A 115,011-nucleotide genomic window follows, 5' to 3' on the forward strand; every position below is an offset into this window, starting at 1 on the left:
CCCGCGCTATATCCGTAACCCGGACCCGGCTGAATACATGGAAATACTTTCCCGTTCCCCGGCCATCAAAAGATGGAGCGCCGCTCCTGAGCTGCCTGGGGCGCCGGAATTTGGAAGATACTTAACCAGCAGGAATATCCTGGCGGCACTGGCGCATACGGATGCCATTTATGAAGAAGTGGTAAAAGGCTATGAAGCAGGCTTTACACATGCCACGCATTTTTACTCCTGTATGTCCGGCGTTTCCCGGCGCAACGCCTACCGCTATGCGGGGGTGATAGAAAGCGCTTATTTGATTGATGGTATGACCGTAGAGATTATTGCTGATGGTGTTCATTTGCCAGCACCGTTGCTGAAACTGGTGTATAAAATTAAAGGACCCGAACATACAGCATTGATCACCGATGCCATGCGCGCAGCGGCTATGCCGGAAGGCCCCTCGGTGTTGGGCAGCCTTAAAGATGGGTTGAACGTGCTGGTGGAAGATGGCGTGGCCAAGCTGCCCGACCGCAGCGCTTTTGCCGGAAGCGTGGCTACCGCCGACCGGTTAGTGCGGAACATGGTGGAACTGGCCGCCATTCCCCTGCGGGATGCCGTAAGGATGATGAGTGAAACGCCTGCATCTATTCTTCGCATACAGAACCGGAAAGGCACCCTGGTAAAAGGGAAGGACGCGGATGTTGTCATCTTCGACGACAAGATAAATATTCACGCCACTATCGTGAACGGAAAAATAGTGTACACGTCGAAAGAAATTTCTCCGGGTATCTTATCTAAATAAAAAAACATGATAAAGGAATTTAAAGCAGGAAAATTAACCGCGAGGATTTACCCCAACCGGCAGGAAATGGGCAGGGCGGCTGCTGAAATGGCGGCTAGTACCCTCCGTCACTTATTGGAAAACAAAAAAGAAGTGAATATCATTTTTGCGGCAGCCCCTTCCCAGAACGAGTTCCTGGAAGCGCTGCAGCAGGAGAAGGGCATTGAATGGAACCGCATAAATGCTTTTCACATGGATGAATATATTGGCCTGCCGGCAGATGCGCCGCAGGGATTTGGCAACTTCCTGAAGCACCGGATCTTTGATGCGTTGCCTTTTCATTCCGTTCATTATATCGACGGCAGCGGAACAGCAGTTGCCTGTGAGCAATATGCCGGCCTGCTGCAAACACATGCAGCAGATATCGTATGCATGGGCATAGGGGAGAATGGTCACCTTGCCTTCAATGATCCGCCGGTGGCCGATTTTGAAGATCCGCTGCAAGTGAAAACAGTAGCGCTGGATGAAGTGTGCAGGCAGCAACAGGTGAATGATGGTTGTTTCGCCACATTGGAAGAAGTACCCACGCATGCCGTTACCTTGACTATTCCCACGTTGCTGGCGGCGCCCTATATTTTTTGCGTGGTGCCCGGTTCGCGGAAAGCAGCGGCGGTATACGATACTGTTCACCGGGACATACAGCAGCAATATCCCGCTACCATCCTGCGCACCCATCCAGGCGCGGTGCTTTTCCTGGATGCTGACAGCGGTGCGCAGCTAAGCCATCAAAAGGTATAAGGATGCGGAAACTGGAGGTACCCTTTATTCCGTTGTATGGCAGGCCCGCACCGGCTGAAGTGAGCCGGTTGCTGGACAGGCTGCAGGTGATCCCGATCAGCTGTAACCCCTGGCCGCAGTATGCGCACGGCGTAACCGCAGCGTTTTCCATTGCGCATAGCGAAGAGGCTATTTTGCTTAAGTATTATGTAAAGGAGAGTCATTTGCTGGCGGCGGCTTCCACTAACGGGGATATTCACAAAGACAGCTGCGTGGAATTTTTCGTTGCCTGCGACGATGGCGGGAACTATTATAACCTGGAGTTTAACTGCATAGGCTGGTGTAAGGCAGGATTTGGATCCAGCCGTGAAAACAGGGCGCCGCTGCCCGTTACGGCTACAGACCTGATCACCACGGCTACCCATATCACATCGGCAGTGGAGCATGGGAGGAGATCATTTGTTTGGGAACTGACGGTGATTATACCAGCGGTGGTATTCAGCTATCACAATATCACCACCCTAACTGCCATGAAGGTGAAAGGCAATTTTTACAAATGCGGGGATGAAATGCCGGCGCCGCATTTTTTAACCTGGAATGACGTAAAAGCCGCTATGCCGGATTTCCACCGGCGGGAAGATTTCGCGGACATCTGTTTTCTCTGATATTCATTAACCTATAAAAAGTACAAAATATGAAAAGCACTTTTGCATGGCTGCTGGCAGCCATCCCTGTTTGTTTTGCAAATTGTACCTCCTCCAAGCTGGATGGGCCGGTTCAAACAAAAACAAGTGTTCAGAACAGCAAATCCAATACGGTGGCCGTGAATGCGCTGAACCAAACCACTATCCAGTTTTCCGGTTACACCTGGATCGTAAAGGAACCGGCTGGTCAGCAGGGACCACATAATAACTACTGGAGTGGTGACAATGTGTGGGTAGACAGCAACGGACGGTTACACCTGGTGCTCAAAAAACACAACGATACCGGCCGGTGGGAGTGTGCAGAGGTAAGAAGCACACAGCTGTTTGGCTATGGCACTTACCAATGGAAGATTGAAGGAGCCGTAAATGCCCTGGATAAAAATATTGTATTGGGCCTTTTCAACTATTCCGGCAACAGCCGTTTTGATGAAATGGATATCGAGTTTTCACGATGGGGATATCCCAATGCGCCGATATTAAACTATACCGTTTGGCCGGCTACCGGCGATACGGGTATCAGCAATGTAACCTATGCAAAGGATTTTGTGATGAACGGAACCTATACCACGCACCGTTTCCGGCGGGATGCCACCTCCATTCATTTTCAGAGTTTGCACGGCTTTCAGAATGGAAACGTGAACCAGTTTGAAACAAAAACGTGGACTGCACCCACTTCTATCAGCACGCTGCAAATGCCGGTACACATGAACCTCTGGCTTTTTAAAGCGGTGCCGCCTTCTAACGGCCATGCAGTGGAAATCATCATACACGAATTCAAATTTACCCCTTTATCTTAGTGGCGTATGAAACCTGTACCGGAAAGATACCCTGCGTTGGATGTGCTGAGAGGCATGACCGTTGCTTTCATGATAGTGGTGAATACGCCTGGCAGCTGGAATGCGATTTATGCGCCTTTTAAACACTCCGACTGGCATGGGTTTACGGTTACCGACCTGGTGTTTCCCTCCTTCCTGTTTGTGGTGGGAAACGCCCTTAGTTTCAGTATGAGGAAGATGAAAAGTCTTTTTCATACTGCATTTATGGGGAAGGTGTTCAAACGCACCGCGATCATTTTTGTGATTGGGATATTACTCGGCGTTTTTCCTTTTGTGCGGGTGGAAGCGGGGCATTACCGGTGGAAGGACCTGGCTGATACCCGGATCTGGGGCGTTTTACAACGTATCGCGGTTTGTTACTGTATCGCAGCTTTTATGATCCGTTACAGCAGCCAACGGATGCTTGTTATCATGAGCGTATTGATATTATTGTTGTATTGGTATGTGTTGTATTATTTTGGGACGCAACCAGGACCTTATAGCCTTGAAGGAAATGCGGTTGGCAGATTGGACGCGCTTTATTTATCTCCCCGGAACATGTACCGGCATTATGGATTTCCATTTGATCCGCTGGGGCTATTGAGTACATTTCCCGCTGTTATTAATGTGGTGGCAGGTTTTCTTACCGGTAGTTTTATCCAGGAGAACGGGAAGCGCATGAGCGGCATCGTGAAGTTGTTGGTGGCCGGGATATTGCTGGTGGCAGCCGGCGCGTTATGGGACAGGTGGTTGCCCATTAACAAGCCGCTGTGGACCAGCTCCTATGTTGTGTATGCCACTGGCTTTGATTTGCTGATCCTTGCCGCATTGATCATCATCATTGATGTATGGTCGTTCCGGAAATGGACTTATTTCTTCGAGGTGTTTGGTAAAAATCCCTTGTTTATTTACATCGTTGCCTGGGTGGTGATTGTATTGCTGGGAATGATACGCATAAACGGGGGATCCGTGAGAGGTATTATTTACAGGGATGCTTTTACCAGTTGGCTATCTGACAAAAATGCTTCCCTGTTGTTTGCTGTTTTTTATATGTTGCTGATGTGGCTTGTTGGATATGTGATGGACCGGCGGAAGATATATGTTAAGGTGTAAGGATGGTTATCTTATTTAAGATATTCCTTCAGATACCCGCTACGGGTTAAAAAAGCTTTATAGTCTTTGGTGTCAAGAATTTCCCTGACAGCCTCTTTTTTATCAGCTGCCTTCACAAAATATTGCTGTGTAATCTTATAGCCCATCCAATAACCGAGATCATTCGGGCGGTTGTCTTTCCCGGAAACTCCATATAGCCAGTCGATATAGTTGGTACTGTCCATTCTTGTAACAAATTCCCTGCATAATTTTTCCTCGTTTTTATTCCCGTAGTCTATCGCAATTTTATTGGTAGTTGCTCCGGATATCAGTTCTCCTAAAAAATCCGCGCTGCCTTCGATAATACTTTGCTGCAATAAAGTGGGATTTTCCATCCAGTTCTTTTGCTGAAAATGAATCAGCTCATGCGCTACAATAAACGGAATGTTGCTGACATCAGTTTGCTTTTCAGCGCCGATGAACAAACCCTGCTCATTGAAGGTTCCTCCTGAATTATATGCGCCGATTACAAAATAAACAGGCGGATACTGCGCCGGAGGATACCAGTATTTTAAAGCATAGAACGCGCTGCGGCATTGTTTTTCTTTTTCCTTCATTTGCAAGGTGGTGGCTCTTACTTTTTCATAGTCGCTGCGGCGTTTCCTGACTATCTCGAATAAGTTTCCGGCGCTTTTAATCCTGCCTGGTGTAAACCCCTTTACGCCGGCGCTGCCAATGTCGAGATAGGCGCTGCCAAACGGGTTAACGGTCGTATCTTTTTTAAAGATGTCAAAAGCTTTCCAGAAATTATCAATGTCTTTTGTGAGAAATACAGCGCTGTCCGGGTTATTTGAAAAAGCTGTTTGGGAATAAGTAACGGTGCATGTAAATACAACTATTAATAATGTCAGGCAATATTTAAACATAGCAACATTGGTTGAAAAGGGATCCACAATAATAGCGCAAGGTAATTTTTTTGACGCAAAATTCTTTTTTTAGCGGGCTTTTCGTATAATTATGCCATGTGCCGGTAACCCGGTTAACCCAAATTCGGAAACCATGTCAAAAGAACGGGCTTATGGAAATTCATGCTTTTGTACCGCCAGCGGATGGTAAAAACCACTTTCAGATAGGAGATTTTAATTTTGAGACAGATGAAGCACAATCGGGACAGGGTTTCGATTACTCAGGGGCTTTACTCATCACGGTTGTTGCCAGGACCGGCGATGTAGAAAGGGCTGTGTCGGCGGAATTACTGGACGACTACGAGCCCACCGGCGAGGTGAAAATTACGATTCCCGCATTGGGCGTTTATAAAAGCGATGCACCGGAGGGCATGCTGCATTTTACGGAAGACAAACACGAGACGCCTTATCTTTCTATTAACCGGGAAAGGTTTCATTATACGTTAAAATTTTCAGGGGATGTTATTTTTAAAGATGGCTGGGTGGCGCTGCTGGGGCAGCTGAAACCTTCGTGGAGTGATCAACCCGTGTTCACGGTGACTGTTTACCGGAAGATAGATACCGCACAGTTAAACTGGGAAGAGTATTGTTTCACTTCCGTGGAAGAAGCAGCAGGCGCTCCCGTGGAACTGGTGAAAAAACTGGTGCTCACCAACCCTGCATTCGACCGGCTGCCGAATGAATTTTATCGCCTGAAAGCATTGCGGCATGTGGAAATCATTGCCAAATGGCCAGTGAAAAAACTGCCCCTGGAACGGCTGGATGATCAATTGCTTCATCTCTGTGAACTGGAGCACCTGGTGATTGTTGATTCAAACCTGTGCCGTATCCCTGAGTATATGAACCAACTTACGAAGTTGAAGCATTGTTCGTTTGCAGGTGGAAATTTATCGCGTGTACCCGCCCACCTGATGGATATGCCGCGGCTGGAGTATCTTAACCTCAACGGCAACCAGCTCAGCGAAATAGCCGTATTCGAATTGCCGGAGCTGAAATACCTGCACCTGGCGAAGAACCAGTTAGAAACCCTGCCCGAAAATTTATTGACGTTGCCAAAAATTGTAAAGATCAACGCCGCCAATAACCCGTTTTCATTCCTGCCGGCGGCTTTTTCAGATTTTGCCGGGCTGGAACTGGATATAAAAAGCAAGCAGCAGTTACTGGATAATACCTACAAAGATGCAGATGGCAACGGACCGGTGAACTGGAACGATGAAAAGTTTTTTGCGCAATATGATGAAGCATTCATTAAACCGGTGGATGAGATCCTGCAGAAAGAGGGCTTATTGCAACAGCGCGAAGCGTTACGCGCGCTGGTAAAAAAGACCATCAGTTTTAAATATTCCGGCGAAGAGGATTATGCTGCCATTGGCAATCACCGGTTTGGCGGCATGCCTGATTTGCCCGCGGATGTTGATTATCCTGTGTACTACGACGATTACCGCAAGGAGCATTACAAGTATGAATTCATCGCCCAGGTTAATTGTGAAGCGCTGGCGACGTTACAGGAATATTTGCCGGAAAAGGGAATGCTTTTCTTTTTCCTGGAAACCATACACAACCTCGGCGCCCGGGACGGGCACCTGCCTTGTAAGGTATTGTATGTGGCCGATAATTCCACTCTGCAATCCGGTAAAAGGTTTTCCTTCGGGGAGCAGGATTTTTATGAATTGACAGATGGGCAATATGCCCCGTATAAAGCCGGTGCCGTCGTTAAAAATTCGGTGCCTGGTTTTTATTCCTGGCATTCAAATCAATATCTTTTCCGCGGCGTTTCGAAATCGTTGTTACAGGATGAAGCGCTGCTCAGCAATTTGTATGATATCTTTGAAGAGCCGGTTAATCGCCTGCTGGAAAGCGATCATGAAATGAATAACTATGGTTTTACACAGCATCATTCCCCTGAGTTACAGGCGGCGCTGGCCTGCAAAGGAAATCCTGAGGACTGGACCATTCTGCTTACTGTAAAATCGCGCGGGGACTTTAGTTGGGGAGATGCCGGCGACCTGTTTTTTGTTATACATAAAAGCGACCTGGCGCGGAAAGATTTCCGCAGGGTGTATGTAACTATGGAGAGCAGCTAAAGAAAGAGTTGGCATGTTTACATTCAGCGTATCTAACAAAAGTATATTGTTATGAAAAAAAAACTGGTTTTGTTCTGGCAGCGTTACGGTCCTCCTATAGAAGTTGCGGGGCTTATACTTTTAATTATCGGGAGTACGTATATGAAAAACTCCGTTACCTTTAAAAGCATCGCGATCGCTTTCTGGATTGTGTGCCTGGTGCTTTATGTAATAGGGGAACCAACGTACCGGACAACCCGGTTCTGGCTGTTTCTTATACTTGGCTTAATTTTGGCCACCAGCCAGGTATTGCAGTTGATCGGCACATTTAATTAATGATTAGGGGAGATTTATAAATTATGAATGCAGGAATGTTTATCGCCAGCACATCGCTTTTGGAGGATACCTTTTTTGAAAAGGCCGTCCTGTTCATTACGGAATATAATGAGAACGGGGCGATGGGATTTGTGGTGAACCAGGAGTATCCCCGTAAGTTTAACGAGTTGGAGGAGTTTAGGTATAGTCCCCCGTTTCCGTTGTATGATGGCGGTCCGGTAGACCGGGAGCATCTTTACTTTATACACCGTTGTCCTGAGCTGATAGAAGAAGGTATCCAGGTAGTGGATAACATCTATATGGGAGGGAACTTTAAGGCTGCGGTGAAGCATATGAATAATGGAACGATATCTGAGCAGGACATCCGGATATTCATCGGGTATTGCGGCTGGAATGCGCAGGAACTCGAAGGAGAAATAGCAGAAGGCAGTTGGGAGATACTGAAAGAAGGGAAGGTGTTTTAGTGGTGGACAGGGGGATTTTTAAAAAAGAAGTTATTTTGCACGTTGATTTTGCGAAGTAAATTGATAAATAGTATTAATATGTCTACAGGTGAAAATGTAAATGCCAGCTTAGGCGGAGATCCGTATGAAAATTTTCGTTCATTGTTGCAGCAATCAATAGTATTCCCCAGTGAGTATACTTTTAAGTTTATCATTAAGGCGGACGAGGGCAAGATAGCGGAGCTGAAGTCGATGTTTGCGGATGTAAGTGCAAAAATTACAGAAACCAATTCTTCCGGGGGGAAGTATAAATCCTTTACCGTGCAGGTGCCTGTTCAGAACGAGGAAGAAGTGATTTCGTATTACAAGGAGGTGTCAAAGATTGATTCGGTGATTATGCTGTAGGAGCTTTATCCTGCAAAAAGTTATACAGGGATTGTTATAATATTGACATTTTTCGATATGTTGCATCATGATTAAGGCCGATTGCCTATATTCGGGAACTTATATATAATTCTAATTTAAATTTATGAAGCAAACAGTACCTGCCTTTGCCCTGCTGCTTACACTTGCAGCATGTGGTGGTGCTTCGACTGATCAGGCGAAGACCGAAGAAAAGAAAGAAGCAGCTGTGACCGGTGGCGCAGCTTATACCATTGACACTGCCACTACCACTGTTCAGTGGCGTGCTACTCACAAGGGTGGCTTTGCGCCCCGCTTTGGTACCATCAAAGTAGCGGATGGCAGTCTTAACGTTGAAAACGGCGCTGTAACCGGCGGCAGTTTTGATGTAAACCTGACTACATTGGCAGTAGACCCGGCTTCTGTTACTGAACCGGATAAAAAAGCATCCGACCTGGAAGGGCACCTGAAAAGCCCCGACTTCTTCGATGTGGCAAAGTATTCTTCTGCCAAATTCGTTATTACGTCTGTAGCTCCTTTCGACAGCACCAAGCAGAAAAGTCTGCTTCCTGGCGCTACCAATCTTATCAGCGGTAACCTGACCCTGAAAGACAGCACTCTGAACATCACTTTCCCTGCACAAATCGTTGTTGCTGAAAGCGGCGTTACGGCTAATGCAAAATTCGTGATCGACAGGTCTTCATGGGGTATTAACTACAAAACAGAAGGTAGCCCTGAAAACTGGATGATCAGCAAAGATGTTGAAATTGGTTTCAGCCTGAAGGCAGCAAAGAAATAATTTCTTTATCGGCTAAGGTCCTGATAACTTAATATCAAATGAAAGCAGCCTGGCACATGATCGTGCCAGGCTGTTTTATTTCAGGTAGTCGCTACCAAAAATTCTTCTCCGCTGGAAGGGTGGAAATTATCTGTTCTGCCGGTAAAGTAACGTTTGTCAAGATCCTCTACCGATATTATCTCCAACGTTTTAAAGCCGGCTTCACGTGCCAGCGCCCGCATTTCCTCCGGTGTAAAAAAACTGATGAAAGGAGTACCGGCCGCCTGGGCGCCTTTCTCTGCTATTTGTTGCAGGGGTTTATCTTCTTCCTGAAGAAGGTCAAATGGCAGGTAAAACGTCATGGCAATCCGGGAGCCGGGTGCCAGGGTGGCGAGCTGGCGCAGGGTAGCAAGGATCGCGTCTCTGGTAAGATAAAGGCTAACGCCGGTGCAAGCCACCACTGCAGGTTGACTGGTATCAAAGCCTGCATTTATTAATTGCTCCCACCAGCAGGAAGTTTCAAAATCAACTCCAACAAAATGCAGCCACTCCGGCATACCAAAGCCAAGTTCAGTTAACCGTTGTTGTTTCCAGGATTGGGTATCAGGCTGGTCAATTTCAAATACCTTTAATTGGGACGCAATGTCCGGTCTGCGTTGTGCAAAAGTATCGAGTCCTGCACCCAGTATCACATACTGCTGAATGCCCTGTTCCTGCTGTGCTATCACCAGGTCTTCAATGAAGCGGGCACGGGCCACCATGGACGCCCGGAGGCGTTTGGTAAAATCAGGGCTCATATCGGGCCGTTGCTGCCATCCATTATCGGGCGCTATTAGTTGAAGCCCGGTTTCATCTTCAATAATATGAGGCATCGGATCGATCTGAACGTGCAGGGCTCTCCATAAAGCTGTGCGTACCGCTGTATTGTCTGGTGCTGCCTTTCTTTTATCCTGTTCCATTTGTGATGGTTTGGGTGATTATTTTAATGAACGCAGGCCAATCGTATTTCCTTCGGTATCTTCTATCAGTGCAATAAAACCAAAGTCGCCGGTACTGAGTTCCGGTCGGATTATTTTACCGCCGGCGGCTTCCACGCGACTAAGGGTTGCATTAATATCTTCCACAGCGAAGTATACCAAAGTACCGCCGTTACCGGGTTTTACCTGCTCTATTTTAACTAATGCACCGCTTGCACCAATGCCTTTTTCATCACCCGGGAAAACAGCATACTCCATGCCGGGATGCCTGTCGCTGCTCACGGGCAGATCCGTCAATTTGCATTTAAATACCGTTGTATAAAACTTTTTGGCCCTGTTAAAATCTGAGGTATAAATTTCAAACCAGTTGATCACATTTTTCATCTTATTCTAATTTAAGATTATCAATGTGACAAAATTAGCTGCTATGCCCTGGGTAAAATTGTAAAAAACCGACAGGCCCTTTTTATGATTCCCATTCGGGAAATCCAGGCATCCGTTCAATGGATTTGCGCAGGTAAATGCCCGGGCTCACGCCGGCAAAAAGTTTGAAATCGCGGATAAAATGGGATTGGTCGAAGTAGCCAAGCGAATGCGCAATGCCCGTGAGTGAATAAAGGTTGCCTTGCCGCAAAAGCGCCACCGAAGCCTGGAAGCGGCAGATACGGGCATAAAAAATTGGTGTAATGCCGATGTGGGTAAGAAAGAGACGTTCCAGCGAACGTTCTGATAAATTGAGGTCATGTAATACATGCGACAGCCTTCTTCCCTGTTGCAGGGCTGCTACGGCATAATCTACTTTTTTATTGCTGTTTTCGTAACGGTGTGCCTGTTTTTCCAGGAAGTTAAAAAGACAAGCAGCCTGTTGTTGTGCGGAACTGCAATTGAGCAGTTGTTCGCTTAAAGCTGTTTTGGTAAGGTGACTGATGCAGGTATTTTGGTCGGTTAGTTCATTGGCATTCAAACCGAATACCGATTTAAGTGCTGCGGGGTGAAAGTTTATACCTACCGTGCGAAAACTACCACCGCCATGCAATTGCCCATATTTTCTTGCCTGCCCGAAAACAAACAATTGTGGCAGCCGTTCACCTTCGAAACCGGTAAACACTGCGGGGTTCTCCTGGAAAATAAGCCCCGGAGCACCATTGCACATGGCTGTGAAAGTTTTTTGTGATACATCGTCCGTTTGGTGCTCCAGGGTCCAGAAACATTGAACATAATTTTTCAGCGACGGAGGGGGAGCAATTACCTGGTAATTCATTTTTTTATTTTCTAACACGCAGATACCGAAGATAACCCTTTGCCGGTTTCGGGAAGCCGGTGGGCTATTGTTAAATTTATATTTAAATGGCTGAGCATGATATATATGCAACAACAGACCTATAATACATATACTTAAACAACATATTTATCTGTTATGGAAAATAAGGTTAATTTATATGAGGTTCAGGTATTTAAAGCTGTCAGATGATTATCAGATCAAGTAAACCAGCTCTATGGAAAGGAGCTTTAATTCCGTTTGCATATTTTATATTGACTTTCTTTATTGCGCAACATCATACTTTGTTTGAGGAGTGGGATGGCGCCATGCAATACCTGGCTGGTGTGGACTTATTTGAGGGAAAAGGATATCGCGGTGTGAGTTCACATTTCTGGCCACCTCTTTTTACGCTATTAACAGGCTTGTTCACCTGGATTTTTCAGGATGGTTTTGCGGCGGCGAAATTTATATCTGTGCTTTCCTCGTCTGCGCTACTCCTGGTTATTTACCGTTTTGTGATGAAATTTACCGGCGGCCAGGTGCCGGCCTTTTTAGCGCAAATACTTGTTGCTGCTAATCCCACCTATTTTCTTTACAGTATCCAGGCGCAAAACGTCATGCTGGACACCTTGTTTTATGTAAGCGCTATTTGCTTTTTTTTCGAAGCACTGCAGTCAGCTTCTTATAAATATCTTTTTATAACAGGAATTATGGCCGGATTAGCGGGGCTGACACGGTATACCAGTTACGCGTTGCTGCCCTCCTTTATAATACTGCTATTTTTCTATTACCGGCCACGGGCCGCCTCTTCAAATGTGTTCACCTTGTTCCTGGGGTTTGCAATAGTTTCCCTGCCCTGGTGGATCATTAATACGCTTAACAGCGGAGGTCCTTTTAATAGCTGGCATTATCTGAACGTTGGTTATGGCTTGTCGTACCAGTCAGCTCCGGTTAATCCGAAATGGTGGTGGCATGACCAGGCATCCTACGATTCTGTCTGGCAAATTATGCGGCAGTCACCATTAGATTATGGGAAACATTTTTTATATAATGTAATGGAGGTTTTCTCCACGCTCACTATAAAAACACTGTTATTGTTTATTGGGTGTATTATTTTATTTTTTGTACAGTTTTTATCTACCCGGAAAAGCAGGTCCTTTTTGGCGGATAATAAATTTTTCCTGGTGATGGCAACCTGCTTAATAATGTATACAGGTTTGATTTCACAGGCGTTTATCATAGACCGTTTGCTTTTAAGCTGGTTTGCCATAACCGGTATGGCTATAGCTGTGTTGTTATATACAATAGGCATGTCTGATCCGGGGTGGATAAAATTAAAACCGCTTGTTGCCGGCGCACTGCTCTTCTTTTTATTGATAAACGTAATAGTGACTATCAGGAAAATGGATATTTACCTGGATGACAAAAACGATAGCGGACAGCTGGCGGACATGGAAAAAATAACACAGCTTTTAAAAGCGCAGGATCCTGATTTATCCCAAAAAACAATCATGGCCATACATCCGGCCAGCGCATATTACCTCGGATGCCGGTTTGTGATGATACCACTCTATTACGACAGCAATAATATCAATGATTGGATCGCATACGGTCATCTTGCCCCCAAGGTCATTAACTATGTTCCCCGCTTTCCGGGAGACCTGGATATCACAAAATCCCCTGTGAATTACCTTATTTTTAACCGGCTTAGCAGCACATATCTTCCCCAGTTTTCCTTTTTGCTGGATGAACATACAGATAAGATTCCTGCTAATTTCGAACGTTTGTTGCTGACAAAGGACGTGGCGCTTTACAGGATTACGGGGATCAGGTAATCATCTTCAAACCAATGATTCGTTAAGACAGCCGACCGCCGGTGAAAAATAAATTTGTGTAGTTAAATAACTACACGTACATTTGTAGTCAAATAGCTACACAATGAATTTACGACGAGATGTATTTCAAGCCATAGCGGACCCGACAAGACGGGCTATATTGCTCTTGGTAGCTTCACAGGGCATGACAGCAGGGGCAATAGCCGCTAACTTTGACACCGCCAGACCAACAGTTTCGAAACACCTGCAAATACTTACGGAGTGCGAACTACTGGAACAGAAACAAAACGGCAGGGAAATTTATTACCACATCAACGCAAAAAAAATGAAAGCAGTAGCAGACTTTATTGAACCATTCCGCCAAATGTGGGATGACAGATTTAATAAATTAGAATCTATCATGAAAAAGTACAAACCAAAAAAATAGCAGCCTTATGGAACGAAAAACAAAAATAAATGCCGAAGATGGCAAACAGGAATTAGTGATAACGAGGGAATTTGATTTGCCGGTGGAATTACTTTTTACGGCATACACAGAGCCCGAAATTGTGGAGCAATGGATGGGAACCAAAGTGCTGAAACTTGAAAACAGAAAGCACGGCGGCTGGCAGTTTGAAACCAGCGATGCTAAAGGCAACGTGGTATTTAAGGCCAATGGAACCGTTCATGAGTTTATTCCTAACCAGAAAATTACGCGGACTTTTGAAATGGAGAATGCACCTTTTGCCGCCCAGCTCGAGTTCCTGGAATTTGAACCACTTACCGCCGATACCAGCAAACTCAATATGCATATTGTGTATAAATCAGTTGAACTACGGGACCAGATGATGCAAATGGGTTTTGCTCCCGGTCTGAATATGGCACATAACCGGTTACAAAGCATCGTAGGCAAATTAAAATAACATATCATGTCAAAGAGAAATAAAATTATTTATTGGATTGCTACGCTCTGGCTTGCGTTAGGAATGGTAGCAACCGGGTACTCACAGTTATCTAAAGAGCAGGAGGAAACAGATTTTACCGCGCATATGGGCTATCCCACTTATTTTCTGACCATACTGGGTATCTGGAAACTGTTGGGAGCCATAGCTGTACTGATTCCTAAATTTCCTTTGGTAAAGGAATGGGCATATGCAGGTTTTTTCTTTGTCATGACTGGAGCCGCATTATCGCATATGGCCACCGGTACCATGAACAATATATTTCCTTCGTTGTTATTGCTGGCGTTGACAATTACATCCTGGTACTTCAGGCCTGCAGACAGGAAAACTATTTCAGTTAATCAATAAAACAAGATAACATGAATCCCAAGGTTGATTTCTATTTTAGTAAAGCTGACAAGTGGAAGAAAGAAATAGAGAAATTGAGAACGATTGTTCTCGACTGTCACCTGAATGAAGAATTGAAATGGGGGTGTCCCTGTTACATGTTTGAAAAGAGTAACATCGTTTTAATACATGTTTTTAAAGAATACTGTGCGCTTTTGTTTTTCAAAGGTGCCCTGTTAAAGGATCCTAAAGGAATCCTGATCCAGCAAACAGAAAATGTGCAGGCGGCGCGGCAGGTCCGCTTTACCAGTCTCCAGGAAATAGTAAAGCTGGCGCCCACCCTGAAAGCATATATTTATGAGGCGGTTGAATTGGAAGAAGCAGGTGCGAAAGTGGCGCTTAAAAAGACGAAAGAATACGCCATCCCGGAAGAATTTCAGCAGCAGTTAGATAAAAAGCCGGCCCTGAAAAAAGCTTTTTATGAATTAACACCGGGGCGGCAAAGAGGCTACCTGCTTTATTTTTCTGCGCCTAAACAATCTAAAACGCGGGAGTCGAGAGTGGAGAAATATATGTCGCAGATCCTCGACGGGAAGGGATTGGATGATTAAGGGATTTTCATCTGATGTTATTGCATTATTCTGAAGAAGCATGTATCTTTAGCTGGTATGAAAACACTATTTGCATCTGTTATATAATCCCAATAACATGACCAGCTTAAAACCCTTATGGTTGGGTGTTACTATCTGTATGATGGCGCTGCTGAGCCAATTTCCGGTAAATGCGCAATTCCGTCAGTTTTCGGTATCCGGTGGCGGTGCATTTAACACGAATGATTTCGACTGGTCGATTGCAGGTAACCCGCAGGGAGAGTCTCCCAATGTTTTATCAGAATTGCACTTTAATGGTATCACATCCCTGGGCTTTTACCTGGATGGTGCCTACCGCCCGCTGAAATGCCTCCGGTTCGATGCATACTATCAAAGAAACGGTGTAGTCAGCGGCAATGGTATGGATACCGACTATAAGGGTGATAACCGCACAGATCCTACCTTTCAGCAGTCTTTTTCCAGCGACAGGGGCTACCTGGAGGTATTCAGGGCAGGCGCCATGGCTACCTTTCTGCAACGTGCCAATTTTAGTTTGGGAGCTGGGGTATCCTATAAAAACACCCGGCAACACTTTGTTATGCTTAGTCCTGAATTAACGGACCTGCAGAGCACCTATACAGCAAGGTGGCGTGGACCCGAGTGCTCCCTGGAAGGTAGTTACAAGATCAACCGTTCTTTATCAGTGGGCGCTGATATCGCTTATACCTGGATCAGTTACCGGGGAGAGGCGAACTGGAACCTGATCGACCTGTTCATGCATCCGTTAAGCTTTGCGCAAACGTCGAAGGGACATGGTATGGACTATGGTTTGAATGTCAGATATGCTGTTAACGGCTTTCTCTCCTTTTCACTTAACGGCATGCTGGGGAATGCGAGGATTTCGGAAGGAACTGATATCTCTTATTTGAGTAACGGCACGCAGATTTCCACACAGTTTAATGGCTCCGAGAATTATTATTACGGCGCCAGGTTGGGCGCTATTATTCAGTTCTGATGGGTTGCCTGTTAGATGAACCAGGCACAAACAAATAAGGCCAGTTTTAATAACCGGCATTTATAAAAATACTGAGTAATAAAGGGGAACGTCCTATTTTTCCAGCCGGTATTTTATCGTAATCGCTGGTGACACAGCCGTGTTGATTACGACTAATGAAGTATCCGGTGAATAGGTAACTTTTCCTTTCAGATCTGTTCTTTGCCGGCCATCTCCATCCAGGAAATAGATACTGTCTGCAGTCAGCTTGAGTGCAAATACCGAATCTTTCTGGATAGTATATACAAAATTCGCTTTGATATTTGTCCGGAGACCATAGGCCGCGAAACTGGTGCTTTGCAGCGTGTTTTCTCTTGCCAGCCAGGAAAATATGTTGCCGTTCCCGATCTTTGTCCAGCTTCCTTCCTGCTGCGTCTTGATAGAGTCTTCCCGCCAATCGAATTTAGCGCCATAGGTAAATGGATCTATCTGTAAATCATCATTGTTATCGTCCTTCCCGCAGGATTGCAATAAGAGCAGCGCTACAATTGGGCATAAAAAAATGAAAAAGGATTTCATCTGTCGGTATTTTATCTATTTGAAGAGTAAATTACATTTTTATCTTTTAAGAACGGGAAGAAGCCTGTCATTTTTTTAACAGGCTTCTTCCTGGTGCCCTTACATTAAGGGCAGGTAAATTTTCCTAAATCATTGTTCAGTGTACAACAATTAGGAGGGTATGGATTGCCGTTGTTCAAAGCCGCCTGCAGGTCAAGTCTTTCACTCGGCGTCATGATGGTGTTATCTGACTTATACACTGTTGGCGCCAATTCAGCATAGACATCAGACCTTGCTATATACGGAATGTAGAAATAATTTATCCAGGATCTGTCGCTGTTGGAAAGAAAGCTGCCCTGGTAAATATAACTGCCATCTGTTTTAGTGTACATTGGTAAACTGGTGTTATGCACAATGGATGTACTGCTTGTCAGCGAGCTGTATCCCATTACAGAAGTGTAATCGTAGGTGCCTGTCTGATAGTAGTTGGTAGAGGGGATATTAAATTGCGCCAGTCCGGAAGAAGTAAGGTTAGACGTATTAACGGTAACAAACGAGTTCCTGTCGAGGCGCGTATGCTCATGTCTTAAACCCAGCGCATGACAGATTTCATGGATGATCACACTGTTGTCCCATGAATTAAAGGCGAAATCAGCGAGGTTGATACGTTGTACCCCGCCTGTTCTTCCGAGGTTTGATTCGCTGACATCAGCACCATCTGTGGACCAGAATTCGATGTTGGGGTAAGTAAATCCGTAAGTGGGGTCAACCAGCGGCTCACAGGTAGCATTGTAGAACCTTACATTGGTATTGGATTCCATTTCAAGCAGTGCTGAACGGACTTTCTGTTTCTCCGCCAGGGTTAAATTTGACCCGTATATAATCCTCACCATGGCCCATAAATTATAGGCAGTAGGGTATATACTGAATGCTCTGGGGATAGTGCGGCCCTGGGCGGTGTTTTGAAAGGGCACATTATACACCGGGTGCGCATTTTTTTCGGCGCCTACATAGTCTGGTTTCTTGGGCAATAGCTGGCCATAGAGATCCAGATTTTTGTATTGTTCCTTAGTGAGGCGGATATCTCCTTCCCAAAAATAATCAGCTCCTTTTTTTTCGACCATCGCACCGGATTTTAAAGTGATCGGGCCATCTTTCTGGTTATCTGATTGATTGGATTGGTTATCCTTGCTACAGGACAGGAAAAACAATACGGCTAACAACGGGAATGCTTTCAAATAGTGGTTACGTTTCATGGGTAATGTTTATTGGTTGAAGGAATACTTTGGGTTACATATTATCAGACTATAGCAAAAATGAGAATAGGTTAAACAAATGTGATACCTGAGGGTAAGCATCACGATTATACTACTATCTAAAATAAAGAATAATTTTAATTGCCCGGAAATTTATTTTTTTATTTTTTAATTCGTAGTCCTGATAATGCAGGGATTTTATGCCCGGGATATTTTTATATATTTCTGATAATCAGTTATTTTTTTCGTTGTAATTCTTCAGGTACCCGGTTTAAATAATTGTAACATTGACAGTACTAATTTATCAAGCTGGTAAATTTATACCGGTGCGGCAAATTCCCTGGGAGGTGTTTACCATTTATCTGGTAGCCCGATCTATTTCTTATACCTGAACTTTTTCAGCAGCTCTTCTTTTTTTCGCCGCGATACTGTTACATACGCACCATTTTCCAGTTCTATCTGCCCGCCTTCTCCCCGGATATAGCGCTTGATGTACTGCAGATTGATAATATGCGAGTGATGGGTACGGAAGAATAAATCTGTTGGCAACAGTTCTTCAAAATCTTTCAGGGTACGGCTGGCCACCAGGGCGGGGTGATTGGAAAAACTGATAGCTGTGTAGTTGCTCTTCGCTTCAAGACATATAATATCGGCTATGTTGAAGAAAAGCAGTCCTTCTATCGTAGGGATAGCGATCTTGCCCTGCCGGGCGCCGGTGTCCAGGTTTTGTTGCAGTACCTGGAGCTTTTCTTCTGTATGTTCCTGCCATTGTTCCCGGACTCTTCCAATGGCCGATTTCAGTTCTTCTATATCAACGGGTTTAAGCAGGTAATCGAAGGCCGCGTACCGGATAGCCTTGATGGCATATTGATCATAGGCGGTGGTAAAAATGAGGTGGAAATCTTTTTGTGGGAGCATATGCAGCATTTCAAAGCCGCTCATGCGTGGCATTTCGATGTCGAGGAAAACAATTTCGGGCTTCTGTTCCTGGATAAGTTTCAAACCTTCGGCGCCATCTGCTGCTTCGCCCAGAAGCCGTACTTCGGGGCAATAGTCGCGCAGCTTTTCACGTAAGGCAAGCCGCCCTTTTTGTTCGTCGTCGATGATGATAGCTGACAGCATTATTGAATTTTTAATAGTACCTGAACCCGGGTGCCTGCAGGCTTTCCTTCGTTCTTTAAATCTGTTACCACTACCGAAGCATATTCTTCGTTGTTAAAAAATTTTACCCGGTCGCCGCTCATTTGCATGCCATAGGAATGATCCTGTTTCCGGCTGCCGTTCCTGACCGTATCCCTGCCTACACCGTTGTCTTCAATAATATATTTAATGTGTTCTTCGTTTTTGGTCACGGTGATGGAGAGCTTGCCATCATTATCGCTGCGGTGCCTCAACCCGTGGAGGATAGCATTTTCGATATAGGGCTGTACCACCAGGGCGGGCACCTGGTAATCGTCGAGCAGCAGCGATTCATCTGCTTTGATAGAAGCCGTAAATTTATTTTCATCCCTGAGCTGTTCGAGATCGATGTACAATTGCAGCGTTTCCAGGTCTTTTGCCAGGCTAACGGTGTTTTGTTTTGAACTGTCGAGTACATTACGCAGCAGCCTGGCAAATTTATTCAGGTACACGGTGGCGGAGTATTTATCGTTGCTTTGGATCAGCGCATCGATGCCGTTGATGCAGTTGAAGATAAAGTGAGGATTCATTTGTGCCCGCAGCGCCATCATTTCAGTTTCGGCTATCCGGTGCTTTAATTCTGCTTCCCGCCAGATGTTGTTGATCCGTTTTTTTACCAGGAATGCGATCAGCCCGATGAGCAGGATCAGTGCCGCAATACGGAACCACCAGGTTTGCCACCATGCCGGATGGGCTTTTACAAACAGTGCCAGCGTTTGTACCTGTCGGTTAGCCAGGTTATCGGATACCTCTACTGTAATGTTATATTCCCCCGGGGTAATATGATGAAGCGATAGCTCCGGACGATGTCCCAGGTCATGCCAGTTATCCTCGTCGCCATATTTATACCTGAAATAAACTTTATGGGGGTCCAGGTAAGAGAGGTCAGAAAAGTACAGATAAAGGGACGTTTCTTTCCTGGATAATTCGATATGAGGCGAATTATCATGGCTGAAAACGCCGTCTACACTGGTTTGTGTGAGCCGCAGGCGGTTGGTTAACCGGGTTTGCAGTATCTTTTCGGTGTTTATTAATAATATCCCGTTCGGGGTGCCAAGGGCAAGTTTGCCGTTGCGCAGTTTTTTGTGGGCGTTTACCAGGTAGTCCGTCGGCAGGCCATCCATTTGTGAAAGGCGAACCACTTTGTTTTTGCCCTTTAACCATACATGCAGTCCTTCGCGGGTGCCGAAGAAAACATTCCCGTGCTGGTCTTCAGAAATGCCTACCACATAAGTATCCGCGATATCATAATCGTGTGTGTCTACTTTCCGGATGATTTTACCTTTTTCATCTGTGCGGTTCCATCCGCCGTAGGCGGAAAACAAAAGATCCCCATTTGCAGTCAGGCCTATGCTGTTGTAATAATCTCCCACAAAAGCACCTAATGTTTTTTTATTGATGGTGGAATCGGAGATTTCTACAAATTCATTTTTAGCTGCATCGTAGCGGGCAATGCCCCAGGCTTTGGGCATCCATCCGGCCAGCCAGATAGTGCCGCTGTTATCTGCCAGCACATCATTCCATATATTGCCGGTCCAGAAAGTGCTGTCGTTGTTAAATGCCCTGGGGAATTTTTCCAATGCGGGATAGCTGTATCGCGCGATCTGCTGACTGGCGAAAACAACCCAGAACTCATTCTGAGGCGTCACCAATACTTTTCGTACCGGACTTTTTATTTGCAGGTCCGGCAGGTGAAGAGGCCGGAATTGGTTGTTCTGCCAAAGAAGTATTCCTTTTTGGGTAGATAGCATGATTTTGTGATCCACTTCATCCAGTGCATAACACCTGTTATTCGTTTGCCCTGAAAAACGTTTATAGAAGGCGCCGTTGCCATAAAACCAGACATCCCCTGAGCGGGTCAGCATCCACAATCCGCCAGTGTTTTGTTCTACTATAGATATCACCGGATCATCTTTCGTTCCGGGAACCGTTAGCGTTTCCACCGCGTCCGGGCCGGGTGTTAATTTTACCAGGCCCTTTGTGGTGGAAATCCAAAACAGGTTGGTACGCGTATCAAAACTGAAGTGATTGATCGCTGCATCGTCTATGCTGCAGATTTCCCGGTAGTCGTTTTTTTCTTTTTGAAATATTTTCCGGGAAGTGCGAAGAAATAATCCCTTTTTTGTATGCAGGAATCCTTTGACCACATCATTACCGGGTAACGATGGCAGGTATTCAGATTGACCGGTGGCCGGGTTAACGCGAAGCAATTTCCCATCAGTGGTAGCCAGGAGTACTTCGCTGGCATTTACACGGGCGGCGCTTTCATAACTCAGCCGGCTGATGGCGGTTGCCGGGTGCAGCTGCAGTTTATTGCCGGCTTCCTTCCAAACCCAGAGGCCGGACCTTGCCGGTATCCAGATATCTCCTCCTTCCGCTTCCAGGATATCTACATTTATCTCTACATCTTTATTGTCAGGAGCAATAAGGAAGGAGGAGGTCCTGCCGTTTTGCGGCTCGTAATATTTCACATAGTTGAAGTCTGTTGACCAGATTCTTTTCTTTTTATCGACAAAAATATTCCTGTATGCATCGTTATTGGGATCAGCATCCGTAAAAATGTTTGCGGTCAGCAGCTGTGGCGTCGCATGAAAGGCTGTTAGCCGGTTCAGGCCCCTGTCGTCATAAAAATAAAAGGTATGGTGATCCAGGTATAAATCGCTTACTCCCCATTGTAAAAATGGATGGTTCACAAACCGGTAACCGTCATAAACCGAAATGCCTCTTTGCGAAGCGATATATAAATACCCTGATGAATCGGGGAGGGCGGCATACACGTAGTCGGACGGAAGGCCGTCCATGTAGTTCAAAATTTGTTTTCTGTAGCAATCCTGGCTGTAAACGCTTCCTGCATAACAGATACAGCATATCAGCCCAAACAGGGTACACGATATAATACGTGGTAATGCCAAGGGTTTTTATTTAAATTTACAAACATTTGCAGTTATCCTTCTTATTCCTTGCCTGTTTTAACCTTAATCCTCATTGGGTAAGCGTCGAGCGGCGCAGGCGCCCCCAGACAGTAATCCGTATGTTCCGTTGTGGATAATATCATTACCATAGGAAGTTAACGTACTAAACTCTCCGTTGGTTGTCATTTCGCGGGGTTTACAGCAGTCCTGGCTATAGGTCCATGCCAGCCAGCCGATGTTACGTTTACAGGCTTCGCTGAGTACAATGCGATAGAGATTACTTATATCATACATGCAGCAGGTATTACCATCCTGCCAGTTACCTACTTCTCCAAAAACAAAACATACGCCTGCGGCGTCGATATCGTCCAGTTTTGTTTTAACGGCAGCTTCGGTGTTGGCATAATTGGCCCAATAGGTATGTACGGAGAAAATAATGTTCTTCGCGGGATCCGCATTGAGAATGTCTTTCGCTACTTTCGCGAGTTCGGAAGAGGAGGTGCCGCAATCGGGGGCATCAATCATAAACGGAATGGTGATGCCTGCACTGCGAAGCCGTTGCACTGCCTGGATATAATTGCTTTTGAATGTTGCCTGTGCCGCACCGGGATCTGCTGCCCACAACACCTCGCCAAATTCACAGGCGATATTGGCGATCAGGTACTTTTTATGTTTGTTGATAAGGTCGAGTACTGCAGGTTGCTGCCACCAGGCTACTGCTACGTTATTAAAATAGTTCCAGTCGCTTTTGCACACGGTATTCTGGACTACCAGGATAGGTATCATTCCTTTCTGGTGGCAATACCCGATGATATTGCTTAAAGTGCCGTTATTGAGCAGGCCGTCCACTGTTCCGGGGGCGCCTGATTCCGTGTCATCCAGCCAATGGGTATTGTTAGTGTACCATTGAATACGGATGGCATTGGCGCCGGTTTTCGCGGCTTCGTCAATTTTAAATTTGTATTGAGCCGGGTTTCCCAGGGTAGGCAGGCCTTCGTCGATAATAGGATAATTAATGCCGCGGAGGAGAAATGGCTGACCGTTGGGCAGCACAAGGTTTTTACCTGATACGGTGATGGTGGGAGTGGAGTGCCCTACATCGACCGGGTCTTTGTCGTGACAACTTGTTATGATGGTCAGCGTTGTAATAAGAACGATGAAGGTTGTTTTTATCGTTTTCATTTTTCTTTAGTTTTTGTTTTCAAAGATATTCTGAAAATGCAAAGTGCGGTTGCCGGGGCTGGTGAATCAATTACAGGAGTATTGGTACCTCATCTCGCTGCTGTTTGCTGCGGTGTTACCGGTAAGTGCGGCTGTTTTGATCTTTCCTGTTTCATCATATTCATAGTTTACGTTTATGACTACTGTGCCGTTTGAAGATGATTTGATCAGGTTTTTATTTTTGATAGGACTAATACCTTTGTTTATTAAGTTGCCAATGGCTGAAGGATCCCCTTTTTGCATTGGCTTATCGGTATAATACTCATAATTTGATGTTGCACCACCTGTTGCTTCGTCCTTTACTAAATTGCCATTGGCCCAGGTGTAGGTAGTGGTGGTGGTGGAATTACTGGCCGGGTTAGTGAAGTATTCGTATTTTTCGGTGGACAGTTGTAACTCTCCCTGGCTGTTGTATTCGTAAGTAAAGGTGTATTTAGTCTCGAGTTTGAGCGGTTGGCCGGCGGGGGTATAGTCGTAACCCTTCCGGACTATCAGTGTCGGCAATCCCATGCTGTTAAGTTCTGCACGGAGTTCAGCTGTTAGTTGTCCGTTCCAGTGGTCGGAGTAGCTATTGCGGGTGATTAACCCCGGCGCATAGTTGAAAATATAGCTGGTTTTGTAAAAGTCATCTGAAACCATTTTACTGACCCTGCCGTCGTTGTCATAGCTCAGCGTATAGGTAGTAGTTGTACTGGCGGATTTTGTTGCGATAGTTGCTATGCGGCAGTTTTTGTCGGGCGGCGGCGTGGGTCTATTTTTGTCTTTACCGCAACCTGCTATGATCAGGGCCGGCACAAATAAAATACATTTGAGAATGGATGTAAGCTTCATAATTTTAAAATTTGAATTTATGATAATGAGGGTTTGTTGACGAAGGTTATGCTGCCAGCCAGTTTTGCATTTTTGTAAACAGCTGGTTTGTCCAGTTGCCACCGCAATGGCTGTTGCAGCCGGTATCCGTCACTCCTTCGCTTTTGAGCTTGAAGGGGGAGGTATTATTGATGGCATCATACAGGGCCTTACCGGAAAGTCCGCCAGGATCGGGGGAGCCGGAGCAGGTAACCGTGTATATGGGCAGGTGAAAATAGGTAGCTCCCTCTATAGCCCCGCAGGCAGCGAGTACACCTTGACAATAGGCCAGTTTGGCGGTCCATGCGGTATTGTTCAGGAGCATATAAGCGGCGTAGGAGTAACCTCCCACTACAGAACGGTTTTTATCCAGCCCGAATTTACCAGCCAGTGTGGTGATACATTTGTCGTAATCCTCCGCAACTATGTCGGAGCTGGCATCCCAGTTGGCTAAACCGGGTGTTTTGCGGTATTTAACGATAGCGGCCACGTAGTTATTTTCCGCTGCTTTGCGGCAGAGGGCTATCTCGGTGTCGCCGTCCAGGCTGCCCGGTCCGGGGTTTTCGGCATCATTACCGCTGCCCATTACCAGTATGCCGTTGTAGTCCGCGGTGCCTTCTTTTACAAATAGTTTGTAGGTAACGCCGTTGGCGGTTTCCACGACAACGTTTATTCCATCTTTGGGCTTATTATCAGCGTCTTTGCCGCAGTACGAAATAAGAAAGGCGAGCAGCCCTGTACAACAGACGAGTTTGAGAAAGAAAGGTGTTTTCATGATTTCATAATTTGGTGATGGGGTTATTGTCTTATCTGTCATTCCCGTGCCGCTGGCAACTGTTAGCCGCAATGCTGCCAAAGCGCAGCTCTTCACTGACCTGTGTACCATCAAAAATCCGATATAGGCGGGAATGGCAGAAGCGCCGTTTAGCAGATGGAGGAAGTGGGTGAGCCGGCGGGGAGTTAAAGGGGCTGGACTAACTCCTGCCGGACGGGTTCCTGCCTGGTTAAAAGCGGGATAACAAAACAAATTTGACCGGTTTATAGATTTAATTTAATATTAGTGTATGTATCTTACCAGTGTGCCCGATCATACGGAGCCAGGATTTGATGAGGCGTTGTATTTCAGCAAATTCCAAAAGCATAACATTATTATTAATGCGGAGAGCAATGGGAGTCATTGTGACGATCATGCCGGGTGTCTTTCTATCAAAACAATACTCAGCGGCGAGGAATGGTATGGGATTGATCGTCACAGCCTGGTGGTAAGGCCTGGCCAGTTCCTGGTTTTAAACGATGATCAGCGTTATTCGTGTCGTACCAGCCGGGGCGAAAAAGTGAGAGGGTTGTCGGTTTTTTTTAAAAAGGAATTTGCTTCGGCTGTGTTTAGTGATATGCTTAACAGCGAAGGAGCGCTGTTGGATAATTCTTCTTATAATAACAGTACCATACCTGAATTTTTCCAGACCCTTAATAATATCTCCCCCGATTTACAGGCGCAGTTATCCCGGCTTGTAACCACTATTGAAAGCAGGGGATATGATGCAACCATGGTAGATGAACACCTGGTATTTTTATTGCGACACCTGATCCGTGTGCATAAATCAGACATGGTTCGCGGAGCTGGTATCCGGGCGGTTAAGGCAACTACCAGGATTGAAATTTACAAACGGCTATGCATAGCCAGGGATATCCTGCATTCTTCTTATACCGAAAATCTTGATCTGTCAAAGATAAGTAGCCTGGCCTGCTTATCCGTGCCTCAACTAATCAGGCAGTTCAAAGCGGCTTTTCATTGTACGCCGTATCAATACCTCATACGCATCAGGCTCAGGCATGCTGCTCAATTGTTGCAATACACGGATAAGCCTGTGCAGGAAATTACCTGGATATGCGGTTTTGAAAATACGAGTGCTTTCTGCCGGGCTTTCAAATCTGTTTATGGCATCCAACCGGTGCTCTTCAGGAAAAAATAAAATTGAGCATTTTCGCACATCATATCTTGCAGTGTAGGCGTAATATTGAGTATCCATGCATTTTATGTTTAGAAAATGAAGAGAATTATATCAGTATTGGCTTTTTTGTCATTTTTACAGTTGGCGCGTGCGCAGGAAACAATGATACCGCTGTATGAAAAAAATATTCCGAATTCAAAAAGGATACCTCCAGGTTATATAGAAGAAACGGATACTTCAGGTTTGATAAGAAAAGTAACACAACCTGTGCTGATACCTTTTTTTCCGAAGAAGGGAACTGCAACCGGCACGGCTATACTTATTTTTCCCGGAGGCGGTTATTTTGTTTTGGCGCCGGCCACCTGTTATGAAATCGCCAGGGCGCTCAATGAAGCAGGTATCACCGCTTTTGTAGTAAAATACCGTTTGCCGCATGATACCATTATGATTGATAAAACAATTGGTCCGTTACAGGATGCCCAGGCAGCCATTCAGCTGGTACGCAAAAGAGCTGCAGAATGGGGCATCAATCCCCACAAGGTGGGCACAATGGGGCTTTCAGCAGGCGGGCACCTGGTATCAACAGCGGGTACGCAGTTGAACAGGGTGGTGATTGAAAATAGAGAGCGGATCAATCTCCGGGCAGATTTTATGGCGCTATTATATCCTGTAACGATCTATGATCCTGCTATTCCCAGAACCCGCGAAAACCTGATCGGTAAAAATCCATCTGCCGCATTGCTGGATCTTTATAGTACCGACAAACAGGTCACGGAAAATACGCCACCAACTTTTTTAGTACATGCGGCTGATGACGATGTGATACCGATTAAAAACACGCTCCTGTTTTTTAACGCTTTACTGAATGCGCATGTAAAGGCTGAAATGCATATCCTGCAATCTGGTGGTCATGGTTTTGGTTTAACAGATCTTCACAGCAAGGATAACTGGTTTAATTTATTCAAAAGCTGGCTGGCAGAAAATGGATTTTAGGCTATGATTACCGGTGCCGTTGCTGTAGTGCTTTCATTCCCTTCGCAAATCGCTTTCCCAATTCCCTGGCGCCGTCCGTGTTGAAATGGGTATTATCTCCTTTGTGTTGAAGCCCTTTGGCACTTATTACCTTTGTAAAGGGAATGCTGTCCGGCACTTCTTTTAACATGGTATTAAAGTCAACAAACGCCGGGCGGAAATATCCCAGCTCACCTGCTACTACCGGGAGCTGCGGCGCATTCAGTTCTATTCTTATTCTTTGTATCAGCTGCTGCAGCAAAGAAAGGTAGGTAGGGCTTTCCCGGAAGGTAGCCGAATTGGCTTCGCCCTGATGCCAGAGTATCCCTTTCAGTACGCCATATTTCATGGCTTCTTTGGCCCGGGCCATTGCATCATCGTATGGATGCGTTTTGGTGATGCTGTCGTATCCGCCTGGTGTCCAGAGCAGGATAGAGGTACCGCCTACTGCTGCGGGTATAAGGCCGATCTTTATTTTCTGATTGGCGGGTAACATACTTTTTGCAAAACTTAGTCCCGGCCCCACGCCCGCTTCCTTTTTATCAAAATGCAGCGGGTCGGTGGCTGGAACAAACTTCCCGGTGCGGTCGAGCATCATGATCCGTGCATTTTCTGATTTACTGATGGAATCAACCTTTCCCCTGCCGGCCATATTTGACTGACCTATGAGCAGGTATAAATGAAAGTTTGGATCTGGTTTATTAGCGGATGACTGCTGGGCATAAACAGGACAAACTAAAATTATCAGGGAAGCAAGCAGGAATAAAAATGTGGAGATAAATTTCATTTTCTGTATTTTGTTGGTAAATATAAGGTTTGGGCGCCGGGTAATTTAATGACGAAAAATACAATTATTTTATACTTTTACTTTCCTTAATTGCTGCCTTCATATGCCGAACATCCACGTAACAGATTCCACTTTGCTCTGGCAACGTTACCTCTCCGGTGATGCAAAGGCTTTAGAAAATATTCTCCGCCTTCATTACAACCTGCTTTATAAATATGGAAAACAGTTCACACCGGATACAGAAGCAGTGAAAGATTGTATTCAGGATCTCTTTCTGTTCCTGTGGAAGAACCGGACCGCTATCAATGAAACACCTGCAGTGGCTAATTATCTTGTTAAGTCGTTGAGAAACAGGTTAAGAAGGCATTTATCAGCAAAGAAGCTGGTGTTGGGCAGCGAGGACGACTTTAGCTTTAACATGCTGCCTGATCAGGCGGCATCTTCCGAGGCAAAACTGGTTTTACAGGAAGAATCACAGACGCTTGCCATAAAAATACAACGCAGCATTGCATCGCTTTCCCGCCGGCAGCAGGAAATTATCTACCTCAAATTTTATCTCAATGCCAATACGAAAGAGATCTCCGAGATCATGGGTATTGGCCGCCAGTCGATATATAACCTGCTTAACGAAGCCATTAAGAAGCTGGGGAATAACGACAAAAAACATTTTTATGATGCACTTTCCATCGCTGTTATAGCCACGTTTTCAGAAATTGTAAAATAGTTTTGAAAAACCCGGTAGATTTTTCCCGTTACGGTATATTGCTATATACAGGGGATGCTTAACGTATGATTCCAGATAATATTAATAATATAGACGATCTTATAACGAATGATTCATTTAAGCGGTGGCTGCTTAATAATGATCCAGCCGATGCCGCTTTTTGGAATCAATGGCTGGAAGAACATCCCGGCAAGCTGGAACTTGTAGCCACGGCCCAGGCACTGATCTTTTCCATCCATAACATCCCCGGCCTTACCGCTGAGGAAATAGAACAGGAGATCGGTATTTTCCGCCAGTCAATTGCGCATAGTGATCAGGAAGAAGTCCCGGCCGTTGAAGCACCTGAGCCACTGCCGCAGATAAGGAAGCTGTCCTACCTACCGGCCTGGCTGAAAGCAGCTGCGGTGATGGTGCTGCTCACCGGCGCCTGGTATGCTTACCGGCTTATTGCTCATGAGTCATATAAGGGCGCAGGCACCTATCAGAAATTCTTCGCAGATCATTTAACGCATGGTATTGAATATGCCAACAATACAGATTCCGTTCAGCAGTTTATAATGGCAGACGGCACGCAGGTATCGCTTGAACCAGCCAGCAGACTTAGTGTTTCCAGTGATTATGCGGTTGAAAACAGGGATGTTTTTTTAACCGGCAACGCATTTTTTACGGTGGTTAAAAATTCTTCCAACCCATTTACCGTATATGCTAAAGATGTAGTTACTAAAGTACTTGGCACCAGTTTCTGGATAAAACAAAATGGCAGCGCCAAACAAACTTCCGTAATCGTAAAAACCGGGCGCGTATCAGTATTCAAACCTGCTGTGAGCGATAACGCTGCAAGCCAGGAATTAAGCGGCGTAATCCTCACGCCCAATCAGCAGATCATTTATGATGCCGGTATAGACAAGATGAAGAAGTCACTGATAGCAGATCCCGAAAGTTTTGGACCTGTTCCGGATGGTGACTTTTCTTTTGATGATATCCCTGCCGACCAGGTACTCACAAAGCTTGAAAAAGTATATGGTATCAGCATCCTGTTTGATCACGAACTGCTGGCTACCTGCTCCGTTTCTGCCGTTTTGGAGCAGGAATCTTTTTATGAAAAATTGAGGATTATATGCAGGATAATTCACGCAGATTACCAGATTGTCGATGGAAATGTCATCGTTAATTCAAAAGGATGTAAATAGGATTGCTGCCCGTAATGATCTTTTCGTCGGTTGAGAAAAGATAGACCAGAACTAATGATTCCCGTTATGAAAACATTGAGTTATTCAATTGTCCACGCAATTGCAAGAGGGCTCTTGCTGCCCGTTATGTTTCCTCTTTTGGCTATTTGCTGCCTGGCAATGAATGCCGAAGGCCAGGATGATCTGAATAAAAAGATCACCCTCCAGGTCAGTAATAAAGAACTGAAAGCAGTACTTATCGATATTGAAAAACAGGCTTCGGTAAATTTTTTCTATAATGATGTGTATATTCAGCCATACCGCAAGGTAAGCCTGCATGTTACAAATAAAAGACTGGCCGACGTTTTGGCGGATTTGTTAACCCCTCTTAATATTAGTTACCATGTAGAAAAAAACAGCCGCATATTTCTTGACAGGAAAGAAGACACTTCTGCCATATCTGGCTCCGTTGTGCAGGCACCAGTCCCCGTAAAAGGAATGATAAGAGATAATAAAGGCCTGCCACTAAAAGGGGTTACGGTAAGGGTAAAAGGCGCCGGGATATCCGTATTGTCGGATGAGGACGGGGCTTATGCCATTAATGTTCCTGACACCGGTGGGGTACTCATTTTTTCCTTTGTGGGTTATGGCAGCCAGGAAGTACCGGCAGGCGCCGGTAAAACAATCAATATCGTATTAAATGCCGCTACTGTAAGTTTAAACGACGTGGTCGTCATCGGATATGGAAGCGTTCAGCGAAAAGATCTTACAGGAGCTGTGGCTACCATTAAGGGGAGCGATATAGCTTCGCTGCCGGTCAATAATTTGTCCGAGGTACTGCAGGGCCGTGTAGCCGGACTGGATGCCGTTTCGGGCAGCTACGCCCCCGGTGAGGATGTGACCATCCGTGTACGCGGTAACAGATCTCTCCGCGCCTCTAATGATCCGTTGTTAATAGTAGATGGCATTCCTATGCAAAGCATGAATGATATCAACACCTCGGATGTGCAAAGTATAGACGTGCTGAAAGACGCTTCTGCCACTGCTATTTATGGATCGAGAGCGGCAAATGGCGTGATCATCATTACTACAAAAAGAGGAAAATCCGGTAAAACAAGCGTCGCCTATGCTACCTATTATGGTATCCAGCGTCCAACACGTACACTGGATATTATGAATGGCGCCCGGTACGCCGAATTAAGAAGGAATGCTTTCAGAAACCCGGCGCAGCCAGGCAGCCGGTATACCTCCGATGTCCCCGATTATAACTTGGATAAACAATTTTTCGGACCGGAACTCGGTTACGGTGAAACGATGTGGGAGTCGGTGGAAAAAGGCTGGGAGCAGGCAAATGGGGTATGGACTTATCATCCGGAAAAGGTAAGGAGCTTCGACTGGGAGGATTTTGTATTAAGACAAGGCAACATATCCAACCACCAGGTGAATATAAACGGGGGAAATGATAAAACAAGGATTGCGCTGACGTTTGGGTATAACAAAAATGTTGGCATCGTTAAAGGACAGGATTTCCGGAGATATAATATCCGCATCAACATAGATCATAACATCAGCAAAACTTTTAAAATCGGCACCTCTTCTTTTTATAGTAATTCACTACAAAATTTAGGCGCAGGAGGGTTATACAAACTGGCTACCCAGATAAGTCCGCTGGTACTTCCTTATGATGACAAAGGAGAACCTGTTTATCAACCTATGGTCGGGGATGTGAAAATATCTCCCCGTGTAAATCCTTATTTCAGCCTGGCCAATGTCGATGAAAAGAAGATCGACCGGTTGTCATTGAACGTATATGCGGAAGCGTTATTTCTGAAGGACTTTAAGTACCGGATCAATGTGTCCACCACACCATCCTGGCAGCGGCGTGGTAATTTTCTTTCAGGAGAATCCAATGAACGTGTTGCCGACGGCACTTCCAAAGTAACCCTTACCAATACGGCTACGGCTTCCCTGCTGATGGAAAATATTGTTACTTATAATAAGCAGATCAGGGAATCACATTTTCTTAATCTTACTTTCTTATACAGCTTACAGGCAGATAGAAATGAAGGGCAAACAGCCACTGCAAATACACTGCCCTATACCTCCCAGCTTTTCAATAACCTGGGAACGGCCGCCAATGTGGAGATGATCGGAAGCTCCCTTACAAAGAACCGACTGATGTCCTATATGGGGCGTGCAAACTATTCCTGGAAAGACAGGTACCTGTTAACGGTTACGGGCCGGTGGGATGGCGCCTCTGTGCTGGCAGAAGGTAATAAATGGCAGTTTTTTCCATCTGCAGCCCTTGCCTGGAAAATAGAAGAAGAAAATTTTATGAAACAGGTGAAGTTTATAGAGCAGTTGAAACTAAGGGTAGGTTATGGTATTACCGGCAATTCGTCTATAAATCCATACGAAACACTGGGGTCTCTGCAGCGAACGCCTTATGTACTTACCTCCGCTTCCGGGGAAGTGCCCGTTTATGGTTTTGAAACCAGTATAATGCCCAACCCGGATCTGAAATGGGAAACTACTGCACAAACTAATATAGGGCTGGACTTTTCCTTTCTGAAAGGCCGGGTCAGTGGTTCCGTGGATCTTTACCAGCAATCCACCACCAACCTGCTAATGAACCGTCAGATTACCGCTGTTAATGGCTTTACCAGCGTGATCGATAATGTGGGCGCCACCAAAAACAAGGGGATAGAGATCAATCTTCAAACAGAAAATATTAAGACCAGCAACTTTCAGTGGACATCCTCCTTTCTTTTTACCAAAAATAAAGAGTCGATTGAAAAACTGTACAATACTTCTGCAGGAAATGATATAGGTAATGGCTGGTTTATCGGATACCCTATAAAAACGCATTTTGATTACAAGGTATTGGGTATCTGGGGCGATCCCCGTATTCCGCAGGAGGAATGGAGTAAAATGAAGAATGATCCCAGTACAAAAGAGGGCAATGCCAGAACGCTGGATTTTAATAATAATGGCGTGAGAGATCCTGGTGACCGCGTTATCATAGGTTCGGAAGTACCCGACTGGCAGGGAAGCGTAATGAACACTTTTTCGTTTCGCGGCATCGATTTATCCATATTGGTTTTTGCCAGGATGGGACAAACAGTTGCCAGTAACGCTTATGATATTAACCAGCGGATATCTCTTAACAGCAGGGAAAACAGCCTGAACGTGAATTACTGGACCCCGGGAAATCCCACAGGCAGCTATCCCTATCCCTATGAGTTGCAGGCTAACCCTAAGCCGGAGTCGGGGTTCAGGTATTTTGACGGCTCCTTTATCCGGATTAAGAATGTGTCGCTGGGCTATACCTTCCCGAAACAATTACTTCACAACCTCTATATCGCCAGCGCACGCATTTATATAACGGCGCAAAATGCCTGGTTGTTTACCAATTACCCGGGGGCAGATCCCGAGGGGCTTATTTCCGGCGAGTCTGTTAACACATCTACCGGCGTAAGAAATGCAAGCAGTAATTATAATCCGAGCGCCAAAACATTTACAGTAGGATTGAATGTCAACTTTTAAAGCGGTTAAAATGAAAAGTATCTGTATAACATTGCTCCTTTTACTGGTGGTGAGTGCATGTCAAAAGGATTTTTTGAAAGAAGAAAATACAGCAGGGGTATCTTACGATTACTATAATACTCCCCAGGGGCTGATAGACGGAGTAACCGCTGTATATGATCAGTTAAGGGTTTTCTGGGGTAACGGGGTGGACGGGGCGCGGCCTGAAATGGGTATTAACCTTTCCGAGAGCGGTACCGACATCTGGACAGAAGCCTCTTATTTTACGAAGGCGTTGGGTTTTAACCGGTATACGGGTTTTGATGACCAGGATCTTCAGAATAACCTGTATGATATGTGGCAATCGTGTTATAAGGCCATCAATACCTGTAACATTATACTAGACAGGTCGGTGAATGTACCGCTTTCACAGAAACTGACCAGTGATCTCAAAAAAACAAAAATTGCAGAAGCAAAATTTCTGCGGGCTATCAACTATTTCTACCTGGTACAAACGTTCGGCAAAGTTCCGTTGCTCCTACAAGGTAATGAACGACCCAAAGAATCGTTTGATCGCGCTGAAAAAGGGAGTATCTATATGGCTATCATCGCCGACCTCCTGGCAGCAGAAAAGGATCTGCCTTCTCAATCTGCTATGGCTGCCTATGGCAACGCGTCCAAAGGAGCAGCGCAACATTTCCTGGCGCGCGTTTATCTTACACGGGGGAGTGCTGTTACCGACCAGCGCGGTCAGCAACCAACAGATATGGACAGCGCCGCCTACTGGGCAGATGAAGTGATTACCAGGGGACCTTATAAACTGGTGCCTTCTATTGAAGAATTATGGAGCGTTACAAAGCAAATAAATTCAGAGCTGATCTTTTCAGTAAATTATTCCACTACCTCGCGGCTTAATGGTAATACAGTGAATGGAGAAGGTAACCAGCTCCACCAGTTTTTCCTGGCTACTTACGCATCCCAGCGGGGTATGAAGGAAGACCTGGCAAACGGACGCGCCCTCGGCAGGTTAAAGCCCACCGATTATTTGCTGGATGTGTTTAACCGCAAATCAGATTCCCGGTTTTATAAGTGTTTTAAAATGACGTTTGTCTGTAACAATGGTACAGATGTAAACATTCCCAAATGGGAAACAGGTTATACACCGCCCGGCAAAATAACCGGTAAACCTAAATATGGCAATGGCGACACGGCCGTGCTTTTTTCCATGTACAACCTGCCGGTAAAAACAACGGACTATAATTACAGGATAAAGCCATACATATGGATCACCCGTTTGAACTTTACCGCAGACAAATTTCCATCGCTCATAAAACACATGGACCCGGTAAGGGTAGACGGAACCCTGGACCCCAAGCAGGCCCGCGGAAGCCGCGATGTAGTGGTGGCAAGACTGGCAGAAACCTATCTGATCGCCGCCGAAGCTTATGCGCGTAAAAAGACGCCGGACTACGCCAAAGCAGTGTCCTATATCAATGAAGTAAGACGCCGCGCCGCATATAAAGATGGTGAAATGAGGCCAGGAGAAGTATTTACCACGGAAGGGGAAGATGTATCCAGGAACGGCACCTCTTCTGTTCCGGAAATGACCATCACAGCAGACGATATCAATAGTCCATCCAAGGTGATTGACTTTATACTTGATGAGCGTGCCAGGGAATTATGTGGAGAACTGCATCGCTGGTACGATTTGGTAAGAGAAGAAAAACTGGTGGAAAGAGTAAAGGCATACAATCCTTTGGGCGCTGCTGTAAAGCCGGAGTATGCAGTAAGACCTATCCCACAGCTGCACCTTGATCTTATCACCAATAATGGAGCCGGCCAGCAGAATACCGGGTATTAGCACAATTAAGGTCAGCTGTATGATGAAATCAATCTTATTCACGCTTTTTTTCTCCTGGCTGCAGATCCATGCACAATGTCAGACCTTTAATGTGATCGACTACGGCGCCAGGCCGGATACCCAGTATTTAAGTACAGACGCTATTAACAACGCCATCAGCGCCTGTGCAGGGAAAGGGGGCGGCAGGGTAATTATTCCTGCCGGCCGTTTCCGGAGTGGCACTATCACCTTGTTGAGCCATGTGGAACTTTTCCTGGCCCCCGGATCTGTTCTTTATGCCAGTACCGCGCCGGCGGATTTTCCCCGGCAACAACAACCTGCTTACCGCTCGCAAAAAGATAAAGGAGGCTGGTTTGCACTGATCTATGCGGAAGAAGCCACTGATATAGCGGTAAAAGGCACCGGCACTATTGATGGTAACGGCAGGCAGCAACCATCCCGTCCCGGACTGTTTGGCGGCGACCTTGACGGCCGGCCGAGGAACCTGCTTTTTATATCCTGTAAAGGAATCACCGTAGAAGGCATCACCATGCTCAATTCCGGTATGTGGAACCAGCATTATCTTAATTGTGAAGATGGCATAGTAACTAATATCAAGGTATACAATCACAGTAACCGTAATAACGATGGTATTGATATCGACGGTTGCCGCAGGTTTACACTTTCCAACAGCACGATTGATGCAGACGATGATGGTATTTGTTTGAAAAGTACCGGGCCGGCTCCATGCGAGCATGTTATAATCACCAACTGTATTGTAAGCAGCCATACCAACGGTATTAAATGCGGAACAGAAAGTACGGGAGGGTTCCGCAATATTGTCATCTCCGACTGCATCATTCAGCCTTCACGGAACACGCAGCCTGTGATAGTAAGGGCGCCCCGGTCGGGCTATACAGGCATTTCGCTGGAGATAGTTGACGGCGGCGTAATGGAAGGCGTTGCCGTAAATAATATACTTATCGAAGGAACTGAATGTCCCTTGTATATACGCCTGGGTAACAGGGCCAGGAAATACACAGATACTGCCGTAACGCCATCTCCCGGTAAAATGAAAAATATAAGCATCCGCAACATTACGGCTTATAATGCAGGTAATTATTCTTCCTCTGTTACCGGTGTACCCGGAGCCGTAATTGAGGACATCCATCTGGATAATATAAAATTTAATACGCGGGGAGGATTAAAAGAAGGAGAATATATTTCTTCCGCATCCCTGGTAAAAGAAGAAGAAACAAGCTATCCTCAACCTAATATATGGGGCAATTTGCCCAGCTATGGTTTATTTATCCGTCATGTAAAAGAGATCAGTATATCCGGGCTCAGTTTAAATACGATAGATGCTGAACAGCGGATCCCGCTTATTGCTGTTGACATACATGAGCTGATCATCAGGAACCTGGACATTAAACACGCCGGCTCCCGGAAGGAAGACTTACAGATGACAAGGGTTTACAGGCATCAGCTGGATGCCGGTATAAAATTCACCGATAACGGAAAGTAGTAACAGTTCCGCGTACCGTTATCAATAACTATTTAAATATGGGAAAAAGGGTTATTGCCTTTTTGGGCATCCTTCTTGCGATTTCTAACAGCAGCAGCGCGCAGCTTTTTGAGCAGGATTTTAATGCCTCCTCTATGGTCAGTTATTATGTGAACGCTTCCATGCCGGACAGGGGGCAGTTTAACATAGCAGAAGGCGCTACGCCGCCAAACGGTTTAATAACAATAAACGGCGGTAAGCTGGAACTTACCCGGGTGGCTTCCGGCGGCCGCCCCTTTTTTGTAAGGAACACCAATTTTGCGGCTCATTCAGGTTTTATATCTGTGGCGTTTAAGATGAAAGTAACAACGCCCAATACTTTCACCACTGCGGCCCAGCTATTGTTTGGCAGCGGCTTAACAGCAGATAATATCATAGATGCTTCTCCGGCTGTTTATATGCGCATTGGCATAAATTACCTTCCTTCCGGTTTCAGTATCCGCAATACCAACCAGGGGATAGATGGCCCACATGCCTATGCCGGGGAGCAAACGATCAGGATGTATCTCAATAACAGCGGCGCCGCTCAAACGTATATCGACCCCAATGGCGCCATAGAAACCATCGCCAATGATAAATGGGATATGTGGATCGGTAATACAAGGGAATTTAACGATGCGGGTGTTACTACGCCGTTGCAGGACATCAATAATTTCAAGTTGGTGCTCAATGGCAGCCCGGGAACCGTTACGGTCGACAACCTGCTGATCACTGATATGCAAAACCGCACCTGTACTCCTGTATTGCCCTTAATGCCATATAGTAACAGCGTTAGCTTCGACTTTACACAGAAAAGATTCCTGTTTAATTATTTTGGCACAGATTCCGTCACGTATGAATATAAACCGGGTACTGTTGGCACACTGGCCGCATTGAAATGCATAGTGGGCGACTACTCATTTAATCCATCCTCATCAGGCGGCATCGGCATTGATTCTGCATCCAGGGAATTGCAGCCATGGTCACCCGGTATCAGTTATTCGCTCAAAAGCCTCAGCGCCACCGCAGATACCTTAACCGCGCGATGGAAGATGACTGCCGGTGGAACAGACTCCGTACTTTATACCTATAAATTTTATATTTCCGGAAGAACACTGGTATTAGCCGTATCACCGGAAACAGCCAATGTGCCAACGTTTTCTTTAGACAGAAGTGCCAATACAATAGATCCTGTTGTGGTACCGGTACCTTATCTTACCCTCTTCAACGTTCTTTATACCAATAATACGTTTACCACCATGTATATGGATTGGGAAAAATCCACCGCCTCGGAGATAGCGCCGAGTAACCGTATTCAATCTTCTACTTCTGTTGTATATGCGCAGAGTGCAAAGTATAAGAAGCAAACAAACGGTAAACGCAATCTGGTACGGGAAACCGTTTACCTTACCACATCGCCCAGGATCGAAGATGTATTTCCCTCCATTCCCAACCCCGTTTCACCGATGATAGATGTGTCTGCCGACCGCCTGGTACTTGACATCTGGAGAGATACTTTTGCGGTAGCAACAACGAATATTAAAAAACTTCATGATGCAGGGATCACGAAGTTATGGGTACTCAAGCACGTGTGGCAAAACGGCGGGTACGATAATATGTACCCTGATGTAATGCCCGCTAATGCCGCACTTGGTGGAAATGCAGAACTCAAGCGGCTCAGCGACTCTGCTGCTGCTTACAACTACCTGTTCGGGCTACACGAAAACTATGTAGATATCTATCCCAATGCGCCTTCCTGGAATACCTCCCTTGTGGCGCTGGATACTGATGGCACACTCCGGAAGGCATGGTTCAATAATACCACTGGCGTACAGTCGTACCTGTTGAAGCCCTCACAGGCCGGTAGTGTGCTTAATAACTTTGCGCCTGTTATACACAGCACTTTTAGCTCCACTTCTTCCTTCCTCGATGTACACCTCGGCACCAACCCTTCTACGAAAGTGGACTACGATTCGTCTGTATCCAATGCGGGTACTTATATACAAACACTGAAAGAATACCGCGCATTAATCCCGCTGCTCAGGGCGCATCATACCGGACCCGTTTCCGTAGAAGGCACTAATCACTTTATGAATGCCGGCTACATGGATGATGTGGAAGCCCAGATAAATTCCGGCACTACGGCGGGCTACTGGCAGGGAGTCCGCATGCCCCTGCTGGTAGATTTTCAGTTGCAGAAGGTACACCCCCTGCTGTGTGGGCATGGCGTGGGATATTACGAACGTTTCTTCTCCAACGACGCGGGCACCTCACAGTATAAAGTATATCCCCTCGATTCAACACTTACCTATATGGCTACCGAAATCGCTTTCGGCAATGCAGGATTTATACCCAACTCAAAGTACCTGGCCGACCTGGTTAAGGTGGCGAAGCTGGAATACAAACACGTATATGCTGCACAGAAGCTATATGCGAGGGCAAAAGTAGTGTCGGTTTTATATCATGATAATGGTGCTTATGTAGACGCATCCACCTATATCCGCAATCACCCGGCTTCTTTCAGTAACAGGTCAGACAGTAATTTTATGGGCCAGGTAAAAGTAGTATATGATAACGGAACAATTGTGTGCGTAAATCGCAACCCCTATAAGAAATGGAAAGTAACCCTTGGGAGTGCCGGCGGCTGGTATAACTATCATGCAATTATCAACAACATTGATTCACTGGATACCGGTGCATCGGATTCAACTACTTACCAGTTGCCGGTGCGCAACGGCTGGGTAGTTTATTCGCCGCAACAGCCGGCACTGAGAATGCGTGCCGAAGATCCGGCACCGGTAAAAGAGAAAGAAAAAAGCAGCCGTATTAAAGTTTACCCGGTACCAAGCCAGGGACTTGTGTATGTGGATACACCGGGAAGCGGCGTTGTGCAAATCACGGCTACCGACATGACAGGGAAAGCCGTTTATAGCAGTAGTTTCCGCGAAGCAAACAGGCACAGTGTTAGTTTTTCCCGGCCGGGATTGTATGTGCTGCGGGTATTGAGCACAACCGGCAAACCGTTATACACTGGTAAAGTAGTGATTGTCGGTTGGTAGGCTTCGTTGTGGAAAAAACAAGCATCTGACGTAAAATTCCTTCCTCAGAAGAAATCAATACGCGGTAAATTCTCTACATCTCTTTTTCATCTTCCCTTTTGCCGGCTTCATGGAAGCGCAGGAGTATGACTGGTATGCCGTTCCTTTACGCAGCGTACCGGTATAACCGGCGTTATTGCAGGGGCCGGCGACAGAGATTATTGGTACAGTTGCTGTGGATGAAAAATAGCATGTGAGTAGTCATTGTTGAACTTTGTAAAAAATAACTTTATGGGAAAAGATAGAAACGGAACTTTCCATCCCGGTAAGGGAAAACCCTCCGGCACAAACAAAGAAGAGGGACTTGGAGCACAGGCTACGCCTCCCGAAAGAATGGATGAATACGAAGAAATAACAGATAAATACACTGACGGCCCGGATGAGCTGTCGGATAATGTACATGTATTACATCCGAACAGGAATACTTCAAAAGCAAATACATCCAGGGGATATGGTACCCGGACAAGCGGTAAGCCTGACCATGAAAAGGAACAGGAAGATAACGTGCGTAACCGTTTCCCTGCGGCGCAGGTGGAAGCCAGTCCTCCGGAAGAGCTGCCTGGTGTATTCACAAAGGAGGCCTTCAATCATCTGGCTGCTATCTCTGGAGAATATTGTGTATCGGTTTATATTCCCACACATGAATATGGCGCTGCAGTGAATGATTTATCAGATGCGGTTTTGTTTAAAAATAAGTTGCAGGAGGCACAGAAAATATTACAGGAGAAAGGTCTGAAACAGCCCGAAACTGACAAGCTGCTCGGCCCCGGGTATACACTGATGTATGATGAGGACTTCTGGCGAAGCCAGTCAGCCGGATTGGCCATGTTCTTTGCGCCCGGCTTTTCAGGATATGTTAAAATGTCTGTATCGCCGGCAGAACAATTAGTGGTAAATACTTCTTTCCAGCTATCTCCACTGGTACAGGTGATGCCGGCAACAGAAGATTTTTATGTACTTGTGATCAGTAAACATACCGCCCGGCTTTACAAATCAGATGCAACGGGCATGAATACGGTACCTGTAGCTGGGCTCCCGGATAGCACGGCTACCAACCTTCCGGAGGACCCGGATATTGCCAATGGGGATACCAATTATCAGGGTATTGGCGGCGCCAGCGATACAAATATCACAGCGTACCTGAAAGCAATAGACGATATTCTTTTCAGGGAAGTATTACATGATCAGCATGTACCGCTTTTGCTGGCAGGCGCAGAGGAACTGGTTACAGTTTACCGTTCTGTCTCGAAATATACATACGTGTATCCTGAAGCGCTCACCGGTAACCATGAATACGATGATACCCCTGCTTTGTACAAACAGGCACGTACTGTATTGCAACCATACGTTAACCAGGAACTGCAGAAAGTAAAGGACCGGTACGCCAATCAATCCGCTACCGGCCGCACTTCTTCTATCATTGCAGATATAGTTCCTGCTGCTTATTACGGGCAGATAGATACACTGTTTGTGGCAAACAACACACAGGCATGGGGAGCATTTGATGAAATGAAAAATGAACTACATGTTGATGACAGCATGACTGGCAACAATGAAGACCTGCTCAATATGGCGGTAATTAAAACCATCGCCAATGGCGGCCAGGTATTCCTGCTCGAAAAAGATGAGATGCCGGCTGAAAGTCCTGTCGCAGCATTGATGAGGTATTAGTAAATAAAAATCTTTTTTATGGAAAGCAAGAACACGGAAAACAAAAACACTTCAAAGAAAGTTCCGGGAAAAGATACCGGGGATAAAACCTCACTTGGTGGCAACTTCAATTCCGGTGTTACATCAGATGACCCGGAGATAAAGAAAGCTATCGAAAAAAAGGCGACGTTGCTGGAAGACCAGCCGCCATCAGAAAAAGACAGCAATAGCAAGCAAAAGAAGGTTTAACAAAAGAGGACCTGCCGGTATGAAGCTACCGTTCAGCGGGCAGGATTTCAATCAGGTGGTAGAAAGCCTCGTAGAGCTATGGCTTTACGAGGCTTTTTAGTGAGTTCGCCGGCTTTTGCTTCGCCGGTCAGGATGTAATAATGAGTATCACCTGTTTTATCGCCACATTTCCCCGGCATGTCGACTTCCCATAAATGACTATAGATAGCGGGCTACTTTTGTGTAACAAGCATTTTTTATGAAAGCAGCCACAGAACGTAAAATAATCCGCTGGTTACATATTATACTCAGCATTCCCATCCTGGGATATATTTATGGACCGGTAGCCTCCAACCCTCCCGCCGCAAATGCGGTGCGATGGGTGTTTCTGCCGGTAGTTGCATTAAGCGGCCTTTGGATGTGGAAAGGGCATCTGCTGAAAAAGAAATTAAACAGGCAGCGAAAACCGTAAGTACCTGGTTGTAATAATTGATTAAGTAAGAGAAATCCTATCCTCTTTATTTTGTTGTATTTTTACAGCGTAAAAACCCAGGCAAATTGACTGTTAAACAAACACCCCGGATATGCTATCTTTCAAAATGCAGCACCAGGAATTTGATCCTCCTGAAGAGCTGCAACACGCTATAAAGTGCTTTTGGTATACCAGGGTAGACTTCGGGGAATTACCATCGGATTTCGAGATACTACCGGATGGTTACGCTGAAATTGTTTTTCATTTCGGAGGCGACTGTCACATTTCCCACCATGGAGGTTTGCAACCATTGCCATCGCCATTTATAATGGGGTTGCTTAATAAGCCCGTTGTTTTAAACGCGAAAGATTGCCTGGAAGTCATCGGTATCAGGTGCTTTCCCTGGACCGTATTTGATTTGCTCGGACTGCCGTCCGGTAAGAAAGGCACGAACATCTTTGAACATCCGATCGCCCGGCTTCAATCCACATTGAGTAAATGTATGGAGGGAAAGAAAATGGATGAAGCGCTGGCTCATGTAAAACAGTATTTCCTGGACGCGGGGTCGCAGGTTGCTGCAGACAGTATGCTATTCAAAGCGGGAGTAGCTATGAGACAGGCAAATGGTGCTATACCGGTAAGCGGGATAGCGGCGGCGGCTCATGCTACGGTTCGTACATTGGAACGAAAGTTCAAGCAATCTTCCGGTCATACTGTTAAAGACGTGTCTGGTGTGATGCGCTTCGAGCAGGTACGAAACCAGTTATGGCTTTACCCGGATACCAACCTTGCCGGTCTGGCTCATGAGGTAGGCTATACAGATCAGGCTCACCTGAGCCGGGAGTTCAAGCGCTACAGCGGCACTACGCCGGCGGCATTTGCGCGGAGAACAAAGAAAAGGAAGCTGGCTGTTGCGGGCCATTTTGTCGCGTTTATACAAGCCTGATGAGCAGGCATTCCGGAATTTTGTGCTTCAATTATGCTATATGAACGCTACACTTGTAAGCCAGGAACCTGCACAAAATCATACTATTTACGATGTAATCATTTCGGGCGCAGGGCCTGTGGGCCTGTTCCTCGCCTGTGAACTGGCCCTGGCCAAATGTTCCGTCCTGGTACTGGAAAAGACGGAGACACCGGATTCTTTATTGAAACAACTTCCTTTCGGGATACGCGGGCTATCGGCGCCTACTATTGAAGCGCTTTACCGTCGTGGGTTACTGAAAGAATTTGAAATACATAAACGGCTTAAAAGTCCCCACTCAAACGCGGTACAGGGACCACGCCGTCAGGCCGGGCACTTCGCCGGCATTCCATTCCACGATGGCGATATTGACAGGTCGCAATGGAAATATCGCCTGCCAGGTTCGACGGAGACCAGTTTAATATCTGAAATGCACGAACTTGAAACAGTGCTGACCCGCCGCGCAGTATCCCTGGGGGTAACCATCAGGCGTGGGCTGGGCGTTACTGGCTTTCACCAAACCAACAGTGACGTAACAGTGCTGGCAGGTGACCGGTCGTTTCAATGTAAATGGCTGGTGGGCTGCGATGGAAGCCGCAGTGTTGTCCGCAAGACGGGCGGTTTTGAATTCGCAGGTACGGAGCCGGAATTTACCGGCTACTCTGCCAAAGTGGATATTGCCGATCCCCAGCAACTCAATCCGGGCCGTAACATGACTGCAAAAGGCATGTACCTTCAATCACAGCCTGGCTACCTGATGATCCAGGATTTTGATGGCGGAACATTTCATGATGCAGGGAAACCAATTACGCTGGAGCACATTCAGGAGGTGTTGCGCCGCATCTCTGATACCGATGTTACCATCAGCGCGCTATATTTCGCCACCACCTGGACTGACAGGGCGCGGCAAGCCACTGCCTACCGCAATGGACGGGTACTGTTGGCAGGCGATGCCGCACACATTCACTCGCCATTGGGCGGCCAGGGACTAAATCTCGGACTGGGTGATGCCATGAACCTTGGATGGAAGCTTGCCGCTACCATCCGGGATAATGCGCCGGAAGGTTTGCTGGACAGCTACTATACGGAACGGCACCCCATTGGCGCAAAGGTGCTGGACTGGTCACGTGCCCAGGTGGCCATTATGCGGCCGGATCCTCATGCCCGCGCACTGTATGCAATTTTCCGTGACCTGATAAATACGCGCGATGGCGCCACTTATATTGCGGGAAGGGTATGGGGCATTTTTACCCGCTATGATCTCGGTGGAACGCATCCATTGACAGGCTACAGCGTTCCCAACTTTGAATTCGGAGACGGTACAGGAATAGGGGACCTGATGCACGATGGCGAGGGGATATTGCTTGATTTTGACACGAATGCTACACTTAAAGCCTGGACAGAAGCGTACAGCAACCGGATCAGGTATATTGCAGGCAAAGCAAAAGACCCGTTAGGCGTAAGCGCCATACTGATACGCCCCGATGGTATTGTTGCCTGGGCTTCGGACAACGAACCGGATTACGACGAACTCCAAAAGGCTGCCGCTCACTGGTTTTTGTAATGCAGGAAAAAAGTTGACGAATGACGGAAAGTTTGCCGGATATACGCTTATTTTTACCAGATCACTTCCTGTTAAAGAAATCTATATGGCGGATGTACACATCGTCTCCTCCCTGAGCGGGGGCGGCATACTTAGCTGGGCGGTCAAAAAGCGTATGCTGACCGGCGAAGTATTTGCTTTCAATGACATTCCCGGTACCGGCCCGCTGGATGATGGAGAAAAGCGAATGGCATTCCTGCGGAGCCTGGGCTTTGATAAAGAAAACCTCACCTGGTTGGGCCGTGACACCGATGCATTTGCCCGCTGGCGGGAATTACAGACCCGTTTGCTGGCGCAGCCGGCAAACAGGCTGGTCATATGGGCAGGCAGTGACGGCAACGACTACGTGTTTATAAGAATGGCTTGCCACTGGCTGGAGCGTATACCTGTAAAGGTTATGCTGGTGCAGGCGCCTCCCATAATGGGCTACCACAGTATAGCACTATATTCCTTTGAGGCGCTGGCGCCGCTGATCAGTCAGGCAGTACTGTTGCCTATTGCAGAACGCAGCAAACTGGCCCGTGAATTTGAGGATATTGCATCCCGTCCTGAATTGCTGAGGGAATGTGATGAAAATGGCGTGTTGCAGTTCCGGGAATTATCCGCACATGATGACCTGCTATTGTCGCATTGTGACAAGCGCTGGAAGCCGGCCGTCCGGGTAATAGGGCAAACGATGGGATTTAGTGATCCCCGCAATAGCCTTGGAGACGGGTTTGTCAGCTCAAGGCTGGAACACTTAATTGTGAGTGGTCAAATCGAAGCGGACGGAATACGCACCTCTATGAGGACGTTCCGGGTAAGGCTTGCCAAAAAGTGATCATAGGCGCCGCTAACGAAAATAATGCAGGATAATTTTGCTGATCGTATCCGCCTGATTAAAAACCATGAGATGTCCGCCGCCTTTGATACGATAGTCGGGATGTACAAACCTGCTGGCGATTACCCTGTCGGCTGTGCCATGTATTTGAATGGTTCTTTCAGGTGTTTCTTTATTATTCCAATAAGCAATGCCTCTCAGTGCCCAGCGGAAAAACAATACATTTGTATCCTGCAATAATTTTGTCAGTTCCTTTTTATCATTTGGGGACCGGGCGCCGAAATAACGATAGGTAAGAAAATTGGTCCGCCTGATTAATACACCTGGAATTAGCCGGTATAAACCCAGCTTCATGAAAAAGAACTGTATTTTATTCAACTCATCTTTTGTCTCGACAGAAGAGATGAGTACCATTTTTTTCACTGATATCTGTTTGGATACTTCCACCGCCACAATGCCTCCAAAAGAAAGCCCGATGATATACGGATTTTCAACTGTGATCTGGCTCTTTATCCTGCCTGCATACTGCGTTATTGATTCTTTGGGCAACGCGGGGATCCAGTTGATGTAAACTTTATGGTACCCCGGAAGTTTCAGATTCATGAATATACTTGAATCGGCACCTATACCACTAAAAAGATAAACGGTCTTTTGTTCTTTTTTAGCTGTATCCTTCAGGGTTTGCGCGGCCCCCGGGAAACTACAGAACAACCATAAAATAAAAAGACTCACTTTCACACTTTGCACCATAAATTTCCTTGCTTCTAGCCAGCGATAAACGTTCATTGTTAACGTTGCAGTGTGCGATATTACCAAAATTTTTTTAAACAGAGGATTGCACTTTCATTACATCGTACGCATATCAATGCCTATGCAACCTCTGCCGGTAATATCTATGCTGTCCTGTTATTCCGCAAAAGTCCTTAAATCGCCGATCTTACGCTTTTAAGTACGGACCCTTCAAACATTTTATGGGCATAGCTTTGCAAAAAGAGGATCATACCGGTCATTTTCCCAACCGGATTGCTAAACTTCGGCTCCTTTGCATTAATTAATTTTGTAATGGTGTTAACAACTGCATCCGGCGCTTCTGCTTCTTCCAGACCTTTTTTCGTGAAGGCATTAACCTGGCGCCTGTACGAATCATATGCGGGGATGCCTACGCTTGACGAAACCGCATTATGACCAAGATTAGTTTTAAACCATACCGGTTCCACCACGCTCACTTTAATGTTAAACTGGTTGAGTTCAAATCGTAGGGATTTAAAATAGCCTTCTACGGCGTGTTTTGAGGCGGAATAGTAAGACAGATTGGGAGGCCCGATCAAACCAACGATAGAACTCACGGTAATAATTTGCCCCGCTTTCTGTTTTCTGAACATTGGCAACAAAGCATTCGTAATCTTTACAGTACCCCAGAAATTAGTTTCAAACTGTTGCCTTCCCACTGCTATTGGCGTTTCTTCTGCAATGCCCGTCACCATGTAACCGGCATTGTTTACCAATACATCGAGCTGCTTTATTTCAGACGATAATTGTTTTGTGAATGATTCGATGGAGTTATCATCAGCAATATCGAGGCGCAATAATTTAAAAGGAAATTTATCCTTGTACTTTTCCGGTTCCCGGCTGGTGCCAATCACGTTATAGCCATTCTGGTGAAGATTGTTCGCCAGCATAAGTCCAAAACCTGATGATGCGCCGGTAATTAAAATTGTCTTTTTCATGTTTGTTTTGATTTACTGTTAATTTTATATATTGTATCATTTGATACAATATCGATCAAAAAAAAGGTTATTCAAAAACCTTCAAGCTGAAATCGATAGCTGCTTTTAATTTCTTTGGATTTTTTTCAATAGATTTTGTAGTATTTAACCCGGTCCATAAATTCAGCAAATACACACTCCACAACTCTTGCGGAATTACCGGGTTAATGATGCCTGCTTTTTTAGCCTTTAGTAAAGCCTCTGAAAAAGCGTCGGCAATATCTGTTATATGCTTTATCGCGAGGTCTTTCAGGTCCGGGTCGCCAATTTGTACGATTGCATTACTGAAATAACACCCAAATTTCCCAAACATTCCATCCGCGTCAGCCATTGCATAATAGTACTGCCTGAGTACTTCTATGGGATTCTCCACGATTTTCAGCATCGTTAAAACGGCGCTAGGGTAAACCGAAAAGAAACGGTTCATGGACTTGATGAATAATTCTTGTTTACCCCCCTTATAAGCCAGGTAAAAACTACTCATGCCTATGCCCATGGCTTTCTGCAAATCTCTCGAGGATGCGTTGTCATAACCTTTCTCCCAAAAAACACTTATAGCCTTATCAAGTGCCTCCTCCTCATTATATATCTTATTTCTGCCTGCCATGTTAATAAATCTGGTGCAAATATACATATTGTATCGATTGATACAAATTTAATTTTAGAAGCAGGTGGGAGTTGAACCAGATGCGATGGGAGAGATGTTTTATACCGGCGCTTTGAAGAAGATACGCGAAGCCGTTTTTTCTCCTTATTTCCAGGTATTTTTTGATTACCGGCAAAGAAGTAATAGGCAATCCGGATTTTTCTCCTGATATTTAAATTTGGTTTAAACCCACGCTGGCTGATGATGTACCGGCTGGCAACAAATCTTTTTTAATAAAAATACCTATTATGAGAATTCGTGTATTGTTCTTCGGCATTTCTTATTTGGCTTTTGCGTGCGCTTGCAATAATAAGGGCAAGCAACAGGCAGGCACCGCTGATTCTATCCCAAAGACCGATGTTATTGCAACGACGGAGAATAAACCGGCCACAGCATCCGCCGTCTTTAACGTTGATGCGATACCGGTATCAGAAAAAGAACTGGGTGCTTTCCCCTTTTTTACCTTACCGGAGGGCTTAGAGACCATGAACAAACCTGTTGAGCGTAAGTTTGACCGTCTTTTTTTCGCCATCGATGGTAAAATGGTACCGCTGGAAGGTCGCATATGGAAAAGTAATATCAGCGAAATAAAACAGGGTGAGTGGTCCCTTCCTTTTTTTGAAAAGAGTTATGATGAAGCCATCAAAGCTGCCGGCGGCGTAAAGATATTTGACGGATCAATTTCGAAAGAAGAATATGACCGCTACAGTCCGGCCGCTTCTTACCTGGGGGAGGACGGTTCTATCGGTTATACGGAAGACCAAATCAAAACTTATATTATTCGCAGGGCCAATGGAAGCAATATTTATATCCAGCTGTCTGGCACCTCCGCCCAAGGCAAGCTGAATATATTGCAGCAGGAAGGGTTTAAACAAACTATCACCCTGCTGAAAGCCGACGAAATAACTAGAGACCTGAACGAAAAAGGGAAAGCAATTCTGTATATCAACTTCGATACAGATAAATTCACCCTGAAGCCAGAAGGGAATGATGCGGTGGCGGAAATTACAAAGGCATTAAAAGCAACCCCCGTTTTGAAAGTGGCTATCAATGGTTATACAGACAACACCGGTAATGATGCACATAACCTGCAGTTGTCGAAAGACAGGGCCAGGGCGGTGCTGGAGGCGTTGAGTTCATCCGGTATTGACAAGTCCCGCTTAAGTTCTGAAGGATTTGGTTCAGCGCAGCCAATTGCTGACAATGGTTCAGAGGAAGGTAAAGCGAAGAACAGGAGAGTGGAACTTATAAAGAAATAGCTCTCGCAGGTGGCGTTGAATAGGGCGGTCACGCTATATTTGCAGCCCCATAAATAGACATCAACATGAAAAGATTATTACTTTGCCTTGCGTTCAATATGTTTTCCCTTTCGATGTACGCGCAGCAAACCGGCTGCAACTGCACAGTGGCATTGGAAAAACTGATAAAGAAAGTCGAAGGCGAGTATCCGGGTTTTGAGGCAAAGACGAAGGAAGGATCCTCCTACGAAGAATTAAAGCAGCATCTGACCAGGGAGGCAAAAAATGCAGATAGTACCGCCTGCGAAAAAATACTAAAAAAGTATACCGATTTCTTTAAAGATCCCCATTTATGGGTAGGTTCAAATGGCGCTCCTTTTTCCTCCGGCAGCAGTGGTTCAGCAGCATCTATCGTGATCGATATTCCGGATTTCCGGGAAAAAATGAAGCTCACGCGGGATACGCTGGAGGGGGTGTGGTCCACAGAAGGTTACAAGATTGGGATTAAAAAGGGGAGTAGCAATGAATACACCGGGTTTATTATCGCTGCCGCATCCACGCAGTGGAAAGCCGGAGATATAAAGTTCCGGTTGTTTCCGGATGGTTCTTTTGAATACCTGATGCTTGACCGGTCCAAAAAAACAGGGCACTATCACATGCATAAGAAAAGCATCCTGTTTCTGGATGCGATAAGTATGGCGTTGGTCAGAGAAGTACCCTCACCATCGGTAAGTGCAGCCCAGCTGGAAGAAAAGCTGACGGAGCTGACCGGCTTTTATTTCAAAAAATTATCTGCCAGAACGTCGATCCTTAAATTACCAAGTTTTGAATACCGGTATCTCCAAAAAATCGAGGAGCTGATTTCGCAGCACCGCATGCAGATGGAGGGCAGCGAAAACCTGATCATCGACCTTCGTGGCAATCCGGGAGGCACAACAGATGCTTATCAGCAACTTCTCCCGTACATCTCCGGAAAATCAATACGGAACACCGGGACAGAATTTCTATCTACCCAAACTTATATCGGGAACCTTCAGACCTATAAAAAAAGCCTGGATAAGAATACCCCAACAGATCAAATAGACAAACAAATAGATAAATTAAAAGAAAACCTGGGTAAATTCGTGAACTTTAGCGGTACAGATAAACCTGCCTATATAGAAAAGGTTGAGCTGGCAGCGAAAAGCCCGCGGCAGATTGTTATCCTTGCAGATAAGGGAACAGGGAGTTCGGCAGAATATTTTTTGTTTATCGCAAAGCAGAGCAAAAAGGTCAAGTTATTGGGCACACCCAGTTCTGGCGCATTAGATTACGGCAACGCATATCAGGTAGATTTCGGATGCCCCGGTTACGAGGTATTTATTCCTACCTACCGGGCCATGCGTTTGCCAGACTACCCGATAGACAATATCGGTATCCAGCCGGATATTTATATGGACAGTTCTGTGGAAGACTGGGTGGAATTTGCAGTGCGGTATGTTGAGGAATGAGATAGGTAATCTAACGAAAATTGTAACGATATGATAAAATACGTAACCTGTTTCGCTATTGCTTTTGTCTTCCTGTTGTTGTGTCACCCCGTAAAAATCCTGGCACAGCAACCAAAAATCGCAAAAGGTACTGTGGAGCGGATAAAAGTGCACGGCAAATTGCTGGAAGGCAATCTCAGTGGCGACAGTGCAGACCGCTACGTCTCCGTTTATTTACCAGCCGGCTACAAGTCCGGTACTAAGAAACGCTATCCTGTAGTGTACTTCCTGCATGGCTACACGGATAATGATGCAAAATTTTACGGCTTCCAGAAACACTGGATGACACTGCCTCCTATATTAGATACTGCGTTTTCTCAAAAAACGGATCAGGAGATGATTGTGGTTACTCCTGATGCTTATACCCTTTTCCAGGGAAGTATGTATTCCAATTCAGTTACAACCGGAAATTGGGAAGACTTTGTTGCCCGGGAACTGGTGAACTATATCGATAGCCACTACCGTACCCTTGCACAGAAGGAGAGCAGGGGCTTATGCGGCCACTCGATGGGCGGCTATGGAGCACTGCGGATCGGGGAAAAGAATCCTGATGTATTTTCAACGGTATACCTGTTAAGCCCCTGTTGCCTGAACTCTCCGGCAATGGCCGCGGAAACGCAGTTCCTCCGGGCAGACAGCATCAAGACGATTGAACAGCTGCAAAAAGCAGATTTTTTCACGAAAGCACTTTTTGCATCCGCGGCCGCCTGGTCACCCAACCCGGCAAATCCTCCATTCTATCTTGATCTTCCAATAAAAAATGGAAATATACAGCCGGAAATATTGAATAAGTGGGATGCGAACCGCCCGTTAAATAATTTGGATCAATATATCTATAACATCAGGAAACTGAAGTCCATTGGTTTTGATGCAGGCGATAAAGATAGATCCATTGCGGAAAGTATCAGAACACTGGATGAAGTATTGAGCAAATACAACATTGCACATTCCTTCGAAATTTATGATGGCGACCATATCAATCATGTTGCTGACAGGATTGAAGGAAAAATGCTGCAATTCTTTGAAAAAAGTTTGTCGTTTAAACAAAATCCGAAGTAGGAGCAATGACAAACGGACATGAAGGTTATAAAGTAATAAGCCGTCGCCATTAATACTGGGACGGCTTATTGTTGTATAGGGATAAGTAGATTTTAACGGAAAAAGTATGCAATATCTTCCACCCGGAAGCCCTCGCCTAACATTGTATCCGAGTAGTAATAAGGGCCAACCATGAGTAACGCACTCTGACCTGCCTTTGCCGCGTCAATGATACCATAGTAAAATTCAAAATCTGGTATAGCAGACAGATCTACGCCTTCTTTATATGGCAGTTCCGTGGTGCCTGCCTTGTATACTCTGAATATATAGTTTTTTGACACCTGATCCGTGCTGATGAGCCGCGGTAATTCTACAAAGTCACCAAAGGCGTTGCCAACGTTTTTTACTTCCGTTATTTTTTTATTGGTGTATTCATAAGTATTATTGTCGACTGTTTGTTCCCAAATAACAAAATCTACCGGGCCCCCATAGAAATAGGGGAAATCGGTTTTAAACAACAACCGGAAACCTACGTTTGCCGGGTTACTAACGGGCGTCAGTTCCATTTTGTCATTCACAGTCTTACCATCAAAGAATATTTTTTTCTGTTGTTCGAAAGGGACCCGGTTTACTTCAAATGTGCTGAGAATAGCAGTAGTTCCTTTTTTTCGCAGACCAACCTCTTCTTTATCATTTTTGACGGCTATCAGTGCAATGACGCTAAAAGAACTGTTGGCTCTCAGTGTAGCTAATACCTCGTTATTCTTTACTACTTCCAGGGTATCATCAAAGGAGTAGCCCTGGAATGTCATCTTTACAACGGCTGTTGGGGGTATTGCCAGTTCTTTTTTGTTACAGGCAGTAGTGAATAAAGTGATGGCTAAAATATATATTAATAATCTGCAGATGCTTTTCATGATATTTATTTAGAAGTTATAGGACATGGATAAACTATAAGTACGGCCCAGGAAACGGGTGAAGGTACGGGTATCACCGGCTTCATATTTTTCGCTGTATCCCGGAAGCCATTCAAACTTGTCACTCCATTCATACCGGTGGTCGTCTGAGGGAACATAGTCTGGTTTCTGCCTCGAGTTGAGATTTCTGTAATATTGAAACGGACCATTTAATAAATTGCCCATATTTAATTTCACCTCCAGCTTATTACGAAGCATCCTGTAGCTCACCTGTGCATCCAGTTGTTCCCGGGGCATTTCACGTTCCATCAAAGTGGGCTGATCAGATACCAGGTTGGTTTTATACCCGGCTTTGTTATAAGCGATATTAAAACCAATATGTTTGCCGCTATACGTGATGCCTGCATTCAGCAGGAAGGGTACTTGTCCGTATAATTCCCTTTTAGTGTTGTATATATAAGTGATTTCCGTATTGTTACTGCCATCCAACATGGTGTATTGACTTTGTACGGTAGATTTCTGCAACGTGAGGTTACCGAACAGTGTAATGTTTTGCAGCCATACCGCCGGTGCGATAAAACCCAGGTTTTTTCTGGCTTCAAATTCGAGTCCGTATACTTTGGCCCATTCTGAATTTTGCAATACATAAGCAGGATTGCCGGAATTGGCGTTGATGACTAATTCGACTGGTTTGTCAAAATATTTATGGAAAACGCCTGCTGAAATAATTTCACCGGCGCCGGGATACCATTCTGCTTTAAAATCGTAACTGGCAATACGGGTAGAGGTAATGCCTCCCGTCATCAGTTGTCCATCGTAATAAGGACTGTAGCGGTTAAAGCGCCCATTGTCCATCAGTTCCGGCCGTACAGTAGTATTGCTCCAGGAAGCCCGCAGATTAAACTGTTGGGTTACGTTCCAGGTAAGATTGGCGGAAGGCATCCATTGCCATTTCGGATCTTCTTTCGGAATATAAAAACTTAATTTGGTATTGGTAGGGTTGTTGATTTCCGTATACGCATAGTACTCTGCACGAACACCCCATACCAGCCGCAGGTTTTTCAACAGTTGCTGATCAAACATCACAAAGCCCGCGTGGGATTCACTTTTGCCCTCATAGTAATCCAGGCCAAAGGGATTTATAGCATACAGAAAGCCGGAGGAATCGTACATATGATTTCCCCATTCGCCTACAGGCAGGTAGTGGAGACTGTCGGCCATCAGACCAGTGGCGGCTAACGGTGCTATCTCCCAGCGGAACCGGCTCTTTTTTAAATTCCCGGCATACCCGGTTTTGAAGGTGCTGAAAATGCCACCCACGCGGAAAGGTACTGCGGCGCTAACAGCCCAGTTATAGTGCGTTTCATTATTCCGGAAGTATGACCTGGACATGGGGAGTTCTTTGGGTTCACTGCTACTACCGGGGCCGTAAACATAAATGTAACTATCACCTACTTTTTCAGGGCCCGCTGAGGTGAAGATCACATCCTTTTCATTCCGGTGTATGGCTGTTCTGGCCAGGTTCCAGTCTATTTTTACTTTCCCTGCAAGATGTTGTCCGCTCAGTTTATTTTGTAACAGATCCAGGAAGGTAGGATCATCTGTTTCCCGGAGCATAGGAGGATCCTCCTTATGCGGTCTGCCCTGTTCTTTATCATAGCCAAAGGTTCTTACTAATGCATTATCAAACATCCGGGTATAGGTGTTGCGGAAACTGAAACGGTTGTTACCCGTTTGCCAGCCAATATTTAACAATGCGCCTATGGTAGTCACAAAACTATAAGTGGCGCCGGTATTGTTTACACTGCTATCGGTGGCCAGCCAGGAGCCCCTTCGCAGATCCTCGTGTTCCGTAGTGGTTTGGGTGTTGCGATAGCTGAGAGAGCCCGTATATCCCAGTTTATGGCGCCCGGTGGTGTCCGGTCCCAGCACTCTGCCGATCGTAAACTGGTAGTTCTGCGAAGGCATCGCTTTGTACCGGTAGGTGGTGAAATTGTCGTTGTTTTTAAACTCACGGCTCTGCTGAAAGATATCAAAAGGTATTTTATGCTCCGGGTAATAGATATCTTGTGTTGGTCGCAGGTTGGCAGGATATTGTCCCCTGTGGCCATCATCAAATCCCAGGAAATCATATTTGCCTCTCGCCCGGCTGTAAAAATCTTTACCGGTGGTTTGGTCGTTATAAGAGGCGCCAACACTAACGGAGGTGAAATTGCTTACAGGAATATCTTTGGTATTGATCTGAATGAGGCCACCACCAAAGCTGGCATTCATATCCGGTGTTACTGTTTTGCTAACCACTACATTATCCACCAGGTTAGATGGAATGAGGTCAAAAGAGAAGTTCCTGCTTTGTGCTTCTGTGCTGGGTAATACAATACCATCGAGCATGGCAGTATTATAGCGTTCGCCGATACCGCGTACAATCACATACTTATTCTCGTTGGTGCTGACGCCACTGATACGCTTTAAGCTTTCACCGATATTTTTATCCGGGGTGCGGGATATTTCTTCCGCACTTATGCCATTGGTGATTTCTGCTGCTTTCTTCTGTTGCAGCAGGAGAGCGTTCACACTTTCTTTCCGGGCATTGGCAGTTACCACTACGCTTTGAAGTTGTCCTTTGCTTCTTTTGAGGGAAGCATTGAGTACAAAGGTTTGATTATCTCTTATGTCAATATCGGTGATGGCTTTGGTGCCATATCCAATGGAGCTGATCATGGCTTCATATTTACCCGCCGGTAACTGTAATGTAAATGCGCCTTCCACATCGGTAACAGTACCTTTGTTGTTGACCCGGATAGTGGCGCCAATGACAGGTTTGCCGTTTTCGTCGTCCAGTACTTTACCGGTTACTTTACCGGGCGCCTGTTTACCAGCTGCGGGTGGTGCTGCTTTTACTGAAATGTTTTTATCCTGGAGGGAAAACTGCAGTCCGTATTGTTTGTGCAGCTGCTGGAGCGCTTCTCCCAATGTGATATTGGAAGCATCGAAGGCCAGAATATTCACTGCGCTTAATTGTTCTGCCGCAAAGGTGAATCCGTAACTGCTTTGTTTATCGAGGGCTTCAATCACTTTTAAGCCCGAAGTGGTTTGGAGGTGAACCGTTACTTTTTCTGTTAACTGATTGAATTGTGCCGCGGCGGATAGCTGAAGCAGTGTTAATGTAAGCAGCAAACAATAAAATAACTGCCCTGGCCTTTTGCGACTTTTGCACTTTCCCCTTTTTTGGGTAAAATTGTAGTTCATACTGATACTTGTGTTTTTAAATGCAGGTATTACAAAGGGAGGTGTTGGACGCGCCTCCTTTTTTGCGCTTATTGGATAATGATGATGCTGTCTTCTACTTTATATTTTAAATCGTGCGGAAACAGGATAGCCGACAAGGCTTGCTGCCAGCTGGTTTTCCCCATGGAAGCGGTCACTGTTTTATGCGCCACCTGCTGGGGGCGATACTGAATCCGGATATGATAATGAGCTTCCAGCTGCCGGAATGCTTCTGATAGTGGAATACCATTGAAAGAAAGTCCGCCGGTTGTCCAGGCCGCAACATCATTGGTAAAGGCGCTGGTGGATAACTTCCCGGTGGCCGGCTCATAGCGCAGCAGCTGCCCCGGTTCCAGCAGCAGTGGCTGCTGCGGCTGATTTATGGGATGCACCGCTATTTTACCCGCCGTGAGTGCTACCCGTATTTGGGTGGCCCCTTCGTGCGCCTCTATGTTAAATGCAGTGCCGAGCACGCGTGTTTCCAGCCCCGCCGACTGCACAATAAATGGCCGGTGACCATCGGTAGCTACTTTGAAATATCCTTCTCCGGTAAGTATTACCTTCCGCTCTTTGTGATTATAATCGGAAGACCAGGTAAGGGTAGAGGAGCGGTTGAGTATAACCGTACTGCCATCGGGTAAACCAATGGACTTCATGTGTTGATTGTCGCTGCGTACCATATAATTTTCAATGGGTTGCACGGCGGGCTTCCGCAGCAACCAGCCAATGGCTACCAGGCAAAGCAGCAGGGCGGCTGCGGCTAAAAGTGGCTGCCAGCGCTGATGCTTCCGTTTAGGAGCCACCGTGATAGTTTCCCGGGAAATAGCCTGCCACATGCGTTCCTGTTGTCCGTCGGCGCTATGCTCCCGGGGGACATCCAGTTGCCACAACCATTGCCATAATAAGGATGCTTCCTTTGGATTGCTTTTCCGGTGCAGAAATTTATGCAGTAGCTGATCCAGCTGTTTTTTACGTTGCGCCATACAAACAGTAATTGCGCAAGCGGGGTAAATGGGGGAAGCCGTTTATGTTAACTTAATATGAACTCTCCAGCATGGTTAAGAAAGCGGGCAGCAGGATAATGCCGGCAGGGTATTGCTCACCCGCTTTGCGCAGGCGGATCATGCCCAGTTTCAGGTGTGTTTTTACAGATTCGGGAGAAATACTTAATTCAGCAGCAATGTCGTTAGTGGTCATGCCCCGGTAATGTTTCAGCGAAAATACAGTTTTCATTTGCGGGGGCATGAGGGCGATGGTCTGCGTAATGATGTCCTGCAGTTGGCCGTATTCAGTTTCAAAAGAGAGGTCTGTAAGGTTTGTAGCCTCCGGCGACAGCTTAATCTGTGTTTCATAACGGGCAAAGTCTTCATAGTGTTTTTCCTGGAATCCTTTCTTCCTGAAGTATTGAAATATTTTCAGGTAGATACAGGATACCAGGTAGCTTTGAAGACTCACATGCAGCACCAATGGTTCTTTTTTACGCCATAGTTCAATGAAGAGTTCCTGCACCATATCTTCCGCGTCGGGTACATGGCCTGTTTTACTGGCGGCCAGCTGAAAGAGCAGCTGCCAGTACCGGTCAAATAATTGCCTGAAAGCACCGGCGTCATTTTGCCGGATTCCCTGTAATAATTCGGTATCCTCCTCCAGGTTCGCGTTCATGTATTGGAATATCCCGGCGAATGTAATTGTACAATGTTATCAAACCATTAAGTAATAATGAATTTTTAGTGAACCGGATTTAAAGCTTATCACGTTGAAAATAGACTGGCGCCAATTGTTTAATTCATTAATTTGCGGGACAATCACTTATCGCTCATCCCGGACTTCATATATGCGTCAACGTATCCTTCAAAAATTAATACCTGTTATCCTGTGCTCCTGCATGAGCAACTATGTACTGGCTCAGAAAGTGGTAGAACCTACTAATCACAGTGAAGAGTGGACCAGGGCGTACCAGCCTTTCCGTATTGTGGGTAACCTTTATTATGTGGGCACCTATGATCTTGCCAGCTACCTGATCGCCACACCTTCAGGGCATATACTGGTTAATACCGGCCTGGCTTCTTCCGCAGCTGTTATTAAAAAGAACATAGAGGCGCTTGGCTTCAGGGTTAGTGATATCAAAATCCTGCTCACCAACCAGGCTCACTTTGATCACCTGGGCGCCATGGCCGCCGTTCAGGAAGCGACTGGCGCCAGATTCATGGTAGATGCTGCGGATGAATCAGTGGTGAAGTCCGGCGGCAAAACGGATTATGCCCTGGGCGGCGAGTTCAGTGCTTTCAGGCCGGTTAAAATCTCCGGGCTGTTGCATGATAAGGATATAGTTAGTTTGGGAGATGCTAAATTGCTGGTACTCCACCACCCCGGCCACACGAAAGGCTCCTGCAGCTTTTTAATGGAGGTGAAAGATAGCAGTAAGACTTACAAAGTACTGCTGGCAAATATGCCTACTATTGTAACGGAAAAGAAATTCTCACAGGTGACTGCCTACCCGCAGATCGCTGCTGACTATAAATATACCCTTGATACCATGCCCAAAATTCAATTTGACATATGGGTAGCTGCCCATGCCAGTCAGTTTGATTTGCATGAGATACGTAAGGAGAATGCTCCTTATAACCCGGCGTTGTTTGCCAACAGGGAAGCGTACGACAGGGCATTGGAGGAGAGTAGAAAGGTGTACCGGGAGAGGATTAAGTAACAGGAAAGATTGCTATCGTCCGGAAGTTCTTTGCTCAATTTCGCTTTGCCATGGATATAGTCCGTTAAACAGACCACCATTGAGAAATCTATTCAGAAATTCCGGTAAGGAATCGGTGAGCGTTAATGTATTGTTATCTGATAGGTGGCTGATAGTATATTTGTTTTCATCCTCCTTGTCTAAGTTTAATTCCCAGTTGTCACAGTAAATACAATACTCTGCCACGTGAAAGCCGTTTTGCACAGAAAAATATGTGCTTCTTTCTTCCCCAAGCGTGTTATCTATGATTTCATCTAAAGGAATCATTCGAAACATGTCTTCGTCTTGTTCAAATCCATTACAAAACAGGTAAAAAGTTTTTAAGTCCTGGGGAAGTTTTATACCCATTGTCTGCTCAAATAAGTCAATATCTGCTGGTGAAGCTTTATCGAAAAGTGTTATGCCGAGCATTCCGTGGATATCCTCAAGTTTTAAAATTATTTCTGTGATAGTTGGCTGCATGTCTGCAAGATATTTGAAAATTCCGCTTGCCGAAGTACTTATTTATTCAGGCTACTCATGAATTTTTCAGGATACCTCGTACCTGAAACGCTTCCCGCAGGCATGATTTCTTCAATGCTTTGCAGATCTTCAGCAGTAAGACTTACCTTCTCAGATGCGATGTTTTCTTCCAGATTTTTGATTCGTTTGGTACCGGGAATTGTAATGATGTCTTCACCTTGTGCGAGCACCCAGGCAATCGCTAATTGCGACGGCGTACAAGCTTTTGCATCAGCCAGTGATTTAATCTTCGCTACCATCTCCAGATTTTTATAGAAATTTTCGCCCTGGAAGCGAGGCATATGAACACGACTATCCTTTATATCTTCCGGCTTTTTATATTCCCCGGTAAGGAAGCCACGGCCTAAAGGTGCGTAGGCTACCAGGCTAATGCCAAGCTCCCTTAACGTTGGTAGCACTTCGGTTTCAATATCGCGGCTCCAAAGTGAATATTCGATCTGCAGCGCCGTGATGGGATGAACGGCTGCGGCCTTGCGTATACTTTTTACGGATGCTTCAGACAGGCCGATATACCGGATCACCCCTTTTTGCACCAGGTCTGCCATAGCGCCAATCGTCTCCTCAACAGGTACAGCTGGATCTATGCGAGCCAGTGTGTAGAGGTCAATGTAGTCAGTTTTAAGTCGCTTTAAGCTATACATCACTGCGTTTTGGATGTATTCGGGACGGCCGGTAACAGCACCCGGACCCATAGCGCCGTTAGGGGCCGGGAGCAACCAGTTGGCCGGTCTTGACAGAGAGAAAAGCTTTGTCGCGCTTATGCTGAATGGCCTGCCCGATTAACGATTCGTTATGGCCGGCGAGGTAATAATCAGCTGTGTCTAAAAAGTTGTGCCCGAGTTCCAGGGCTCTTTCAATGGTCGATATGGATTGTTTGTCGTCGGATGGTCCGTAAGCGCCCGACATCCCCATGCAGCCTAAACCAACCGGTGATACCAGCGGTCCGTTTTTTCCAAGTTGTCTGTTCATAGTCTTGTGATTAGTTTCAGGAACAATATTCGTGGAAACAGCGGGAAGAAGGCTGGACAAAATCCGTGAATATCAGGACAGATCCCTGAAGAATGCCGAAATGGTTTTACCGGTCACTTTTTTAAATAGCCGGGAGAAGTAATCAGGGTCGTTAAAGCCCAATCCGAAAGCCAGCTCCTTTACGGAAGCGCGCTCGCCATGGGATATCCGGCGCCTGGCTTCGAGTATAAGGCGATTAGTAATAAACTCTTTAGGCGAAAGTCCGGAATGCTGTTTCACGATCTGGTATAAGCCATCTGTACTTAATGCCAGTTTGCCGGCTATGTCTTTAATCGTAGGATGATCGGTCAGGTTGTCCTCAACAAATATTTGAAAATCTATCCACTTCGAGATATGATCGTTCACCGGCGCCTTATCCGTATCAAAATACGCCAGGTTGATTTCGGTTAACAGGCTATTGAGGTGCGCCAGGATAAGCTCCGGATCAGTATCCGGAGTGCTTAATAAATCGATGAGCATTTCGAAGATGGCTTTGAGTCTGACAGCAGTTGCCGAGGTAACGCTTATCTTTTGTTGGTTTAAAGGATTAATCAGAAAGGGATATGCTTTTGGCAACCGGGAAAGACAATTTTCATCAAAGCCCAACTTAAAATAATCGCTACCATGCCCGGAAGCTGGTAGGCGGTGGATTTGGTGCGGACGCACGATCAGTAATTGATTGCTTTCGATATCGAATTCTTCGAGGTCAACGTCATGCCGCGTACAACCGTTTACCATAAGCAGCACAAAGTAATAAGGTGAACGATGCGTTAGCTCAATCTGATCTGCGATCTCCGGGGAAAGATGCCCGAAATCCGGAGAAACGATTCTGATGGGCAGTTGATCATTTTGCTTATGATCGTTAAGCAGTGATTTAATAGTTTGCATCAGCAAAAAATTGTTCTCCAAAAGTACTGACAATATCCGGATGAACGATGCTTGCAGGGCCGGCAAACAATCCGGAGCATAAATGTCTTCTGGAAGATTTCCTTCTTCAAAACTGCCTGGATATCATCGTGTGATTTTTTTCTATTAAAAAAGCAATCTTTTTTTGCAGGTTTCAAAACTAATCGTAATATTGCGATGTGTTAAAGAGATAACATTTATGGGAGCTACCAAATCGGATTTATTCACTAAAGAACAAAATGACATCGCCAATATGGCTAAAGCGCTGGCACACCCGGCCCGGATAGCTATTTTGCAGTATCTCGTTAAAAAGAACGCTTGCGTGTGCGGCGATCTCGTAGATGAGCTTGGCCTCGCACAGGCAACCACTTCGCAACATCTCAAGGAGTTAAAAACAGCTGGTCTTATTCAGGGAACTATTGAAGGGGCCAGTGTTTGCTATTGTATAAATCCAAAAGTCTGGAACCAATACCACAGCATTATTGGAGCATTCTTCAAAGAGGCCGCGGAGATTAAATCCTGCTGTTAAAAAAATTTGCTTATATATATCGCAATATTGCAATTATACAATGACTTTTATTGTAAGCACCTTATTGCGATGCGTTTTAAATAATCACGAAGTCATACTCAATACTGAAAAAGCATCTTTTCATGACTATCCTTCCAATGACATCAACGCATGGTCCGCAGGTACTGGCTATTTATGAAGCCGGTATTTCCACCGGCAACGCTACCTTTCAAACGACAGCACCCACCTGGGAAGAATGGGACCAGTCGCATTTAAAAAGTTGCCGCCTGGTAGCGGCGGAGGACGACAGGGTTCTTGGTTGGGCGGCATTAACACCGGTTTCCGGCAGATGCGTTTACGCAGGCGTTGCAGAAGTAAGTGTGTATGTAGCGCCGGACGCACAAGGCAAAGGAATAGGAAAAGCATTGCTGCAAACATTAATCGAGCAAAGCGAAGAAAATAATCTCTGGACCTTACAGGCAGGCATCTTCCCTGAAAACACCGGCAGCATTAAGATACATGAAGCCTGCGGATTCCGTATAGTAGGGCGGCGGGAACGCATCGGCAAAATGGGCGATACCTGGCGGGACACGCTTTTACTGGAACGAAGAAGCAAAAAAGTTGGCGTCTAATAATATCCTGATAAAAATACTATGCAAAATTGTAATCCTGCTCAACGTAAGAAACTGGGCTTTTTAGATCGCTACCTGACATTATGGATCTTCCTGGCGATGGCTATTGGAATAGGTATCGGGTATTTTTTTCCCTCATCTTCAGGGTTCATCAACTCCTTTTCCTCTGGAACAACCAATATTCCCCTGGCAATCGGGTTAATATTAATGATGTACCCTCCACTCGCAAAAGTAAAGTATGACAAGATGGGCGAAGTGTTCCGCAATACCAAAGTGCTGTCGTTATCCTTACTGCTTAACTGGATCATTGGCCCCATCCTGATGTTTGGCCTGGCAGTGCTTTTTTTACATGGATATCCTGAATACATGACCGGCTTAATTCTTATTGGCCTTGCCAGGTGCATCGCAATGGTAATTGTCTGGAACGAGCTGGCAGACGGAAGCCGCGAGTATGCTGCCGGACTGGTAGCACTCAACAGTATCTTCCAGGTATTGCTTTACAGCGTGTATGCTTATGTATTTATCACCTGGCTTCCGACTGTTTTTGGAATGAAGGGGATCACGGTGGAGGTTTCTATCAGTGAAATCGCGAAAAGCGTGGGTATCTACCTGGGCATTCCATTCGCAGCGGGCATCATCAGCAGATACTCCCTGATCGCATGGAAAGGAGAAGAATGGTTCCAGGAAAAGTTTATACCGTTTATATCTCCCATTACATTAATAGCATTGCTGTTTACCATTATCGTTATGTTCAGCCTGAAAGGCGAGCTGATCGTACAAATTCCTATGGATGTAGTAAGAATCGCTATACCAATGGTAATTTATTTCGCCATCATGTTCCTCGTTAGTTTCGCTTTAGGTAAAGCTGCAGGAGCAGATTATTCCAAAAATGCTTCCATCGCTTTTACCGCAGCTGGCAACAACTTCGAATTGGCCATAGCGGTGGCTATTGGTGTATTTGGCATCAATTCCGGTCAGGCATTTGTAGGCGTAATCGGACCGCTGGTAGAAGTACCTGCATTGATTGCACTGGTAAACGTCGCCTTCTGGCTTCGTAAACGCTGGTACAGCAAAATCGTGGAAGCGCCGGTAACCGCTGTTAAAGCATAATTAAAAACTTTTAAATTTTTAATAAGATGAGTAATTCAAAAATGAACTGGCAGAGTTTTAAAGACCAGTTGCAAAAACATCCGGAACAAATCCTCCAATTTCAATATGCTGAGGACAAACTGGTAGCACCTTCTTATCATATCACAGAAATCAAACAGGCTCCTATAACTTCCGTAGACTGCGGCGGAAAAGTGAATGCCTGGACAGAAATCATTGTACAGTTATGGGAACCGGAAGAAGTGCAGACAGATCGTGCTATGGCAGTAAACAAGGCATTGAAAATAGTGGACCTGGTGGAACGTAGCATCGACTTAAATCCCAAAGCCACCGTGAAAATTGAATTTGGCAACGCTGAATTTGATACCCGGCAGATGTATCCAAAGGAATTCCTGTTGGATGGAAATAACCTGGTAGTAAACCTGCAGCCGGATGCTACCCAATGTAAAGCCACGGATCGTGGTATGACCTGTGGCAAGCCAAAAACGGAAACACTGGCAGTTCCGGCCGGTATGGAAGCTGCCCAATGTTGCACACCAGGAGGCGGCTGCTGCTGATCGTTAATATTTCTAAGAACACCTAATCCAATCTTCAATTATTCTATTTATGAAAATAGCTTTGTTCAGCGATATTCATGCAAATTTACCGGCTCTGGAAGCATTCTTTAAAGATGTTGATGAAAGAAAACCTGATGCCATTTATTGCCTGGGCGATTTTGTAGGATATAATATATGGCCCAACGAGGTAATCAATGAAATCAGGAAACGTCGTATTCCTGCCATTGCCGGCAATTACGATTTCGGTATTGGCAGAACAAGCAATGACTGTGGCTGTGCTTACAAAACAGATATCGAGAAGGCCAACGGCAGTGTTTCAATCTCTTACACCAACCAGATTGTAAACGAAGACGAACGTACATACCTTCGTACATTGCCAGCCCACATCAAAGTGGAATTTCAATTAAATAATGATAAGCTGAACCTGCTCCTTGTACATGGCAGTCCACGTAAGATCAATGAATATTTATTTGAAGACCGGGAGGAAAAAAGCATGCTGAGAATTATGGCTGATGCAGATGCCGACATTATGTGCTTTGGCCATACACACAAGCCCTATCACAGAATCTTGTCGGCTGAAGCGGAGGGGAATCCACACTACAGGCACGCCATTAACATTGGATCCGTAGGGAAGCCTAAAGACGGCGACCCCCGCGGAGGCTATGTGATGCTGCATATCAATGACCATAGTAGTATTCATGATAAAGGCAGTATCCAGGTAGAATTTATCCGCTTTGAATATAATGTGGAGAAGGCCGCCAAAGCGGTAGAAGATAGCCCCCTGCCTGATGCCTACGCCGAAAGCTTGAGAACTGGTATTTAAGCTTGCTGTTTATGCAATCTATACATATTTCGATCTGGGAAAAATTTAGTACGGAATTGAAAAGATTCATCTGCCAGAAGGTGAATCAAGGCGATTATTGTAACGATATTCTCCAGGATGTTTATCTTAAAATATTTATAAATATTGGAAAGATAGAAAAGGCGCAGCACATCCGGGCATATTTGTACCGGGTAGCCAATAATGCCGTAGCAGACTACTATCGCCGCACCCGAGAAAATATAGCCATTGATGCAGCACCTGCAATGGCGGAGGATCATGAAATTTTTGCTGCAGAGCATGAGTACCGCCTTGCGGATTGCCTCCGACCAATGATTGAATCGTTACCACAAATCTACCGGGAGGCGCTTGTATTTACAGAACTCGAAGGATTGACGCAGCAACAGTTTGCCGGGAAGATGGGCATTTCTTTATCAGGAGCGAAGTCGAGGGTACAAAGAGCCAGGGAAAAACTGAAAGAAGAAATTATACGTTGCTGTGAATATGAGTTTGATAAATATGGAAATATCCTTGCCTGTTGTAAGAACTCACCGCCGGGTAAAAATTATTGTACCAGCGATACCGTCATTAAGTGTTAAGCTACAGGTCCGTGAAGGAGCTGTAGCTTTTTTAGTAATTACTTAGTATCATACATTCCCTTTTTCCTGGCCCATTCTATTTTGGCCATTTCCATATCTGCTATAAATGCGGGAGATTTATACCAACTGGTAAGCAGGTACCAGGCTAAATTCCGCGATGCTTCATTGTCGCTGGGGTAGTGGATTCCCATTAGTTCCCTTGACCAACGTACATCCTCCGCCATCTTTATAAATTGCGCTCTTTTCTCCGGTATTATTTCACTGAATATTAACGCCTCTGTAAAAGACCATAGGGTATGTCCGCTGGGAAAAGATGGGGAACTAATCCGTGCCAGTGGGTGTAGCCGGAGCTCCAGGTGATAGGGGCGTGGGCGTTTAAAATATCTTTTTAACCTGAATTCAGTTACTCTGATATCCTGGATACAGTGTAACATCAGCTGTGTGATGGCGGGAAAATTCTGATCATTGAACCAATCACCAACCGGACCGGCAATATAAAACAGTTGTTTTCGGTTGTCGGCATAGTCGCTATCCAGCGGATTTATTATGTTTGGCCACGACCCGATGTTAGCTATATATTCTGCCCTGCGGATTTCTTCCCGCGTTCTTTTTGCCTGCAACTGTAGCATATAATCTAATTCAGCCCTGGTCTGCGAGGAACTATTGGCCGGGTATTTAACAAGGTCAGATAGCTTTTCTTCATCTTCTTTGCTAAGGTAGTATGTCCGCATGAGTGAATTGGCGAGCGCTCCTTTACTATATTCGCTCCATGGGAAGGTAATGGTATCCAGCCTTGCATTTGCAGGGTCGGTAGCCGGATTCATGGCCGCCAACGATTTGTAATGATTTGATATTGGTTCTAAAGGATGTACAGATTGCGCGTATAGTGGTGCATTGATCATTGTACTTGCGACTACAACAAGCGGCAAATTCTTAAAACATAGCACCAGACCTTTTTTCTTTTCCATTAACAGGTAATTTTTGTGTTGAAGAATAATGTACAGCAGTAAGACGCAGGAAATTGAAAAAGGACGCAGCAACAGGGAAAACAAGCCGGCCATTATTTACCGGCCAATGTATATTGGCTGTTTTTCGGAAATTTTCCTAGATTGTGTTTCATTTACGGGGTGTCAGCCAATCAAACATATAACGAAAAAGAATTATTGTCGAGAATAGCAGAAGGCGACGAGCAGGCATTTGCTGCCATATTCGACCAGTATTATCCATTGCTTTTTACATACGTCAACCGGATTATCCAATCTACCCCCGAAACCGAAAGCATTTTACAGGATATTTTCATGAAGATCTGGCAGGGGCGTGAAACCTTGCAGTTTGTAGAACGATTCAGCCCTTATCTCTGGGTAATGAGCCGTCACCATGCCCTCAATGCGATGCGCAATCTGGCACGCCGCAGCGCGTTGTTAGATGATTTTGCCAGGCAGGTTCCTGTTGTGGAAACAGAGGAAACCAGGGAGTGGCATCTTTCCCTCATCGACCAGGCGATTAAACAACTACCGGAACACTGCCGTCAGGTATGGATCATGAACCGGGTCAACAAAATGAAGCAGGCGGAAATAGCCACGGCGCTGGGTATTGCATTGCCAACCGTAAAAAAATATATGCAGCAGGCGATCGGCCTGATCACGCAATACGTAAAAGATCATTCTTCCCTGGGACTGGCCCTGACACTTTTACTTTCTCTTTTTTTTGAAAAAAAATAGGATTCACCGTATACTTTTTGAAAAGCCAGGTGTCATTTATAGGTACGGGTTAATTTATTTCATATGAATGAACAGCTAACCGAATTGTTTAAGCGTTATTTCGAAGGCACGGCCACTGACGAGGAACACCAGGAGTTAATGGAGCTGGTGAGGAAGTCGGATGATGTGTTGCTGGAATCAGTGATGCGCCGGCGCTTTGAAGCGATGCAGGACACTGCGGTGCAGGCGCCCGGTGGCGCTCATGTATTAGCGGCTATTCTTGAAAAACCGGTACGGATCAAACCTGTAATGCAACGCTGGTACTGGGCGGCAGCAGCGGCAATCCTGCTGTTGGTAAGTGTTGGCGGCTATTTTCAGTTGACGCATCAACGGCAAAGTACAGTGGCAGACGCGCAAAAGGTAACACATGGTTACGAGCGCGCTACGCTTACCCTTGACGATGGCGCTGTGGTGCAGCTGGATAGCACAGGGCACCGTACGTTGCAGCAGGGCGGCGCTTTGGTACAACAACAGGGCGGACAGCTCGTATATGCGCCTTCCACCAATAAAGATGCGGTAACATATAATACATTGCGCACACCCCGTGGCGGGCAATTTAAAATAACCCTTCCGGATGGAACGTTGGTTTGGTTAAACGCAGCCAGCTCTATCCGCTATCCCACTGTTTTCTCGGGGCAGGATCGCCGGGTGGAAATGACCGGGGAGGTTTATTTTGAAGTGGCAAAGAATGAAGAAAAGCCCTTTAAAGTAAGTGTAAATGGTAAGGCAGAAATAAATGTACTGGGTACGCACTTTAATGTAAATGGTTATCCGGATGAACGCATCATAAAAACCACTCTGCTGGAGGGATCGGTGTCCATGTTGATTCCTGCCAATCAGTCGGTATTGCTCAAACCAGGGCAGCAAGCCACGGCCAGCCCGGGAGCGATCACTGTCGCAAATGATGCCAATATCGACCAGGTAATGGCCTGGAGGTTCGGGCTCTTTAATTTCGACCGCGCTAATCTCCAGTCGGTAATGAATGAACTGAGCCGCTGGTACGATGTGGATGTGCGTTATGAGGGACAGGTTCCATCGCGGACCTTCAGAGGAAAAATCAAACGTGATCTCAACCTGGCACAGGTACTGGAAGTACTTCAGGATGTAAATATCAAATTCAGAATGGAAGGGAAAACAATCGTTGTATATAATTAGCCATCAAAAATCAACCATGTAAAAAGCCAAAAGCCGGAATGCGTCAACATTCCGGCTGTAATTTGGCAATAGTCAAGTCCGGATAGATCTTGTTTTTTACCAAACCAACCAAAATTATGCAAAAAAATGTGAAAAGCGTGCGGGCCCGCGGTTCAGGGTCCCTTTATCTCTATCAAACATTGCCGCTTAAGAGAATTGCGTTCATTTTAATGTTTTTTGCCACACTTCATGTCAGCGCAAATGTGATGGCGCAGGCCAAAGTATCTATGTCGGTGAAAGGAGAGGAGCTGTCAAAAGTACTGGCACTCACGGAAAAGCAAACAGGCTATGTTTTCTTCTTTGATGAAAAATTGTTGTCTGTTGCAAAACCGGTGACCATTACGGCAAAAGATTTACCATTGGTGCAATTTCTCGATCAGCTTTTCCGGGGCCAACCTTTAAAATACAGTTTGCGGAACACCACCATCACCCTTTCCGCTAAAGAACCCGCTACTAACCGCGCTGATCTGCCGTTGCAGGAGAGTATGATGAATAGTGGCCAGGTGGTAATAAAAGGAATCATTGCAGATGGAGACGGTAAATTTCTGCCGGGCGTGTCGGTAAGACTGAAACCATCCAGGATAGGCACCACTACCAACGATGTTGGCATATTTATATTGCCGGAAGTACCACCGGGTACTTATGTGCTGGAAATATCCAGTATCGGGTATTCCACTACCAGTAGAAAACTGGTTGTAACAGATAAACCATTAGAACTCGCCTTCACACTTCAGCAGGAAGCGATCGAACAAAAGGAAGTGGTTATATCTACCGGCTATTCCGTCAGGAAGCCCGGAGAGCTGACCGGCGCTGTACAGAAAATATCAGGAGATGAAATCCGGAGAGGGATCACTTCCTCCGACCCGGCGTCATTACTGAAAGGAAGAGCCGCAGGATTGTATATTTCTGAACAGGATGCCGCCGACCCCACCAGCAGCGGCGGGCAGATATTTGTGAGAGGCCAGAGCAGTGTGGCAGGTGTTGGCGTAGACCAGGTGAATGAGTTTGTGGTGCCCGCGCTTAACTATGGCCCACTCATCGTAATGGATGGCGTAATTATGCCGAATCAGAACCTGAAAGAGCTCGTCACCCCACAGGAAATCCAGGATATCACCATACTGAAAGATGCCGCAGCTACTGCGATCTATGGATCCAGGGCTGCTGCAGGCGTACTGGTAGTCACTACCAAAAGGGGCACCAACGCAAAACCCCGGATTAATGCCGAGGTAAAATATGGCATCAATCAACCTAACCGCGGGCGCATGAGGTTTCTGAACGGTCCTGAACTTTATGACCTGCAAAAACGCTTCTATACCGAAGATTATTCGCTGAATAATGCCAGCCTATCTCCGATGTTCCCTACTTTGGACAAATACCTGGAGTATCGCCTGCCCACACAGGAACAGGTGAATAATTCCTACGACTGGAGTAAATATGCTTTCATCACCACCAACACTACGGAAGTAAACCTCTCCGCCAGTGGCGGAAACGACCGCACTAAATATTATATGGGCGGCTCTTATTATAATGAGCAAGCCACCGGTGTGCTTAATGGTTTAATCCGGAAAACATTCCGTTTGAACCTCGAAAGCCGTTTAACAGACAGGCTCACCGCCACTGTTGCTATTAATGGCATTATGAATGACGGTCGTCAGGATCAGGGGGCCACCATTGGCAACCTTCAAAGCCTTGCTCCCTGGGCAAACCCTTATGACGTAAACGGATCGGTTACCCAGGCACTTAATTTTAAAATGGGTGGAACGCAGCAGGTGGTTGATAATCCGCTGTTCAACAGACAGTATAATTTTTCAAAACGGCAGTCGCAATTGTTTTTCGGGTCTGTTAAGCTGGACTATAAAATTACCGATTGGCTGAGCATTTCCAGTACTAACTCGGGTAATCTTAACTACAGCAAAAATACCCGGTATACCGATGTGAGAACTTATGACGGAGGCAGTTCCTTTTTTGCCCCGCAGGGCTTTTTGGGTACCAGCACCGCCAATCTTATGTCCTACCTTACCTCTAACCAGTTAGCCTTTAATAAAAAAGTGAACGAACATATGTTTCGTGCGCTGGCCGGTATGGAATTCGGACAAACTACCGTGGAAGATATGCTGGTAAATGTAAACCATGTGCGCGCCGGTTATCCGGTTATTTCCCTGGCCAGGGAAATGGGCGGTCCGGCCGATTTATCGCTCTATGGCATCCCTACTACCAAGGCAGGTAATATTGAGGGTGGAAAAGATGTTAAGGCCATTTATTCCTTATTTGGGGAAGCAGGATATACCTATAAAAACCGTTACAGCTTAAGCGCTTCTGTACGCAGGGACGCATCCAGTAGCTTTGGCAGTGATAACCGCTATGGTACCTTCTACTCCGGCGGCGGCGCCTGGGTGGCCAGCGATGAAGCGTTCCTCAAAAATGTAAAATGGATCAGTTATTTAAAACTCCGGGCCAACTATGGAACCAGTGGCTCTCAACTTGGCGATAACTTCCTCACAAGAACATTGTACGATCCAAGGTATACGTATAGCGGTGCCGGAGGCGCCACGATTTCGGTATTAGGTAACCCTGAACTCAGATGGGAAGTAACCAAATCATGGAGCGCAGGTATTGACATGGAGATCTCTAAACGTTTAACAGCCACCGTGGACGTTTACAAACGCCGCTCTGAAGACCTGCTACAGAAGGTGTTATTGCCGGCTTTGGCAGGTTTTCCAACACAATGGCAGAATGCGGCCACCGTGGAAAACAAAGGGGTAGAACTGGTACTGAATGCTCAGAATATACACAAACCCAATTTCTCCTGGAGCACTTCCTTCAATATCAGTTTTAACAGGAACCAGATCGTTAACGTGGCCAATGACTCGTTAAGGCAGGGATATTATCCGCAAAACAGTTATTATCTTTTTAAAGGAGATGATATTAACGCATTAAAAGCAGTGAAGTATGCGGGCGTAGATCCACAAACAGGAAAGCCCCGGTTTGAGAAAGCGATTTTTGATGCGAAGGGTAATAAAGTGGGCGTGGAATATGTAAATACAATCGCAGAAGTAGACGCCGCTTCAGACAGCAGGCAGTTTCAAACCATCGGTTCTTTCCAGCCACGGTTCTACGGCGGACTTACCAACAACTTTACCTACAAGCAATTTTCGCTGAGCGTATTAATCACTTTTGCACTAAAGTATACGATCATAGATAATTATGCCGCCTCTTCACAGGTATCGCGTGTTGGCCGGCTGAATCAGCTTGCCTACACCAAAAGCCAGGTACCCTGGACAACGCCCGGGCAAACCAATGCAACCGAGCCGGCACTTTATTACCAGGCCAATACTGACTATTTTGGATCCAGCAGGTATATGCGTGATGCCAGTAACGCCTCTCTGCGCAACGTGCGGTTAAATTACGATCTGCCACCTTCGCTGACCAACCGCCTGAAGTTATCCAACTTTACCGTGTATATAAGTGCCGACAACCTGTATACCCTCTACAATAAATATATCGTAAGCTCCGGTCCCGAAGGCCCTTCCGTGGGCGAGGCACAGGACTTTGGAAATTCGGCCGGCCCGTTAAGCATCCCCAAACGATATGTATTTGGATTACAGGTTACATTTTAATTGAAAGCTAAAAGTATTAAAATGAAAAATTACGCTATTATATTTTTAATCTCCCTTTTCGCCATGGCCTGCGATAAAAGGATCGATGAAATCAGCCCGCTGATTAAAGTGGATAAGGACGGAGAGCTATCGTCAGCCGCGGGGATTGTAGAATCTACCGTAGGGAACTACTCCTTGTTACGCGAAAATTCCACTCCGTCTTACGATGAGCCATTGCTAAACCTTTCCGAAAGCCGTGGCAACAACATCACCCTGCGGACCTTCGGACCTGCAGACAAAATAAGCGACGGTTTCTTTTTTCAAAACAGTAACAGCCCCACACTGGGTTTCAGCAGCGATTTTTACCGCGGTTCTTATCAGCTGATTGTAAGCATCAATACCACATTGGAAGGAATCGATAAATTGGAAAAAACAACGCTCGCGTCCCTCCCTGAGGCCGACCGGAATAGTATATTGTATGCAAAGGGAGAAAATCATTTTTTGCGGGCGCTTGCTTATTTTAACCTCATCAGGTTATATGGAAAACCATATTACCAGAATGCGGCAGACAATACAGGTGTTGCATTAAAAAAGACAAGTGATGTAAAGGAGATACCTGCACCATCTACCGTTAAGGAAGTATATGATTTTATCACAGAAGAATTGAAGACAGCCGCACAATTGATGAAAACCCCCGTGGTAAAAACAAACAGCTTTGCCAGCAAAGAGGCTGCATGGGGATTGTTATCAAGGGTGTATTTGTATATGGGGGGCAGTATGGCCAGTCCGGATGCTACTTATAACCAGGCGGCCGTAACCTATGCCGACAGTACGTTAACTCAAAATGGTGGGAAATTGGCATTGCTGCAGGGCAACGATTATAAGAACCTGTTTGCCGATGACCAGGACGGATCTATTGGCCGGGCTAAGTTCGCCGCCAATAAAGAGATCATCTTTGCATTTGATAACATGACCGGCAATACGCGCATTGGTATTTACTACAATTATGATCCGACTTATGGTATGGGTGCGCTTTTTATCCCGTCTTCGGATCTTAGGCAATTATTTACCGCCCAGGATATCCGCAGTAATTTTTTCAAGGTCAATACCGGAACAGGACTAACAGAAACGACCAAATTACTGGTGTTACTTTATCAATTGCTTACCCGCGCTCCCAACATCTTTTTGCGTACCGGCGAATTGTACCTGAACAGGGCCGAAGCGTATGCTAAAATGAAGAATTACGCAATGGCCAGGGCCGATCTCCGCACCATTCACACCCGCGCAGGACTGCCCGAATCGGACATCAACAGCATCGCCGACCAGGACCTGCTTGCTGCTATCCTCAAAGAAAGACGTATGGAGCTTGCGTTTGAGGGACATGCCGGGTATGATTATTTCCGCAATGGCTTACCCATGATCCGTAAGGCCGCCGATAACAACGGGAAAGAATTGATCATTCAGCCTGACGATCCAAAAGTGGTGCTGACTGTACCAAACTTTTAAGGGGACTTTATTTACGATCATCTTTTGTCATAGAAGCCTTCAGGCTTCTAAAGGATACTATTTTGCATTTCAAATTTCAAAAACTAACAAAAAATGAGTTACAATCTGAAGATTTCGAAGACTGTGTGTCTGACGCTTCTTTCTATCCTTTGTTTCACGGTTGTTTCATTGGGACAGGAAAAAGCTAAATTATTTGTGGGCGACAAAGCACCGGAGCTTCGTTACGGAAAATGGCTGAAAGGCACACCTGTTAAGGAGTATAAGAAGGGCCATCTTTATCTTTTTGAGTTCTGGGCAACCTGGTGTGGCCCCTGCATTGCATCTATGCCACATCTTTCTGAATTTGCCAGGGATCACAAAAATGAAGTGACCGTAGTAGCGGTGAATATCTGGGAAAAAACAGGTGACAAACCTTATGAATCTTCCCTGCCCAAAGTGAGCAAATTTGTTAAAGGCATAGGCGACAAAATGGACTTCAATGTTATCACTGACAGCAAAGACCAGTTCATGGGAAATGAATGGATGAAGGCTGCCGGTCAAGGTGGCATTCCCTGCACATTTATGGTGAAAGACGGCATTATCCTGTGGATAGGACATCCGATTGAACTGGATTCTGTAGTAAAGGTGGTAATGTCTGGAAATTACGATGTAACTGCCACCAGGAAGAAGTTACAGGAAAGAAATGAACAGTCAGACGCCGCAGCGGCTCCCTTTCAGGGCCTGATGAAGGAGTACGACAAAGCCATTAAGGATAACCAATACAACCATGCCTTGCAGCTGCTGGATTCCGGTATTGCTACCATGCCTCCCTTTGCCGGAACATTCGGTTTCTTTAAGTTCCAGACCTTACTGGAACACGTGAATGAAGATTCGGCAATGGCTTTTGTAAGACCATGGCAGGCCACCAAACCAGGATATGTAGGCTCTGCCGCTGCGGTAATTGCAAGAAAGAAGGGATGGAAGAAGTCAACTTATGAATATGCGTTGGAGTTGCTGAATGAACAGCTGAAAGTACCGCAGATGCCCGCCTCTATGGTTTATGAAGATATGGCCGGCGCTTATGCCAACATGGGCGATTACAAAAACGCGGTAGACTACCAGGAGAAAGCCATTGCAACCGCAAGGCAGTTCCTGAAGGAAGGTAAATTCGCGGGTTTCATCATGGAAGACACCATTAAGGAATCTGAGAAGAAATTGGCCGGATATAAAAAGGAGCTGAAGTAAAATAACCGGACATCAACTACTTAGGTCTTCCTCTGCAGACCTAAGTAGTTTTTATATACAACGGAAAATGCCTACTGATCAAAATCTATTGGCAGATAAATACCACGATAACCATTTTCTTTAAGACAGATAATAACATCATCTGCGGTAAAGAAAAATCCTTCCACCCTCATCATTTTGTCTTCATCTTCCAGGTCAAAAGTTACCTTCAGGTATGGATATATCTGCAAGAGATCACTTATTACATTTCCGGCTGCAACGGCGGATTGAACATCTGTTTTGAAAACATTTACCATCGTCATAAGGTGATTACTGTACATTACTTTTTCTTTCCTATCAGCGAAAAAGGGTTGAACGATACCCCTACATTAAAATAGAAACCTGGATCGGGACTGGTCTGGAATACTGGTGATCCGAATGAATCCTCCTTTCTGAATATCCTGCCGGATGGAGTTATTCTTACGCCTGTTTTTGCGGCAACCACAAAATACTTTGCGATAAGATGTTCATAGGTCAGGCCAGAGTTGATATCTAACTGCCTGTATTCGTACTTTTGGGAAGTGCCATCTATATTGTACAGGTAAAAGGAGGTCCTGTCCATCTCTGCTCCCAGCGACACACGGCCATTAGTGAATACATGCTTTCGCAGGTAAGCACTTTTTGGGAGAACAACATCTGCAACCAGTCCGTTATTGAATTTATGCTCATAGGAGAAAATTGGTATGACCGGCGTTTGTGCGCTCGGATCAATACTGAGGAGGATACCGGCCGTCATTTTTGTACGTTGATTGGCTTTCAGGACCATTGTTCCTGTCGCGATCCCTCTAATCCTTTCAAAATGCTTGTCACTGCCATCTACCAGGATACTGGACGTATAGATGGTTCGTTTATTGAACAAGGTAGAAAAGTAAGTAAAGTTGACAGATGAAAAAAGATAATGGAAATCCCCCTCAACAGTGGTGACTGGTCCTCCAACAGATGTTGTTAAACCGGCATCTGTATTCGTATACGCATATCCGATAGTAGCGCCCAGGAACCATGTCTTTCTTTTTATAAAATTGATATTTGTACTCACTTTTATCTGCGAAAAACTGTTGACCTTATTACCAGGCAACGACTTCCCGTTTCTCTCCGAAGAAAAGTTGTAAGGAGCGGCATGGGAAAACTCTATATTGAAGGGGCGCGTAATGGCGAATTTATCGGCGGCATAGGCAACTACCCGTTGGCGCACATCCACGCTATCTTTTACAGCGCCGGGAATACTGTCGCGCGTCTGCGAAAAACCGGTTACCGATAAAGTCAGCAAACCGGCTACTAATGACGCGGCATTTTTTGAAATATCCATCTTCTTTATTTTATACTTTTAGTTACAGACCAGGAAAAATTTTTATCGTTGCTGAAGCGGAACAAAGAAAGGATTTAAACCATCGTAGTTTTCCGGTTTTCTACCAAGCCGGTTACATTTTATATCAAATCCTTTCCGGCCGGAATTTGGTAGAAGAATAGCGGGTGTTTGTATAATTTCTGGTAGCCGTCGGATATATCGTTCTATATTTGTGTGAGATGTCAGACATCCTGTTATATTATGAAGAACGATCTCCGGGAGTCAAAGGATAAGAAGCTTATACAACTGATCATTGACGACCGGTACAGGATTTGGCGTCATGCTATACTATTGGTTGGATTCCTGCCTGTAATTTTCTGCACTGACGAGATATTGGAATATTCCGGACCCTACAGGTATTACCGGCTGCTATGTGTGTACGGATCTATAATGGCGATGTGTTATGTCAACATGAATGTGCTGGTGCCCAGGATTTTCTTTAAAGGACGGTACGTAAGATACGTGGTAGTGCTTTTTTTGCTGGTATCGGTGTTTGTAGTACTGATGGCTAATCTATTGAGTGCATTCTCCACATCCGGGCGACTGCCGCCGCACCTGGTTATGCCCGACAGGAAAATGGGGTTTTATGAAGGAACCGTTATATTGGTCCCTATCATCCTGGTCACCACCATGATAAAGCTCTTCCAGCGATGGATGCGGGATAATGAAAGAATTACTGAGCTAAAAAGCATCACCCTGACAATGGAACTGAACGAATTGCGGAACCAGATCAATCCGCATTTCCTCTTTAATATGCTCAATGGGATCAGAGCGCTGCTGCACAGCGATCCGGACAAAGCAGACATGGTTATCATGAAATTATCCGAATTTCTTCGTTACCAGCTCTATGAGAACAACGAGATGAAAACATTACTCAGGTCTGAGATAAATTTTCTGTCCAATTTCCTTGACCTGGAAAAACTCAGGAGAGATAATCTAACTGTTAATGTAGAAAGCCTGGCAGCAGCCACGGTCCTCAATCATATCTTTCTGCCGCCTAACCTTTTCACTACCTTTGTTGAAAATGCGGTGAAGCATAGTGTGAGCATAAGTGAGGCCGCGTCTTACATCAGGGTCAGCATAGCTGTTGACGCGAATAGACTTTATTTCAGTTGTATTAATTCCACGGACCCGGGATATATACCTTCTGATGAAAAGAACAGCGGGTTGGGGTTAGCGAATATCAAGAGGCGGCTTGAACTTTTATACGGGGCTAATTATACTCTTGAGATCACTTCTTCCGGGAATGAATATAATGTAAAACTAACAATACCGTTATGAACTGTATTATTGTAGATGATGAGCCATTGGCGAGAGAACAAATGCAGTCAATGATCAAAGAAGTATCCCAGCTGGAGATATTGGGGAAATTCTCCAATGCTCCCACCGCACTGGACTTCTTAAAAGAAAATAAAGTAGATCTTATTTTTCTCGATATTCAAATGCCGATGGTAACGGGATTACAGTTTGCTGCACAACTGCCCAGGCAAACGCTTACTATTTTCACCACGGCTTATTCACAATACGCTTTAAAGAGTTACGAGCTGGATGCTATCGATTACCTGCTTAAACCTATTGAAAAATCAAGGCTGGCGAAGGCGATTCATAAAGCGGAGATATACCGGAAGCTGCTGTCAGATGATACCGAGAAAAATACTATTGAATCTAACACCGTTGACTTCTTACTGATTAAATCAGAACGGAAATTTCATAGGATTAACTTTGCGGATATCAGGTTCATAGAGGGGCTAAAGGACTATGTAGTCATGTATGTCGGTAACCAGAAAATGATTACTGCCATGAATTTAAAAACCATCCACCAGAAACTCCCACAGCATCTATTCCTGCGGGTTAGCAAATCCTATGTAGTGAATTCAAAGTATATAGATTCATTTGATCACCGTAGTATATTTCTCGGAGATGTAGAGATCCCATTAGGAGAGGTGTATAAAAGAGATTTCTTTGCTGTCTTTTCAGGCGGCTCGCTTAACCCGGAAGAGTAAACGGGGACGGTGGGTGAGTATTATACCAGGTTTTCCAGGCCGTAGGATGCCAGCTTATCAACGATGGGCAATGCCTTTAAGCCTGTCTTAGTTAAACTGTATTCAACCCTTGGCGGAATTTCAGGATAAGCCGTTTTGGACACCAGTTTGTTTTTAACCAAAGCATTTAATTCCTGGATCAGCATTTTTTCGCTGATGCCGGGAATCATTCTTTTTAATTCTCCATATCTTATTACCCTGTCATTGATCTGATACACTATTAATAGTGTCCATTTACCCCCCAGCAATCCTAAGGTCCTTCTCACCGGGCAGTTTTCGTCGCTGGGATTAATTTTTGATTTTTCTTCCATTGATTTTCAATATTTCTTACCAGAAAGTAAGTACCCTACCAGTTGGTAGGTATTTTCCTAAAGGTAAGCAATACATACCTTTACGCAATGCCTGCGATAAAAATGCCGGATTTTAAGCATCCGGCAAATACTCCTGGGATAGATAGAAATTATACACTTTTAAAACCGGTAAGAAATGACATCAAAAGAAGTAATTGAATACTACCTTAAAGCGCTTGAAACAGGAGACGTTCCTAAAGCCTTCTCGGTTTTTACGCCGGATGCCAGGTGGCATCAACCAGGAAACCACAAATTTTCGGGTGTTAAAAAAGGCCTGGAAGAAATAGGCAATATGCTTGGAGCCATGATGGAGAATGTAGCGGGAAGTCTGGTTGTTAAACCGAATGGCGCATTAATGGAAAGCGACAATCTGGTAGCTTGCCCGGTTCGATTCACCGCCACGAAAGGAAGCAAAAGCATAGACATGAATGGGGTCGATTTATTTGAAGTTAAAGAAGGGAAAATTACGCAGGTCTGGCTATTTTCAGACGACCAGCAGCAGGAAGATATGTTCTGGCAGGACTGAGTATATTGAGCCCGTTTTGACCGAAAGTCCGCTGTCACAGCGGACTTTTTGTTTTTCGGATGCTCCTTTTAACAAATTAAATGGAACGATGTTTTGGATACTTGAAGAAATAGAAGTAAGTTGGAAATCCGTTTATCCTGGCGACCTTATTGCCTGGGCGCGCTTGTATCTATAAATAATAATAAAAGAAAGAATTATGGTAATTGTAAACAGTTTCGCAGAATATCAAGCGTATGAGGGTAAAGAAATAGGTAGCTCTGAGTGGCATAAAATAGACCAGGAACAGATCAACAAATTTGCGGATGCAACACTGGATCATCAATGGATCCATTGCAATGAGGAAAGAGCGAAAAATGAAGGGCCATTCAAAACGACTATTGCCCATGGTTATCTGACACTGGCGCTGATTCCTTATTTATGGAAGCAAATAGCAGACATCCGGAATGTTAAAATGGAAATTAACTACGGCATAGAGCGGTTTAAGTTTGGTCAGGCAGTGTTTGTAAACGATGAAGTACAATTGAAAGCGAAACTCAATTCCATCGTCGATTTAAGAGGAGTTACCAAAGTAGTAATTGGCGCTACGCTTAGCATTAAAGGCAAGGCGAAGCCGGCTTATACGGGTGATGTGGTGTTTTTATACCATTTTTAATGGTTGTTTTATGAAAAGAGAGAACACATAGACTAGTGTTTTACCTGTACTTCAAAAACCTTGCCCATAGAAAAACAGGTGGCGCTGATCTTAAAGGACATTTACGATTTTCAGGTAAAGGAGATCTGCCTTGTTCTTGGCAAAACTGAAGGTGTCATCAAGCACCTGTCAGCAGGAAGAGCTGATGAAGCTGGAACTGGTAAAGGCTTCAAAGAAGTATAACCGGGAACAGCTTTTTGAACTGCGCACTCTACTGGTAAAAGCTATTGATCCCCTTAACGCAGCGGGTACCGATTTTCACGAGGAAATTATGAACTGTCTAAAAACAGCCATTGGTGAAAAAAGCGATTTTTTTGATAGAAAGGGGAATAAGGCAGAATAATCCGTTTCCGTGTAAAAATGTTGGTAATCATCTCCCTGTTTCCCTGCGGAATTCCCCCGGCGGCATACCGGTGGTATTAGAAAACAGGCGTGAGAAGGAAGCCAGATCTTCATATCCTACCCGGTAACAAATTTCGGAGATACTCAGCTTAGTTTCTCCCAATAATTTTTTTGCTATTTCCATACGTTTTTCCTGTATCCATTTGCCCGGACTGGTATTCAATTCTTCCCGGAACCTGCGTGATAATGTCCGGGAAGACATCCCCATCTCCCGGGATAGAAAATCCAGGCTTATGACTTCCATGTTGTCTTTTAGCAGTTTGTTGAGCTGTTTTTCAAAGCTGCCAATCATCTCTGTAACCGGAATCTCATAAGGACTTTGAAATTCGCGCGCAGGAGGGAGCAGCATTATTTTCCTCACACGTTTCAGCTCCTTTGCGAAACCGAGGTCTGTTAGCAGGTTACTGATCAAATCCAGCCCGGCAAAGCCTCCGCCCGAAGTATAAATATTCCCCTGTTTCACTACAATCCGGGAAGGCTCCCAGCGCACTGCGGGAAACCGCTCCTGTACATCTCCTTTCAGCCACCATGAGATGGTGGCCCGCTTTCCATCCAGCAAACCATTGGCGGCCAGGAGATAGGAAGCCCCGCAGGTGGCCGCAATAATGGCGCCGTGCCGTTGTGCTGCCTTAATAAATGGTGCTGCCCTTTTTGCTTCCACTGCCAATAAGTTGTGTTCGGGAATAGCCTGTGCTCCCGCTCCGGCCAACAGGATCAACACGTCGGCCTTTTTAGCAGGTTTTGTTGCCGCATTAAAAGAAATAGCAGAACGAGAAACCGCGTGTGTATGTTTAGACACAAACTCAAAAGTAAAAATGTCCGAGTCACTCAACACATTTATTGCCTGCAATATTTCTACCACACTGGAGGCAATCGCTGCATAAAAACCGGAAGGCAAATAGATGACGAAATGCATATGGCTATTTTTGCATGGTAATTGTCAGATAAGACATATCGAAGATAAGAAACGTCTGGTAATATTGCTATTCAAACAAAACAATGAAAGCAATAACATTTAATCGCATCGGCGCGCCGGAAGAAGTGCTCCAATTATCTGAAGTACCAGTACCCGCTATAAATGATAACGAAGTATTGATCAGGACAACCGCAGCCTCTATTAACCCGGGTGATTTTCTATTTATTCAGAACCTCTACCCGGAACCCAAAAAACCAGTGTTCCCTCAGCAGATTGCTGGTAATCACGGCGCCGGTATTATAGAAAAAGCAGGAAAAGAGGTAGCGTTTCAACCGGGCGCGCACGTGGCATTCAGCTATTATAACTCCTGGGCAGAATATGTAGCTGTTCCGGCGGAATGGCTGATTCCCTTACCAGCCGGTTATCCTGCTGAACTGAGCAGCCAGTTTGTAAACCTGGTTACTGCATGTGACCTGCTGAAGCAGTCGGGCGTTCAGCCGGGTCAATGGTTGGTGTTGACTGCCGGCAACTCTGCGATATCAATATTGGTGACTCAACTGGCGAAACTACAGGGAATACGTGTCATTTCCATTGTACGCCGTATAAAGAAGGTACATATACTGGAGTCACTGGGGGCCACCGTAGTAATAGACCTTTCTGCGGAGCAGGGAAACACCGTACAACGCATCATGGAGATTACCGGAAATAAAGGCGTAAATGGTATTATTGATAATGTGGGTGGCCCGGTTACCGGGGAATTGATCAGGTGCATTGACTTTGGCGGTAAGCTAATCATCAACGGCGGCTTGAGTGCAGAAAAATATACACTTCATAATTTCGACATTCTATTAAGTGGTCTCCAGATTCAGCCGCATGTATACCGGTACTTTTTCACGCCACCACTTCCTGAAGATGTTACCATGCTGAAGGAAATTGCAGAAATTTCCGCCGGTTTTGCGTCAAATGTTTCCGGGAGACATGCGCTGGAGGATTTTAAAACAGCCATCGAGGAGAGTATACACTTCCCGGAAAGAGGGAAGCATATTTTTATCATGTAGTTGAATAACAGGGTAGCAGTGCCTGTATAATTGTTAAATTTGAGTACTCATAACACAGTTCACTAAAATTATCTATGCATGGCTATGAAAATAAAATTGGGGGAATTGAGTTACCATGAAGTGCTACAGGCGTTAAAGCATATTGATCCGGTGCATGAAGTAGAAATTGTGGAAGAAGTCATGATCACAGAAGCAAATGTTCTTCTATGTAAGTTTAAGGGGAAAAGGTTTAATATCTATTTTGATATAGACTACGGGACGGAAATAAAAGCCGTCGACAAGATAGGGCAGGAGGAGCTAAAGATGATGGAGGAATTAATCATCCGTCAATTCTCTTAGTTTATATACTTGCAGTATAATAGTATCCGTGATACAAGGCGCTGATCGACGGTAACACTATTTATATTCCGGTTGCTAATTTAACAGCAAAAGCGGAAATACTTAAAGACGCCGGTATTACCGGCGAACTAACCAGGAAGGGCTTTCAGCCATCAGATTTTACCGCATGGCTATCCGGGATCATTACTTATATATTATGGCCGGTTATGGCAAGGAGCACTTTCGCTCTGTTTGCCTGGTAATCTTACAGCTTTTTTAAATATTTTATAGGTGGCCCCACCCGCTTGAAACCATGCTCTTCCCGAAACCTGTCCAGTTCCTCTTCACTCATGTTCTTGGCGGATCCTTCACTGAGTTTAATAAAGAATTCTTCCATTTTCCCCGCCGGTTGAAAAAACATCAATAACCTCGCTTCACCTTCACCAATCTTTGAAAAGCTATGGGGCACTTTTCTGGGCCCAAAGACGCTGTCGCCGGGTTTTGCCTCGTAGGTAACATCTCCGACTTTTATAAGGAATTCGCCCTTTAAAACATACCACCATTCATCCTGATCGAAATGGAAATGGAGAGAGGGTCCCCCTTCTTTCATGCGTATTGATTCAAACACATAAATATCTCCGTCAGTATCTTTTGAAGAAACTTTTGTATAAAATGTGTCCCCCTCCAAGAGATTGATACTTTTATTGAAGCGGTCCATGCCAGCCTTAACTGAAAAACCTTTTTCAATTCTTTTCTTTACTGATTGAGCAATCAGGTTAAATGGAGCATAAACAAAAGCCCCTACTGCTAAGCATTTTTTTAAAAATTGATCTCTGTTCATGTGCGTTTTATTTAATAATAACAGGATTTATTTTAGGATTGCAAGCGTTGTACTGATAAGTATAATGGAGCTTAATTGTTTTTGGGGATTATACAGCAATATTTTACCTGTGAATAATATTATGGTAGAAATTACAATTAATGCATTCACTGAAAAGTGCCGGTTAGCCATTCGCGGAAATGAATGAGCCGGTGGTTGCTTCCCGCCCAGGTCAATGACCGTTTATCACAAACCGCTCAGTCAATCCTGCCAACCGCTCAACAGTCCTTTTTCATATTCTTTTTTAAGCAGTTCTTTAACGTGACAAAGATTGCAACGAACATGCTTTAAACCTTTAAACAGATAATCATGAAAACAAAATTGCTATTAGTGGCAGGCTTGCTGATTATGTCGTGCCTTGCCTGTTCAAAAACCGGTCCTGAAGGCCCGCAGGGGGCACAGGGAACACAGGGAACAAAAGGAGATAAAGGAGATACCGGAAGCCGGGGCGCCACCGGCACGGCTAATGTGATCTATTCTACCTGGAGGTCTTTTACCGGGAAGGTTGCGCAATGGCCTATACCCGCCATAACAAAGGCGATTCTTGATAATGGGATTATATTGGTATACGTTGATTTTGGCTCTACGGTATTACTTGTACCTTATGCCTCCAACGCCGGCGACATAAAGATGTATCCTCAGTTCTATGTAGGCGGTCTTAATATTATCAGCAATATTGAACTGAACGTTTTTCGGTTCCGTTATGTCATCATTCCTGGTGGTGTTGCAGCAAGGAGTGCGTCAGGTGTGGACTACAGTGATTACCAGAAAGTTTGTGCAGATTGTCACATCCAACCATGAGAAGTGGGGGGCGGAAACTGTTAAGCAGGAAAAGGAATCCCACTAATTTCATTACATGCGTCTAAAAACTGATCCTGCAATGAAAAGTTGTTAGCTTCCTTTTTGTAACTTCTTTCTTTTTGATGATAGAAATAACGGCCGGTTACTTTCGCCTTTTCATCATTGCTTGCAGCCAGCCAAACCTGGGTTTCGTATCCTTTTGCCAGATCTCCGGGTGCCGACCTGCCACCCATTTTTGTTGGCACCCAACCCGGATCAACGGTATTGGAATAAACATCTTTCCATTTTCTTGATACAGCAAGTGAAAGCAATAAAACATAAAACTTGGAGTCAGAATAAGTGACATGATCAAATCCGTTTCTGGAAAAACCAATACTTGCATCAGCATGAGTGTGCATATCCGAGCATAAATAGATTAATCGTTTGGGTCGTTGCATCAAACTGGTCAGAATATAGGGAGCCAGGGTATTCACTTTAAATATCTGCTCCGGGGCAGCATTATATACTCCGGCATTATGGATTACTGCATCAAACTTTCCCAGGGAATTTAACTGTTGTGCCAGTTCCTTTGTTTCTTCAATATCAGAAAGATTGCCGGTCACAATACCGTCAGCACCTTTCAGCTTGCCGGTGATGTCAAGTTTTCTATTTTCATCCCGCGCATGTGCAACTACCTGATGTCCTTTTTCTATTAGTGATTTTGCTGCCAATAACCCTAGTCCGTCGGCAGACCCGGTGATAAATATCCGTCCCATATGTTTGGTTTAATATTTATGTAAATTAACGTTCCTGTCGGGACGTTACAAACGTTTATCCTTTTCAAATACATGTAAGGTCTGTTCTGAATCCAGCACAAATATGCGGTTGTCAAATACATGAAATACATCTTCGGCTGCGGGAATCACAATACCCCTGCGGCCAGTTTTATTGGCATCGTGTATCCGGTAATGCCATAAGAGGTCGCCGGTTTGTATGTTCCATTCACTGATAATCGTATCCAGGATACCTGCCAGGTACATTTTATCATCTCTGAATATTACGTTGGAATAAGGATCGATACCTGCTGATTTAATATGCGCTGACAGGTCCACGTCGTAAAGGCGGGCGCCATCTGCGGCATTAATCTTCCATATTTCCATATTCACAAAACATAGTACGGTCTGATCCGTGGCCTGGAATCTCATACCTGCGCCCTTCACCTGCCAGCATAACTGGCCGTTACCGTCGAGGCAGAGTAGGTAGTCAGTGTGCCCGTTGGTAACACCCTGCATATATTTGTCCTCCTTCCAACTGCGGTCGCCCGATGATCTCATAGCTACCTGCAGGCAGTCCCAGTTCATTTATGTTTACTTCCCACAGCAGGTGACCGTTTGTTTCGCTCAAACAGGAGAGCACCTGCTTTTTCTCAGTATGCGTAACCACCAACTGATCGCCGTTGCCGGTAAAAAGGTGGGTATAGGCGCCATCAGCATCCCAGATAAGGTTGGAATCCCGGAAATTATATTTGCTCAGCTTCCAGCCGTCAGCCGTTTTATTGCGGATGATCATGTTATCATCATACAGCAGCTTGATCTGCACGCTGCCTGTATAATTGAATGGATATTCCTTTCTAACGTTACTATCTGTATCCCAGGCGATGATCTTATCCCTTGTCCGGATGACCACTTCCCGGTTCATCATTGCGGTAAGCACAAAAGGCGTTGTATCTAATGCACTTTCGATAACCGAAAGATGGTTGTCTATCCGGATAATGGCATTATCGCTGTTTTTATAGACAATGCCTGCTGCTGTAATAAGGGGTTCAGTTACCTGGGTTATCTGGCGAACTAATTGCATCATATTATTATGGAACTAAAATTTTCTATTATCCTGTGTATTCGGAAATCGCGTGCCAGGGAAACCGGGCCCGGGTCCCGAAATTATTTTTTATCGGGTATAGTCATCAGGTAACTCGTCAGCTTTTTTATCAACCCATTTTCCATCTCAAAAACATCACAGAATACAAGGTTGACAATAATTCCATTTTTCGTTTTGGCTTGAACGGTGCCTTCTGCGATGACTACATTTTCCTCTTCTGTCATCCTGGATACTTTAATAGCGGGCTTGCCTGTAAACCCTTCGTTTTCAATTTCCTTATCAAAATCAGCTTTCCCTTTATGCAGATAAACACCCGGAAGCACCCAGGTTATATCGTCGGTTAAGCAGGCTAGGTAATGGTTACCGCTGGCCAGTCCTTTGACTTTCCAGCTTCGGTTGCGTTGAGTGGGGTGCCTTGCTCATTACTCAGCTCCATTGTGAAAACGAGTTTCTCCGGAAAAGCTATTTCCTGGTATACGCCTGTGATCCAGCATTCTCCATGCACAGGATCGTGAATAACAGAATGAAATGTACCACCAACTTTAACATCTATTGATTTAAATACTATAGTGCATCCATCCGGTGCATACCAGTGTTGCAGATGCCTGGGATCTGTCCATGCCTCAAAAACAAGTTCACGCGGCGCATTAAACAGATGCGTAATAAAAAGATCTTCTTTATTAGTCTTCATTTACCTTTGGATTTTTGTTGTTGTAAGTATTTATCCAATTTTTCAAACCTCCTGGTCCATAATTTCCTGGATTGATCTATCCAGGTTACTACCTCATCAAGTTGATCCAGTTGTACCTCGCAGAATCTTTCCCTTCCGCTTTGTTTGATAACCAGCAGGCCGCATTCTTCCAGTATTTTCACGTGCAGGGATATGGCCTGCCTGGTCATATCAAACTTTTCTGCGATGGTGTTTACGTTGTACGACTGTGCTGCAATGAGGTTAATGATTTCCCTCCTGGTAGGATCGGCGATGGCCTGATAAACATCTCTCCTGATTTTCATAAATGCAAGTATCTGCTTGCAAATATAAGCGCAAGTATTTACTTGCCCAAATGTTTTTTAGAATATTGATTTTATCGGGTAAAAACAAGGCGCCCCTTTTTTAGTGAGCGCCTTGTTTTAGGGTAAGTTTATGGCATCGCCTATATCGCGTATGCTTTTATGTGGTCGTGATTTTTTCCAGGTCTTAGCAAGATGTTGTGCTCTGTTTCTGTCATCCTTATGCTTAACTGGTTAATCCTGGTTGGGCATTTTGGTGGTATCCATGAAAAATATTTCCCAGGTGTGTCCATCAAGGTCCTCTATTCGCCGCTGTTGCATAAACCCGTAATCCATCATAGGCGTTGGCTCTGTTCCTCCTGCTTTTAATCCATGCGCCACAACTTCATTCATTTTATCAATACTTTCAACAGATAAGGCAAACAGGCCTGCAATATTACTTTTTGTATCAGCTATTGGTTTTTTCGTAAATGTCTGGAACCTTTCGTGGCTCATAATCATAACGAAAATTGTATCGCTCCAAACCATACATTTCGCCTGGTCGTCAGAAAACTGCGGGTTGATTGCAAACCCAATTTGAGTGTAAAAGTCCAGTGATTTTTGAATGTCTTTTACTGCAAGATTGATAAATACCTGTTTCATTTTTTAATTTTATTATTGGTTACAGATGCAAAGATGAAAAGACAAAAATGAAAAAACCTTTACAAATGTTGAGAAAGCCAAAATTCATTTGCTATAACCCAAAATCAGACTTAACTGATCTTATTTTCTTTTATTAAGTGATCAGGAAAAACCTCATATTTACAATTAACTTACATTCCAAGTCATATGAAATCCAGTTTCCTGTTTTTTATTATACCGCTATTTTTTTCATTTAAGGCAATTGCCCAAACGGTAGAACCAATTAAGTCCGGTCAGGGAGAAGTGGTAACGATGCATTCCGGCATTCTTAAAGAAGATCGAAAGATAATGATCTACACGCCAAAGGATGCTGACAATCCAGAGAAAAGATATCCGGTGATCTATGTTCTGGATGCCGACAATCATTTTACCCAAATGGTAGAATATTCTAAATACCTCAGCCGGCAAGATGTGAATGTTATTCCGCCACTGATTGTTGTAGGACTAACAAATACGGACCGTAATCGTGACCTCACTCCATCTCACAGCAATATTGATTATTATGGAAAACCGGATACCACTGCTAATTCCCCATATAAGAACAGCGGAGGAAATGAGCATCTTTTTCAATTCATTCAGAAAGAGCTTATACCCTATGTCGATTCAAATTACAAAACTCAACCTTACCGCATTTTTGCAGGACACTCATTCGGGGCGCTGACAGCCATCAATTGCCTCCTTAATTATCCGGATATGTTTGACGCATACATTGCCGTGAGCCCATCCTTCTGGTGGGATCAGAAATTCCTGCTGAAGCTCGCGGAGAAAAAAATGAAAGCAGGATCAACTTTATCGAAGACGCTTTTTTTTAGTGATGGCAATGAAGGTTCTTCACCCGGATCAACATTTCATACCGATGTTTTAAAGTTTGATTCCCTGCTCAAAAAGCGGAATATCAAAGGACTGGATTTTGAATATATGAGCTATCCGGCAGAGAGTCATATGACTGTGCCTATTAGATCATACTATGATGGACTTCGGTTTATCTATCGCCAGTGGCCACTTCCTCCGGTAAGTGATGAAGAGATCAGTCCGGAGATCATTATGAAACACTATAAAGAATTGTCACAAAAGTTTGGGTACCCGATTTTACCTGACGAAGCATATGTCAATGGCTGGGCACAATGGGTAGTGAAAAATCCGGTAACCCTGAATAATGGCATTCAGCTACTGGAGATGAATACAATTAACTACCCGTCTTCTTCAAAAGCCTTTGCGGCTTTGGGCGCAGCATATGCTTTGAAAGGAGAAAAGCAGCACGCTATCGCTTCGTACAAAAAGGCCAGCGAATTGAATCCTGCATCAAATGAAATTAAATCGCGTTTGTTGGAGTTACAGAAATAATATAGATATACCTTCTACCAATCAGATTTTTTGAATCCGCTAATTTAGGTAGCTAAGTAACCTTCACATTTAAGCCTGTTTCCCTTTTTGCAAGTTCCGATGGTGCAATTCCAAAATGTTTCTTGAATGCAAAAGAAAAGTGCGACAATGCCTCAAAACCTAACTCAAGATAAATGTCGGAGGGTTTTGCAGCCTCTTTTTCCAGGAGAAAACGGGCTTCACCCAAACGTTTTTGCACTAGCCAGCGATTAGGTGTGTCGTTAAAGATCGCCTTGAAATCCCGCTTGAAGGCAGATAAGCTACGCCCGGTCAAGTAGGCGAACCGGGCAACACTTACATTGAATTTGTAATTTCGGTTCATAAATTCTTCGAGATCTATTTTCCCGGGAATACCGTAATCAAAGAATAGTCCCGATAATTCTGGCTGCAGTTGCAACAGTATTAGGAGCAGTTCTTCCCGCTTTACATCAAAAAATGCTTTGTCCATTTCTCCACGACTATTGTAGTAAGGAGTTAAAGATCGAATAAATGCAGGAATCAGCTCATTGCTTGCCGGGCGTATAAAGCTCTCAGCAGACCGGAACTTTACTGCATTTATCCGGTGTTTGTCCTGGAATTGTTTTAAGAACGGTTCGTCGAAAACAAAAATGATTTTTTCAATCACATACGGCTCTTTGGTAGCGGTCTGCCGGCCCAAACGGTTTTTACGGACAATGCCATACTCGCCCGACTTCAAGGTGTAATTTTTATCGCCATAATAACCGTTCACACACCCTTTCACAACATAGAAAAAGAGGTGCTCGCCAATGAATTGTTCCCTTGCTATTGCAGGACCAACGAGAGTCGTTTTGTTGACAGAAGCTTTCATCTTGATCTCCCTAAGTTAATCATACTTATCCTAACAATAATAATTAAACCCTTGACAATAGGGTGCGCGTATCCGCAACAACGAGCTCCTGAAATTTTGGATCCTGCACCAACATGGAGCCGAGCATGGGCAGTCCTTTTTCGTCGTAATAAATGCCTGTTTTACCAGATTCGCCGGTCAGTACTGCTGTCTCCAGGCGTGCCGCCCGCTTTGGGGTGCTCCAGTATTTAATATATGGAGCGACCAGCGGGAGTAAATAATTTCCTATAAAACGAAGGAAGCCATTGGCATCCCTGCCGAGTCCCGTATTCGGAATGAAGCCCGGTTCGATGGCATTGATGCGCAACCGGGGCGTTTCACGGGATAAAGCCAGGGCCGCAGCAAGGATACACTGCTTGGATGTTGCGTATGCGTCTGCCCCCGGCATTTTAGAGCCGCCAGGCTCCCATTCACCGCGGGCGCCCGCCTCCACGGAAATAAAGCGGCCACCACGGAACCCGGCGGCTTTCGCAGGCTTCCGTGCGGGATCTTCCACTCCCGAGGCAACAAAAGCGATATTTGCGCCATCAGGCAGATGTGGTATAAGTTCCTCGGTCAACGCAAATGGCCCCAGGTGGTTGGTAGCGAAGGTCGTGTTCCAACCCTGCGCACTCCTTGTGGCACGCATTTGCATGATACCCGCATTGTTAAGTAGCCCGGCAATCGGGACATTGAGCGCGAGGATGTCTGCAGCAGCACGCCGGACACTAATAATATCAGACAGATCGCAAACGACAGGGACCGCATCCTGCCCCTTTTCTTTAATAAGCCGCTGCATTTGTTCCAGCTTTTTAAGGTCCCGGCCCACTAACACCACAGTACCATACTTTGCAAGCTCAAGTGCCGTAAGGCGACCAATACCGGAGGTCGGACCCGTAATAATGAACGCCTTCTTATTCTTCAAAACAGTCTTTGACATGATTTTATCTTTCTTTTAAATGATACTGCAAAACTCGCCATTAATATACGCGGCAGTTTTCTTCAAAAGCCCAAAGTTGTTGTATTGAAAAGTCCAATTTGGGAAGACCGTAATCATTTTGGTAGCCGGTTAGTTTTTGAGAGACTGGCTGAATGCAAGGGGAGAAAGTTGTGTTTTGCCCTGAGTAAAATCTATTTTACACCACAATGTTACTGAGTTACACCGATGTTACTGTTATTTTTCAGTACTAAGTTACTTTAGATAACTTAGCTGGTCTACCTTTGTTGCTCAATCTTTAAAAAAGGAAATAATGAGCAGATTAAAGAACAAAGTAGCAGTTATTACAGGTGGTAATAGCGGCATTGGATTTGGCATTGCCCGGGAATTTAAAAATGAAGGTGCTAAAGGAGCTATTGTTGGGAGAAATAAGGAAACTTTAGATAGTTCCGTAGCTCAACTTGGAGATAATTTCATCGCCATAAATGCCGATGTAACCAACATAGCCGACCTGGAAAGAGTCTTTAAAGAAACATCTGAAAAATTTGGTAAAATAGACGTGATTGTAGCCAATGCAGGTGGTGCCGTTACAGGAGCAACATTTGGTTCTGTGGCAGATATTGGCGAAGCCGACTATGACAAGACAATGGATTTAAACCTGAAAAGTGTTTACCTCACTGTTCATAAAGCACTGCCCTATATGAATGATGGGGGTTCGATTATTCTTATCGCCTCAAATGCGGCGCATCGGGCATATCCATCTTTTACGCTTTATGGTGCTGCGAAAGCCGCTGTAATCCATTTTGCCAAAGGATTTTCAAACGACCTTTTAGCCAGAAAGATCAGGGCAAATGTAATATCACCAGGTACAACAGATACACCAGTGTTTGACAGGTTTGTTCCGGTAGAACAACTGGAAGCGGTGAAAAAGTACTGGGCAGATGTAATGCCGATAGGAAGAATCGGGCAACCATCTGACATTGGTAAAACAGCGGTTTTCCTGGCTTCTGATGATTCCTCATTCATGCTTGGTGCTGAACTTCTTGTTGATGGTGGTCTAAGCTATTTGTCTAAATAATTGACCCACGCTGGTGCGGGTTTGCAACCCGTGTTATTAAATAATTTTCAAAATGAGTAAATTAAAAAACGAAGTAGCGAGCTACGCAATTATCGGCTTCGGCAATATTGGCCGGGCCCTGGCCAAGGCGTTTGCCCGCAACGGCATCGAAGTATCCGTTGCAACCACGCGCAACCCGGAAAGCTTTGCATCCGCCTCGGCTGCGATCGGGCCGGAGATCCTTCCCACAACATTGGCGGAAGCGGTGAAGGCGGACGTCATCTTTTTAGCTGTCCGTTTTGAGTCGCACCCGGATGTGGCGAAGGCGCTGCCCAACTGGCAGGGGAAGATCATCGTTGATGTGACCAATGCCTACGGTGTGCCCCCTGAGAAACTGGGAGGACAGCCTTCTTCCAGGTTCGTGGCTCAGGCATTCACTGGTGGAAAACTCGTTAAGGGCTTCAACCATTTGATTGCTGCCATTCTTGATCAGGATCCCGCCGTACATGGTGGCAGGAGAGTTGTGTTCCTGGCGGGCGACGATGACGGCGCAGTAGCGGAGATTGGTGCGCTTGCTGAGAATCTCGGTTTTTCACCCGTCAAACTTGGAGGGCTTTCGGAAGGAGGACTGCTTGTGCAGGCGCGCGGAAATAGCTGGGGTCAACTGATATTTAAGGACCTGGTTAAGTTCGATTGATGAATCCTGATCGCAAATTTCGATACGATCCTTCCTCGTGGACAAAGAGAATCACGGTTTGATTGAAGGAAGTCGACGCTCCGATCTGGCGTGCGCTCATTTATAGGTTTGCTTGACGCCTTCCGGCTTGGGAGGCGTTTCGCTTGCCCGGGATGCACTAAGCGGGCGGTAGACGGCCTTGACCACAGGCAAGATAGGATTGGTTACTTGCAAAAGACAGTTTCTTTTATGAAGTTTCCCGATGAGTTGCAAAGGGCTGAAGCTGCTTAAATTCGTAGAAAATCGTTTGGTTTTTTTATGGACTTTCGATAAATTTATTTAGCCCAATAGTTGGCCAAACCTATTTAAAAGGGAAAAGTAGCAAAACTATATTCAAACTGTATTTTGCATATTACAAAATCTCAATGCTGGAATTTAAACTTGAGTAACATGAACGTAAAAACTACCGTTGTGTGTTTACCTGTACGCAACCTGGATCTAACATTAACATTTTACAAAGAGGCGCTTGGCTTCTCTGACATTCAAGTTGAGGAGGAAATGCTTATGCTTGAACTTCCTAAACTTTCTTTGTTCCTTATGAAAAAAGAGGCCTTCGAGGCTTACAGTAAAAAAGCCGGGCTTGGAACGCAATTTCCAGGCGCTGGTGTCGGTATGATTATCAGTTGTGCAATGATGTCGAAAGAAGATGTAGACAACGCCCTGGAGAATGTGTCAAAGAATGGCGGCACAGTTCCAAATAAAGCAACAATTGATGAAACATATGGTGGATATATCGGGTACTTTTCCGATCCTGATGGGCATTTATGGGAGCTTGTGTATCCGCAGCAAGATTAAATACCCACTTATGAAATATGTTCCTTCCCAATTGCATCAGAGATAGAAAGTGGCGGTATTCTTGTTGTGTCCTCCGTCATAATTTATGCTTATGCAACCCCGTAATAAAGACCTGATCATCATTAAAGGCGCCCGCGAAAACAATCTCCGGAACATCAATGTAGAGATACCCAAGAAAAAAATCACCGTGCTCACTGGTGTTTCCGGTTCAGGAAAATCGTCATTGGTATTTGATACCATCGCTGCGGAAGCACAACGGCAGCTGAATGAAACCTTCAGCAGCTTTATCCGGCATCGCCTGCCACACTATGGTCAGCCGGATGCCGACCTGATGCAGAACCTAAGTCCTGCCATTATTGTTGACCAGAAACAGATCAGGGGAAATGCCCGCTCTACCGTGGGCACCATTACGGATATTTATTCGCTGCTCCGTTTATTGTATTCCAGGATAGGAAAACCTTTTGTGGGCTATTCTAATGTTTTTTCTTTCAACCACCCGGAAGGCATGTGCCCGGTGTGTGACGGTATTGGTACCACAACAACCATTGACGTGGAAAAATTGTTCGACCGCAGCAAATCCCTGAACGAAGGCGCTATCCTGTTTCCTTCTTTTGCTCCGGGAACAGCTTTGTGGAAGCGCTTTGTGATGTCTGGATTTTTTGACAACGATAAAAAACTGAAAGACTATTCTGAAGAAGAATGGCAATTACTTTTATACCAGGAAGAAATTAAACCCAAACACCCGGCGCCGGGGTGGTGGCCTTCCGCAAAGTATGAAGGCGTAATGCCACGGTTCACCAAAAGATTCCTGGCTAAAGAGCCGGATGACAGCCAGAAGTCGTGGCAGCAACCTTTGCGGCGGGTAGTAACCAAAGGTCCCTGCCCGGAATGCAAGGGAGCCCGTCTCAATGCCAGAATACTCAGTTGTAAGATTCATGGAAAGAACATTGCGGAAAATGCGGCGTTGCAGGTAAGCGATCTTATAAAAGAAATAGCGCGCATCAAAGAACCGCAGGCGGCTACTATGGTGGCCGCCATCATCGAAAGACTTTCACACCTGGATGGTATCGGGTTGGGATATCTGAGCCTGAACCGTGAAACCTCCACACTTTCCGGTGGCGAATCCCAACGGGTTAAAATGGTACGGCACCTCGGCAGCAGTTTGTGTGATATGATGTACATCTTTGATGAACCCAGCACTGGTCTTCATGCGCGTGATGTGCATCAGCTCAATTTGCTGATGAAGGGTTTGCGCGATAAAGGAAATACCGTATTGATAGTGGAACATGATCCCGATGTAATCAGCATCGGCGACCATATCATAGATATGGGGCCGGGAGCAGGAAAGCATGGCGGGCAAATAGTATTTGAAGGCACTGTAAAAGGTTTGCTGAAATCGGGTACATTAACGGGAACGGCCCTGCGCAAACAACCACAGCTCCGGGCAAAGGTGAGAGCTGCTACCGGCAGCCTGCGTGTACGCAATGCCACATTACATAACCTGCAAAAGGTAAGCGTAGACATTCCCAAAGGCGTGTTAACGGTGGTTACCGGCGTAGCCGGATCGGGAAAAAGCAGTCTGATCAACGGTGTGCTGCCCCGTTTGTACCCAGACATTGTTTGTATTAACCAGCATGCACTGGCAGGATCTGTGCGATCGAACCCGGCTACCTACACCGGGATATCGGATATTATCCGGCAGCTGTTTGCCCGCACCAATAAGGTAAGCGCCGGCCTGTTCACTTTTAACGGTGAGGGTGCATGCCCGGCGTGCAAAGGACTCGGCGTAACCTCGCTCGACCTGGCCTTCATGGATGCCGTAGTAACCACCTGCGAAGTATGTCAAGGCAAACGTTTTACAGATAACGTGCTGGGCTATACGCTGCGTGGCAAAAATATGGATGAAGTATTGAAGCTGAATGTAGAAGAAGCGATACAGTTTTTTACAGAAGAAGAGGTCGTGCGCGTGTTGCATCGTTTACACGAAGTAGGGCTGGATTACCTCACCTTGGGTCAGCCACTGGATTCCCTCTCCGGCGGCGAGAGACAACGGATCAAACTGGCTGCCGAGCTCGAAAATACAGGCAATATTTATATTTTGGATGAACCTACCACCGGGCTCCATTTGTCGGATGTGGCTAATTTAACAGGACTCCTGAACCGGCTGGTCGACAACGGCAGCACCGTAATAGCTATTGAGCATAACCTGGACGTGATCAGCCAGGCGGACTGGATTATTGACATGGGACCTGGCGCCGGCCGCCAGGGAGGCAAAGTGATCTTTGAAGGTACGCCCGCTGATCTTATCAAAGACAAGTCTTCACAAACAGGCATCTTCCTAAAAAAATATATTCATTCCCGTTAGTACCTGAAAAAAATACTATCGTGCAGTGTCCTGTTATTATGTAAATTGTTAATTAAGTTTGATGTAAACATCTCCATTGATAATTAATTGTGAATTACACGGCTTTTATTATCTGACAAAAATTTCCCTTTTATATGTTTCAATTTAAACAACTTTTAATTCTTTTTTTGCTAACCGGCACTGTAACAATTGCGCAGGTAAAACCTGAGGAAATAGCCGATAGTCTTTATAAAGCCAAAAATTTCAAAGAAGCCGGTAGGTATTACTTAAAAGCGACGGACAGAGTCGATTTTAAGGTCCTGAAATCAGATAATTATTATAACGCAGCATGTTGTTATGCCTTAAACGGTCAAAAAGATAGTGCCCTGGTGTTACTTACGAGTGCTGTTAACAGCGGTTATAAAAATGCCGATCAAATAAAAAAAGACACTGATCTTGAATCTTTGCATTCCTTGCCAGGCTGGCCGGAACTTATCAATAACATTAAGACAGCTAAGAACAGCACAACAGATCCGTATAAGGCTAAACTGATCACCAGTGATGTAAAGAACTTTTGGAAGGCATACGAGCTGGCTAAAAAAGACACGGCTCACGCCCTTGATCTTTATAGGAAATACTATGTGGAACCTGCTTCAAATGGGCTTGAGGATTATCTGGGTTATAAAATAAAAAACCTGAAGAATTTTGTAAAATCCGTAAACACCAAGCCTCAATTTTACGCTGCTGTACGTAAAAATACTTTGGCCGTTGATCAGCAAAAACCTCAAATGATTCAAAGCTTTGTCAAGTTCAAACAAATTTACAGCGAAGCTCAGTTTCCTGATATTTACTTCGTGATAGGCGCATTTAATTCAGGTGGAACCAGTACTGACGCAGGCTTATTAATTGGCTTGGATCAATCAGCCCGGACTGCAGAAGTTCCTGTTAAGGAACTGAACTTATGGCAGCGGAATAATTTCACAGACCTGGAAGCACTACCACATCTGATTGCTCATGAGCTCATTCATTTTAACCAGGGCGGACTTGAGGGCGACACCACCCTCCTTGCCGGGGCACTCACCGAAGGGATGGCCGATTTTATTGGCGAGTTGATATCAGGTCACACGGCTAATGAACGCCTGTTTGTTTGGGCTAAAGGCAAGGAAAAGCAGATCTGGGCAGATTTCCAGAAGGAAATGTATTTGAACAGGTCCCGCAACTGGATAGCTAATTCCGATCAGGAAACTGCAGATAAACCTGCCGACCTGGGCTATTGGGTGGGATATCAGATCTGTAAAGCCTACTACGACAAAAGCACCGATAAAAATAAGGCCGTAAACGACATCCTTAACATAAAAAATTATAAGGAGTTTTATATCAAAAGTGGCGCGGGGCAGATGTTTAGGTAACCTTTTTAATGAAATTTGAAGAATTTTTCCAATCACAAACTGGACCCCTTTATATTTTAAAACTGGACCGTTAAGGTAACCAAATTGAAAATTAATTTTATGACGACCTAAAAAGGAGGTGTGTTATGAAAGCAATAATAGTGGCGGATCAAGCTGCAGGAAAGGCCGGAATGCAGCTTGTGGAGCGCCCTGAGCCGCAAGTGGCGATAAATGATGTTATAGTTCAGGTTCATGCATCGGCAATGACAGGGGATGAGCTGTCGTGGCCTTCGACCTGGACCGATCGCGCCGGCCGTGACAGGACGCCGTCGATCCCCGGTCATGAGCTGGCAGGTATTGTCACGTCTCTTGGCTATGGAACGACGGGGCTATCCGTAGGACAGCGCGTGTTCGGCCTCACGGACTGGTACCGCGACGGCACGCTGGCGGAGTATGTAGCTGTTGAAGCGCGTAACCTCGCGCCACTGCCAATCGATGTTGACTTCACGGTTGGCGCAGCCCTCGTGATGCCAGGCCTGACCGCATGGCAGGGGCTGTTCGGGCACGGCCGCCTTCAGGCGGGGCAGACTGTTCTTGTACATGGTGCTGCCGGGGTAGTGGGTTCAATGGCGACACAACTCGCACGTGCTGCCGGTGCTTATGTCATCGGCACAGGGCGTGCAGAAGGCCGTCAGAGGGCGCTCGATTTCGGTGCACTGGAGTACCTCGATCTTGAAAACGAAAAGCTGCAGGACGTCGGTGAAGTCGATTTGGTTTTTGATATTTTCGGGGGCGATATTGCCAATCAGTCCGCAAGTTTGATTAGATCCGGAGGAAGGCTGGTGACCATCGCAGGTCCGACTGGGGCCAGGCCTGCTAATGGATTAGCAATTGACTTTGTTGTCGAAGCAATCCCAAACCAATTAATTGAGATCATCCAGCGGCTGCGCGAGGGACGTCTGCAGACAAACATAGGCAATACATCTACGCTCAACGACGCCGTTGCCGCCTTCAATTCGAACAACCGGGTCAATGGAAAAACGATTATCCGCGTCCAGCCCTAAGTACACCGGGCGGCAAAATTCGTTTTGAGTTGCCTTCAGAACTTAGGCACAGCCCCAATTTGTTGCAGCAGAGCAAGTAAATCCGGTTGTCCGTATTCTTCAATAATCTGGTTATGCGCCAATCGGTAAAAGTTCATTGCCTGAACTTTGATGGATTTTCCGGTTGGTGGAATGCCATAAAATGTTCCGTCATGTGTACCCCGCATGGTAAACCAAATGGCTGCTTTATCCTCTTCAGAAACCATTTCTTCCAACGTCCACTGAATGTCGGAAAATCCCGAACGCATCATGCCTATAATCGTTAAATAACCGTTTGGACCTCTTAATGGTTCCGATTGTCCGGGAACATAAAACTTTGCCTCGGGACTTACAAGTTGCTGTGCCAAAGTTTCATCAGCAGTATTGATAAATTGTACGAACTGTTTGAAAAAGTCTTCATGATATTTCATGGCGTTATTTTTTAGCAAAATTGATGCACAACTGAATGCTAACCAATAAACAAGATTAAGAAATAGCCTTAATGTAGGTTAAGGTATGAATTATTTCGACGGCTTCTGTGCACGGATTTTACTAAGAAATTCGGGAGTAACTCCTAAATAAGAGGCGATTTGAACATTGGACAATCGCATGGCAAGGTTCGGGTATTGTTCTAAGAATACGGTATAGCGCTGCTGCGTGTTGGAACTGAAATTTAGTAATAAGCGATTCTGAAGTTCAATCAACTTTTCTTCAACAATTACCCTAAAGTTTCTGTCAAACTTTGTAACGTTTACAAATAAAAATAACAAGTCCGTTTTTTCAATCTGCAGAATTGTTGAAGGCTCAAGCGCTTCAATAAAAAGTTTACTCGGTTTTTCGGAATAAAAACTGCCTAAGTCAGCAATCCAATCATTTTCAGCTGCAAAGCTTATATTATGCGCATTGCCTTTTTCGTCAGTGCCATACATTTTAAAGCAACCTGTTACCACAAATGTATAATGCTTGCAAACAAAGCCTTCTTGCAAAATCATTTGCCTTCGCTTTATTAAACGCTGTTTCGTTCGTTCGTTCAACAGTTTGATTTCTTCTTTGTTTAAAGGAAGATAGTTTTTAAAATATTCAACAATGGGTTGTGCTGTCAATTCTTTAAGTCGTTTTGAAAGTTTATGCTGTTTGTTATAGCTTGTCGCTGACGTTAGGGCGGGGAAAATGTTCACCCCGGATTGAACACACTGTTATAACATCGCCTTTGCGTGGGTTTATTTCCTCAGTTTGTCACAAGAAAGAAAGGCCATCTGTACAAGGCAGAAGATAATACTGCAATATCCATCTTTATTCTTTATAATAATAAAAGTTTTCCATTATTTAGCCGTAGAATTGAGGAGCCTTTTGCAAAGGGCATAGGTCGATGTGTTGCATGCTGCCGTTACTCCAAATTAAAAAGAGCCTTCAAATCCAGCGACTTGAAGGCTTTCCCGATAGGTCGCAACTTCTCGTTCCTGTCGTAATCACCCTTCTATTTTGTCGCTTTTGGCTCACACCTTTTTTAATTATGTTCTACATCTTTGTACCGTTACAAACAATTAAAATTAAAACGTCATGAGAAAATTAAAAGTACAAATGAATTTTGAGGGAATAAATTGGGATGATGATATGGTAACCTTTTGCATTGACAACCTTAAAAAAGTGGACAGTATCCTACTGGGACGAATCACGGCTGAAGGTTTTATTCCATATTGGAAGGATGTAGCCGAGAACCCTAATCCCAATGATATTAGTAGTAGAATTGGGAAACCAATTAATGATATTCACAAGGATATTTTTTCAAATACACTTAAGGTCAATCAGTGGGATAATGCTACTATTATAAGTGGCGATATTGCAGAAGAAATAAAACAATTGAAAGAAAATAAAGGGGAAGACATCATTGTTTATGGAGGCAATAAATTCGTATCATCTTTAATCGGACACAAATTAGTCGACGAATACTATTTACTTGTAAATCCGCTTGCCAGTAATAGTGATGAACCAATTTTGAAATTCATCAATACCAGTTTGCAATTAACACTGAAAGAATGTAAATCATTTCCTTGCGGAACAGTGTTATTGCATTATTTAAGTCAATAATAAATGACTAAGAATAATAACGAACCGCTGACATAGCATTGGAGTTCAATTCCCGCTGAAAGTGGGCAACTGTATTGAGTTTGAGCCGAAAAAGGCGCTGGTTCACCACTTAGTTTCTGCGGAAAATAGCCCCTGTTTTAAAGCAGAAAAGCATGAAATTCAATGCTTTGAACTTCATGCTTTTCTACCGTTAGTCGGGATGACTGGATTCGAACCAGCGGCCTCTTCGTCCCGAACGAAGCGCGCTACCGGGCTGCGCTACATCCCGATGGGAAGGACTAAATTAAAAATATTTTTCTTTCCTGCAAATTTTCCCGCAAAAATTATAATCGCAGCTAAAACCCTGTCGGTTAGTACCCTTCTTTTATAAGATAAGCCCGTATACGCCTCAGCGCAAGTGAAAGTTGGTTTCTGACTGTCTTTTCAGAAATACCCAGTAAAATAGCTATCTGCGGATTATCAAGCGCATGATGAAAGCGCATATGATAAACTTTCTGGTTTTGGTCAGGCAGTTGTCTGATAAAATGGGTTAGCTTGTGAAGCAATTCCCTGTGAAGCAGGGGAGCATCCGCATCTGCATGAATGGCATCCTCCAATGAAGATAATGGAATGGTTCCCTTCCTGGACTGATCCCGGATATACGTGGCCGCCGCAAATTTTGTGGCACGTTTTATATAATGCGCAATGGGTTGATCAATCTGTAGCGACGCTTTCCTTTTCCATAGTGAAATAAATATATTCTGCACAATATCTTCCGCAATAAAATCATCCTGTACTAATTGCCTCGCAAAAGACAATGCCTCATGCCAGTAACGATTATAAAGCGCAACAAAAGACGCTTCATTAATAACAAAAGAAGCTCTTTCCGGTGCCTGATCATTTTTAAGCACAAAGCATGATTGAAATTATCTTTTAAGTTGAATGCAGCCAGTACAGCGGCACGCACTACTGTGAGCCACAAAAGTAAACGCATATACGATAAAGTGTTTTTCGAATCGGGAAAAATACTTTTCTATTCGGGAATAAACGAATCAGCGCCGCTATAAAATCACGGAAGTGTCATAATCAGAAATAATAAGTATACCTGCCGGGACATCATCCATTCGTTGGATACTATGTTGGTAACATAAGCATACCATTGGCGCGGAACGCACCTGTGCCCGAACAAATTACGATATCTATCGATTTTTAAAATTTTAAGCATAAAAGAAAGGTGAGACGAATTTTTACATTGCTATTATCAGGATTTTTTCTCCTGGTAACGGACCTTGCTATGGCCCAACAACCTGCAACCAAAAAAGATAATCATATTTACGGGGAAATAAAAAGTAAGCTGGGGGAGGCCCTCAGCGGTGCGTCTGTTAAAATAAGCAATGAACAATATGTGGGTGCCATTGCCGATTCCACCGGTAATTATGATATCAGTACCAGCCTGGCTGGCAAGGTGACAGTAATCGTATCGTCTGTCGGATACCGCCCTCAAACCAGGGATGTTTATCTGAAAGCAGGACACTCTATTCATATTGATTTTACATTAACAGAAGACAACCGGCAATTGAATGAGGTGATCGTTGCGGGAACCGGTAATAATCAATATAAGGTTAAGCAGCTGAAAGAATCCGGGTTTAATGTAAATGTAATAGACGTCAATGAATATGGTAACATCTCAACGGATATTAACCAGGTGTTAAAGCGTACCACAGGCGTATTGGTAAGGGAATCCGGCGGCGTTGGATCTGACTTTACTTTCCAGGTAAATGGGTTGGCTGCCAAAATTTATATTGATGATATCCCGATGGATCAATACGGCAGCTCCATGACGTTGAACAATATTCCCGTTAACCTGATAGACCGGATAGAGGTATATAAAGGCGTTGTACCCGCTCACCTGGGATCAGATGCGATGGGAGGCGCTGTTAATATTATTACCAAACAGAAGACCCGTAAATTTTTGGATGCGAGTTATAGTTATGGTTCTTTCAATACCCACCAGGTAGCACTTACAGGTGGTATCAGAGATCGTAAGACAGGCCTGAAGCTGAGAGCCAGTACTTACTATAACTATTCCGATAATAACTATATGATGTACAGCGACTCAATGTACAACGTGGATTTGCGTATTGTAAAACGTGATGAAGCCACCGGTACCTACAGACAGGTAAGCATCGACAAGGCCAGGCGTTTTTATGATACCTACCGCTCTGCTATGGGAGAAGTGGAAGTAGGTTATGAAAAAGTAAAGTGGGCAGATTGGTTCACCATCGGACTTACTTATGGAGAGAATAAGAAGCAGCACCAGTTGGGATCTACGGTGAATGCTGTAATGGGCGGCTTCTGGACGGAAAACAAATACCTGATGCCAACCATCAAATACCGTAAAGATAATTTTATCGTTCCGGGGTTATTTGCCAATCTCTATGCAAACTATTCCAATAATAAAGATGTGAACAGGGATACCGCCCTGTATCGATACGACTGGATCGGTCATTGGGCTGCCAACGCCGGTGGTGATCGTATTCCAGAAGTGTTTACGAAGTATTTTGATAATAGTTATACCGCAAGGGCCAATTTTAATTATAATCTTGATAAGGAAAATAATCACAGTCTTAACCTGAACTATACTTTTAATACCACCCGCCGGAAAGTATATGACGAGGCAGAAACCAATCCCTATAAAAAGGATCTTTCGGGATTACCCAGTAAACAGGGTAAGCATATCATAGGACTGGCCTGGCAGGGACAATGGCTGAAGAAGCGGTTGATCAGCGTGGCCTCTTTCAAGTATTATGGAATGGTTACCAAAGCCACTATGGACGGAAGAGTGTTTGATGACTTTGGAAAACCTGTTGGCGGTGAGATCCATACCCGTAAAGATTTCTTTGGGTTTCCCAGCGGGTCACTGGCGCTTCGTTACCGCATTACACCGGATTGGGGGGTAAAAGGTTCCGTGGAAAGAGGATATAATTTACCGGAGATGACCGCCTTATTTGGTAATGGCCAGTTTGTAGTAGCTAATCTTGATCTGAAGCCCGAGCGTAGCGATAACTTCAATCTGGGGGCCTATTACAATCATTTTATCGGAGAGCATTTTATTAACCTGGATGCATCGGCATTTTACAGGAATTCTAAAGACTATATCGCATCACAGGTATTATCAGATAATATTCATTCCCAAAGCCGCAACTTTCCCGGTGTAACACTCTATGGCTTCGAGGCAGAGGCCAGGTATGGTTATAAGGATATGGTAAGCCTCTCCGCCAATATAAGCTACGACAAAGCAGTGGATAACTGGAAGTATACCGATTCTACCAATTCACAGGTCAGTCTTACCTATAAAGAACAATTACCAAACCGCCCGTGGATGTACGGTAACGCCAATTTAATGCTCGGTAAGCGCGACCTGGTAGGAAAAGGAACCAGGGTGCAGCTGAATTATATGTACCAGTACATGCATTGGTTTTACCTGACCTGGGCAAAATTAGGCAGTCCCGGCAGCAAGAACTTTGTTCCGGGTCAAACCGTACACAGTCTCATACTGGCATACAGCTGGAAACAGGATGTCTATAATATTTCGATGGAAGCCAGAAACCTCACTGATGAAAGGCTATACGACAATTTCAGGTTGCAGAAACCCGGACGTGCTTTTTATGTGAAACTAAGAGTATCACTAATGTAGTTCAGTATTAATATAAAATAACAAAATGAAAAAGTTAAATGTAGCAGGTATGGTGCTGGCGACTGCGTTCGTTATGCCGTTCATACAATCATGCAGTAAAACACCAGATACCGGTACAAAACCGGACGATACGAAACAAACAAAGGAGTATGCCATTTTCGTGACGGTAGGTAATTCTTCCAGCAGTGAAAATTATTATACATTAACAACTGCCGATCTCATGAAAGATACCCTGCTTAGTCCGGTGAACTCCGGTATTGAGCCGGATAACATTACTTCCTGGGCATATATCTACAGCGTTTTTTACCAGGGAAGTTTTTATTATACACAGGATGGTAATATTATCAGTAAGCAGAAGATTGTCGGTGGCAAGTACAAAGAACTGGGTAACATCGTGGCCAGTGCAGGATCCTGGCAGTTGGGAATGATGAAAACCTTCTTCAATAACAATGGTTTGAACTTCCTTAGCTGGGAAGTAAAATACAACCAGGCGGAAGATGTCATTGAAAAGAACCTGTATATTATTGATACTGCGGCAATGACCGTGAAATCGAATAACCCGGTGAAGTTTCCGGTGCCCGCCTTTACCATTTATGATAATAATGGAAATCCAATGGCGAAAAAAGATATCCCGCTTACGCCGTCCAGTTTTTCTATCCGGGATAATAAAGCATTTATTGGTTTTTACTACGACTGGATCACAAAAATTGACACAGCCTATATGCTGGTTTGCGATTATCCGGCCTTAACCAATGTGAAACTGCTAAAGGACACCAGGTTAGGCCACGTGTCAGGCGCCTGGTATGCCAGCTCTTCCAGCTTCACAGACGAAAATGGAGATTACTATTTTTCCACTATCAACAAAAATAAAACTTATGGCCTGTTGCGTATCAAAAGCGGAACTACTGAAATAGATCCGGGTTACGCATATGATCTGAAAGAAGTGGGTAATATAGCCGGTGCCGCCAGCTGGGGCGACTATGCCGGTTCAGATCACCACGTATATATTAAAAGCGGGTTAGCTTTTATGGGTTCTTATATGATTGACGTACGCAATAAGAAAGTAATCAAAGACCTGAACAGTTTCGGACTTGGTAAAGTGCAAATGACAATGGACACCTATACGGAAAATAGCAATGAAGTATATGTAGTGCTGAAAACGGATGACGCGCGCTGGTTTGTGGGTAAGTATGATGTGGCTGCCAATACGCTAAAAAGAGGCGTGGAAATACACAGTGGCATTAAAGGGATCAGCAGGATAGGCAGGCTGAGATAATAGATCACCTCCTGAACATCGCTGCATACATATGCCCGGACCCATACAGGGAAGGTCTTTCGTTCAGCTTAACGGCAACTGTAAATCCTGCCCGATGAAACAATGCTTTTAAAGCCTGAAACGGCACGGGGTAGGGTACCCATGGATTGGCCTTTGTCATTTCATATTCCACTATCAGGAATACACCGTCTTCCTGCAGGTGTGCACTTATTTTATCGATAAAGGCCGATTTCCCGGGTACATAGTGCAGGGAATTAGCCATTAGGATGCCGTCCAGCCCTGATACGGGTAAATCATCTTTCAAAAAATCCAGTTGCCCCGGTTGGATGGTAACATGGTGCGGATTGGGTTGGCTGGATAAAGACGGGGGTGTTTTGTCCCAGGCATAAATAGTACTGCCTGTTTCCAGCAGGTTGGCCAGGGCATAGGTAAATAAACCTGACCCGCATCCAAGATCCGCCCAAACCGTTTGAGCCCCGGCCATAACCGGAGGATGTTTTATCAGTGCAATAGCATCTCTTATATCCATAGCGCATAAAGGTACAAGGAAGGGACCAGGTTACTAAATCCCATACTAAACATTCCAGTTACCTTTTTTCTAAACTATTGTCCCGTTCATTTTACCCTTCCCTCTATTTTAATCCCTATTTTTGCGGCTGATAATGAAAAAATAAAACAGGCATGAAGGCTTATATAGGATTATTTTTAATAACTGCACTCGCCGCCTGCGCTGGCAATACCAGCCATGAAAGCCAGCATCAGGGCGACTCTGCAATGGCGGTTGCGCCCGAGGAAGTGCAATACGACACGGCGCTGGTGGCTAACCGGAGAGACCCCGTGTGCAGAATGCCCATCAAGGCGGGGATTTACGATACCGCCCATTACCAGGGCGCCGTTCTCGGATTTTGCTCCTCCGCCTGCAAAGACAGCTTCCTGTTAAAACCCGCGACTTACACCCTTGTCATGAAATAATGAAGAAGATACTCCTGATCGCTTTACTGATAACCGGATGTGCATCGCCGGCGAAAAAGCTACCCATACTGGGTGAGCCGGGCGTAACAGCGCGTCAGGATAACGGTAAAACAGTATACGACACTACTTACCCCGTTGTCCCGCCTTTTTCATTTAGGGATCAGGACAGCTTAACGGTAAATGAACAGTCGTTTGAAGGGAAGATCTATGTGGCGGATTTTATCTTTCTGTCCTGCCCGAACATATGCCCGAAGATGACCGCGGAAATGAAGAAGGTGTATAACACCTTTAAAGCAAACGACGGCATTCTCCTGCTGTCGCACACCATTGATCCGGAAGATGATTCCATTCCCCGGCTGAAAGCATATGCCGCCAGCCTGGAAGTAACCAGCCCCAAATGGCGGTTTGTTACCGGCAGCCAGGATACCATTTACCGCCTCGCAGAAAAAGGATATTTTTCTACGGCGTATAAAGACAGCTCCGCTCCCGGGGGCTATGTGCACGGCGGCGGACTGCTGCTGGTGGATAAAGCCCGGCATATACGCGGGGTATATAACGGCACAGACCCACAGGAAACAACCCGGCTGATAAACGATATTAATATCTTACTAAAAGAAAATTGAAGAAAATACTATCCATATGGCTTTTGTGTATCATGCTTTTACAAAGCACCGGTAACTGCTGGATAGTAGCCGCATTTTATCTTAACAGGAACTATATCGCCTCCGAACTTTGTATTAACCGGTTCGACCTCATCCCGGTTTGTAAAGGCGCCTGCTTCCTGGACAGGAAAATAAAAGAAAACGATAAACCCGAAAATACGGTCAATACACGCCTGAAAGAAATTACCCTGTTTTGCCAGCAGTATGATCCTGTCCCGGCAAAACCGGTTTCTATTGAAAGCCTTATTACTTTTCGCGGCTATCAGTCGCCGTATTCCCCGCAAAGCCTCATCAGGCAGGTATTCCGGCCTCCCGCTACTACAGCGTAATTTCTCCTGTTACGTTCACATCATTAAGCTACTACATGAGTATGAAATCCAGCGAAATAGCTGTGTTATCTGCTGACATGTTTGACACCGGTAATGATTTTTTCTGGATAGGCAGCCTCGGATGTATACCTGATAAGTACCCTTTGCTGGAACAGCCCCACAGGCAAATGTTCTACATGCTGCTGTGCATCGAAAGCGCACAGGGCACAGCGGTAATTGACGGCGCTGTTATCCGGCTGGATCATCCGAAAATCATTTGTGTAAAACCCGGCAGCATATGCAGCATACATATCAACCGCGCCGCCCGCGGTAACGTTATTTGCTTTACAGAAAGTTTTTTCTCCCTGAGATATAACAATAATGTACTGCTCAACTTTTCTTTCCTGAATAAGGAAAGCATTCATGAAATATGCCTGGAGGAAAACAAAACGGCAGAGTGGAACCAGGTCACCCGGTTTATGCACCAGGAATTTTATGGCCGGCATAAAGGCGCCGATAATGTGCTGCGGTCGTACCTGAATATCCTGCTGTGTAACCTCGACCGCCACTTCAATCCCCCCACCGGGATAGAGCGGAAGCATAATAAAGAAGAAAAAATGCGTCAATTCAAGCTGCTGCTGGAAGAACATTTCGTGCAACATAAAACCCCTTCTTTTTATGCAGGGCAATTAAATATCACGACCAACTACCTGAATAAACTGTGCCGGGAATATAACGGGCTGTCCAGCGGAGAGCTGATCCGCAAAAGGATCACGCTGGAAGCCCGGCGCCTGCTGCATTACACCGGGTTGTCGGTGGCCGAAGTAGCCAAGGAACTCGCATTTGAAAGCGCTTCTTATTTCGTGACCTTCTTTGGTAAAAATGCCGGCATGACTCCCGAAAGCTTCAGGAAAAGTCACCGGTAATTTATTGGAGCTCTTCCGGCAGCCACGAAGGATATCTGCCGACAGCCTTCTTGGCTGCTTCCGTAACAGGCACCTGCCACTTGTCAAAAAAGAGGGAAAGATCTTTTTGCGTGGCAGTACTGATACAGATAAACCAGTAATCCCTTTTATCTGCTTCTGATACCGGGTATTGCGCGGCAGGTAAAGCGCGGTATTTTTTGAAGACGTCAGCAATAGGCTGCCACCCGAAATGTTCAATTATTTCGATGTACATTTTTAAAGCGAGAAACGGATCTTCGCGGAATTTATCAAAACCGGGCTGCCCCTTCATATAGCTCTTTACGGCATCGATAACCGCCTGCCTGCTGGCTATGTTTTCATGATTATAAAGCCCTTTATGCAGCACCTGGTCATATACATACATGGTGTACAGGTTTACCGTTACCTCACCGAGGCCGTCGAAATCAATGCCCCAGAACTGGTGACGGTGGCCCAGTTCATGAAAATGTCCCCAGGAGCCTTTTGCCCGCAGCTGCGCTTCATCCAGCATCAGGGCGCAACTTTCATCATCGGGCGCCATAATTTTATGTGGCGCCGTATACATATAACCAAAGGCTACCTGTTGATCGATGATGATCCTTTCCGGGTGAACCCTGTTGGCCGAAATAGCTGCCAGCTGCGCATCGGCATCCATCACTTCATCCCAGAACTTCATCAGCTTTTCAGGGTCGTCCAGCTTACGGATGCGATACGACGGAACGGTAAGCACAATTTTATCAGTAGCCAGTTCGGCCCACGGCCCGGGGTAGTTGCGGATGGTATGTTGCCAGTCGGCTAAACTGGTAACGCCCAATTTGAAGTACGGACTTTTAACCGCCCCGTTTACCTGTATATGAAGTGTTTTCAGCGAAGTGGTGTCGGGCACTTTGATCATCAACAGCCCTCCAAACGGGGAAAAGACGGTGGTCGCCGGTTGGTCGAGTTCAAAAGTTTTTGTGAGGTCATCCGTATGACGCACATAATAATCCATATGGCTTAGGTTGTCCTCATGTACGCCTATCTGTGCTTTCAGCTGTTGTGGAATGCAGTCCGGCGAAATGGTAACCGTCACCGTATCGCCCGCTGCCACGTATAAACCGGTGCTGTGCCACCGGTAAAAAACACCATCGGGTTCCAACAGGCCCTGGGAGCCCGCCTTTATGGGTATAACTACGGGTTCATTCACTCTCGGAGCCGTTTTACTCACTTCCCCGGGAAACAGGCTGCTGGCAGGATGGATATACCCTGTATCGGTATGCCCTTGCTGGTGTTGTGTGGCCAGGTAATTTTGAACATTGTAGATAAACCGGTTTTTTATGTCTGTTTTCCAGAGCGGGTGTGTGGGAGATGGAATGACGGGCGCCTGCCGGTTTGCAAACGTTGACCTGATTTTATTTGATATAGCAGTGGTATCGGGATTATTAAATAAATAGTTGGCTATGGTGCTGGCGTAGCTGTCGGCGTCAGCAGCGGCGGGTATAAACAGCGTATCCTTAAATGCCGCCATTAACGAAGAAATGTGCACATAGGGAGGAATGGAGCGGATCGTTAATCCCTCTTTTCTATCTTCCGGTTTTAACGTAGCGGTTACGTGATACATCCCGGCTTTCCTGAAAAGCTGGTTTAAGTCCATTTCAAAATAACTGGTTTTTTGCTGGCTTAAAATGCCAGTAGCGGGAGAACCAAATATCAAGGCGCCTCCTTTTCTTACAAATGCTTCCAGGTTATTTCTTTTAACGGTATCGGTAACATCCTGTGTAAGGATAATAATGCCGGCGGCAGGTGCAATGTTAACGGTATCGGTGATGGTGTTGTAATTTTTCAGGAGATGTAAGAACGGTGGAAGATCGCTGTTGCCGCCCCATACCTGTATGCTGCCGCTTTTGTTGCCTGCCCATGCGATAGCATTGCGCAGCAGTTGCTGTACGTTCCTGTCATCTAACAGGGGCTTTTTAAAATATTTGTCGGACCCTAAAATCAGTATCCTGCCTTTATCCAGCCGGGAAGCCATGATAACAGGCAGGTGCTGCTTTGTTTCTTTTTCGGTTGCGGTGGCAATAATGGTGGGTTTTTCGTTTAAGGGGATGGTGAACGTGGCATTGTCCGGCGCCGGCGGCATCGCTATCTGTTGAACATGATCCAGCAGCCGTTGCTGGTCGCCCGATTGCGCGGATAACGAATGATGGGAGAGAAGAATACCGGTAAAAATCAGGCAGATAGCAGTCTTTCCGGCAACAGTGTTGATTGATGTCATGAATTAACAGGGATGTGTTTAATGATACGCTGGTCTGCCAATTTAATAAGAATAAAAACAGCCGCAGAGATCTTCCTTTGCTTGATAGGATTAACCTTATTCCGGGGCAATGTGTATGATTATTGCAGTCCTGTATTCAAACAACCCTATTATGAGAAGAGCTTACAAAAAAGCAGATCTCCCGGTAGCGGAGATCCGCAGGTTCCTGGAACCGGGTCCTATTGTGCTGGTCAGTTCCCGCTGGAAAAACAACACCAACATCATGACCATGGGGTGGCATACGGTGATGGAGTTTTCCCCTTCGCTGGTGGGATGCATGATCACGGCGGAGAACCACAGTTATGAGATGATCCGGAAAAGCAGGGAGTGCGTGATCAATATTCCCACGGTGAACCTGGTAGAAGAGATCGTTGGGATCGGAAATACTACCGGCGCCCATTTGGATAAGTTCCGGAAATTTGGCCTCACAGAGGAAGCGGGAAACATCGTGAAAGCGCCGCTGATAAAGGAATGCTATGCCAACTACGAATGTAAGGTAGCCGATACCCAACTGCTGAAAGGATACAATTTCTTTATCCTGGAAGTGGTGAGCGCCCGCGCGGCTGTTTATCCGAAGTATCCGAAAACGGTGCATTACAGGGGAGAGGGCATCTTTATGGTGTCAGGAAAACACATTAACTTGAGAGCGAAATTTAAGAACCAGAATCTATAGTATGCTCACTACCGTTATCCAACACATTTTACTGATCTTTTTTATTTTGTTGCTGGTGATGATTGCGCAGAAATTGAAAATTGCGTACCCGATCATCCTTGTGGTGGGTGGACTGTGCCTCAGCATGCTGCGGCTTTTCCCTTCCATTGAAATTAACCCGGAGCTGATCCTGCTCATTTTCCTGCCGCCACTGTTATATGAAGCGGCGTGGTATACTTCGTGGAAGGAGCTTTGGCGATGGCGGCGGGTGATCTCTATTTTTGCTTTTTTAATCGTGATTGTTACTTCCGGTGTGGTTGCCGTGGTATCCCATGCGTTGATCCCGGGATTTTCACTGGCACTGGGATTTGTGCTGGGCGGCATTGTATCCCCGCCAGACGCGGTATCTGCCACTACCATCCTGAAATATGTGAAGGTGCCCAAAAGGATCTCTGCGATCCTGGAAGGGGAAAGCCTGATGAACGATGCGTCCAGTTTGATTGTATTCAGCTTTGCCAAAACGGCCGTGATCAGCGGGGTGTTTGTGTTGCATGAAGCGGCAGCGAGCTTTGTGGTAGCCATTGTGATGGGTATTGCCATTGGTTTGCTGGTGGCATTGATATATTATGCCATTCACCGCTGGCTGCCTACCGGTACAGAAATGGATGTGATCCTGACCCTGACGGCGCCCTATGTAATGTATATTACAGCGGAATATTTCCATGGGTCCGGTGTACTGGCGGTGGTGAGCGGGGGACTGTTCCTCTCTTCCCGGAGCCAGCATATACTCAGTTACCGGAGCCGGCTGCATGGCGCCAATGTGTGGGCCACGATTGGATTTATGCTGAACGGGCTGGTGTTTATGCTGATCGGGCTGGAACTGCCGGTAATCATTAAGGAACTGGGTACGGTAAGTCTTTGGGATGCGATAAAATATGGTCTAATCATCACCGGCGTGCTGGTGGTAACCCGCCTGCTTTGTACGATGGGCGCCTCTGTGTTCACGGTATTTATCAGCAGGTATATCACCACGGCCGACAACCGGCCGGGCTGGAAAGGTCCTGTTATTATTGGATGGGCGGGCATGAGGGGAGTGGTATCACTCGCTGCGGCGTTATCCATCCCGGTGTACATGGACAATGGCGCGCTTTTCCCCCAGCGCAACCTGATCCTGTTTATCACCTTTACGGTGATATTGCTTACGCTGGTGGCACAGGGGCTCACCCTGCCGCTGGTGATCAGATGGGTAAATATGGAAGATCCCGATAAACAAATCCCTGCAGAAGAGCAGGAGCGGATTATCCGCGACCGGCTACTGGAAGGAAGCATCCGTTTCCTGGATACGCATTACCCCGAAGAGGTAAAGGCAAATCCGGCGCTGAAGCAGCTGCGGGAAGACCTGGAGCTGCGCAAAACCGTGTCTATGCACAATAAGATAGAAGGGGTGGACCACCTGTTATATAAGAAAGTTTATGTGAAGATGCTGGATCACCAGCGCAGCGTATTGCACGAGTTAAACAAGGACCCAGCTACGGCGCATGAGCTGATCCGGAAATATCATGAGCTGGTGGATATTGAAGAGGAGATCCTGAGAATGAAATATGAACCTGCTTCCTGAACCTGGCGGGCATAAAATAACAACAGGGTGCTTCCGGTATTGCTCCGGAGGCGCCCTCTCATTGCCGGTTAACTTTATATTGCCCGGTATTTACTTCACATGAACGCTGATCACTTTGGCCAGGTCAAACATGGAGATCTGCTTCTTCCCGCCAAATAATTTATTCAGTTTATCATCTGCGTTGATCATGCGCTTGTTGGCAGTATCCTGCAGATTGTGCTTCTTAATATAATCCCATACTTTTTTTACGATCTCCGTTCTTGGCAATGGGGTGGTACCAATAACAGCGGCCAGTTCTGCAGAGGGTGCGAGTGGTTTTTTAAGCCCGGAACCGGCAGATGCGCCTGCTGCTTTTTTGGCGGCAGCTGGTTTTGTGGCGGCTGGCTTGGCTGCAGCAGCCTTTTTAGCAGGCGCTTTGGCTGCAGGTGCTTTTGCCGCAGGTGCCTTTGTTGCTGCTTTCTTTGCCGGTGCTTTTGCAGCAGCCGCTTTCTTGCCGGTAGTACTTTTGTTTGCCATTTTTCTGGTTTTAAGATGATATGATGCAGTCCCTGGAGGACATACGCCCCCTAACATCAACACATATGCCAGTTTGCTGAAAAAAGGCATTATTAACGGCATCATTTTTTTCCGGGTAATCGATCGGAAGCCCGCGGTTATAGGGCGATTGCAGGTCTTTAGCAATACAGGCCTGCTTTTATAGCACTTAATTGTATCTTTCCGCCATGAAAAGGAGTGATTACCTGTGGCAGGGAAAATCTGAGAATTACCAGGATGCCGAAGAGAAAGGGTTATTAAAGGCCGGCGAAGTGGCCGCCTTGCTGTCGAAGAAATTCAACACCAAAATATCCGCAAAGGAACTGAGCGTATTTTCCACAGAATGGCACCACGCCGGTGTTTTCAAGGGCGCACGGAATGGCAGGTTGATCGGGCGCAAAGTTTATTTCTTTTCGGCCACCGATATCAGCCACATCTCCCTGGATGCTATACTCGCCAACAGGAATAAGGCGGCTGAAAAACCGCAGCCGGACAATAGCCCCGTTCAGGGCTGGTATCCGCAGTTTTTTCGTATGACCGACCCCGTTACCCGCCGGACTTTCCCCAAGCCTTTTATCGGCATTTACAAAGGGCCGGCCTCCAAAGCGCCAAAGGGTTTCAGGGCGTTGCCCGATGACGCATTTGCGGCAGCCGAAAAGCAGCGGGGAAAAGAACTGAAGCCGGGAGAGGACCCCCGGTTTTAACCGCCACTGCATCCGGATTCCGGCTTTTTTACTTAACTTAATTAAAGTAAATCATCCACTACATGAAAAGCTTGACTACTTTGCCACTTATTTCCCGGTATACCGCAGAGCAACCCCGCTTTACCTTACTGGATTCCGTTGCCAACAGGATTTCCCTGATCGTGTTCTGCAGCGTTTTCAGCTTCCTGTTCATGTATATCTTCCTGCCTTTTAATATTAATATGTGGTACGAAGGACAACAGTTATCCCTGATGGCATTGTTCCTTATTTTTACCTTATGCGGGGTGGTAGTGCTGACCATCACGCAGTTTGGCCTGGCCAGGTTAAAATGGCGGCGTAAGCTCACCAATGCCACTTACCTCTGCTGGTTCCTGGGCGAAATTGTGGGCGTAGCCGTTATGGTTACCATCGTGGATGTAACCCTCACGGATACATTTTTCCTTACCTGGGCCGAATTTATCAATACCCTTCGTTACATCGCCCTTATTTTACCGCTGCCTTACTGCATTTCCCTGCTCTGGTTTTTTACCAGGGAAAAAATGGCCCAGCTCAAAAGCCTGGAAAAAGAACAGGTGATGAAAGCAGGTGACCCCTGTATCCTGATCCGTGACGAACATGACAAACCCGTGCTCACCCTGCACCCTGGCAAGTTACTGCTCATGAAAGCAGAAGACAATTATGTGCAGGTATTTTATCTCTCCGGAAATACCATCAGCAAGGAACTTATCAGAACATCCCTGAAAAAACTGGAATCGTCCCTGTCGCCCGATAATTTTGTGCGCGCACATCGCTCTTACCTGGTGAACATCTCCAAAGTGGTTCTTTTTAAGAAAAATACAAAAGGACATTACCTGGAACTGGAGGGGCTCAGTGATATCAGTGTGCCGGTATCAGCTACCTGTTTAACGGCTTTCCAGGAAAGATTCGCCCCCGTGTCCTGATTTTTACCCCCAATAGCCCCGGTTTCGCCCCAAAGTCAATGGTACCAATGCGTTCCGTCCGCGTATTTTGGTAATATCGCTATGCCACAAGGCGATAAATTAAACAACCAAGCCATCTAAATCCCACCTGCCGATGTTAAGATCCATTATTATAAGTATGGTTTGCCTGTTCGGGGTGCGCCTTACGGTTAATGCACAGATTGTGATTTCGGGCAACGTCCGCAACAGCGTTACCCAGGAAGTAGTGCCTGTTGTTTCCGTAACCATGAAGGAAGCACAGAACGGGGACTATACCAACGACCAGGGAAACTTTAAATTCTCTACCCGGAAAAATTATCCTGTTACCCTTA

115 protein-coding genes, 1 tRNA gene and 2 pseudogenes (2 of these 118 only partly in view) are annotated in these 115,011 nt (G+C 45.4%); 72 read left to right on the forward strand and 46 right to left on the reverse strand.

Annotated features, from left to right (window positions below; translation table 11 throughout):
- The 5 genes in view from nagA to AB6805_RS22735 are tightly spaced (at most 29 nt apart) and all read left to right on the forward strand, a layout consistent with a single transcriptional unit that may run on beyond the window.
- Positions 1-781, forward strand: the 3' portion of a protein-coding gene (nagA, locus tag AB6805_RS22715; RefSeq protein WP_370911742.1) for an N-acetylglucosamine-6-phosphate deacetylase. 434 nt of this gene lie to the left of the window's left edge; the window shows 781 of its 1,215 coding nt (coding positions 435-1,215); the start codon falls outside the window, past its left edge; the stop codon is at positions 779-781.
- Positions 782-787: 6 nt separating this feature from the next.
- On the forward strand, positions 788-1,558 hold the full coding sequence (locus AB6805_RS22720; protein WP_370911743.1) for a glucosamine-6-phosphate deaminase: 771 nt from the start codon (positions 788-790) through the stop codon (positions 1,556-1,558).
- Positions 1,559-1,560: 2 nt separating this feature from the next.
- Positions 1,561-2,202, forward strand: coding sequence for a carbohydrate-binding family 9-like protein (locus AB6805_RS22725; RefSeq protein WP_370911744.1), 642 nt, complete (start codon positions 1,561-1,563; stop codon positions 2,200-2,202).
- A gap of 29 nt (positions 2,203-2,231) precedes the next feature.
- On the forward strand, positions 2,232-3,038 hold the full coding sequence (locus AB6805_RS22730) for a glycoside hydrolase family 16 protein (RefSeq protein WP_370911745.1): 807 nt from the start codon (positions 2,232-2,234) through the stop codon (positions 3,036-3,038).
- Between the two features lie 6 nt (positions 3,039-3,044).
- A complete protein-coding gene (locus AB6805_RS22735; protein WP_370911746.1) occupies positions 3,045-4,169 on the forward strand; it encodes an acyltransferase family protein in 1,125 nt (374 codons plus the stop codon).
- Positions 4,170-4,180: 11 nt separating this feature from the next.
- On the opposite strand, the gene AB6805_RS22740 is transcribed toward AB6805_RS22735, so the two are convergent.
- Complete coding sequence (locus AB6805_RS22740) at positions 4,181-5,074, reverse strand: DUF2268 domain-containing putative Zn-dependent protease (protein WP_370911747.1); 894 nt, start codon at positions 5,072-5,074, stop codon at positions 4,181-4,183.
- Positions 5,075-5,226: 152 nt separating this feature from the next.
- Here AB6805_RS22740 and AB6805_RS22745 point away from each other — a divergent pair, with 152 nt between their 5' ends.
- The 5 genes from AB6805_RS22745 (at position 5,227) to AB6805_RS22765 (ending at position 9,156) form a co-directional block, all read left to right on the forward strand.
- Positions 5,227-7,197, forward strand: a complete 1,971-nt coding sequence (locus AB6805_RS22745; protein WP_370911748.1) for a DUF1963 domain-containing protein — start codon at positions 5,227-5,229, stop codon at positions 7,195-7,197.
- Positions 7,198-7,248: 51 nt separating this feature from the next.
- A complete protein-coding gene (locus AB6805_RS22750; RefSeq protein ID WP_370911749.1) occupies positions 7,249-7,512 on the forward strand; it encodes a hypothetical protein in 264 nt (87 codons plus the stop codon).
- Between the two features lie 23 nt (positions 7,513-7,535).
- Positions 7,536-7,976 (forward strand): YqgE/AlgH family protein, encoded by a 441-nt coding sequence (locus AB6805_RS22755; RefSeq protein WP_370911750.1) that lies wholly within the window; start codon positions 7,536-7,538, stop codon positions 7,974-7,976.
- 78 nt (positions 7,977-8,054) lie between these two features.
- Positions 8,055-8,360 carry a DUF493 domain-containing protein gene (locus AB6805_RS22760; protein WP_370911751.1) on the forward strand — a complete coding sequence of 102 codons (306 nt, stop codon included), beginning with the start codon at positions 8,055-8,057 and terminating at the stop codon, positions 8,358-8,360.
- A gap of 124 nt (positions 8,361-8,484) precedes the next feature.
- Complete coding sequence (locus AB6805_RS22765) at positions 8,485-9,156, forward strand: YceI family protein (protein ID WP_370911752.1); 672 nt, start codon at positions 8,485-8,487, stop codon at positions 9,154-9,156.
- Between the two features lie 80 nt (positions 9,157-9,236).
- Here the strand turns inward: AB6805_RS22765 and AB6805_RS22770 are convergent, their stop codons facing one another.
- From AB6805_RS22770 to AB6805_RS22780, 3 genes are all read right to left on the reverse strand, one after another.
- A complete protein-coding gene (locus AB6805_RS22770) occupies positions 9,237-10,094 on the reverse strand; it encodes a class I SAM-dependent methyltransferase (protein WP_370911753.1) in 858 nt (285 codons plus the stop codon).
- Positions 10,095-10,112: 18 nt separating this feature from the next.
- Positions 10,113-10,496 (reverse strand): VOC family protein, encoded by a 384-nt coding sequence (locus AB6805_RS22775; RefSeq protein ID WP_370911754.1) that lies wholly within the window; start codon positions 10,494-10,496, stop codon positions 10,113-10,115.
- Positions 10,497-10,578: 82 nt separating this feature from the next.
- A complete protein-coding gene (locus AB6805_RS22780) occupies positions 10,579-11,373 on the reverse strand; it encodes a DUF6597 domain-containing transcriptional factor (RefSeq protein ID WP_370911755.1) in 795 nt (264 codons plus the stop codon).
- Between the two features lie 206 nt (positions 11,374-11,579).
- Between AB6805_RS22780 and AB6805_RS22785 the strand changes: the two genes are divergently transcribed.
- The 6 genes from AB6805_RS22785 to AB6805_RS22810 all read left to right on the forward strand — a co-directional run bounded on the left by AB6805_RS22785 (position 11,580) and on the right by AB6805_RS22810 (position 16,081).
- Complete coding sequence (locus AB6805_RS22785) at positions 11,580-13,208, forward strand: ArnT family glycosyltransferase (RefSeq protein ID WP_370911756.1); 1,629 nt, start codon at positions 11,580-11,582, stop codon at positions 13,206-13,208.
- 103 nt (positions 13,209-13,311) lie between these two features.
- Positions 13,312-13,635 (forward strand): ArsR/SmtB family transcription factor, encoded by a 324-nt coding sequence (locus tag AB6805_RS22790; protein ID WP_370911757.1) that lies wholly within the window; start codon positions 13,312-13,314, stop codon positions 13,633-13,635.
- A gap of 7 nt (positions 13,636-13,642) precedes the next feature.
- Positions 13,643-14,110, forward strand: coding sequence for an SRPBCC domain-containing protein (locus AB6805_RS22795; protein WP_370911758.1), 468 nt, complete (start codon positions 13,643-13,645; stop codon positions 14,108-14,110).
- A gap of 6 nt (positions 14,111-14,116) precedes the next feature.
- Positions 14,117-14,497, forward strand: coding sequence for a DoxX family protein (locus AB6805_RS22800; protein ID WP_370911759.1), 381 nt, complete (start codon positions 14,117-14,119; stop codon positions 14,495-14,497).
- An 11-nt stretch (positions 14,498-14,508) separates the two neighbouring features.
- Positions 14,509-15,087, forward strand: coding sequence for a YdeI family protein (locus AB6805_RS22805; RefSeq protein ID WP_370911760.1), 579 nt, complete (start codon positions 14,509-14,511; stop codon positions 15,085-15,087).
- Positions 15,088-15,184: 97 nt separating this feature from the next.
- Positions 15,185-16,081 (forward strand): hypothetical protein, encoded by an 897-nt coding sequence (locus AB6805_RS22810; RefSeq protein ID WP_370911761.1) that lies wholly within the window; start codon positions 15,185-15,187, stop codon positions 16,079-16,081.
- Positions 16,082-16,174: 93 nt separating this feature from the next.
- On the opposite strand, the gene AB6805_RS22815 is transcribed toward AB6805_RS22810, so the two are convergent.
- The 7 genes from AB6805_RS22815 to AB6805_RS22845 form a co-directional block, all read right to left on the reverse strand.
- Entirely contained in the window at positions 16,175-16,639 is a 465-nt protein-coding gene (locus AB6805_RS22815) for a hypothetical protein (RefSeq protein ID WP_370911762.1), read from the reverse strand.
- A 104-nt stretch (positions 16,640-16,743) separates the two neighbouring features.
- Positions 16,744-17,874: a M12 family metallopeptidase gene (locus AB6805_RS22820; protein WP_370911763.1), complete on the reverse strand. Its 1,131-nt coding sequence runs from the start codon at positions 17,872-17,874 to the stop codon at positions 16,744-16,746.
- 375 nt (positions 17,875-18,249) lie between these two features.
- Positions 18,250-18,996: a LytR/AlgR family response regulator transcription factor gene (locus tag AB6805_RS22825; RefSeq protein WP_370911764.1), complete on the reverse strand. Its 747-nt coding sequence runs from the start codon at positions 18,994-18,996 to the stop codon at positions 18,250-18,252.
- Positions 18,996-21,854, reverse strand: a complete 2,859-nt coding sequence (locus tag AB6805_RS22830; RefSeq protein WP_370911765.1) for a histidine kinase — start codon at positions 21,852-21,854, stop codon at positions 18,996-18,998. The genes AB6805_RS22825 and AB6805_RS22830 overlap by 1 nt, the downstream gene beginning before the upstream one ends.
- Positions 21,855-22,028: 174 nt before the next feature.
- The gene (locus tag AB6805_RS22835) at positions 22,029-23,147 is read right to left on the reverse strand and encodes a cellulase family glycosylhydrolase (RefSeq protein ID WP_370911766.1); all 1,119 of its coding nucleotides are present in this window, start codon (positions 23,145-23,147) and stop codon (positions 22,029-22,031) included.
- 66 nt (positions 23,148-23,213) lie between these two features.
- A complete protein-coding gene (locus tag AB6805_RS22840; RefSeq protein ID WP_370911767.1) occupies positions 23,214-24,017 on the reverse strand; it encodes a hypothetical protein in 804 nt (267 codons plus the stop codon).
- Positions 24,018-24,063: 46 nt separating this feature from the next.
- Positions 24,064-24,810 carry a hypothetical protein gene (locus AB6805_RS22845; protein WP_370911768.1) on the reverse strand — a complete coding sequence of 249 codons (747 nt, stop codon included), beginning with the start codon at positions 24,808-24,810 and terminating at the stop codon, positions 24,064-24,066.
- Between the two features lie 289 nt (positions 24,811-25,099).
- Here AB6805_RS22845 and AB6805_RS22850 point away from each other — a divergent pair, with 289 nt between their 5' ends.
- Together AB6805_RS22850 and AB6805_RS22855 are read left to right on the forward strand one after the other, a co-directional pair.
- Positions 25,100-26,008, forward strand: coding sequence for a helix-turn-helix domain-containing protein (locus tag AB6805_RS22850; RefSeq protein ID WP_370911769.1), 909 nt, complete (start codon positions 25,100-25,102; stop codon positions 26,006-26,008).
- A 75-nt stretch (positions 26,009-26,083) separates the two neighbouring features.
- Positions 26,084-26,980, forward strand: coding sequence for an alpha/beta hydrolase (locus tag AB6805_RS22855; protein ID WP_370911770.1), 897 nt, complete (start codon positions 26,084-26,086; stop codon positions 26,978-26,980).
- A gap of 7 nt (positions 26,981-26,987) precedes the next feature.
- Here the strand turns inward: AB6805_RS22855 and AB6805_RS22860 are convergent, their stop codons facing one another.
- On the reverse strand, positions 26,988-27,785 hold the full coding sequence (locus tag AB6805_RS22860) for a sialate O-acetylesterase (RefSeq protein ID WP_370911771.1): 798 nt from the start codon (positions 27,783-27,785) through the stop codon (positions 26,988-26,990).
- A gap of 103 nt (positions 27,786-27,888) precedes the next feature.
- Between AB6805_RS22860 and AB6805_RS22865 the strand changes: the two genes are divergently transcribed.
- The 12 genes from AB6805_RS22865 to AB6805_RS22920 all read left to right on the forward strand — a co-directional run bounded on the left by AB6805_RS22865 (position 27,889) and on the right by AB6805_RS22920 (position 45,421).
- Positions 27,889-28,509, forward strand: a complete 621-nt coding sequence (locus AB6805_RS22865) for an RNA polymerase sigma factor (RefSeq protein ID WP_370911772.1) — start codon at positions 27,889-27,891, stop codon at positions 28,507-28,509.
- Between the two features lie 65 nt (positions 28,510-28,574).
- Positions 28,575-29,699, forward strand: coding sequence for a FecR family protein (locus AB6805_RS22870; protein ID WP_370911773.1), 1,125 nt, complete (start codon positions 28,575-28,577; stop codon positions 29,697-29,699).
- A 66-nt stretch (positions 29,700-29,765) separates the two neighbouring features.
- Complete coding sequence (locus tag AB6805_RS22875) at positions 29,766-33,224, forward strand: TonB-dependent receptor (protein WP_370911774.1); 3,459 nt, start codon at positions 29,766-29,768, stop codon at positions 33,222-33,224.
- A gap of 10 nt (positions 33,225-33,234) precedes the next feature.
- Entirely contained in the window at positions 33,235-35,064 is a 1,830-nt protein-coding gene (locus tag AB6805_RS22880) for a RagB/SusD family nutrient uptake outer membrane protein (protein WP_370911775.1), read from the forward strand.
- 19 nt (positions 35,065-35,083) lie between these two features.
- Positions 35,084-36,568: a glycoside hydrolase family 28 protein gene (locus tag AB6805_RS22885; RefSeq protein WP_370911776.1), complete on the forward strand. Its 1,485-nt coding sequence runs from the start codon at positions 35,084-35,086 to the stop codon at positions 36,566-36,568.
- Between the two features lie 38 nt (positions 36,569-36,606).
- Positions 36,607-39,645, forward strand: coding sequence for a DUF5696 domain-containing protein (locus AB6805_RS22890; RefSeq protein WP_370911777.1), 3,039 nt, complete (start codon positions 36,607-36,609; stop codon positions 39,643-39,645).
- Positions 39,646-39,915: 270 nt separating this feature from the next.
- Positions 39,916-41,355 carry a hypothetical protein gene (locus tag AB6805_RS22895; RefSeq protein ID WP_370911778.1) on the forward strand — a complete coding sequence of 480 codons (1,440 nt, stop codon included), beginning with the start codon at positions 39,916-39,918 and terminating at the stop codon, positions 41,353-41,355.
- 18 nt (positions 41,356-41,373) lie between these two features.
- Entirely contained in the window at positions 41,374-41,583 is a 210-nt protein-coding gene (locus AB6805_RS22900; RefSeq protein ID WP_370911779.1) for a hypothetical protein, read from the forward strand.
- Between the two features lie 238 nt (positions 41,584-41,821).
- Entirely contained in the window at positions 41,822-42,034 is a 213-nt protein-coding gene (locus AB6805_RS22905) for a hypothetical protein (RefSeq protein ID WP_370911780.1), read from the forward strand.
- Positions 42,035-42,146: 112 nt separating this feature from the next.
- On the forward strand, positions 42,147-42,980 hold the full coding sequence (locus tag AB6805_RS22910) for a DUF6597 domain-containing transcriptional factor (protein WP_370911781.1): 834 nt from the start codon (positions 42,147-42,149) through the stop codon (positions 42,978-42,980).
- A gap of 40 nt (positions 42,981-43,020) precedes the next feature.
- Positions 43,021-44,562 carry an FAD-dependent monooxygenase gene (locus tag AB6805_RS22915; protein ID WP_370911782.1) on the forward strand — a complete coding sequence of 514 codons (1,542 nt, stop codon included), beginning with the start codon at positions 43,021-43,023 and terminating at the stop codon, positions 44,560-44,562.
- 85 nt (positions 44,563-44,647) lie between these two features.
- Entirely contained in the window at positions 44,648-45,421 is a 774-nt protein-coding gene (locus tag AB6805_RS22920) for a DUF3658 domain-containing protein (protein WP_370911783.1), read from the forward strand.
- Between the two features lie 12 nt (positions 45,422-45,433).
- Here AB6805_RS22920 and AB6805_RS22925 read toward each other — a convergent pair whose 3' ends face one another.
- The 3 genes from AB6805_RS22925 to AB6805_RS22935 all read right to left on the reverse strand — a co-directional run bounded on the left by AB6805_RS22925 (position 45,434) and on the right by AB6805_RS22935 (position 47,794).
- A complete protein-coding gene (locus AB6805_RS22925) occupies positions 45,434-46,024 on the reverse strand; it encodes an alpha/beta hydrolase (RefSeq protein WP_370911784.1) in 591 nt (196 codons plus the stop codon).
- Positions 46,025-46,344: 320 nt separating this feature from the next.
- Positions 46,345-47,148, reverse strand: a complete 804-nt coding sequence (locus tag AB6805_RS22930; protein ID WP_370911785.1) for an SDR family NAD(P)-dependent oxidoreductase — start codon at positions 47,146-47,148, stop codon at positions 46,345-46,347.
- A gap of 67 nt (positions 47,149-47,215) precedes the next feature.
- Positions 47,216-47,794, reverse strand: coding sequence for a TetR/AcrR family transcriptional regulator (locus tag AB6805_RS22935; protein WP_370911786.1), 579 nt, complete (start codon positions 47,792-47,794; stop codon positions 47,216-47,218).
- A gap of 287 nt (positions 47,795-48,081) precedes the next feature.
- Here AB6805_RS22935 and AB6805_RS22940 point away from each other — a divergent pair, with 287 nt between their 5' ends.
- The 3 genes from AB6805_RS22940 (at position 48,082) to AB6805_RS22950 (ending at position 51,659) form a co-directional block, all read left to right on the forward strand.
- Entirely contained in the window at positions 48,082-49,092 is a 1,011-nt protein-coding gene (locus AB6805_RS22940) for an OmpA family protein (protein ID WP_370911787.1), read from the forward strand.
- A gap of 65 nt (positions 49,093-49,157) precedes the next feature.
- On the forward strand, positions 49,158-50,561 hold the full coding sequence (locus AB6805_RS22945; protein ID WP_370911788.1) for a S41 family peptidase: 1,404 nt from the start codon (positions 49,158-49,160) through the stop codon (positions 50,559-50,561).
- Between the two features lie 30 nt (positions 50,562-50,591).
- Positions 50,592-51,659, forward strand: coding sequence for an alpha/beta hydrolase (locus tag AB6805_RS22950; RefSeq protein WP_370911789.1), 1,068 nt, complete (start codon positions 50,592-50,594; stop codon positions 51,657-51,659).
- Between the two features lie 92 nt (positions 51,660-51,751).
- Here the strand turns inward: AB6805_RS22950 and AB6805_RS22955 are convergent, their stop codons facing one another.
- From AB6805_RS22955 to AB6805_RS22970, 4 genes are all read right to left on the reverse strand, one after another.
- Positions 51,752-52,555, reverse strand: coding sequence for a hypothetical protein (locus AB6805_RS22955; protein ID WP_370911790.1), 804 nt, complete (start codon positions 52,553-52,555; stop codon positions 51,752-51,754).
- Positions 52,556-52,564: 9 nt separating this feature from the next.
- On the reverse strand, positions 52,565-55,732 hold the full coding sequence (locus AB6805_RS22960) for a TonB-dependent receptor domain-containing protein (RefSeq protein ID WP_370911791.1): 3,168 nt from the start codon (positions 55,730-55,732) through the stop codon (positions 52,565-52,567).
- Between the two features lie 140 nt (positions 55,733-55,872).
- Positions 55,873-56,805, reverse strand: a complete 933-nt coding sequence (locus AB6805_RS22965) for a FecR family protein (protein ID WP_370911792.1) — start codon at positions 56,803-56,805, stop codon at positions 55,873-55,875.
- A 52-nt stretch (positions 56,806-56,857) separates the two neighbouring features.
- Positions 56,858-57,484, reverse strand: coding sequence for an RNA polymerase sigma factor (locus AB6805_RS22970; RefSeq protein ID WP_370911793.1), 627 nt, complete (start codon positions 57,482-57,484; stop codon positions 56,858-56,860).
- Between the two features lie 172 nt (positions 57,485-57,656).
- On the opposite strand from AB6805_RS22970, the gene bla reads away from it, so the two are divergent.
- On the forward strand, positions 57,657-58,529 hold the full coding sequence (bla, locus tag AB6805_RS22975; RefSeq protein WP_370911794.1) for a subclass B3 metallo-beta-lactamase: 873 nt from the start codon (positions 57,657-57,659) through the stop codon (positions 58,527-58,529).
- A gap of 12 nt (positions 58,530-58,541) precedes the next feature.
- Here bla and AB6805_RS22980 read toward each other — a convergent pair whose 3' ends face one another.
- From AB6805_RS22980 to AB6805_RS22995, 4 genes are all read right to left on the reverse strand, one after another.
- The gene (locus AB6805_RS22980) at positions 58,542-59,030 is read right to left on the reverse strand and encodes an SMI1/KNR4 family protein (RefSeq protein ID WP_370911795.1); all 489 of its coding nucleotides are present in this window, start codon (positions 59,028-59,030) and stop codon (positions 58,542-58,544) included.
- Between the two features lie 38 nt (positions 59,031-59,068).
- Entirely contained in the window at positions 59,069-59,806 is a 738-nt protein-coding gene (locus tag AB6805_RS22985; protein WP_370911796.1) for an aldo/keto reductase, read from the reverse strand.
- On the reverse strand, positions 59,790-60,059 hold the full coding sequence (locus tag AB6805_RS22990; RefSeq protein WP_370911797.1) for an aldo/keto reductase: 270 nt from the start codon (positions 60,057-60,059) through the stop codon (positions 59,790-59,792). The genes AB6805_RS22985 and AB6805_RS22990 overlap by 17 nt, the downstream gene beginning before the upstream one ends.
- A gap of 72 nt (positions 60,060-60,131) precedes the next feature.
- A complete protein-coding gene (locus AB6805_RS22995; RefSeq protein ID WP_370911798.1) occupies positions 60,132-60,986 on the reverse strand; it encodes a helix-turn-helix transcriptional regulator in 855 nt (284 codons plus the stop codon).
- Positions 60,987-61,203: 217 nt separating this feature from the next.
- Here AB6805_RS22995 and AB6805_RS23000 point away from each other — a divergent pair, with 217 nt between their 5' ends.
- The 6 genes from AB6805_RS23000 to sigZ all read left to right on the forward strand — a co-directional run bounded on the left by AB6805_RS23000 (position 61,204) and on the right by sigZ (position 65,227).
- A complete protein-coding gene (locus AB6805_RS23000) occupies positions 61,204-61,533 on the forward strand; it encodes an ArsR/SmtB family transcription factor (RefSeq protein ID WP_370911799.1) in 330 nt (109 codons plus the stop codon).
- 122 nt (positions 61,534-61,655) lie between these two features.
- A complete protein-coding gene (locus tag AB6805_RS23005; RefSeq protein ID WP_370911800.1) occupies positions 61,656-62,144 on the forward strand; it encodes an N-acetyltransferase family protein in 489 nt (162 codons plus the stop codon).
- A 21-nt stretch (positions 62,145-62,165) separates the two neighbouring features.
- Positions 62,166-63,254, forward strand: coding sequence for an ACR3 family arsenite efflux transporter (gene arsB, locus AB6805_RS23010; protein WP_370911801.1), 1,089 nt, complete (start codon positions 62,166-62,168; stop codon positions 63,252-63,254).
- A 26-nt stretch (positions 63,255-63,280) separates the two neighbouring features.
- Positions 63,281-63,808 carry a DUF6428 family protein gene (locus AB6805_RS23015; protein ID WP_370911802.1) on the forward strand — a complete coding sequence of 176 codons (528 nt, stop codon included), beginning with the start codon at positions 63,281-63,283 and terminating at the stop codon, positions 63,806-63,808.
- Positions 63,809-63,857: 49 nt separating this feature from the next.
- Positions 63,858-64,631, forward strand: coding sequence for a metallophosphoesterase (locus AB6805_RS23020; protein WP_370911803.1), 774 nt, complete (start codon positions 63,858-63,860; stop codon positions 64,629-64,631).
- 11 nt (positions 64,632-64,642) lie between these two features.
- The gene (gene sigZ / locus AB6805_RS23025; protein ID WP_370911804.1) at positions 64,643-65,227 is read left to right on the forward strand and encodes an RNA polymerase sigma factor SigZ; all 585 of its coding nucleotides are present in this window, start codon (positions 64,643-64,645) and stop codon (positions 65,225-65,227) included.
- Positions 65,228-65,265: 38 nt separating this feature from the next.
- Here the strand turns inward: sigZ and AB6805_RS23030 are convergent, their stop codons facing one another.
- Entirely contained in the window at positions 65,266-66,195 is a 930-nt protein-coding gene (locus AB6805_RS23030; protein WP_370911805.1) for a phosphatase PAP2 family protein, read from the reverse strand.
- A gap of 141 nt (positions 66,196-66,336) precedes the next feature.
- Here AB6805_RS23030 and AB6805_RS23035 point away from each other — a divergent pair, with 141 nt between their 5' ends.
- The 5 genes from AB6805_RS23035 (at position 66,337) to AB6805_RS23055 (ending at position 74,507) form a co-directional block, all read left to right on the forward strand.
- Positions 66,337-66,948, forward strand: coding sequence for an RNA polymerase sigma factor (locus AB6805_RS23035; protein ID WP_370911806.1), 612 nt, complete (start codon positions 66,337-66,339; stop codon positions 66,946-66,948).
- 63 nt (positions 66,949-67,011) lie between these two features.
- Positions 67,012-68,142 carry a FecR family protein gene (locus AB6805_RS23040; protein WP_370911807.1) on the forward strand — a complete coding sequence of 377 codons (1,131 nt, stop codon included), beginning with the start codon at positions 67,012-67,014 and terminating at the stop codon, positions 68,140-68,142.
- A 116-nt stretch (positions 68,143-68,258) separates the two neighbouring features.
- Complete coding sequence (locus tag AB6805_RS23045) at positions 68,259-71,798, forward strand: SusC/RagA family TonB-linked outer membrane protein (RefSeq protein WP_370911808.1); 3,540 nt, start codon at positions 68,259-68,261, stop codon at positions 71,796-71,798.
- Positions 71,799-71,819: 21 nt separating this feature from the next.
- The gene (locus AB6805_RS23050) at positions 71,820-73,283 is read left to right on the forward strand and encodes a RagB/SusD family nutrient uptake outer membrane protein (RefSeq protein ID WP_370911809.1); all 1,464 of its coding nucleotides are present in this window, start codon (positions 71,820-71,822) and stop codon (positions 73,281-73,283) included.
- Positions 73,284-73,376: 93 nt separating this feature from the next.
- Positions 73,377-74,507, forward strand: a complete 1,131-nt coding sequence (locus tag AB6805_RS23055) for a TlpA family protein disulfide reductase (RefSeq protein WP_370911810.1) — start codon at positions 73,377-73,379, stop codon at positions 74,505-74,507.
- Between the two features lie 71 nt (positions 74,508-74,578).
- On the opposite strand, the gene AB6805_RS23060 is transcribed toward AB6805_RS23055, so the two are convergent.
- Together AB6805_RS23060 and AB6805_RS23065 are read right to left on the reverse strand one after the other, a co-directional pair.
- Positions 74,579-74,803: a hypothetical protein gene (locus AB6805_RS23060; protein ID WP_370911811.1), complete on the reverse strand. Its 225-nt coding sequence runs from the start codon at positions 74,801-74,803 to the stop codon at positions 74,579-74,581.
- A 23-nt stretch (positions 74,804-74,826) separates the two neighbouring features.
- Positions 74,827-75,852, reverse strand: a complete 1,026-nt coding sequence (locus tag AB6805_RS23065; RefSeq protein ID WP_370911812.1) for a hypothetical protein — start codon at positions 75,850-75,852, stop codon at positions 74,827-74,829.
- A gap of 240 nt (positions 75,853-76,092) precedes the next feature.
- Between AB6805_RS23065 and AB6805_RS23070 the strand changes: the two genes are divergently transcribed.
- Positions 76,093-77,172, forward strand: coding sequence for a sensor histidine kinase (locus AB6805_RS23070; protein ID WP_370911813.1), 1,080 nt, complete (start codon positions 76,093-76,095; stop codon positions 77,170-77,172).
- The gene (locus AB6805_RS23075; protein ID WP_370911814.1) at positions 77,169-77,894 is read left to right on the forward strand and encodes a LytR/AlgR family response regulator transcription factor; all 726 of its coding nucleotides are present in this window, start codon (positions 77,169-77,171) and stop codon (positions 77,892-77,894) included. Before AB6805_RS23070 ends, AB6805_RS23075 begins: the two co-directional genes overlap by 4 nt.
- A 20-nt stretch (positions 77,895-77,914) precedes the next feature.
- Here the strand turns inward: AB6805_RS23075 and AB6805_RS23080 are convergent, their stop codons facing one another.
- Positions 77,915-78,244, reverse strand: coding sequence for a winged helix-turn-helix transcriptional regulator (locus AB6805_RS23080; RefSeq protein ID WP_370911815.1), 330 nt, complete (start codon positions 78,242-78,244; stop codon positions 77,915-77,917).
- Between the two features lie 175 nt (positions 78,245-78,419).
- On the opposite strand from AB6805_RS23080, the gene AB6805_RS23085 reads away from it, so the two are divergent.
- The 3 genes from AB6805_RS23085 to AB6805_RS23095 all read left to right on the forward strand — a co-directional run bounded on the left by AB6805_RS23085 (position 78,420) and on the right by AB6805_RS23095 (position 79,843).
- Entirely contained in the window at positions 78,420-78,809 is a 390-nt protein-coding gene (locus AB6805_RS23085; RefSeq protein ID WP_370911816.1) for a nuclear transport factor 2 family protein, read from the forward strand.
- Between the two features lie 196 nt (positions 78,810-79,005).
- On the forward strand, positions 79,006-79,461 hold the full coding sequence (locus tag AB6805_RS23090; RefSeq protein WP_370911817.1) for a MaoC family dehydratase: 456 nt from the start codon (positions 79,006-79,008) through the stop codon (positions 79,459-79,461).
- A gap of 136 nt (positions 79,462-79,597) precedes the next feature.
- Entirely contained in the window at positions 79,598-79,843 is a 246-nt protein-coding gene (locus AB6805_RS23095) for a hypothetical protein (RefSeq protein ID WP_370911818.1), read from the forward strand.
- 27 nt (positions 79,844-79,870) lie between these two features.
- Here the strand turns inward: AB6805_RS23095 and AB6805_RS23100 are convergent, their stop codons facing one another.
- Positions 79,871-80,818 (reverse strand): GlxA family transcriptional regulator, encoded by a 948-nt coding sequence (locus AB6805_RS23100; protein ID WP_370911819.1) that lies wholly within the window; start codon positions 80,816-80,818, stop codon positions 79,871-79,873.
- Between the two features lie 83 nt (positions 80,819-80,901).
- Here AB6805_RS23100 and AB6805_RS23105 point away from each other — a divergent pair, with 83 nt between their 5' ends.
- Positions 80,902-81,876, forward strand: a complete 975-nt coding sequence (locus AB6805_RS23105) for a zinc-binding alcohol dehydrogenase family protein (protein WP_370911820.1) — start codon at positions 80,902-80,904, stop codon at positions 81,874-81,876.
- Between the two features lie 78 nt (positions 81,877-81,954).
- Positions 81,955-82,215, forward strand: a complete 261-nt coding sequence (locus AB6805_RS23110) for a hypothetical protein (protein ID WP_370911821.1) — start codon at positions 81,955-81,957, stop codon at positions 82,213-82,215.
- A gap of 244 nt (positions 82,216-82,459) precedes the next feature.
- On the opposite strand, the gene AB6805_RS23115 is transcribed toward AB6805_RS23110, so the two are convergent.
- Entirely contained in the window at positions 82,460-83,035 is a 576-nt protein-coding gene (locus AB6805_RS23115) for a cupin domain-containing protein (RefSeq protein WP_370911822.1), read from the reverse strand.
- A 348-nt stretch (positions 83,036-83,383) separates the two neighbouring features.
- On the opposite strand from AB6805_RS23115, the gene AB6805_RS23120 reads away from it, so the two are divergent.
- Positions 83,384-83,875 (forward strand): hypothetical protein, encoded by a 492-nt coding sequence (locus tag AB6805_RS23120; protein WP_370911823.1) that lies wholly within the window; start codon positions 83,384-83,386, stop codon positions 83,873-83,875.
- 20 nt (positions 83,876-83,895) lie between these two features.
- On the opposite strand, the gene AB6805_RS23125 is transcribed toward AB6805_RS23120, so the two are convergent.
- From AB6805_RS23125 to AB6805_RS23155, 7 genes are all read right to left on the reverse strand, one after another.
- Positions 83,896-84,630: an SDR family NAD(P)-dependent oxidoreductase gene (locus tag AB6805_RS23125; protein ID WP_370911824.1), complete on the reverse strand. Its 735-nt coding sequence runs from the start codon at positions 84,628-84,630 to the stop codon at positions 83,896-83,898.
- 45 nt (positions 84,631-84,675) lie between these two features.
- On the reverse strand, positions 84,676-85,146 hold the full coding sequence (locus AB6805_RS23130) for a hypothetical protein (RefSeq protein WP_370911825.1): 471 nt from the start codon (positions 85,144-85,146) through the stop codon (positions 84,676-84,678).
- The gene (locus tag AB6805_RS23135; protein ID WP_370911826.1) at positions 85,118-85,714 is read right to left on the reverse strand and encodes a hypothetical protein; all 597 of its coding nucleotides are present in this window, start codon (positions 85,712-85,714) and stop codon (positions 85,118-85,120) included. The genes AB6805_RS23130 and AB6805_RS23135 overlap by 29 nt, the downstream gene beginning before the upstream one ends.
- A gap of 80 nt (positions 85,715-85,794) precedes the next feature.
- Positions 85,795-86,055 carry a nuclear transport factor 2 family protein gene (locus AB6805_RS23140; protein ID WP_370911827.1) on the reverse strand — a complete coding sequence of 87 codons (261 nt, stop codon included), beginning with the start codon at positions 86,053-86,055 and terminating at the stop codon, positions 85,795-85,797.
- Positions 86,056-86,081: 26 nt separating this feature from the next.
- On the reverse strand, positions 86,082-86,423 hold the full coding sequence (locus tag AB6805_RS23145) for an SRPBCC domain-containing protein (protein ID WP_370911828.1): 342 nt from the start codon (positions 86,421-86,423) through the stop codon (positions 86,082-86,084).
- Entirely contained in the window at positions 86,420-86,746 is a 327-nt protein-coding gene (locus AB6805_RS23150; protein WP_370911829.1) for an ArsR/SmtB family transcription factor, read from the reverse strand. The genes AB6805_RS23145 and AB6805_RS23150 overlap by 4 nt, the downstream gene beginning before the upstream one ends.
- A gap of 231 nt (positions 86,747-86,977) precedes the next feature.
- On the reverse strand, positions 86,978-87,385 hold the full coding sequence (locus tag AB6805_RS23155) for a VOC family protein (protein WP_370911830.1): 408 nt from the start codon (positions 87,383-87,385) through the stop codon (positions 86,978-86,980).
- 186 nt (positions 87,386-87,571) lie between these two features.
- On the opposite strand from AB6805_RS23155, the gene AB6805_RS23160 reads away from it, so the two are divergent.
- A complete protein-coding gene (locus tag AB6805_RS23160; protein WP_370911831.1) occupies positions 87,572-88,768 on the forward strand; it encodes an alpha/beta hydrolase in 1,197 nt (398 codons plus the stop codon).
- 52 nt (positions 88,769-88,820) lie between these two features.
- Here AB6805_RS23160 and AB6805_RS23165 read toward each other — a convergent pair whose 3' ends face one another.
- Together AB6805_RS23165 and AB6805_RS23170 are read right to left on the reverse strand one after the other, a co-directional pair.
- Positions 88,821-89,636, reverse strand: coding sequence for a helix-turn-helix domain-containing protein (locus AB6805_RS23165; RefSeq protein ID WP_370911832.1), 816 nt, complete (start codon positions 89,634-89,636; stop codon positions 88,821-88,823).
- Positions 89,637-89,679: 43 nt separating this feature from the next.
- Complete coding sequence (locus tag AB6805_RS23170; RefSeq protein ID WP_370911833.1) at positions 89,680-90,594, reverse strand: SDR family NAD(P)-dependent oxidoreductase; 915 nt, start codon at positions 90,592-90,594, stop codon at positions 89,680-89,682.
- Positions 90,595-90,904: 310 nt separating this feature from the next.
- On the opposite strand from AB6805_RS23170, the gene AB6805_RS23175 reads away from it, so the two are divergent.
- From AB6805_RS23175 to AB6805_RS23195, 5 genes and pseudogenes are all read left to right on the forward strand, one after another.
- A complete protein-coding gene (locus tag AB6805_RS23175; protein ID WP_370911834.1) occupies positions 90,905-91,669 on the forward strand; it encodes an SDR family NAD(P)-dependent oxidoreductase in 765 nt (254 codons plus the stop codon).
- Between the two features lie 52 nt (positions 91,670-91,721).
- A complete protein-coding gene (locus AB6805_RS23180; RefSeq protein ID WP_370911835.1) occupies positions 91,722-92,345 on the forward strand; it encodes an NADPH-dependent F420 reductase in 624 nt (207 codons plus the stop codon).
- Positions 92,346-92,774: 429 nt separating this feature from the next.
- Positions 92,775-93,179, forward strand: coding sequence for a VOC family protein (locus AB6805_RS23185; protein WP_370911836.1), 405 nt, complete (start codon positions 92,775-92,777; stop codon positions 93,177-93,179).
- A 91-nt stretch (positions 93,180-93,270) separates the two neighbouring features.
- Positions 93,271-95,544, forward strand: a complete 2,274-nt coding sequence (locus AB6805_RS23190; RefSeq protein ID WP_370911837.1) for an ATP-binding cassette domain-containing protein — start codon at positions 93,271-93,273, stop codon at positions 95,542-95,544.
- A 767-nt stretch (positions 95,545-96,311) separates the two neighbouring features.
- A pseudogene (locus tag AB6805_RS23195) lies at positions 96,312-96,839 on the forward strand (DUF2268 domain-containing putative Zn-dependent protease); the annotation flags it as partial.
- Here AB6805_RS23195 and AB6805_RS23200 read toward each other — a convergent pair.
- Positions 96,777-96,968: pseudogene (locus tag AB6805_RS23200) on the reverse strand (hypothetical protein); the annotation flags it as partial. The pseudogenes AB6805_RS23195 and AB6805_RS23200 sit on opposite strands and share 63 nt — an antisense overlap.
- Positions 96,969-97,057: 89 nt before the next feature.
- On the opposite strand from AB6805_RS23200, the gene AB6805_RS23205 reads away from it, so the two are divergent.
- Entirely contained in the window at positions 97,058-97,975 is a 918-nt protein-coding gene (locus tag AB6805_RS23205; protein WP_370911838.1) for an NADP-dependent oxidoreductase, read from the forward strand.
- A 35-nt stretch (positions 97,976-98,010) separates the two neighbouring features.
- On the opposite strand, the gene AB6805_RS23210 is transcribed toward AB6805_RS23205, so the two are convergent.
- Both AB6805_RS23210 and AB6805_RS23215 read right to left on the reverse strand, forming a co-directional pair.
- The gene (locus tag AB6805_RS23210) at positions 98,011-98,424 is read right to left on the reverse strand and encodes an ester cyclase (protein WP_370911839.1); all 414 of its coding nucleotides are present in this window, start codon (positions 98,422-98,424) and stop codon (positions 98,011-98,013) included.
- A 90-nt stretch (positions 98,425-98,514) separates the two neighbouring features.
- Entirely contained in the window at positions 98,515-99,096 is a 582-nt protein-coding gene (locus tag AB6805_RS23215) for a Crp/Fnr family transcriptional regulator (protein WP_370911840.1), read from the reverse strand.
- 457 nt (positions 99,097-99,553) lie between these two features.
- Here AB6805_RS23215 and AB6805_RS23220 point away from each other — a divergent pair, with 457 nt between their 5' ends.
- Entirely contained in the window at positions 99,554-100,081 is a 528-nt protein-coding gene (locus AB6805_RS23220; protein ID WP_370911841.1) for a dihydrofolate reductase family protein, read from the forward strand.
- 194 nt (positions 100,082-100,275) lie between these two features.
- On the opposite strand, the gene AB6805_RS23225 is transcribed toward AB6805_RS23220, so the two are convergent.
- Both AB6805_RS23225 and AB6805_RS23230 read right to left on the reverse strand, forming a co-directional pair.
- Positions 100,276-100,349, reverse strand: a tRNA-Pro gene (locus tag AB6805_RS23225).
- An 82-nt stretch (positions 100,350-100,431) separates the two neighbouring features.
- Positions 100,432-100,971: a sigma-70 family RNA polymerase sigma factor gene (locus AB6805_RS23230; RefSeq protein WP_370911842.1), complete on the reverse strand. Its 540-nt coding sequence runs from the start codon at positions 100,969-100,971 to the stop codon at positions 100,432-100,434.
- Between the two features lie 383 nt (positions 100,972-101,354).
- On the opposite strand from AB6805_RS23230, the gene AB6805_RS23235 reads away from it, so the two are divergent.
- Positions 101,355-103,757, forward strand: coding sequence for a TonB-dependent receptor (locus AB6805_RS23235; RefSeq protein WP_370911843.1), 2,403 nt, complete (start codon positions 101,355-101,357; stop codon positions 103,755-103,757).
- Positions 103,758-103,782: 25 nt separating this feature from the next.
- A complete protein-coding gene (locus tag AB6805_RS23240; protein ID WP_370911844.1) occupies positions 103,783-105,033 on the forward strand; it encodes a hypothetical protein in 1,251 nt (416 codons plus the stop codon).
- A gap of 4 nt (positions 105,034-105,037) precedes the next feature.
- Here the strand turns inward: AB6805_RS23240 and AB6805_RS23245 are convergent, their stop codons facing one another.
- The gene (locus tag AB6805_RS23245) at positions 105,038-105,562 is read right to left on the reverse strand and encodes a class I SAM-dependent methyltransferase (RefSeq protein ID WP_370911845.1); all 525 of its coding nucleotides are present in this window, start codon (positions 105,560-105,562) and stop codon (positions 105,038-105,040) included.
- Positions 105,563-105,714: 152 nt separating this feature from the next.
- Between AB6805_RS23245 and AB6805_RS23250 the strand changes: the two genes are divergently transcribed.
- Genes AB6805_RS23250 through AB6805_RS23265 form a run of 4 tightly spaced genes read left to right on the forward strand, consistent with a single transcriptional unit; the run spans position 105,715 to position 107,901 of the window.
- Complete coding sequence (locus tag AB6805_RS23250) at positions 105,715-106,005, forward strand: YHS domain-containing protein (RefSeq protein ID WP_370911846.1); 291 nt, start codon at positions 105,715-105,717, stop codon at positions 106,003-106,005.
- Positions 106,005-106,628 carry an SCO family protein gene (locus AB6805_RS23255; RefSeq protein WP_370911847.1) on the forward strand — a complete coding sequence of 208 codons (624 nt, stop codon included), beginning with the start codon at positions 106,005-106,007 and terminating at the stop codon, positions 106,626-106,628. The genes AB6805_RS23250 and AB6805_RS23255 overlap by 1 nt, the downstream gene beginning before the upstream one ends.
- Positions 106,629-106,660: 32 nt before the next feature.
- The gene (locus AB6805_RS23260; RefSeq protein ID WP_370911848.1) at positions 106,661-106,996 is read left to right on the forward strand and encodes a hypothetical protein; all 336 of its coding nucleotides are present in this window, start codon (positions 106,661-106,663) and stop codon (positions 106,994-106,996) included.
- Positions 106,997-107,031: 35 nt separating this feature from the next.
- A complete protein-coding gene (locus AB6805_RS23265) occupies positions 107,032-107,901 on the forward strand; it encodes a helix-turn-helix transcriptional regulator (RefSeq protein WP_370911849.1) in 870 nt (289 codons plus the stop codon).
- A gap of 1 nt (position 107,902) precedes the next feature.
- Here the strand turns inward: AB6805_RS23265 and AB6805_RS23270 are convergent, their stop codons facing one another.
- Entirely contained in the window at positions 107,903-110,173 is a 2,271-nt protein-coding gene (locus tag AB6805_RS23270) for a M60 family metallopeptidase (protein WP_370911850.1), read from the reverse strand.
- 151 nt (positions 110,174-110,324) lie between these two features.
- On the opposite strand from AB6805_RS23270, the gene AB6805_RS23275 reads away from it, so the two are divergent.
- Together AB6805_RS23275 and AB6805_RS23280 are read left to right on the forward strand one after the other, a co-directional pair.
- Positions 110,325-110,885, forward strand: a complete 561-nt coding sequence (locus AB6805_RS23275; protein WP_370911851.1) for a flavin reductase family protein — start codon at positions 110,325-110,327, stop codon at positions 110,883-110,885.
- Between the two features lies 1 nt (position 110,886).
- Entirely contained in the window at positions 110,887-112,482 is a 1,596-nt protein-coding gene (locus AB6805_RS23280) for a Na+/H+ antiporter (protein WP_370911852.1), read from the forward strand.
- Between the two features lie 90 nt (positions 112,483-112,572).
- On the opposite strand, the gene AB6805_RS23285 is transcribed toward AB6805_RS23280, so the two are convergent.
- A complete protein-coding gene (locus tag AB6805_RS23285) occupies positions 112,573-112,998 on the reverse strand; it encodes an SWIB/MDM2 domain-containing protein (protein ID WP_370911853.1) in 426 nt (141 codons plus the stop codon).
- Positions 112,999-113,204: 206 nt separating this feature from the next.
- On the opposite strand from AB6805_RS23285, the gene AB6805_RS23290 reads away from it, so the two are divergent.
- From AB6805_RS23290 to AB6805_RS23300, 3 genes are all read left to right on the forward strand, one after another.
- On the forward strand, positions 113,205-113,720 hold the full coding sequence (locus AB6805_RS23290) for a hypothetical protein (RefSeq protein ID WP_370911854.1): 516 nt from the start codon (positions 113,205-113,207) through the stop codon (positions 113,718-113,720).
- Between the two features lie 62 nt (positions 113,721-113,782).
- Positions 113,783-114,661 (forward strand): LytTR family DNA-binding domain-containing protein, encoded by an 879-nt coding sequence (locus tag AB6805_RS23295; RefSeq protein WP_370911855.1) that lies wholly within the window; start codon positions 113,783-113,785, stop codon positions 114,659-114,661.
- Positions 114,662-114,794: 133 nt separating this feature from the next.
- A protein-coding gene (locus AB6805_RS23300) for a carboxypeptidase-like regulatory domain-containing protein (RefSeq protein ID WP_370911856.1) crosses the window boundary here: on the forward strand, positions 114,795-115,011 show its 5' end (the start). 2,534 nt of this gene lie beyond the right edge of the window; the window shows 217 of its 2,751 coding nt (coding positions 1-217); it begins with the start codon at positions 114,795-114,797; its stop codon lies off the right edge, out of view.

It is taken from the genome of Chitinophaga sp. RCC_12 (assembly GCF_041360695.1).
Lineage (GTDB): Bacteria > Bacteroidota > Bacteroidia > Chitinophagales > Chitinophagaceae > Chitinophaga.

Excerpts from the sequence above, each read along its gene's own strand:
- AB6805_RS22720 (WP_370911743.1), top strand. The coding sequence starts at position 788 with ATGATAAAGGAATTTAAAGCAGGAAAATTAACCGCGAGGATTTACCCC.
- AB6805_RS22725 (WP_370911744.1), top strand. The coding sequence starts at position 1,561 with ATGCGGAAACTGGAGGTACCCTTTATTCCGTTGTATGGCAGGCCCGCA.
- AB6805_RS22730 (WP_370911745.1), top strand. The coding sequence starts at position 2,232 with ATGAAAAGCACTTTTGCATGGCTGCTGGCAGCCATCCCTGTTTGTTTT.
- AB6805_RS22735 (WP_370911746.1), top strand. The coding sequence starts at position 3,045 with ATGAAACCTGTACCGGAAAGATACCCTGCGTTGGATGTGCTGAGAGGC.
- AB6805_RS22740 (WP_370911747.1), bottom strand. The coding sequence starts at position 5,074 with ATGTTTAAATATTGCCTGACATTATTAATAGTTGTATTTACATGCACC.
- AB6805_RS22745 (WP_370911748.1), top strand. The coding sequence starts at position 5,227 with ATGGAAATTCATGCTTTTGTACCGCCAGCGGATGGTAAAAACCACTTT.
- AB6805_RS22750 (WP_370911749.1), top strand. The coding sequence starts at position 7,249 with ATGAAAAAAAAACTGGTTTTGTTCTGGCAGCGTTACGGTCCTCCTATA.
- AB6805_RS22755 (WP_370911750.1), top strand. The coding sequence starts at position 7,536 with ATGAATGCAGGAATGTTTATCGCCAGCACATCGCTTTTGGAGGATACC.
- AB6805_RS22760 (WP_370911751.1), top strand. The coding sequence starts at position 8,055 with ATGTCTACAGGTGAAAATGTAAATGCCAGCTTAGGCGGAGATCCGTAT.
- AB6805_RS22765 (WP_370911752.1), top strand. The coding sequence starts at position 8,485 with ATGAAGCAAACAGTACCTGCCTTTGCCCTGCTGCTTACACTTGCAGCA.
- AB6805_RS22770 (WP_370911753.1), bottom strand. The coding sequence starts at position 10,094 with ATGGAACAGGATAAAAGAAAGGCAGCACCAGACAATACAGCGGTACGC.
- AB6805_RS22775 (WP_370911754.1), bottom strand. The coding sequence starts at position 10,496 with ATGAAAAATGTGATCAACTGGTTTGAAATTTATACCTCAGATTTTAAC.
- AB6805_RS22780 (WP_370911755.1), bottom strand. The coding sequence starts at position 11,373 with ATGAATTACCAGGTAATTGCTCCCCCTCCGTCGCTGAAAAATTATGTT.
- AB6805_RS22785 (WP_370911756.1), top strand. The coding sequence starts at position 11,580 with ATGATTATCAGATCAAGTAAACCAGCTCTATGGAAAGGAGCTTTAATT.
- AB6805_RS22790 (WP_370911757.1), top strand. The coding sequence starts at position 13,312 with ATGAATTTACGACGAGATGTATTTCAAGCCATAGCGGACCCGACAAGA.
- AB6805_RS22795 (WP_370911758.1), top strand. The coding sequence starts at position 13,643 with ATGGAACGAAAAACAAAAATAAATGCCGAAGATGGCAAACAGGAATTA.
- AB6805_RS22800 (WP_370911759.1), top strand. The coding sequence starts at position 14,117 with ATGTCAAAGAGAAATAAAATTATTTATTGGATTGCTACGCTCTGGCTT.
- AB6805_RS22805 (WP_370911760.1), top strand. The coding sequence starts at position 14,509 with ATGAATCCCAAGGTTGATTTCTATTTTAGTAAAGCTGACAAGTGGAAG.
- AB6805_RS22810 (WP_370911761.1), top strand. The coding sequence starts at position 15,185 with ATGACCAGCTTAAAACCCTTATGGTTGGGTGTTACTATCTGTATGATG.
- AB6805_RS22815 (WP_370911762.1), bottom strand. The coding sequence starts at position 16,639 with ATGAAATCCTTTTTCATTTTTTTATGCCCAATTGTAGCGCTGCTCTTA.
- AB6805_RS22820 (WP_370911763.1), bottom strand. The coding sequence starts at position 17,874 with ATGAAACGTAACCACTATTTGAAAGCATTCCCGTTGTTAGCCGTATTG.
- AB6805_RS22825 (WP_370911764.1), bottom strand. The coding sequence starts at position 18,996 with ATGCTGTCAGCTATCATCATCGACGACGAACAAAAAGGGCGGCTTGCC.
- AB6805_RS22830 (WP_370911765.1), bottom strand. The coding sequence starts at position 21,854 with ATGGACGGCCTTCCGTCCGACTACGTGTATGCCGCCCTCCCCGATTCA.
- AB6805_RS22835 (WP_370911766.1), bottom strand. The coding sequence starts at position 23,147 with ATGAAAACGATAAAAACAACCTTCATCGTTCTTATTACAACGCTGACC.
- AB6805_RS22840 (WP_370911767.1), bottom strand. The coding sequence starts at position 24,017 with ATGAAGCTTACATCCATTCTCAAATGTATTTTATTTGTGCCGGCCCTG.
- AB6805_RS22845 (WP_370911768.1), bottom strand. The coding sequence starts at position 24,810 with ATGAAAACACCTTTCTTTCTCAAACTCGTCTGTTGTACAGGGCTGCTC.
- AB6805_RS22850 (WP_370911769.1), top strand. The coding sequence starts at position 25,100 with ATGTATCTTACCAGTGTGCCCGATCATACGGAGCCAGGATTTGATGAG.
- AB6805_RS22855 (WP_370911770.1), top strand. The coding sequence starts at position 26,084 with ATGAAGAGAATTATATCAGTATTGGCTTTTTTGTCATTTTTACAGTTG.
- AB6805_RS22860 (WP_370911771.1), bottom strand. The coding sequence starts at position 27,785 with ATGAAATTTATCTCCACATTTTTATTCCTGCTTGCTTCCCTGATAATT.
- AB6805_RS22865 (WP_370911772.1), top strand. The coding sequence starts at position 27,889 with ATGCCGAACATCCACGTAACAGATTCCACTTTGCTCTGGCAACGTTAC.
- AB6805_RS22870 (WP_370911773.1), top strand. The coding sequence starts at position 28,575 with ATGATTCCAGATAATATTAATAATATAGACGATCTTATAACGAATGAT.
- AB6805_RS22875 (WP_370911774.1), top strand. The coding sequence starts at position 29,766 with ATGAAAACATTGAGTTATTCAATTGTCCACGCAATTGCAAGAGGGCTC.
- AB6805_RS22880 (WP_370911775.1), top strand. The coding sequence starts at position 33,235 with ATGAAAAGTATCTGTATAACATTGCTCCTTTTACTGGTGGTGAGTGCA.
- AB6805_RS22885 (WP_370911776.1), top strand. The coding sequence starts at position 35,084 with ATGATGAAATCAATCTTATTCACGCTTTTTTTCTCCTGGCTGCAGATC.
- AB6805_RS22890 (WP_370911777.1), top strand. The coding sequence starts at position 36,607 with ATGGGAAAAAGGGTTATTGCCTTTTTGGGCATCCTTCTTGCGATTTCT.
- AB6805_RS22895 (WP_370911778.1), top strand. The coding sequence starts at position 39,916 with ATGGGAAAAGATAGAAACGGAACTTTCCATCCCGGTAAGGGAAAACCC.
- AB6805_RS22900 (WP_370911779.1), top strand. The coding sequence starts at position 41,374 with ATGGAAAGCAAGAACACGGAAAACAAAAACACTTCAAAGAAAGTTCCG.
- AB6805_RS22905 (WP_370911780.1), top strand. The coding sequence starts at position 41,822 with ATGAAAGCAGCCACAGAACGTAAAATAATCCGCTGGTTACATATTATA.
- AB6805_RS22910 (WP_370911781.1), top strand. The coding sequence starts at position 42,147 with ATGCTATCTTTCAAAATGCAGCACCAGGAATTTGATCCTCCTGAAGAG.
- AB6805_RS22915 (WP_370911782.1), top strand. The coding sequence starts at position 43,021 with ATGAACGCTACACTTGTAAGCCAGGAACCTGCACAAAATCATACTATT.
- AB6805_RS22920 (WP_370911783.1), top strand. The coding sequence starts at position 44,648 with ATGGCGGATGTACACATCGTCTCCTCCCTGAGCGGGGGCGGCATACTT.
- AB6805_RS22925 (WP_370911784.1), bottom strand. The coding sequence starts at position 46,024 with ATGAATCTGAAACTTCCGGGGTACCATAAAGTTTACATCAACTGGATC.
- AB6805_RS22930 (WP_370911785.1), bottom strand. The coding sequence starts at position 47,148 with ATGAAAAAGACAATTTTAATTACCGGCGCATCATCAGGTTTTGGACTT.
- AB6805_RS22935 (WP_370911786.1), bottom strand. The coding sequence starts at position 47,794 with ATGGCAGGCAGAAATAAGATATATAATGAGGAGGAGGCACTTGATAAG.
- AB6805_RS22940 (WP_370911787.1), top strand. The coding sequence starts at position 48,082 with ATGAGAATTCGTGTATTGTTCTTCGGCATTTCTTATTTGGCTTTTGCG.
- AB6805_RS22945 (WP_370911788.1), top strand. The coding sequence starts at position 49,158 with ATGAAAAGATTATTACTTTGCCTTGCGTTCAATATGTTTTCCCTTTCG.
- AB6805_RS22950 (WP_370911789.1), top strand. The coding sequence starts at position 50,592 with ATGATAAAATACGTAACCTGTTTCGCTATTGCTTTTGTCTTCCTGTTG.
- AB6805_RS22955 (WP_370911790.1), bottom strand. The coding sequence starts at position 52,555 with ATGAAAAGCATCTGCAGATTATTAATATATATTTTAGCCATCACTTTA.
- AB6805_RS22965 (WP_370911792.1), bottom strand. The coding sequence starts at position 56,805 with ATGGCGCAACGTAAAAAACAGCTGGATCAGCTACTGCATAAATTTCTG.
- AB6805_RS22970 (WP_370911793.1), bottom strand. The coding sequence starts at position 57,484 with ATGAACGCGAACCTGGAGGAGGATACCGAATTATTACAGGGAATCCGG.
- bla (WP_370911794.1), top strand. The coding sequence starts at position 57,657 with ATGCGTCAACGTATCCTTCAAAAATTAATACCTGTTATCCTGTGCTCC.
- AB6805_RS22980 (WP_370911795.1), bottom strand. The coding sequence starts at position 59,030 with ATGCAGCCAACTATCACAGAAATAATTTTAAAACTTGAGGATATCCAC.
- AB6805_RS22990 (WP_370911797.1), bottom strand. The coding sequence starts at position 60,059 with ATGAACAGACAACTTGGAAAAAACGGACCGCTGGTATCACCGGTTGGT.
- AB6805_RS22995 (WP_370911798.1), bottom strand. The coding sequence starts at position 60,986 with ATGCAAACTATTAAATCACTGCTTAACGATCATAAGCAAAATGATCAA.
- AB6805_RS23000 (WP_370911799.1), top strand. The coding sequence starts at position 61,204 with ATGGGAGCTACCAAATCGGATTTATTCACTAAAGAACAAAATGACATC.
- AB6805_RS23005 (WP_370911800.1), top strand. The coding sequence starts at position 61,656 with ATGACTATCCTTCCAATGACATCAACGCATGGTCCGCAGGTACTGGCT.
- arsB (WP_370911801.1), top strand. The coding sequence starts at position 62,166 with ATGCAAAATTGTAATCCTGCTCAACGTAAGAAACTGGGCTTTTTAGAT.
- AB6805_RS23015 (WP_370911802.1), top strand. The coding sequence starts at position 63,281 with ATGAGTAATTCAAAAATGAACTGGCAGAGTTTTAAAGACCAGTTGCAA.
- AB6805_RS23020 (WP_370911803.1), top strand. The coding sequence starts at position 63,858 with ATGAAAATAGCTTTGTTCAGCGATATTCATGCAAATTTACCGGCTCTG.
- sigZ (WP_370911804.1), top strand. The coding sequence starts at position 64,643 with ATGCAATCTATACATATTTCGATCTGGGAAAAATTTAGTACGGAATTG.
- AB6805_RS23030 (WP_370911805.1), bottom strand. The coding sequence starts at position 66,195 with ATGGAAAAGAAAAAAGGTCTGGTGCTATGTTTTAAGAATTTGCCGCTT.
- AB6805_RS23040 (WP_370911807.1), top strand. The coding sequence starts at position 67,012 with ATGAATGAACAGCTAACCGAATTGTTTAAGCGTTATTTCGAAGGCACG.
- AB6805_RS23045 (WP_370911808.1), top strand. The coding sequence starts at position 68,259 with ATGCAAAAAAATGTGAAAAGCGTGCGGGCCCGCGGTTCAGGGTCCCTT.
- AB6805_RS23050 (WP_370911809.1), top strand. The coding sequence starts at position 71,820 with ATGAAAAATTACGCTATTATATTTTTAATCTCCCTTTTCGCCATGGCC.
- AB6805_RS23055 (WP_370911810.1), top strand. The coding sequence starts at position 73,377 with ATGAGTTACAATCTGAAGATTTCGAAGACTGTGTGTCTGACGCTTCTT.
- AB6805_RS23060 (WP_370911811.1), bottom strand. The coding sequence starts at position 74,803 with ATGGTAAATGTTTTCAAAACAGATGTTCAATCCGCCGTTGCAGCCGGA.
- AB6805_RS23065 (WP_370911812.1), bottom strand. The coding sequence starts at position 75,852 with ATGGATATTTCAAAAAATGCCGCGTCATTAGTAGCCGGTTTGCTGACT.
- AB6805_RS23070 (WP_370911813.1), top strand. The coding sequence starts at position 76,093 with ATGAAGAACGATCTCCGGGAGTCAAAGGATAAGAAGCTTATACAACTG.
- AB6805_RS23075 (WP_370911814.1), top strand. The coding sequence starts at position 77,169 with ATGAACTGTATTATTGTAGATGATGAGCCATTGGCGAGAGAACAAATG.
- AB6805_RS23080 (WP_370911815.1), bottom strand. The coding sequence starts at position 78,244 with ATGGAAGAAAAATCAAAAATTAATCCCAGCGACGAAAACTGCCCGGTG.
- AB6805_RS23085 (WP_370911816.1), top strand. The coding sequence starts at position 78,420 with ATGACATCAAAAGAAGTAATTGAATACTACCTTAAAGCGCTTGAAACA.
- AB6805_RS23090 (WP_370911817.1), top strand. The coding sequence starts at position 79,006 with ATGGTAATTGTAAACAGTTTCGCAGAATATCAAGCGTATGAGGGTAAA.
- AB6805_RS23100 (WP_370911819.1), bottom strand. The coding sequence starts at position 80,818 with ATGCATTTCGTCATCTATTTGCCTTCCGGTTTTTATGCAGCGATTGCC.
- AB6805_RS23105 (WP_370911820.1), top strand. The coding sequence starts at position 80,902 with ATGAAAGCAATAACATTTAATCGCATCGGCGCGCCGGAAGAAGTGCTC.
- AB6805_RS23110 (WP_370911821.1), top strand. The coding sequence starts at position 81,955 with ATGGCTATGAAAATAAAATTGGGGGAATTGAGTTACCATGAAGTGCTA.
- AB6805_RS23115 (WP_370911822.1), bottom strand. The coding sequence starts at position 83,035 with ATGAACAGAGATCAATTTTTAAAAAAATGCTTAGCAGTAGGGGCTTTT.
- AB6805_RS23120 (WP_370911823.1), top strand. The coding sequence starts at position 83,384 with ATGAAAACAAAATTGCTATTAGTGGCAGGCTTGCTGATTATGTCGTGC.
- AB6805_RS23125 (WP_370911824.1), bottom strand. The coding sequence starts at position 84,630 with ATGGGACGGATATTTATCACCGGGTCTGCCGACGGACTAGGGTTATTG.
- AB6805_RS23130 (WP_370911825.1), bottom strand. The coding sequence starts at position 85,146 with ATGCAGGGTGTTACCAACGGGCACACTGACTACCTACTCTGCCTCGAC.
- AB6805_RS23135 (WP_370911826.1), bottom strand. The coding sequence starts at position 85,714 with ATGATGCAATTAGTTCGCCAGATAACCCAGGTAACTGAACCCCTTATT.
- AB6805_RS23145 (WP_370911828.1), bottom strand. The coding sequence starts at position 86,423 with ATGAAGACTAATAAAGAAGATCTTTTTATTACGCATCTGTTTAATGCG.
- AB6805_RS23150 (WP_370911829.1), bottom strand. The coding sequence starts at position 86,746 with ATGAAAATCAGGAGAGATGTTTATCAGGCCATCGCCGATCCTACCAGG.
- AB6805_RS23155 (WP_370911830.1), bottom strand. The coding sequence starts at position 87,385 with ATGAAACAGGTATTTATCAATCTTGCAGTAAAAGACATTCAAAAATCA.
- AB6805_RS23160 (WP_370911831.1), top strand. The coding sequence starts at position 87,572 with ATGAAATCCAGTTTCCTGTTTTTTATTATACCGCTATTTTTTTCATTT.
- AB6805_RS23165 (WP_370911832.1), bottom strand. The coding sequence starts at position 89,636 with ATGAAAGCTTCTGTCAACAAAACGACTCTCGTTGGTCCTGCAATAGCA.
- AB6805_RS23170 (WP_370911833.1), bottom strand. The coding sequence starts at position 90,594 with ATGTCAAAGACTGTTTTGAAGAATAAGAAGGCGTTCATTATTACGGGT.
- AB6805_RS23175 (WP_370911834.1), top strand. The coding sequence starts at position 90,905 with ATGAGCAGATTAAAGAACAAAGTAGCAGTTATTACAGGTGGTAATAGC.
- AB6805_RS23180 (WP_370911835.1), top strand. The coding sequence starts at position 91,722 with ATGAGTAAATTAAAAAACGAAGTAGCGAGCTACGCAATTATCGGCTTC.
- AB6805_RS23185 (WP_370911836.1), top strand. The coding sequence starts at position 92,775 with ATGAACGTAAAAACTACCGTTGTGTGTTTACCTGTACGCAACCTGGAT.
- AB6805_RS23190 (WP_370911837.1), top strand. The coding sequence starts at position 93,271 with ATGCAACCCCGTAATAAAGACCTGATCATCATTAAAGGCGCCCGCGAA.
- AB6805_RS23205 (WP_370911838.1), top strand. The coding sequence starts at position 97,058 with ATGAAAGCAATAATAGTGGCGGATCAAGCTGCAGGAAAGGCCGGAATG.
- AB6805_RS23210 (WP_370911839.1), bottom strand. The coding sequence starts at position 98,424 with ATGAAATATCATGAAGACTTTTTCAAACAGTTCGTACAATTTATCAAT.
- AB6805_RS23220 (WP_370911841.1), top strand. The coding sequence starts at position 99,554 with ATGAGAAAATTAAAAGTACAAATGAATTTTGAGGGAATAAATTGGGAT.
- AB6805_RS23235 (WP_370911843.1), top strand. The coding sequence starts at position 101,355 with ATGGCCCAACAACCTGCAACCAAAAAAGATAATCATATTTACGGGGAA.
- AB6805_RS23240 (WP_370911844.1), top strand. The coding sequence starts at position 103,783 with ATGAAAAAGTTAAATGTAGCAGGTATGGTGCTGGCGACTGCGTTCGTT.
- AB6805_RS23245 (WP_370911845.1), bottom strand. The coding sequence starts at position 105,562 with ATGGATATAAGAGATGCTATTGCACTGATAAAACATCCTCCGGTTATG.
- AB6805_RS23250 (WP_370911846.1), top strand. The coding sequence starts at position 105,715 with ATGAAGGCTTATATAGGATTATTTTTAATAACTGCACTCGCCGCCTGC.
- AB6805_RS23255 (WP_370911847.1), top strand. The coding sequence starts at position 106,005 with ATGAAGAAGATACTCCTGATCGCTTTACTGATAACCGGATGTGCATCG.
- AB6805_RS23260 (WP_370911848.1), top strand. The coding sequence starts at position 106,661 with ATGCTTTTACAAAGCACCGGTAACTGCTGGATAGTAGCCGCATTTTAT.
- AB6805_RS23265 (WP_370911849.1), top strand. The coding sequence starts at position 107,032 with ATGAGTATGAAATCCAGCGAAATAGCTGTGTTATCTGCTGACATGTTT.
- AB6805_RS23270 (WP_370911850.1), bottom strand. The coding sequence starts at position 110,173 with ATGACATCAATCAACACTGTTGCCGGAAAGACTGCTATCTGCCTGATT.
- AB6805_RS23275 (WP_370911851.1), top strand. The coding sequence starts at position 110,325 with ATGAGAAGAGCTTACAAAAAAGCAGATCTCCCGGTAGCGGAGATCCGC.
- AB6805_RS23280 (WP_370911852.1), top strand. The coding sequence starts at position 110,887 with ATGCTCACTACCGTTATCCAACACATTTTACTGATCTTTTTTATTTTG.
- AB6805_RS23285 (WP_370911853.1), bottom strand. The coding sequence starts at position 112,998 with ATGGCAAACAAAAGTACTACCGGCAAGAAAGCGGCTGCTGCAAAAGCA.
- AB6805_RS23290 (WP_370911854.1), top strand. The coding sequence starts at position 113,205 with ATGAAAAGGAGTGATTACCTGTGGCAGGGAAAATCTGAGAATTACCAG.
- AB6805_RS23295 (WP_370911855.1), top strand. The coding sequence starts at position 113,783 with ATGAAAAGCTTGACTACTTTGCCACTTATTTCCCGGTATACCGCAGAG.